The organism is Ignavibacterium sp., from assembly GCA_032027145.1.
In the GTDB taxonomy this organism is placed as follows: Bacteria; Bacteroidota; Ignavibacteria; order Ignavibacteriales; family Ignavibacteriaceae; genus IGN3.
On sequence record JAVSMP010000001.1, the window covers coordinates 3,031,529 to 3,146,871 of the forward strand.

Annotated in this window: 79 protein-coding genes (1 of these 79 cut by a window edge); 38 read left to right on the forward strand and 41 right to left on the reverse strand. The window is 33.2% G+C overall.

Annotated features, from left to right (window positions below):
• The 12 genes in view from ROY99_12780 to ROY99_12835 are tightly spaced (at most 47 nt apart) and all read right to left on the reverse strand, a layout consistent with a single transcriptional unit that may run on beyond the window.
• Window positions 1-614: the 5' end (the start) of a hypothetical protein gene (locus ROY99_12780; protein MDT3697250.1), read on the reverse strand. The gene continues 730 nt to the left of window position 1, outside the view; the window shows 614 of its 1,344 coding nt (coding positions 1-614); its start codon is at window positions 612-614; its stop codon lies off the left edge, out of view.
• 29 nt (window positions 615-643) lie between these two features.
• Window positions 644-5,995, reverse strand: coding sequence for a C25 family cysteine peptidase (locus ROY99_12785; protein ID MDT3697251.1), 5,352 nt, complete (start codon window positions 5,993-5,995; stop codon window positions 644-646).
• Between the two features lies 1 nt (window position 5,996).
• Window positions 5,997-6,749, reverse strand: coding sequence for a WecB/TagA/CpsF family glycosyltransferase (locus tag ROY99_12790; GenBank protein ID MDT3697252.1), 753 nt, complete (start codon window positions 6,747-6,749; stop codon window positions 5,997-5,999).
• Window positions 6,736-7,812, reverse strand: a complete 1,077-nt coding sequence (locus ROY99_12795; GenBank protein MDT3697253.1) for a glycosyltransferase family 4 protein — start codon at window positions 7,810-7,812, stop codon at window positions 6,736-6,738. The genes ROY99_12790 and ROY99_12795 overlap by 14 nt, the downstream gene beginning before the upstream one ends.
• A 3-nt stretch (window positions 7,813-7,815) precedes the next feature.
• Entirely contained in the window at window positions 7,816-8,790 is a 975-nt protein-coding gene (locus ROY99_12800) for a glycosyltransferase family A protein (protein MDT3697254.1), read from the reverse strand.
• A 1-nt stretch (window position 8,791) separates the two neighbouring features.
• Entirely contained in the window at window positions 8,792-9,754 is a 963-nt protein-coding gene (locus ROY99_12805; GenBank protein MDT3697255.1) for a glycosyltransferase family 2 protein, read from the reverse strand.
• Between the two features lies 1 nt (window position 9,755).
• Window positions 9,756-10,727, reverse strand: a complete 972-nt coding sequence (locus tag ROY99_12810; GenBank protein ID MDT3697256.1) for a glycosyltransferase family 2 protein — start codon at window positions 10,725-10,727, stop codon at window positions 9,756-9,758.
• Window positions 10,720-11,820: a UDP-galactopyranose mutase gene (gene glf, locus ROY99_12815; GenBank protein MDT3697257.1), complete on the reverse strand. Its 1,101-nt coding sequence runs from the start codon at window positions 11,818-11,820 to the stop codon at window positions 10,720-10,722. The genes ROY99_12810 and glf overlap by 8 nt, the downstream gene beginning before the upstream one ends.
• Window positions 11,817-13,082 (reverse strand): flippase, encoded by a 1,266-nt coding sequence (locus tag ROY99_12820; protein ID MDT3697258.1) that lies wholly within the window; start codon window positions 13,080-13,082, stop codon window positions 11,817-11,819. Before ROY99_12820 ends, glf begins: the two co-directional genes overlap by 4 nt.
• Before the next feature lie 9 nt (window positions 13,083-13,091).
• Entirely contained in the window at window positions 13,092-14,288 is a 1,197-nt protein-coding gene (locus ROY99_12825) for a peptidoglycan DD-metalloendopeptidase family protein (GenBank protein ID MDT3697259.1), read from the reverse strand.
• Between the two features lie 47 nt (window positions 14,289-14,335).
• Complete coding sequence (locus ROY99_12830) at window positions 14,336-15,118, reverse strand: DUF4292 domain-containing protein (GenBank protein MDT3697260.1); 783 nt, start codon at window positions 15,116-15,118, stop codon at window positions 14,336-14,338.
• Window positions 15,115-16,908, reverse strand: a complete 1,794-nt coding sequence (locus tag ROY99_12835) for a tetratricopeptide repeat protein (protein ID MDT3697261.1) — start codon at window positions 16,906-16,908, stop codon at window positions 15,115-15,117. Before ROY99_12835 ends, ROY99_12830 begins: the two co-directional genes overlap by 4 nt.
• Before the next feature lie 151 nt (window positions 16,909-17,059).
• Here ROY99_12835 and ROY99_12840 point away from each other — a divergent pair, with 151 nt between their 5' ends.
• The 13 genes from ROY99_12840 to ROY99_12900 all read left to right on the forward strand — a co-directional run bounded on the left by ROY99_12840 (window position 17,060) and on the right by ROY99_12900 (window position 30,829).
• The gene (locus tag ROY99_12840) at window positions 17,060-17,977 is read left to right on the forward strand and encodes a hypothetical protein (protein ID MDT3697262.1); all 918 of its coding nucleotides are present in this window, start codon (window positions 17,060-17,062) and stop codon (window positions 17,975-17,977) included.
• A complete protein-coding gene (locus ROY99_12845; protein ID MDT3697263.1) occupies window positions 17,974-18,351 on the forward strand; it encodes a hypothetical protein in 378 nt (125 codons plus the stop codon). The genes ROY99_12840 and ROY99_12845 overlap by 4 nt, the downstream gene beginning before the upstream one ends.
• A 197-nt stretch (window positions 18,352-18,548) precedes the next feature.
• Window positions 18,549-19,325, forward strand: a complete 777-nt coding sequence (locus ROY99_12850; protein MDT3697264.1) for a hypothetical protein — start codon at window positions 18,549-18,551, stop codon at window positions 19,323-19,325.
• Window positions 19,326-19,484: 159 nt separating this feature from the next.
• Entirely contained in the window at window positions 19,485-20,648 is a 1,164-nt protein-coding gene (locus ROY99_12855) for a hypothetical protein (GenBank protein MDT3697265.1), read from the forward strand.
• A 4-nt stretch (window positions 20,649-20,652) separates the two neighbouring features.
• Entirely contained in the window at window positions 20,653-21,174 is a 522-nt protein-coding gene (locus ROY99_12860) for a hypothetical protein (GenBank protein ID MDT3697266.1), read from the forward strand.
• Between the two features lie 2 nt (window positions 21,175-21,176).
• Window positions 21,177-22,598 (forward strand): outer membrane protein transport protein, encoded by a 1,422-nt coding sequence (locus ROY99_12865; protein MDT3697267.1) that lies wholly within the window; start codon window positions 21,177-21,179, stop codon window positions 22,596-22,598.
• Between the two features lie 85 nt (window positions 22,599-22,683).
• The gene (rsgA, locus tag ROY99_12870) at window positions 22,684-23,628 is read left to right on the forward strand and encodes a ribosome small subunit-dependent GTPase A (GenBank protein MDT3697268.1); all 945 of its coding nucleotides are present in this window, start codon (window positions 22,684-22,686) and stop codon (window positions 23,626-23,628) included.
• A 73-nt stretch (window positions 23,629-23,701) separates the two neighbouring features.
• The gene (locus ROY99_12875; GenBank protein ID MDT3697269.1) at window positions 23,702-25,078 is read left to right on the forward strand and encodes an isochorismate synthase; all 1,377 of its coding nucleotides are present in this window, start codon (window positions 23,702-23,704) and stop codon (window positions 25,076-25,078) included.
• Complete coding sequence (menD, locus tag ROY99_12880) at window positions 25,068-26,840, forward strand: 2-succinyl-5-enolpyruvyl-6-hydroxy-3-cyclohexene-1-carboxylic-acid synthase (GenBank protein ID MDT3697270.1); 1,773 nt, start codon at window positions 25,068-25,070, stop codon at window positions 26,838-26,840. Before ROY99_12875 ends, menD begins: the two co-directional genes overlap by 11 nt.
• On the forward strand, window positions 26,830-27,651 hold the full coding sequence (menH, locus tag ROY99_12885) for a 2-succinyl-6-hydroxy-2,4-cyclohexadiene-1-carboxylate synthase (protein MDT3697271.1): 822 nt from the start codon (window positions 26,830-26,832) through the stop codon (window positions 27,649-27,651). Before menD ends, menH begins: the two co-directional genes overlap by 11 nt.
• A gap of 10 nt (window positions 27,652-27,661) precedes the next feature.
• Window positions 27,662-28,495: a 1,4-dihydroxy-2-naphthoyl-CoA synthase gene (gene menB, locus ROY99_12890; protein MDT3697272.1), complete on the forward strand. Its 834-nt coding sequence runs from the start codon at window positions 27,662-27,664 to the stop codon at window positions 28,493-28,495.
• Complete coding sequence (locus tag ROY99_12895; protein ID MDT3697273.1) at window positions 28,495-29,397, forward strand: 1,4-dihydroxy-2-naphthoate polyprenyltransferase; 903 nt, start codon at window positions 28,495-28,497, stop codon at window positions 29,395-29,397. Before menB ends, ROY99_12895 begins: the two co-directional genes overlap by 1 nt.
• A 13-nt stretch (window positions 29,398-29,410) precedes the next feature.
• Window positions 29,411-30,829 (forward strand): AMP-binding protein, encoded by a 1,419-nt coding sequence (locus ROY99_12900; GenBank protein MDT3697274.1) that lies wholly within the window; start codon window positions 29,411-29,413, stop codon window positions 30,827-30,829.
• On the opposite strand, the gene ROY99_12905 is transcribed toward ROY99_12900, so the two are convergent.
• On the reverse strand, window positions 30,822-31,220 hold the full coding sequence (locus ROY99_12905; protein MDT3697275.1) for a thioesterase family protein: 399 nt from the start codon (window positions 31,218-31,220) through the stop codon (window positions 30,822-30,824). The two genes, ROY99_12900 and ROY99_12905, sit on opposite strands and share 8 nt — an antisense overlap.
• Before the next feature lie 162 nt (window positions 31,221-31,382).
• On the opposite strand from ROY99_12905, the gene ROY99_12910 reads away from it, so the two are divergent.
• Window positions 31,383-31,790, forward strand: a complete 408-nt coding sequence (locus tag ROY99_12910) for a YbaN family protein (protein MDT3697276.1) — start codon at window positions 31,383-31,385, stop codon at window positions 31,788-31,790.
• A gap of 42 nt (window positions 31,791-31,832) precedes the next feature.
• Here ROY99_12910 and ROY99_12915 read toward each other — a convergent pair whose 3' ends face one another.
• Together ROY99_12915 and ROY99_12920 are read right to left on the reverse strand one after the other, a co-directional pair.
• On the reverse strand, window positions 31,833-32,603 hold the full coding sequence (locus tag ROY99_12915; GenBank protein MDT3697277.1) for a nitrilase-related carbon-nitrogen hydrolase: 771 nt from the start codon (window positions 32,601-32,603) through the stop codon (window positions 31,833-31,835).
• A gap of 12 nt (window positions 32,604-32,615) precedes the next feature.
• Complete coding sequence (locus ROY99_12920; GenBank protein MDT3697278.1) at window positions 32,616-33,098, reverse strand: hypothetical protein; 483 nt, start codon at window positions 33,096-33,098, stop codon at window positions 32,616-32,618.
• 123 nt (window positions 33,099-33,221) lie between these two features.
• Here ROY99_12920 and ROY99_12925 point away from each other — a divergent pair, with 123 nt between their 5' ends.
• The 9 genes from ROY99_12925 (at window position 33,222) to ROY99_12965 (ending at window position 45,277) form a co-directional block, all read left to right on the forward strand.
• Window positions 33,222-34,646 carry a PAS domain S-box protein gene (locus ROY99_12925; GenBank protein ID MDT3697279.1) on the forward strand — a complete coding sequence of 475 codons (1,425 nt, stop codon included), beginning with the start codon at window positions 33,222-33,224 and terminating at the stop codon, window positions 34,644-34,646.
• 12 nt (window positions 34,647-34,658) lie between these two features.
• A complete protein-coding gene (locus ROY99_12930; protein MDT3697280.1) occupies window positions 34,659-36,014 on the forward strand; it encodes a sigma-54 dependent transcriptional regulator in 1,356 nt (451 codons plus the stop codon).
• Between the two features lie 225 nt (window positions 36,015-36,239).
• Window positions 36,240-36,599 carry a hypothetical protein gene (locus tag ROY99_12935; protein ID MDT3697281.1) on the forward strand — a complete coding sequence of 120 codons (360 nt, stop codon included), beginning with the start codon at window positions 36,240-36,242 and terminating at the stop codon, window positions 36,597-36,599.
• 267 nt (window positions 36,600-36,866) lie between these two features.
• Complete coding sequence (locus ROY99_12940; GenBank protein ID MDT3697282.1) at window positions 36,867-37,208, forward strand: c-type cytochrome; 342 nt, start codon at window positions 36,867-36,869, stop codon at window positions 37,206-37,208.
• Between the two features lie 186 nt (window positions 37,209-37,394).
• On the forward strand, window positions 37,395-39,437 hold the full coding sequence (locus tag ROY99_12945; protein ID MDT3697283.1) for a cytochrome b/b6 domain-containing protein: 2,043 nt from the start codon (window positions 37,395-37,397) through the stop codon (window positions 39,435-39,437).
• Between the two features lie 71 nt (window positions 39,438-39,508).
• On the forward strand, window positions 39,509-41,005 hold the full coding sequence (locus ROY99_12950; protein ID MDT3697284.1) for a NapC/NirT family cytochrome c: 1,497 nt from the start codon (window positions 39,509-39,511) through the stop codon (window positions 41,003-41,005).
• A gap of 14 nt (window positions 41,006-41,019) precedes the next feature.
• Window positions 41,020-41,763 (forward strand): M15 family metallopeptidase, encoded by a 744-nt coding sequence (locus ROY99_12955; protein ID MDT3697285.1) that lies wholly within the window; start codon window positions 41,020-41,022, stop codon window positions 41,761-41,763.
• Between the two features lie 104 nt (window positions 41,764-41,867).
• Entirely contained in the window at window positions 41,868-42,995 is a 1,128-nt protein-coding gene (locus ROY99_12960) for a VWA domain-containing protein (protein ID MDT3697286.1), read from the forward strand.
• A 95-nt stretch (window positions 42,996-43,090) separates the two neighbouring features.
• Window positions 43,091-45,277 (forward strand): VIT domain-containing protein, encoded by a 2,187-nt coding sequence (locus ROY99_12965; GenBank protein MDT3697287.1) that lies wholly within the window; start codon window positions 43,091-43,093, stop codon window positions 45,275-45,277.
• 63 nt (window positions 45,278-45,340) lie between these two features.
• Here ROY99_12965 and ROY99_12970 read toward each other — a convergent pair whose 3' ends face one another.
• Window positions 45,341-46,477 carry a DUF5009 domain-containing protein gene (locus tag ROY99_12970; protein ID MDT3697288.1) on the reverse strand — a complete coding sequence of 379 codons (1,137 nt, stop codon included), beginning with the start codon at window positions 46,475-46,477 and terminating at the stop codon, window positions 45,341-45,343.
• Between the two features lie 166 nt (window positions 46,478-46,643).
• On the opposite strand from ROY99_12970, the gene ROY99_12975 reads away from it, so the two are divergent.
• Window positions 46,644-48,059 (forward strand): transglutaminase-like domain-containing protein, encoded by a 1,416-nt coding sequence (locus tag ROY99_12975; protein ID MDT3697289.1) that lies wholly within the window; start codon window positions 46,644-46,646, stop codon window positions 48,057-48,059.
• Window positions 48,060-48,074: 15 nt separating this feature from the next.
• Entirely contained in the window at window positions 48,075-49,265 is a 1,191-nt protein-coding gene (locus ROY99_12980; protein MDT3697290.1) for a C40 family peptidase, read from the forward strand.
• 74 nt (window positions 49,266-49,339) lie between these two features.
• Here ROY99_12980 and ROY99_12985 read toward each other — a convergent pair whose 3' ends face one another.
• The 4 genes from ROY99_12985 to ROY99_13000 form a co-directional block, all read right to left on the reverse strand.
• Complete coding sequence (locus ROY99_12985; protein MDT3697291.1) at window positions 49,340-51,445, reverse strand: M3 family metallopeptidase; 2,106 nt, start codon at window positions 51,443-51,445, stop codon at window positions 49,340-49,342.
• Window positions 51,446-51,497: 52 nt separating this feature from the next.
• Window positions 51,498-53,024, reverse strand: coding sequence for an MFS transporter (locus ROY99_12990; protein MDT3697292.1), 1,527 nt, complete (start codon window positions 53,022-53,024; stop codon window positions 51,498-51,500).
• A 111-nt stretch (window positions 53,025-53,135) separates the two neighbouring features.
• A complete protein-coding gene (locus ROY99_12995) occupies window positions 53,136-54,050 on the reverse strand; it encodes a BadF/BadG/BcrA/BcrD ATPase family protein (GenBank protein ID MDT3697293.1) in 915 nt (304 codons plus the stop codon).
• Window positions 54,051-54,088: 38 nt separating this feature from the next.
• The gene (locus ROY99_13000) at window positions 54,089-55,576 is read right to left on the reverse strand and encodes a Na+/H+ antiporter NhaC family protein (GenBank protein ID MDT3697294.1); all 1,488 of its coding nucleotides are present in this window, start codon (window positions 55,574-55,576) and stop codon (window positions 54,089-54,091) included.
• Window positions 55,577-55,787: 211 nt separating this feature from the next.
• On the opposite strand from ROY99_13000, the gene ROY99_13005 reads away from it, so the two are divergent.
• Complete coding sequence (locus tag ROY99_13005) at window positions 55,788-57,599, forward strand: DUF1343 domain-containing protein (GenBank protein MDT3697295.1); 1,812 nt, start codon at window positions 55,788-55,790, stop codon at window positions 57,597-57,599.
• Window positions 57,600-57,790: 191 nt separating this feature from the next.
• Window positions 57,791-59,053, forward strand: coding sequence for a diaminopimelate decarboxylase (lysA, locus tag ROY99_13010; GenBank protein MDT3697296.1), 1,263 nt, complete (start codon window positions 57,791-57,793; stop codon window positions 59,051-59,053).
• Window positions 59,054-59,068: 15 nt separating this feature from the next.
• Here the strand turns inward: lysA and ROY99_13015 are convergent, their stop codons facing one another.
• Window positions 59,069-60,388 (reverse strand): (Fe-S)-binding protein, encoded by a 1,320-nt coding sequence (locus ROY99_13015; GenBank protein MDT3697297.1) that lies wholly within the window; start codon window positions 60,386-60,388, stop codon window positions 59,069-59,071.
• Window positions 60,381-61,820 (reverse strand): FAD-linked oxidase C-terminal domain-containing protein, encoded by a 1,440-nt coding sequence (locus ROY99_13020; protein ID MDT3697298.1) that lies wholly within the window; start codon window positions 61,818-61,820, stop codon window positions 60,381-60,383. The genes ROY99_13015 and ROY99_13020 overlap by 8 nt, the downstream gene beginning before the upstream one ends.
• A gap of 311 nt (window positions 61,821-62,131) precedes the next feature.
• On the opposite strand from ROY99_13020, the gene ROY99_13025 reads away from it, so the two are divergent.
• The 4 genes from ROY99_13025 to ROY99_13040 all read left to right on the forward strand — a co-directional run bounded on the left by ROY99_13025 (window position 62,132) and on the right by ROY99_13040 (window position 69,498).
• Window positions 62,132-63,571 (forward strand): TolC family protein, encoded by a 1,440-nt coding sequence (locus tag ROY99_13025; protein ID MDT3697299.1) that lies wholly within the window; start codon window positions 62,132-62,134, stop codon window positions 63,569-63,571.
• Between the two features lie 33 nt (window positions 63,572-63,604).
• Window positions 63,605-64,651 (forward strand): efflux RND transporter periplasmic adaptor subunit, encoded by a 1,047-nt coding sequence (locus ROY99_13030; protein ID MDT3697300.1) that lies wholly within the window; start codon window positions 63,605-63,607, stop codon window positions 64,649-64,651.
• 12 nt (window positions 64,652-64,663) lie between these two features.
• Window positions 64,664-67,756, forward strand: coding sequence for an efflux RND transporter permease subunit (locus tag ROY99_13035; GenBank protein ID MDT3697301.1), 3,093 nt, complete (start codon window positions 64,664-64,666; stop codon window positions 67,754-67,756).
• A 323-nt stretch (window positions 67,757-68,079) separates the two neighbouring features.
• Window positions 68,080-69,498, forward strand: coding sequence for an OmpA family protein (locus ROY99_13040; protein ID MDT3697302.1), 1,419 nt, complete (start codon window positions 68,080-68,082; stop codon window positions 69,496-69,498).
• Window positions 69,499-69,560: 62 nt separating this feature from the next.
• On the opposite strand, the gene ROY99_13045 is transcribed toward ROY99_13040, so the two are convergent.
• The 4 genes from ROY99_13045 to ROY99_13060 form a co-directional block, all read right to left on the reverse strand.
• Entirely contained in the window at window positions 69,561-72,392 is a 2,832-nt protein-coding gene (locus ROY99_13045; GenBank protein ID MDT3697303.1) for a pitrilysin family protein, read from the reverse strand.
• A gap of 84 nt (window positions 72,393-72,476) precedes the next feature.
• Window positions 72,477-72,728 (reverse strand): septation protein SpoVG family protein, encoded by a 252-nt coding sequence (locus tag ROY99_13050; GenBank protein MDT3697304.1) that lies wholly within the window; start codon window positions 72,726-72,728, stop codon window positions 72,477-72,479.
• Window positions 72,729-72,935: 207 nt separating this feature from the next.
• Window positions 72,936-74,933, reverse strand: coding sequence for a T9SS type A sorting domain-containing protein (locus ROY99_13055; GenBank protein ID MDT3697305.1), 1,998 nt, complete (start codon window positions 74,931-74,933; stop codon window positions 72,936-72,938).
• 268 nt (window positions 74,934-75,201) lie between these two features.
• Window positions 75,202-76,887 (reverse strand): hypothetical protein, encoded by a 1,686-nt coding sequence (locus ROY99_13060; protein ID MDT3697306.1) that lies wholly within the window; start codon window positions 76,885-76,887, stop codon window positions 75,202-75,204.
• Between the two features lie 123 nt (window positions 76,888-77,010).
• Between ROY99_13060 and ROY99_13065 the strand changes: the two genes are divergently transcribed.
• From ROY99_13065 to ROY99_13085, 5 genes are all read left to right on the forward strand, one after another.
• A complete protein-coding gene (locus ROY99_13065; GenBank protein MDT3697307.1) occupies window positions 77,011-77,277 on the forward strand; it encodes a hypothetical protein in 267 nt (88 codons plus the stop codon).
• Between the two features lie 43 nt (window positions 77,278-77,320).
• The gene (locus ROY99_13070; protein ID MDT3697308.1) at window positions 77,321-78,172 is read left to right on the forward strand and encodes a DUF3078 domain-containing protein; all 852 of its coding nucleotides are present in this window, start codon (window positions 77,321-77,323) and stop codon (window positions 78,170-78,172) included.
• 14 nt (window positions 78,173-78,186) lie between these two features.
• The gene (locus ROY99_13075; protein MDT3697309.1) at window positions 78,187-79,002 is read left to right on the forward strand and encodes a mechanosensitive ion channel; all 816 of its coding nucleotides are present in this window, start codon (window positions 78,187-78,189) and stop codon (window positions 79,000-79,002) included.
• A 161-nt stretch (window positions 79,003-79,163) separates the two neighbouring features.
• On the forward strand, window positions 79,164-80,729 hold the full coding sequence (locus ROY99_13080; protein MDT3697310.1) for a DUF853 family protein: 1,566 nt from the start codon (window positions 79,164-79,166) through the stop codon (window positions 80,727-80,729).
• Window positions 80,730-82,358, forward strand: coding sequence for a membrane dipeptidase (locus ROY99_13085; protein MDT3697311.1), 1,629 nt, complete (start codon window positions 80,730-80,732; stop codon window positions 82,356-82,358).
• Window positions 82,359-82,625: 267 nt separating this feature from the next.
• On the opposite strand, the gene ROY99_13090 is transcribed toward ROY99_13085, so the two are convergent.
• From ROY99_13090 to murQ, 6 genes are all read right to left on the reverse strand, one after another.
• Window positions 82,626-83,639 (reverse strand): PorV/PorQ family protein, encoded by a 1,014-nt coding sequence (locus ROY99_13090; GenBank protein ID MDT3697312.1) that lies wholly within the window; start codon window positions 83,637-83,639, stop codon window positions 82,626-82,628.
• A 23-nt stretch (window positions 83,640-83,662) separates the two neighbouring features.
• The gene (locus ROY99_13095) at window positions 83,663-87,142 is read right to left on the reverse strand and encodes a hypothetical protein (protein MDT3697313.1); all 3,480 of its coding nucleotides are present in this window, start codon (window positions 87,140-87,142) and stop codon (window positions 83,663-83,665) included.
• 19 nt (window positions 87,143-87,161) lie between these two features.
• Entirely contained in the window at window positions 87,162-89,891 is a 2,730-nt protein-coding gene (locus ROY99_13100; protein ID MDT3697314.1) for a TonB-dependent receptor, read from the reverse strand.
• Window positions 89,892-90,167: 276 nt separating this feature from the next.
• On the reverse strand, window positions 90,168-91,796 hold the full coding sequence (locus ROY99_13105) for a T9SS type A sorting domain-containing protein (GenBank protein ID MDT3697315.1): 1,629 nt from the start codon (window positions 91,794-91,796) through the stop codon (window positions 90,168-90,170).
• A 93-nt stretch (window positions 91,797-91,889) separates the two neighbouring features.
• Window positions 91,890-93,533 (reverse strand): FG-GAP-like repeat-containing protein, encoded by a 1,644-nt coding sequence (locus tag ROY99_13110; protein MDT3697316.1) that lies wholly within the window; start codon window positions 93,531-93,533, stop codon window positions 91,890-91,892.
• 131 nt (window positions 93,534-93,664) lie between these two features.
• A complete protein-coding gene (murQ, locus tag ROY99_13115) occupies window positions 93,665-94,603 on the reverse strand; it encodes an N-acetylmuramic acid 6-phosphate etherase (GenBank protein ID MDT3697317.1) in 939 nt (312 codons plus the stop codon).
• Between the two features lie 156 nt (window positions 94,604-94,759).
• Between murQ and ROY99_13120 the strand changes: the two genes are divergently transcribed.
• Both ROY99_13120 and ROY99_13125 read left to right on the forward strand, forming a co-directional pair.
• Window positions 94,760-97,093, forward strand: a complete 2,334-nt coding sequence (locus tag ROY99_13120) for a glucosamine-6-phosphate deaminase (protein ID MDT3697318.1) — start codon at window positions 94,760-94,762, stop codon at window positions 97,091-97,093.
• An 11-nt stretch (window positions 97,094-97,104) separates the two neighbouring features.
• The gene (locus ROY99_13125) at window positions 97,105-98,235 is read left to right on the forward strand and encodes a dipeptide epimerase (GenBank protein ID MDT3697319.1); all 1,131 of its coding nucleotides are present in this window, start codon (window positions 97,105-97,107) and stop codon (window positions 98,233-98,235) included.
• 55 nt (window positions 98,236-98,290) lie between these two features.
• On the opposite strand, the gene ROY99_13130 is transcribed toward ROY99_13125, so the two are convergent.
• From ROY99_13130 to ROY99_13170, 9 genes are all read right to left on the reverse strand, one after another.
• Window positions 98,291-101,272 (reverse strand): fibronectin type III domain-containing protein, encoded by a 2,982-nt coding sequence (locus ROY99_13130; GenBank protein ID MDT3697320.1) that lies wholly within the window; start codon window positions 101,270-101,272, stop codon window positions 98,291-98,293.
• Window positions 101,273-101,317: 45 nt separating this feature from the next.
• On the reverse strand, window positions 101,318-103,681 hold the full coding sequence (locus ROY99_13135; GenBank protein ID MDT3697321.1) for a family 10 glycosylhydrolase: 2,364 nt from the start codon (window positions 103,679-103,681) through the stop codon (window positions 101,318-101,320).
• Between the two features lie 126 nt (window positions 103,682-103,807).
• The gene (locus tag ROY99_13140; GenBank protein ID MDT3697322.1) at window positions 103,808-105,091 is read right to left on the reverse strand and encodes a T9SS type A sorting domain-containing protein; all 1,284 of its coding nucleotides are present in this window, start codon (window positions 105,089-105,091) and stop codon (window positions 103,808-103,810) included.
• Between the two features lie 47 nt (window positions 105,092-105,138).
• Complete coding sequence (locus ROY99_13145) at window positions 105,139-106,341, reverse strand: IPT/TIG domain-containing protein (protein MDT3697323.1); 1,203 nt, start codon at window positions 106,339-106,341, stop codon at window positions 105,139-105,141.
• A 20-nt stretch (window positions 106,342-106,361) separates the two neighbouring features.
• The gene (locus ROY99_13150; GenBank protein MDT3697324.1) at window positions 106,362-107,378 is read right to left on the reverse strand and encodes a PorV/PorQ family protein; all 1,017 of its coding nucleotides are present in this window, start codon (window positions 107,376-107,378) and stop codon (window positions 106,362-106,364) included.
• 43 nt (window positions 107,379-107,421) lie between these two features.
• A complete protein-coding gene (locus ROY99_13155) occupies window positions 107,422-108,378 on the reverse strand; it encodes a hypothetical protein (protein ID MDT3697325.1) in 957 nt (318 codons plus the stop codon).
• Window positions 108,379-108,385: 7 nt separating this feature from the next.
• Entirely contained in the window at window positions 108,386-110,473 is a 2,088-nt protein-coding gene (locus ROY99_13160) for a hypothetical protein (protein ID MDT3697326.1), read from the reverse strand.
• A 33-nt stretch (window positions 110,474-110,506) separates the two neighbouring features.
• Entirely contained in the window at window positions 110,507-113,617 is a 3,111-nt protein-coding gene (locus tag ROY99_13165; GenBank protein MDT3697327.1) for a carboxypeptidase-like regulatory domain-containing protein, read from the reverse strand.
• Between the two features lie 242 nt (window positions 113,618-113,859).
• Window positions 113,860-115,329 (reverse strand): glycosyltransferase family A protein, encoded by a 1,470-nt coding sequence (locus tag ROY99_13170; protein MDT3697328.1) that lies wholly within the window; start codon window positions 115,327-115,329, stop codon window positions 113,860-113,862.
• Between the last annotated feature and the right edge of the window lie 14 nt (window positions 115,330-115,343).

Consider the following 115,343-nt stretch of genomic DNA (forward strand, 5'->3'; position numbering starts at 1 on the left):
TAGGTGCCATTTATTATTCCTGCATCTTTATTTAAATCCGAAACGAAAGAAACTCCTGTTTCAAGATTACCTATAATTGGAATATCTGCTGCAGAAGTAAACTGCAATGGTCTTATGTAACCTCTTATTCCAAATACTCCGGCTGGAGAGAACGAACCCATAATTGATTCGAAACCAAACTTTCCGAAATCAATATCAGCAACTAATCCAATCCTTCTGTTATCAAAAGTCGGACTGTTATTGTAATACTGCATAATACTACCGTGTCCCAAAGTATAGTAATCAAGCGCACCGATTTTAATAAAAACTGGATCGTTCTTAATTCCATATCTTATATAACGGATAATACTAAGATAATCTGATGTTTCGTTAAAATTTTCTTTTCTCAACTTCCCTTCCGAATCAAAGTCCAGATTAAGATCCAAACCGATACCAAAGTCAGAAAAAGAAATCTCAGGTCTGAATGCAATCCGGTAATGAGGTTTTCCATCAATCCAGGTAATACCTAAACCGCTATTAATAAAACCTTCATCCGGTTTTGGATAATTATCCCACTGAGCATTAGATTGAACAGAGAGTATTAACATTAATAATAACAGCAATGTTGATTTCATATATTTCTCCATACTTTGATAAATTATTTCTACCTAACAATAACTAACTTTTGAGTAACTGATTCTACTTTATCCTGATTTTTTATAAAAACTTTGTAAATATAAGTACCATTTGCAATAATATCTCCGTCTTCATCCCGTCCATTCCAGAAAATTTTATTAAGATCATAATTTAATTCTGATGAATTACGAACTATCTCTTTAATCATTCTTCCTGCGATAGTGTAAATTTTTATTTTTATTTCCTGCGGTATCTGGCTTAACCTGAACGTAAAATATGTTTCATCAGAAAACGGATTAGGATAGTTATAAACCTGATGAAGTTTGGTTTCAGACGAGACAATAAAATATACTTCACTCGAAGCTGAATCAGCAATGTTACCGCTTAAATCTTTTCCTACTACTCTCAGTAAATAATCACCATCCTCAAGCACAGGTTTGTAATTGACAATAAATTTAGGATTATCCGGACTTGTTGAATAAGAAATATTATTCTGAGTAACTCCGTAATAAACCGGCATTTCATTAAGGTAAATTTTTATAGCAGTAGTATCTGTGATGAGAATAGGAGAATCATCACTGAGTGCAATCTTAATATCCGGTTTGTTAGAAACGAAATCACCATTTAAAACTTCAGTATTATCAAATGTAATTTTAACTGCTGGTGAAATAAGATCTTTTTGAATAAAAAATGATTTTGTGAAGAAGTTATTGTCCTTAAAATATTCTTTAATCTTGTTATCCGGATCTATAAGAATAAAAAATTTCTTATCTGTATCTGAACCATAAGGAGTATAATTAACATCAAACTTCAACTTTCCGCCGGCAGATATCGAAACAGAATTAAATTTATAACTTGTATCTAAAGTATTGTTAGAGTTTAACACATTTACTATTACATCGAAAGAATCTGCTTTAGATTCGCCAACATTATAAACCCAAAAAGTAAGATTAACATTTTCACCAGCAAGCACAGTATCTTTATTAATTCCAACAACCTGATAATTTGTTCCTATTTCTGATAAGCCTGTATAATCAATCCCAAGCGATAAAAGTTCTGGTGAAACTCCTTCAGTATTTGCATTGAAATAAGATTTGATTTTTATTTTTGGATAAATTTCTGAGTCAATGAAATCAAGGTTTGCGCTATTATTTACTAAATTCAAAGCACCAAGAGAATCAATTTGTAAATCAGACTTTATTCCGTAAACAAAATGTTGGATTGCGCTGCCAGTTTGTATTGTTTGCTCAAATTTAGCTGATTGCCAATCAGATGATGGACCAATTTCAACAGTTTCAAGTGTGCCCTCATTTTTAGGAATTACAAAAGTAGTATCAATATAAATAAGTCCATCATATCTTCCTTTTACCTCTTCTATTACTTCTCCGGGAGCAGCGCCTTTCTTACCAATTAATGCCCATGAACCTCTGAAAGAAATCAGATCAATCTTTGTACTCCCCAGAGTTTTAATAGCATTTTTTAATGCGGCAGTAATGTTGTTTGCTGCATCATCTGAAACACCCATTGCCACTATCTTCCCTTCAGGAATTGAATCAATTAGTGAAGCTAATGCTGCCACATTAGCAGGTTGATTAAATAATGAGAACCAGGTTGAAGTATCTACTTCAAAGGTGATATCATCAAAGACAACTATACCTATTCCGGCAAAGAATGTGTTAGATAAAAGATTAATTCCATTTTTAGCTATCACACAAGTTTTGCCAGCTTCAAATCCTGCAGAAGTAACAGAAATATTTATTTCTTCAGGTCCGATTGATAATGTTTGATTCTCATATTCAAGGTCAGTTGTAACTTGATTTGCAAAAGAAACTGAGTCACGAAGTAAAAAATCAGAATCAATTTTATTATAAAATGATTTTATACCAGAATAAGATGAATTTGCATCATCCATTTTATATCTGAGGAAATATCTCCTGTTGTTTTGTAATCCCGATAAATTTAATAGTGTAAAGAATGAATCAGCTGAGATTACATTTTCGAGTGGACTTAGGAAATCTTCAGTTTCAGATATTTGATATCTGATTTGAAAAGAAACTTCACTATTTAATGAAGGACTTAGAATTTTTATACTGTTTAATCCAGGATTTTCTATTCTGTGTTTAACAATATCTCTTAGCTCTGTTGAGTAAACATAAAAATGAAATGTAATATTATTATCATCTTCATATATTTCATTTACTTCATTATTTGGATCGAGATCAACTGTTAAAATATTTTCTCCGGCTAACCCTTTCGTTAAGATCCAAACTGATAAAGTATCTTTGAATCGTGGCAAAGACATTCTGCTGGAAAAACTTTTTTGAATATTACCATTAAAAGAGTGTTTGATACTATAATTAAACAACGAAGTATCTTGAATACCGAAATTATTAATAATTACATTCACTTGAACTGAATCAATCGCATCATTTATAAAATTATTATTAAAAACTATATCTGCTTCTGAAATATTAAGATTTGGTTTATCCGGAATTTTAATCTTTATTATGGGATCACCTAAGAGGGTGTTTGTTAGCGAAAATAATTTAACAACTGAAGATGTACCAATGTAGTTAAACATTTTAATTTTTGACAAAAGATGTGCTGCTCCAACTTCTTTATCAGAGCTATTTATAATAGAGCCATAAAAATAAAATGGCAATGTCAATGAAGTGCTGGTAAACCCTAAGGATGAATTTCCAATATAACCGATTGCCTGACCATCGTTGTTAAATAAAAATCTTTCACCAAATGATAAGATATCAGGTTCTGCAAATTTATTAGTAGAACACCCAAAATCAGTTATCAGGGGATTACGATTGACTTTGTTTTTTAATTGAGTAGTTTCACTAATACTATTATCCCATGTTGCAGTACCGCTATGCCCGATATAGGAGATAAAAACTCCTCCTGCATCAATCTTTTCAGAAATTTGTTCCGGCGTATAAGGACCAAAATCTGTCATAGGTTCAGATGTTTTATAAAAATGAGTATATGAACCAGCTAATGGAGCCGGCTTTACAAAGTTGTTAATCACCTGATCATTTGCTGCTTTTAACTGTGCAATTTCACCCGGTTCATTTGCTCTGCCTCCTGAAAAAAATAAATATTCTTTGTTCCATTCATTATATCTCTGATTAAAATTATTCTGAACCTTACTTAAATAATAATCTAATTCTTCATTTGTATTGATTGGTATTCTACCAACTTTCATTTGTGGAATCGGTAATGTATCCGTATCCCAGATTGCAAGCCAATTATCACTAATCGGATTTCCAAATCCTGGTACAAAATTTCCCCCGCCCTTTACACCATCTGCTTTAAATCTGTATAATTTATAATCATAATTAGCATCTCCGATTATTGTGAGGTACTGAGGTTTTGGAGATTGTTTGTTTTGATAAGTAACCGCATTAAATAATCTTATAGATTCAGGAGTTGGATATCCAAATCCAAATTCATCAAAGATATCCTCTACAGAGACAAGATCTGCAGTTACATTGTAAATTGATGAAATTGAGTTTACATAGTTTTGTGCAGACTGCAAAAACTTTGGATGTGTTATAGCAAGATAATCAGTCTGTTCGTTTTGTGATCTGAGATTTACAAACAGTTTTCTGTAATAGAAAACTGGTTTACCGATTTTTGATACTTCAGTAATGATATAACGATCACCTGCATTTACTGTATCAGTAAATAAAAGCTTACCAGAATTAATTTGATAACTAGTTATTTTTTTAAGAAAAGGCTTAACTTTATATATTTCAAATGTAGATGCGACAGGATTACCTATTGTTATAGTTTTTAAACCACTCGTGACATCATCATCCACAGTAAACAAAAGGAAATCAGAATCAAGTTTCAGATAACGAGGATATTCAACATCATACCAGTCGGGTACAACAGCATTATTTGAGCTTGAATTAGCATGGTTTTTTATAGTTAGAACACTTGGATTGACAGATAATTGATTAGTATTTAACTGACCAGATAATAAAACCTGATCATTTCTATTGATTGATTGTGAATCTAACAATACAGAATTTACTTTTAATGTCAGCTGATGAGCATCAAGAACCCTATCTGAACCGAAGCTAACTGCTTTATAGAAAAATTTTGCTAGTTTATTTGGGACTACATCTATAACATTAAAATTATAATTACGTGTAGTATTACTATAAAACCAAGCTGTTTGTACAAAATACCATGTCTTGTTCCGAAGCCATCCCGGAGTTTGATTTTCAACTTCATCAGTATAACAATTTTGAAATAAAATGTTGTTTTCAACATGCTCAAAATATTTGTAATATTTTAATGAATCTGAAATACCGTTTACATAATCAGTTTGTTCAGGAATTCTTAATCCATTCTGTTTATTCCAGGTTAAAAAGTAAAATGTTGTATCTGAATATCTGTTTAAATATTCATTATACGGCTGATTTGGCTGGTTAATAATACGATGAGATATTTTTGGATAATTAAGTGTACCATAAAATTGAATATAATCGTTATCATTAAACACACTATCTTCCTCACCAAAAACAGTTATTGGCATTTCTACAGAAGATTCAAAAAGTTGAAAAGTAACGGGATTAATTTGTGATACATTAATACCCATCGTTTCTAAATCAGACTTTTTAATTCTTACGAGTTCATCTTTAGCGGTTCCAATCTTAAGATATTCTGAACCATAATTAATCCAATTACCAGTAGTATCAGGTAAAACCAACGGTTGTTTAGCAGTAAAATTTTGAGCAATCTGTGAATTGATGATTAAATCATCCTGAATAGAACTATTATCTGATGTAATAAATGATATGTTGTTAAAATCAACCGGATAATTCAAATCAAATTCAATTCTCAAATCACCGTTTTTTATTCTGTTTATCTGCCTTTTCTCGTAGTCAAATTTGTGAGTGTTTATTCTGACAACTGCACAATAATATTCTCTGTACCATGTATATCCTAAAATCTGGGTTTCTGAATACGAATCAGAAATGATTGCTTGATCAAACTTAATTTTTTCATAAACAATAGTAGAATCATTTATTTTTTTTACTTTAGGCTGAATTTCAGGAATTGTATTTCCAATTATCTCTGTTTGTACATTTTCAAACTTGATAAATGGCTTTGAGAACTGAGGTATGGCAACCAAGAAAGTTTTAGATGGCAGTTTGAAATGCCCGGCTGCATTAACATCTGTATAATCTGGATAGTCCCTTATAATTACCAAATCATTTTTAATATCATTATGAAAAGGTTCATTAAAATCAAGCTTGACAGAAAACCCATTTGAAAAAGTCTCAATATCAGATTGAGCGTAAAAAGAAAATTGAAGCATTAAAGACAATAGAATTACAATAGTTATAGTTTGTTTCATATTATAAATCTGTTTTGTTTATTTGAAACTTGAATTTTATTATTCTAAATATAAATAACGGTATGCCAATAAAATACCGTTTCCAGAGTCGTTTCGGTTCGTATAAAAACCTTACAAACCACTCCAATCCAATCATCCGAATAAATTTTGGTCCTCTTTTTTTATTACCGGCAAAAACTTTTATCCCATCACCAACTGCAATAATGACTTTTGATTTAATTTTCCTTTTATTTTGTGCAATCCACTTTTCTTGTAATCCTGAACCAAGACCAACAATTACAATATCAGAGTTTGATTTATTAATATCGTCAATCACTGAATCTGTATTAAAATTAAATCCTGAGTGAATTCCATTTACCTTTAATTTCGGGTGTTTGTAAGATACCAGTCTTAAAGTATTTAAGGTATCACCAAAAAAAAAGAATGAATAATTATATTCAATTGCATGTGGAATTAACTTTTCATAAAAATCTGAACCGGTAATTCTTTTTAAATCTTTTAATTGAGGATAAAGAAATTTAATTGCAAGAAAAGAACCAATTCCATCAAAATGGATTATGTTAAATTCTTTAATAGAATTATTAAAAGATGTTTCAGACTCATTCAGATTAATTATGTGAGCATTTGCCCCTGTAATAGTCAATGAAAAATTATCATTTATTGCTTTATCAATAGCATTCAATAAATCTTTGTAATCGAGCAGATTGATTTTGCAGGAAATTATAGAAATAGAATTTGAATCATTTAATAACATCTCTGTATACCCGCTCAAATAAAGGTATCGTCTTCTCAGTAGTAAAAGTATCCATTACTTTTCTATATAAATTTTGTACATATTCATTTTTGAGTTTTGGGTTGTCCAAGATTTTTATAATCTTAGTTATCAAATCGTCAATATTTTCCGGCTCAAATAGTAAACCATTTATTTCATGATCAATTAACTCGGGAATACCGTCAACATTGCTTGCTACTACAGGTTTTTTCATAATCGCTGCTTCAAGTATAACTATTCCAAAAGGTTCGATTCTTGACGGCAAAACATACACATCTATTAATTGATAATAATTATATATATCCTTTTTCGAGTTAAATACTTTTGCATTAAGTTGATGAACAGAAATAAATGACTTAATTTCATTTTCATCTTTTCCATTTCCGATCAATAATAAGAATATATTTTTATTAGTTTCACTCAAGAGCCTGAACGCTTCTAATAAAATATCAATACCCTTCTCCAAATAATCGAGCCTTCCAAAGTAACCAATAACAAAATTATCAGGCTGAATATTAAGTTCACTCATTATTTCTTCTTTAGATCTTCCGGTAAAAATTTCAGATTGATCCACTGAATTGTAAATAACTTTAAGCCGTTCTTCCTTAATTTTAAAATTCTTTATCAAATGTTCTTTAATAAAATTACTACAAGGAATCAGCATATCTGCTTTATAACTAATTATTTTATTGCCGTATACTTTACTTTGAACAGAAGTAATCGTCTTTACTGATAAAAATAATTTTAACAATTTGGATAAAGCATCAAAGTATCTGTGATGTGAATGTATAATTTGTATAGAATTATTTTTACAGTATTTAGCAAGCGACTTGAATATTTTTATTGCTCCAATAACCGAATTCCTTTTATACTTTAATAAAGTTGGATGAAATCCAAAATCAGTAAATCTACTCAGTCCATCTCCATCCAGCGCAATCAAGTGATGTTCAAAATCCCTCGAAGTATTTTTTGTAATTTGAGAAATAGTTCGAGTAACACCGCACGAAAGATTCAACTCTGTTTGTAAGTGCAAAATTTTAATCATTGGTCAAGAAACTTCTCTTAATTTTTTCTTGAACTCTTTATCTAAGCCTTTGAATGTAGTAAATTTTTGAACCCAGTATTGAAGTCGAAGTCGGAATCTTTTCCGTTTGAACCAAATTAAAATATTTTCTGGTAAAAAGGTTAAAATATATGCGATAAGTACACGATAGTTTAAATTCCAAAAATTTATCTGATTCCAATAAACCCTGGCAAGTTTTTTGTCACCGTAAAAAAACTCCCTCCAAGCTTTTAACTTAGTTTGTTCAGAAAACCCATATATACCAAAAGAGTATTTTATATCATTGTAATATGGTTCTTGAAGTAAATAAACTTTCTTATCTAAATTTTTAATATTTGAATTTGTCAAAGATTCATTTCTTATTCTAACATATTGTAAAAAGTCTGTTACAAATAAGAATCTGCTATCATTTTTAATCCTTAACCATAAATCATAATCTTCAAAGACTTCAATATTTTCATTATACCCGCCAAACTTAATAATATGTTTTCTGTTGAACAGAAAAGTTGAATTAGTAAAATGACCGTGTAAGGCAAGTATGTCATTTATATTTCGGTTATCAAAATTATTTTTTAATGTATAGAGAATTCGGTCTTCTTTAAAAAATGCAGCATCAGTAAAGCAGATTTCGTTTTCAAAGTTAGTGATAGATTTGACTTGCTTTTCAAATCTTAATGGATGAGCAATATCATCAGCATCCATAATAGAAATCCAATCGTATTTTGCAAATGATAATCCAAAATTTAGTGCTTTGCTTCTGCCCAAATGCTCATTTTTTTTATATACAATCCTTCCATCTTCAAATGATTTTACAATTTCATCAGTATTATCACTTGATCCGTCATCAATAATTAAAAATTCAAAATCCTTGAATGTCTGGTTTAAAATACTTTTTATCGCCTGAGAAATGTATTTGCCACAATTATAAGTTGTCATCAAAACAGTAATTGCAAAATTCATACTAAGTTTCTTTAACTTTCTGAAAATCTATTCGAAACATTGCATAAAACATTTTGTTAATTTGCGGCAGAACACCTTTAGCTCTTAATAAGCTGATAAATCTATGCCCTAAAATTGATACCAGTAATAATCTGAAGATTTTCAATTTTGAGACTGACTTTTCTTCCAGTGATTTAAGTAGATATTTTCGGCAGCGTGAAATATCACCATAGTAGTATTCAAGTAATCCTTTTCTAAAATTATTTCTAAAATCCTTTTGAACAATTTTAGGAGTATTTAAATAACTTAAGGCATTGGTGTAGTGATTTGACTTCTGAATGTGTAAGTATTTATGAGATATTGAATCACTAACTTTTCTGTACGTATATAAATTCTCTTGTATGTTTTTAACTTTAAATCCACCAAGCAAAAGTCGTAATAATAATTCAAGATCACCAGCAGCAATTAAATCCTCTTTGTATCCTCCAATTTTTAATAAGTTTTCTTTTAATACCATTATTGAAGGAAAGCATATTGAGTTAAATAATGGAGCTAAAAACTCTATATGTTCATGATCTTCAGGAAATTTTTTTTTGGCTATTACTCTTCCGGATTGATCGATTAACATACAATTAGTCCCAACTATTTGTATATGATCATTTTCTATTAAAAAATTATACTGTCTTTCAAGTCTCTCACTATCAGAAATATCATCTGCATCCATCAATGCGATAAATTTTCCTGAAGCAACTGAAATCCCAAAATTCCTTGAAGCTGACACTCCTTTGTTGGTAAAAGAAAAATATCTAATCCTTTTATCAGAGAAATTTTTAACTATGTTTTCAGACTTATCCGTTGAACCATCAATAATAATTATTAATTCAAAGTTTTTAAATGTCTGATTTAAAATACTTTGAATGGCTTCTCCAATATATTTTTCTGCATTATACACAGGCATAATTACAGATATTTCAGGATTCGTCATCTTATTCGAGTAATAATTTCTTTCTTGCAAGTGGAGAAAATAGTGTTTTCAGATATAAAAATGGATAATACTTCCTTGGTTGATATTGAAAAAGTCTATTGAAGTAGTATCGACTGAATATTTCCACATTAAAGTTATACAAACTTATAATTTCTTGGTTAATAAACACTCTTTGATTATCTGGTAATTCTTTACTTATTAATTTCAATAGCTTGATGAAATCTTTTAGCATACAAAAGTATAATGCAACCAGAAACCTATTCAATAATAATTTCCTTTTGTATTTTTTGATTTGTTCAGGTTGAAGATATTTATTTATTAATTTAACATAACTTAAACTTTGATAGACAAACCTATACTTACTAAAAGCAGGCTTAGAACCAGCGGCAACTAAATTCCTATGATAAGCAATCGCTTCATCACAATAGTCAATTAAATATCCTGCATTTAAAAGTCGAATTGAAAAGTCTGTTTCATGAGCGTAAATAAAAAATCTATTATCAAATCCACCAATCTCATCTATACAACTCTTTCTTATTAATACTCCACAGCCAATAAAATCTTTAAAAGGTGGAGAAAAATCTTTTGTCTCATAAATATTTCTACTTTTATCAAAAATATTTAAGGCAACTATGCCGACTTTATTTTTTTCAAGCAAAATATTAACAACTTGTAATAAAGCATTTCTATCCGGATAACTATCATCATCTAAAACTAAAACATATTCTCCTTTGGCAACTTTAAAACCTTCATTCCAGCCGGCGATGCCAACATTCTTTTCCATTTGTATTAGCCGCACTGACGGGAATTCATTTTTAACCATTTCTGCGCTTCCATCACTTGAGGAATTATCTACAACTATAACTTCTATGTTTTTATAGTCCTGTTCATAAACTTTAGTCAAAGTGTTTCGCAATTCATCTTTACGATTGAAAGAAAGTATATTTACTGTAACTAACGGCTTATCATTCATTTTTTAGATTCCAAAATACTTTAATTGTATTTGCCACTACCTGATCCATATTATAATACTGATACTCAGCTAATCTGCCACAGAAAAAAACATTGTTCAATTTCTCTGCTTCTTTCTTATATAACAGATATTTATTTCTGTTTTCTTCAGTCGGAATAGGGTAAAATTGTTCTCCTTCTGTCTGAGGATATTCAAATGATATTGTAGTCGAGTCGGAATTCTGCTGACTTAACAACTTATGTTCAATTACTCTTGTGTATTCAACAGAATCATCAACATAATTTATTTGTGCAGTCTCCTGATATTGATTGTGTTGTAAATTCCTGAACTCAAACCTTATTGATCTGTATGGAAGTTTTCCAAACTTATAATCAAAGAAATAGTCTATCGGTCCGGTATAAATCATTTTATCAAATTTTACAGAATTTAAAATATTTTTATAATCAGTATTTAAAATTACTTCAATGTTTTTATGATTCAATATCCTTTCAAACATTTTTGTATAACCATCTTTTGGCATAAACTGATATTTATCTGTAAAATACCTGCAGTCATCATTTGTTCTGACAGGTATTCTTCCGCAAACCGAAGATGAGAGTTCTTTCGGCTCTAAATTCCATTGCTTTTTTGTGTAGTATCTAAAAAATTTCTCAAATAAATCATAACCTACCTGATTAACTATTATATCTTCAGAGTTTGCTATCGGAAATCTCTTATCTTTTACTTTTTCATAAAACTCTTTTACTTCTTCATCTGTTTGAAGATTAAGATTATAAAGTTTATTAATTGTTATTCTATTAATCGGAATGGGATAAAGCTCATTTCCAAGTTTTGCCAGAACTTTATGTTCATAAGGTACCCATTCTGTGAATAGTGATAAATAGTTAAAAACTTCCTTGCTGTTTGTGTGAAATATATGCGGTCCATAACGATGGATTAATATTCCGTGTTCATCATACTCATCATAAGCATTGCCCGCGATATGATTTCTTTTCTCAACAATCACAACCTTTTTATTCAATTGCGATGCGATTCTTTCAGCCATTACAGACCCGGCAAAACCGGCACCAACTATTATAAAATCATATTTCATATAATTTGAATTTTATTTTTTTTGATAAAAACAAAGAACGAAAATGTTACAAATATTTCTGTAATAAGCATCGATATTGAAGTACCGATTTCAAAATAGTAAGGGACGATTAAAAATGATATAATCAGATTGATCACTGCTGCAAAAAATACAATCTGAGAAAATCTTTTTTGATAATTTAATGGCAGCATTGTCTGAATGCCAAATATGTTGCTTAAAAATATTATTAATGGCAGCCAGGCGATAATTCTTAAAACAATTATAGAGGGTAAATATTCATTTCCCAAAACTATATTAACAATCGGTTTAGCAAATAAGAACAACGATAAAGAAATAAAAAGCCCTACAATTACTGCAATACTTAATAACTTCTTATTAAAGTTTATAAACTTCTCATAAGATTCTGATAGTATTTTATTTACATAAGGAAATACACTTTGAGACATTGAGGATAAAATTCCCTGAAAAGCTATCCTGATTTTATCAGCGGCAGCATAATAACCGACTACATTATTTGGGGCAAACAGTCCAAGTATAAAAACATTTGACGTTGTATAAAGATTTATCCAGATTGAAGAAAGAAAGAGATCCCAGCCTTTTTTTAGTTGGTCGAGTAACTGGACTTTAGAAGGAAATAAATATTTCAACTTGAATCTTCTGATTCCAAAGATTAGTCCGGTTGCACCAATTAGTATTTGTGCAATCGTATATAAAACCGCAAGAAGCAAATAATCATTTTGAACCTTTACTGCTAAAAATATAATCACAACTGTAACCGATCTGATAACAACATTAATTATAAGAATGTATTTCATCTGTTCTAAACCCTGATAAAGCCACAACGGAAATATTACTATACCAAGAACTCCGATGAACATTATTGTATAAAAACCAGAATCATTACTGAATATTGCAAACATTCCAACAATTAAATAAAATATCACTGATGACAAAAAGAACAGTAGTATTTTAATTGTTAATACTGATGAAAATATCTCAGATACCTTCTCTTTATTATTTCTGTTAACAGAAATCTCCTTAGTTGCAGAAAGATTAAATCCATAATCAGTTATTATTGTAAAATATGCTGTAAATGCTGAAGCGAAATTTATTAACCCATATTTTTCAGGACCAAGTACCCTGACTAAATATGGCAAAGTAATTATTGGAAAGATGTAATTGGCTAACTGAAGAAGTGATAATGAAGTAAAGTTTTGGAATAAAACCTTATTGCTGCTGATTATTTTTAATAATCTCTTCAATGATCAAATTTATTTTTTCAACCATATCAAAGGATCAACATTTTGCCTGCCGTTCCATACTTCGAAATGCAGAATATTACCTTCTACTCCTTCACTAATTTTTCCGATCAATCCGGCAGTCTTAACCTTATCGCCTTCTTTTACAAATACTTCAGCAAGATGTCCGTAAACGGTTCTAAAATTTCCCTTATGACTCATAATTAAAACTGTACCATAGCCCGGAAGCCACTCAACAGCAGATACAACTCCATCTCCAACACTTTTTACACTTAAATCACCGCTGGCTCTTATATCAATACCATAATTAACTGTCAGAGTTTTCAATTTAGGATTCAGTGATTCGCCAAAGCCTCTTACTACTTTACCTTTTGAAACTGGCCAGTTGAGTTTCCCCTTCATCTCCGCAAAAGATCCAAAAGTTGCTGTTGATAAATTAACATCATATTCAGCTGGAACTATTTCTTTTTTTGTTTTTGTCTCAGTAGAAGCTAGTAACTCCCGTTTCTTTAATTCTTCTTCAGCTTTTCTTTTTTTCTCTGCTTCTTCAACAAGTTTAACAATCAAATCCGCGATTTTCTTTTCTGATTTTCTTTTTTCAGTAACGCTGTTGGTTATAAGCTTCTTATCTTTTTTTAATTCATTAAGGATTTTTTTTTCCTCAGCAATTTTTTGTTTTAGTGTTTTCTCTTCAGATTCTTTTTGTAAAGTAATTATGTGCTGTGCTTTTAATTCTATCTGAAGTTTTTGTTTTGCAGTTATCAGATCAGATTTATTTTTTTCAAAATTTATCAGATCTTTTTTTCTGCTGGCAGCAAATCGTTTAAGATATTCAATCCTTATAACAGCCTGCTGAAATGAGGCAGCATTCAGCAAACTTTCCCAATCACTATAACTTCCGTTTTTGTATGTGGATGTAACATACTTTGCATAATTATTCTGAAGTGTTTTAATTTCTCTTTCAATATCTTCAATAGTTTTAATCTGAATATTAATCTGCTCCTGCTTTTGTTTTTCTTCAGTTCTTAAATTAACGAGCATTTTATTGACCAGGAAATTCTGTTTGCTGATATTATCTAATGCAGAAAGTGATTTTTTTTCTTTTTTTGTTTTTTGTGCTAGTTCCTTTTCAAGGCGCGTTATCTCATCTTTAATTTTTATGAGTTCCTGTTTGCTTTTTTCGATATCATCTGTTTGCGAAAATGACAAATCACTGAAGAGAATAAAAAAAATCAAAAAGAATTTTAGAAGAAATTTTACCATTTTATAATTGTTGCATCATCAGGTAATTTAAAATCAATCCTGATATTATCTTTATTAACCTTAATTTTTTTATAATCAATACTTATCTTCTGCTCATCAGCCTTATTATCAATACTGATTTTATAAGGAACAGCAACATTTTCAAGTAATTCAAAATCTTTATAATCACCCTGTAAAGTCAGTTCTTCATTTAGATTAAATAATTGATACTCAGTAATTCCAAGCTGTCTTACATCTACTTTATAAACTGTTTTATTTTCACTAGTAGAATCATAATAAGTTAATACATATTTATCGCCATCAACAAAATATTCATCCGGCGGGCGATATAGATTATTTGTCAGGTTAACAGAGCCGATAAAAGCATCAAGTAAATCATCAAAGTCAAGATTAATTCTAAATATACTTCGAAGTGCATTTGAGTTTACATCACCGGTATAAGCTGTATTTTGAAGTGCATCATAAAATGTAAATTTACTTTTTGTAACAAGTGCCTGAGCTAATTCAATACCAAAAGGTCCCATTATTGTAAGATAAATTGAATCCGGTTTTAATAAAACTATTCTGAATGTTGCACTATTTTCAAATGGAGAGTTTACTGTTAAAGTTCCATTGCCTTCAAAATTTTTAATTTTTCTTCTGTTCGCTTCAAGTTTGTTCGTTAATCTTTCAGAAGGCAGCAGTTCAAAATCTTCGGTCGGCTGAGAAGGAACACAAGCAGTTATTAAATAAATAAAATTACTTATAATTAAAAAATTTAATAGTGATTTTTTCAAATAGCACCTTTATCAATTTTATTTTGAATTTCAGTTTTAGCCGGATCGAGCAAAATTGCTTTCTTCCAAAGCTCAATTGCTTTTATCGGATTATCAAGTTTGAATTCTGTATCTCCCAGATGATCTAACATTACAGCACTTTCTCCGCCGCGTTCAATTGCTTTTTCCAGATAGAATTTAGCTTCTTCATAATTACCAAGCATATAATAAACCCAGCCAATTGTATCCAGATAGGATGAATTAATTGAATCAGCTTTAACCGAAATTTTAACCATCTCCAAAGCTCTTTCCAATTGAATGCCGCGTGTTGCAAATGAATAAGAAAAGTTATTGTTAATTAATGGATCATCAGGTGCTAACTCAAGTGCTTTTTCATACAGGCTGTCGCTAAGTTCAAATTTTCTTAAACTATTATAAATCATAGCCAGAGTGCCAATCAATTGCACATTATCAGGCTCAATCTCTAAAGCCCGGTCAAGGTAATAAATAGCTTTGTCGTCTTCTTTTATTTGATTCAAAGTAAAAGCATAAGCAGATAAAGCAGTGATATCTTTTGGATTGAGTATTGTTGATTTCTTAAGATATTTTTCTGCTTCTTTATGCTTTGACTGCTGTGCAAGTGATAGCCCCAAAATCAGATTAACGTAAAAATCTTCCGGAAATGAAATAACAGCTTCATTCATTACGACTTCGGCTTCATCATATTTCTGATTATCAAAATAAAGTCCGCCAAGTCTTATCCACGCTGCAACATTCCAGTTTGCATTTTTGGTTACATACTTGAAATTTTCAATTGCAACTGAGTCTTGTTTTTCACTTAGAGCAATTGCACCAAGATACATCTTTATCTGCCAGTCAGTTGTATCGCGGTCAAGTGTCTGGAAAAAAGATTTGGCAATAGGCAGCAAAGCAGAGTCTGAAATGGATTTATTAAAATAATTTGCACCAATACTTACCTTTGCTTCAAGATCAACATCGGGCTGAGCCATAATGTAATTGAATTCTTCGGCAGCTTTTTCCCAATTGTCTTTTGCAAGAAATATTTTTGCTTTAGTTTCTCTTGCTTCCATATCATAAGGAAAAAGTTCAATTACTTCATCAACAAGAGACAGAGCTTCATCATATTTTTTCGCTCTGAACAAATACTCGATTACCATTTTCTTTAATTGAGTGTTAGAGGGATCAATTGATAAGAGTCTTTTTAATGTATTAATTGATTCATCAATATTGCCGAGTTTTTCCTGCAATTCAGCAACTCTTGTAAGTATTGACCACTCTGGACCAAGTTGATTTAACAGCCTGTTATAAATGCTAACAGCTTTAGCTGGTTTGTTCTCTTCATACAGTCTGGCAATTTTGTAATTAAGTTCAATATTTAATGAATCAATCTTTAACGCTTGCTCCAAAGTTTGTATTGCAGATTCCTTTTTGTTGCCGTAGTTATAAATATCAGCAAGCAGATCATAGTATTCAATTTTCTGTGAATCCAGTTCAAGAGCATTTTGTGCATACTTTAATGCAGGTGAAAGTTTATTTAAATAAAAATTACATTTTGCTAACGTATAATAAAGCCCTGCTGTTGAATCAAATAACAGAGCTTTTTCATACTGTCTTAATGCAGCTTCATAATTTCCGACAGTTTCATAAATACCGCCGTTAATAAAAAATTCCAGAGCTTTTTTAGGATTTCTCTCGGATCTTTCTGAAGTAGTTACAATATTTTTATTGTCGTTAACCACAACAGTTGAGCCTGTACAACCGTTAAACAAAAACAGTGCTGCAGTTAACATTAAAACTATATTTAAAAAATTTCTTTTCACGGTTGTGAATATATTATTGATGTAAAGCAATAACAAGACTAATAGGCTGTGCGAAAAGACAGTAAATTTGAATACCTAAACATACAGCCTTAAATTTGCAGAAAAGTATTTATAGAGTATTATGATTTTTGATTTAGCTATTGCTTATGTCTGGGAGTATGATGAAGAATTTGTTTCTTTGATTGAAACTAAATTACAACAGACCGGACTTACAACTTTTAGAGTAACTGATAAAAATGTTTTTGAGACAACTGATTTAGTAAAGCAAAAAAAACTTAACTTCAGGTGTTATTTAGATCGAGCTTCTGATCAGGACGAAGATTTTTCAGAACTGGCTAAGATACTATCAAGACGAAAAACTAAAATCTTTAATCCATACAAAAAGATAGAGCATGCAATTGATAAAGCAACAATGCACCTTGAGTTTATTTCTGCCGGTTTAAATGTTCCCTACTCAATAATTATTCCCCCGCACAGCTTAACTAAAGACCTTTTCATTTCAGTTGATGATCTTTCAATTCTCGGAAATCCGTTCATTATAAAGCCATGTAATACAACCGGCGGTGGAATTGGTGTTGTTAAAGGTGCAGAATCTCTAAAAGAAGTTTTACAGGCAAGACAAAAACATGATGGAGATAAATATCTTATTCAGCAAAAAATTTTTCCTGTAATTTTAGAAAACAAAAAAGCTTGGTTCAGATGTTTTTGGGCTTTCGGAAAAATAATTTGTGCATGGTGGGATGATGAGACTCATATTTATAATAACTTATTAGAAAGTGAAGCCGAGAAATTTCAGCTAAAAAAACTATTTCAGGTAACCAAAACTATTAGAAAGATAACTGAACTTGATTTTTTTTCAACTGAAATTGCTCTTGCATCAAACGGCAAATTTATCGTAATTGACTATGTTAACGATCAATGTGATATGAGATTAAAATCTTTGCATTACGATGGAGTGCCTGATAATATTGTAGATGAAATTATTGTGAATCTTCAGTATGCTGTAAAAAAAGAAATTAAATCTAATCGGCTGGGATGAAAGTCTTTTCAATATATTTACTAATATTTTTTATTCTGTTACTTTTGGCAGGATATTATTTCCTTTACAATATCTATGGAGTTGAAATAAAAAAGTCTGCAAATAATCTTTATGCTGATTTTGAGTCTGAAATGATAATAAAAATATATCCGATTAATGCTTTGGGAAAAAAAGCCTGGTTCAGAAAGACTTCTGCAAACTTTGAAATAGTTGAAGGCTCTTATTTAATATCTGTCCTTGAAAATAATTCGAATGAAGGAATTCTAAAAATAAGAGCTAATGGTAAAACCGGCATAGTAGGAATTAAAATTAAGTCTGTTCATTCTCTTTTTCCGGATTATATAGAATTTGAAATTTTACCTTTAACAACTTAAAGCGGACTGATAAAAAATAATATTTCTATAAATACCTTTACAAAATCCAATCAAACAGAATTCTTTAACAATCTGTAACGATAAAACTTTCTTACAGCATAACTTTAAAAACCATTTCACATCCTTTTCCGTCTAACTAAGCATCAATATGAAATAATATTTATCTTGCAGTAAACTAAATTTAATATTGAGCAAAAATGAAAAATATTATCAGCATTATCATATTAATAATTGGATTTACATATCCTGCTGCATCACAAGGCACCGCGGGTGAAAATGCAAAATATGAGCACAGGTATTTGATTGATATGCCTGCTGCCGGCATAATGGAGCGAGGATCGGTTGGAATAACTACTGAGCTTTTACCTTTCGGCACCTTAATTGCAAAAGTTGAAGCCGGAATTTTTGATAATATAAGTATTGGTCTTTCCTATGGCGGTACAAATATAATTGGATCAGGTAAACCTGAATGGTACCCTTTTCCACCCGGAGTAAATTTAAGATTCAGAATTATGGATGAAAGCATTTTATTACCTTCTTTAACTCTAGGATTTGATACACAAGGTAAAGGAGAATATTTTAAAGATGAAAAAAGATTTGCAATAAAAGCTCCTGGCATTTTTGGTGCTGTAAGTAAAAACTTTTCTATGCTTGGTTATTTAAGTTTACATGGTTCGGTTAATTATTCAGTTCTCGAAGATAAAGACGGAGATAATTTTGTAAATATTATGGTAGGTTTGGAAAAAACCCTTGGAAGTTCCTTTTCAGTTCTTTTTGAATACAATTTTGCTTTTAATGATAATTCAACAAATAGGTTCGGTGAAGGAAAGGGTTATATGAATTTTGGAATACGATGGTCTATAGCACCGGGAGTAACTGCCGGTTTTGATCTCAGGGATCTGTTAGAAAACAAGAAATGGAATCCAACTTCTGCTGATAGAGCTTTAGTTCTTGAGTTCGTGCAAAAAATTTGAGCTTTTAATTGTGTCTTTTATTATACAATAAAGTTTATTGAATTATACACCTCAACTTTTCAGCGATTGTTATTTTCACCTCAGGAAAAATTTTTTCACTTTAATTAAGGCTCGATATTTGCAATTTTAATATCAGTTAAATCAATAAAGGTTAATGAAATGAAAAAAATTAAATTAACACTGCTTGTTACACTTCCGGCATTGTTGTTATTCTTAACCGGATGTTATACACAAGTTGCAACAAGAGATTATGATTATGGTAACTGGAATCGTGAAAAATCCAAACCTTACTATGATTATGAAGAGAATCAGGATACATTAACTGATTCTTACAACGATGAATATGCATACGAAGATGAAGACTCCTCAATAGATGAGAACGGAAATGAAGTTAATTATTACTTTTATGGGTTTCCTTCATATAGAAAATATTTCTGGAATTATTATCCAGCAGTTTCAATAGGAATCTACACAGGCTGGTATTATGATCCATGGTGGTATTGGGATCCCTGGTATCCTTCATATTGGTATTATCCTTCTGTAGTCTGTTATTATCCAACTTACTGGTATCCAAGATATTATTACGGATGGTGGGATCCATATCCTTACTATGGCGGATATTATTCTTCAAACTATAAATATAGAACAAACGATGTTAGTAAGATTAGAAATAACTCAGGAGTTCGAAATTCAGGCAGAGACAGGGATTTACTTACTTCCCGCGATAGAAATACACAACTAAGAGATCAATTAAAAACTCGTGAAAGACAAATTGTAAGCGGTAGAGATGAATTAAAACGTGAGAGGATTGGTCTGAGAGATAATACAAGAATAACAACCAGAGAGAAAACCAGAGATAAAGAATCAATCCGTAATAATGACAATAGAATAAAAACTCCTACTCGTACAAATGAAGTTATCAGAGAAAATGATACTTTTAGAAAAACAGAAAGAGATGTTATCAGAGATACACGTAAAAAAACTAATGATACCAGAATAAATACTCAGAAAAGAACCGAGACTGAGAAGAAAAATCCAACTATCAAAAGGGATGGTAATAATAAAAATTCTGAAATCAGAAAGAAAGATGTTCCAAAGGAGAACAGGACAAAAAATCCTACTATAAATAAAAATCCTAATACAAATAAGAATAACACAAACAGAAACAATACACCAAATAGAAATTATACTCCGCCAAAAACAAACAATACTCCAAGGAGTTATTCGCCTCCACCAAACAATACAACCTCTCCTCCAAGGGGTAATACAAACTCAAGCCCGAGAGGCAATAGCGGAAATAACAATTCTGGAAGAAGGAGATAAATAAATGAAAATTTTAATAAGATTATTAGTCTTGATTTTTCTGATAAATCTCACTCTGACCGGTTGTTATACAATAGTTTGGGATCCAACAGAAGAAACATCATATACATACGATTATAATGATGAAAGTAGTTTTTACGGAAATGCAGGTAACATTAATATTTATGAATTTTATGGAGCACCATGGTGGATTTCATATCCTTTTTTTACAAACAACGGCAATGGATCTGTTACTACTACTAAAGATAGAACCAACAAACGAAATGATGAAACAACCAGTTTTCGAAATGATGGCGGCAGAGGGAATAATGAAAGAAATCCCGGTTTTACTAACGAAGATTCAGGAAAAATATTAATTACTCCACCTCCTACAAGAAATAGTGGATCAGGAAATACATCTGAAACTCAAAATCCTAATTCAACAGGAAATAATAGTTCTTCATCAGATAATGGAACAAGAAATTCTAATTCCGGAAACACAAGAGATAATTCAAGTACCAGAAATTCTGGAAACGGAAGGAGATAAAAATGAAAATGCACATATTGAAATTATTCTGTGCAATAATTTTAGGTTCATCACTTATCAATGCACAAAACTATAATGATGCAGTACGACTGGGCTTTCCTGGATTAGGTTCTAATGCACGAGCATTAGGAATGGGAAATGCTTTTAATGCTTTAAGTGATGATGCGTCAGCGGCATTTTTTAATCCTGCAGGTTTCGGGTTGCTAAAAAGAATGGAATTTTCCGGTGGACTATCTTTTATAAACTATGATAACAAAACAACTTTATTTGCAAATCAAACTCAGGATAACACAACTAACACAAGTTTGAACAGAATCAGTTTTGCTCTGCCTTTCCCTACTTACCGGGGCAGCTTGGTTTTTGGGCTTTCTTATCACAACTTAAAAGATTTTACTTCCGTGGTTAAGTTCGATGGATTTAATTCGGGAATTAATTCCAAAATCCAAAGTTTACTCAATACTGACATACCTTTTGATCTTTATTTAACTGATGTGAACAATAACACTATTATAAATGGAAATCTAAATCAAAGCGGCGATATTCTTAACTCAGGTGGTATTGACAATTGGACTCTCTCAGGTGCAATTGAGGTTCAAAAAAACTTTTTTATCGGAGGTAATCTTACGATAATTAATGGAAGTTTTGAATCAGTAAACGACTATTATGAAGATGATACAAAAAATATTTACCAGGGTGAAACAGCCCCGGGTGAACCTCAGACAACAGATTTTAAAACATTCTATTTTAACAATACACTTAAATGGGATATTGGCGGTTGGAATGCTAAAGTCGGGTTTTTATATCAGTTCGAAGATTTGGCAAGATTTGGGGCTACTGTTCAATTTCCAAAAACATTTACAGTTGATGAAGAATTTATTGTTAATGGAAGCAGTGAATTTGGCAATGGTCAGATTTATTATTTAGATTCAGATTATTACAGTGATAAAGTTGCATATAATATTAAAACTCCATTTGAAATAACCGGTGCATTTGCAGTTAATCTAAAAGGAATTATCTTAAGTGCTGAAGCAACTCTAATTGATTACTCTCAGTTAAAGTTTAGCAAGCCTGAAGGATTAACTTCATCATATATATCTGAAGTGAATAAAGAAATAAAAGACGTTTTAACAGCTGCTCTTAATTATAATTTCGGTGCTGAATATACTGTCCCTTCAATCGGATTAAGAATTCGTGGTGGATTCATAAACCAATCTTCTCCATTTAAAGATGATGCATCAGATTTTAACCATAAGTATATTACTGGTGGTTTAGGTTTTCTGGCTGATGGAACATTGGGAATTGATATTGCTTATGCTTACGGCTGGTGGAAAGATATTAGCGATAATTACAACAGCAATGTTTCCAGAATATTTCAGGATGTTAAAGTGCATAATGTTATGTTGACAACTACATATCGTTTTTAGTCGCTCAATTGATTAAAGTAACCTAGCACTATATCTTGGATATAGTGCTTTTTTATTTTTAAAGGAGTTTGTCATTCAAGGTATTATTTCAAGATCAGAAAGCAAAGATTTTTATGTTTTAACAGAACCTGATCATACTTTAATTAGGTGCGCATTAAAAGGAAAATTTAAAAAAGATTTTAGTATGAAAAAGAATAAACTTTTTCATACAGATTTTGCGGTGGTTGGCGACATTGTAAACTTTGATTTGAATGATGATGGCACCGGAGTGATTTATCAGGTTTTGCCTCGAAAAAATTATCTTTCCAGAAAAGCTATAAAGACAAGAGGAGCCAGTTACAGAGGTGAGCGTCTTGAACAGATTATAGCAGCAAACATTGATAAAGTTTTTATTGTAACAAGTTTTCTCGAGCCGGATTTTAATAATAAAACACTCGACAGGCTTTTGGTTACATCCGAAAGCGCAGGAATTATTCCAGAAATAATTATTAATAAATCTGATCTTACTGATAAAGAAAAACAAAACTTTTGGAAAATATTATACGAGGAAATCGGTTATAAGGTTTTTTTGACATCTGTTTTTCTTGAATCAGGAATTAAGGAACTAAAAACCCATCTTAAAGGGAATAAGAATCTTTTTTGGGGGCAATCAGGAGTTGGAAAATCTTCTATTCTAAATATGTTGTTTCCTGAACTTAAACTTAAAACAGGAGAAATTAGTAGTTATACCAGCAAAGGAACCCACACAACTGTAACAAGCACTATGTTTAATGTAGGAAATTCAACATACATTATTGATACTCCGGGTATCAGAGAGATAGATCCTTATGGTATTAAAAAAGAAAATTTAGGGCATTATTTCCCTGAGTTTAATAAACATCTAATAAACTGCAGGTTTAACACCTGCACTCATCATCACGAACCAGACTGTGCAGTTATTAATGCATTTGAAAACGAGGAAATATCAACCGAAAGATATGAAAGTTACCTCCGAATACTTGATACAATAGAAAAAGATATAAATTTTTGATATGTATCTTATGAAGTTTTAAAGCATTAAGTTAATTTTGCTTATCAATCCTTAAATAAGAATATTTTTTCAAATGCCGTTTAGCAAACAAGAGTTTTTAGATAATCTTAATGACCCTAAAAAATTATTTTTCAGTTATGCTGTAAAAATATCTTCTGTAAATTTTACTCTACTGCTGGAGTATTTTGTGGAAAAGGCAGATGATGTTTTTTTTTACAACGAACCAGAAAATAAAATTTCATTTTTATCATTCGACTGCTTAACCAGACAATCATTCGGTTTTACAGAACTTGATCTTCTGGAAAACATGGTTGCATTATTAAAAAATAAACTAATATCAAATCATTCTGATTACTCCGGATATAATCTCCCTTCATTTATTGTATCTTCAAAGTTTCCTATCAAAAGAAATTCAGAGGAATGGAAACATTTTGGTGATGTAGATTTAATTGTTCCTAAAATTATTTTGTATCAGAATTCTGATACCTGTTTTCTTATCGCAAATCAGTTCTCAGAAAGTTTTGTTCGTCAGGGTTATTTTAATGATTTTCTAGAAACTCAGGCAGGTTTGATTTATAATATCGAAAATAAAGTTATCCCAAAAAACAGTACTGTTGCCGGAATTGCTATTAAAGAAGACAAGGACGAACTAAATAATTGGACTGATTTATTAAATAAATTATTTATAAAAATTCCGGAACTTCAGATTGATAAAGTTGTTATTTCAAGAAGAGTAGAGGGTGAGATAATTAATGATATATCATGGAAAAGAATAATAGATGAACTTAACCGAAAATACCCAAGCTGCACAAACTTCCTTTATAAATCATCAGGGTCTGTTTTCTTTGGCTCAACTCCTGAAGTATTAATTAAATTCAATCAAAGAAAATATTCAACTGAAGCACTTGCCGGTTCAATAAAAAGAGGTCTTTCAGCAGATGATGATAAATCTCTTGAAATTGAATTATTGAACAGTAACAAAAATATTAATGAGCATAATGCAGTAGTTAATTTTATTACAAGTGCTCTTGAAAATTTTTCTGAAGTAATTGATTATACCAGATTTCCGGAGGTTAAAAAGCTTCCTAATATTCAACATTTGCAGACAAATATTAATGGAACTCTTAAGAGCGATGTAAATATTTTGCAGGTAATAAAATCAATGTTCCCTACTCCTGCAGTATGCGGAATTCCAAAAATTAAATCATTAAAACTGATCGAAGAAATTGAAAACTTTGACAGAGGTTTGTTTACAGGAATGATCGGCTGGTTTAATAATGATGGCTATGGTGAGTTCTTTGTTTCAATCAGATCTGCACTAGTAAATGGAAATAAATTATACGCCTATGCAGGATGCGGAATAGTAGATGGTTCAGATTCTATTGAGGAATTTGAAGAAACAAAACTTAAATTGAAACCAATATTATCTTTGTTTAATAATGCAGATTAAAATCAACCGCAATTATATTTGGTCAAATATTTTAGTTGATCAGCTTGCTGAATGTGGTGTTAAGTATGCCTGCATATCTCCCGGTTCTCGCAGTACGCCGCTAACTTATTCAATCTCTCAAAACATTAAAATTAAAACATTCGTTCAGGTGGACGAAAGAAGTTCTGGATTTTTTGCTTTGGGATTAGCAAAAAAATCCAACAGCCCGGTTATTGTCATTACAACTTCTGGTACAGCTACTGCTGAATTATATCCCGCGATAATTGAAGCATATCAAAGCAGAGTGCCGCTTATAGTTTGCACTGCAGATAGACCTTCATATCTGCGAAACACAGGTGCAAATCAAACAATTAATCAGGATAATATTTACAAAAATCACATTCGTTTCTTTTACGATACCGGATTACCTGATCTTACTCTGAAAAGCATAAAGAAATTTAAAGGATTACTGATTAAGGCTTTTGATATTGCAAATAGAACAGATAAAGGTCCTGTTCATTTTAATTTACCATTTGAAAAACCGTTGGAGCCGGATTCTTTTACCGATACTATCGAAGAAAAATTGTTACTTGAAACATTAGCAGAAGAATACTCAGTTAAAAATAAATGTAAAACAAATAATCAAACCAGAGTAAACATTAATGCTCTAGTCTCTGCTTTAAGAAAATCAGACTTTGGTTTAATTACAATTGGTGCAGGTAATTTTGATCAGAGTTTTTTTAGATTAATTAATGAATGTTCTTTGAAATTTTCGTTACCGGTTTTTGCTGATGCAACAAGCGGATTTAGATTTAACAAGGATGAATTTCCAAATCTCATTACAAATTATGATTCTTTTTTACGTTCAGATAATTTTATTAAAGCTTTTAATCTAAAATATATTATTCATTTTGGCAGACCGCTGACTTCACCCCGGTTTGAAAAACTTACAGCAAAGAAATCTGTGAAGATCTTTATCGTAAATGAATTTGGTGATTTCAGGTTCAATAATGCGCCTAATTTTATGATTGATTCAGATGAATCATCTTTGCTGAAAAAACTAACTACGGAAAAATTCAGTAAGGATTCCGGATCATTTTTAAGTGTAGTTAAAAATATTGATTTATTATTGGAGCAGTTAAAAAATAAAATTCTTTTTGATACAAATAAAATAAATGAAGTCCAGATTATATCAGAAGCTTTAAATTCTATTCCGCCAGATAGCAATGTAATGATAGGAAACAGCGTTCCAATTCGTGATCTGGATTTATTAGCCTCACCTTTAAAGAAGGCTATTGCTATATATCAAAACCGCGGGGCAAGTGGAATTGATGGAGTAATTTCTACTGCGTCAGGTATCTCATCTTTGTCTAAAACACCAGCATATCTGATAATCGGTGATCAATCATTTTACTATGATATTAACAGTTTATTAACTATCAAAAAATTAAAAATTCCTTTGGTGATAGTTTTAATTAATAACAACGGTGGTGCAATATTTAAATTCTTACCAATTGCTAAACATAAAAACATTTTTGACAAGTTTTTTTTAACCCCAACAAATCTCGATTTTGGTAAGATAGTCCAGGCTTTTGGAATTGATTACAGGGAGATTAAAACAAGGCAGGAATTAATTAATCACATAAAAGTTTCGGCTGTTAGAAAACAACCAGCTGTATTTGAGATTAAAACAAATTCTGATGCTTCTTTATTATTAAGAAATAAATTTTGGAAAACGGCTGAATCAACAATAGATAATTATTTGAGGAAACATGAAGTTTGATATAAATGGAATAAAGATTAATGCAGAAATACCTGCTGAGATTGACCCAAATAAAAAATTTATAATTCTTTTACATGGTTTTACCGGCAGTGCAGAAGATTGGCTGCCCATTATCGAGCAGATGCCGAATAACTATAATTATGTTGCAATTGATTTATTAGGGCACGGAAAAAGTGATTCTCCATCAAATAGCCAATCTTATTCAGTTGATGCCTTGATTCAGCAGTTAAAGTTTATAAAAGATAAGCTGACAAAAGAGAAAGTTTTTTTAATTGGTTATTCGATGGGAGGCAGACTAGCGCTAAACTTCTCTGTTAATTACCCTGAGGATGTGATAGGATTAGTTCTCGAGAGTTCTACTGCTGGCATCAAAAACGATGATGAGCGTAATAAGAGATATGAATCAGACTTAAAACTTGTTGAGTACATAGAATCTCATTCAGTTGAAGAGTTTATAGAATTATGGAGCGATCAGGAATTATTTAATACCCAGCGAAGATTTTCAAACGATAAACTAAAAACGTTGAAAAAGAAAAAAGCTGCTGCTGGTAAAACTGGTTATGCAAATTCATTAAGAGGATTCAGTACAGGAATAATGCCGCCGGTTCATGGTGAACTAAAAAAAATACCATTTAAGGTATTACTCATTACCGGTGATCTGGATAGCAAGTTTACAGGTATTAATGCAAGGATTGTAAAAAGATTTTTTAAAGCTAAACATAAAATAGTTCGTAACTCAGGTCACAACACTCATCTTGAAGAACCAAAAAGATTTATAGAAATTGTGACAAATTATTTAAGTCAATTTTAAAAAGGAATTTATGAAATCTAGTTGGAAAAAAGTTAAAGATTACAATGACATCATCTACGAAAAAATGGATGGTATCGCAAAGATTACTATTAACAGACCGGAAAAAAGAAATGCATTCAGACCTGAAACAGTTTTTGAAATGTTCGAAGCTTTTTCTGATGCAAGAGAAGATCAATCAATTGGAGTAATATTACTAACCGGTTATGGACCAGCAAAAGATGGAAAATATGCTTTCTGCTCTGGAGGCGATCAAAGTATCCGTGGAGATATGGGTTATATTGGAAAAGATGGAGTACCAAGATTAAATGTACTTGATTTACAAAAACTTATCAGAAGTATTCCGAAAGTTGTTATTGCTCTTGTCGCTGGTTATGCAATCGGCGGCGGTCATGTTCTTCATGTTGTTTGTGATCTGACTATTGCTGCAGAGAATGCAATCTTTGGACAAACCGGACCAAAAGTAGGAAGCTTTGACGGCGGCTTTGGCTCAAGTTATCTTGCAAGAATTATCGGACAAAAGAAAGCACGTGAAATTTGGTATTTATGCAGGCAGTATAACGCAAAAGAAGCTTTAGATATGGGATTAGTTAATAAAGTTGTTCCTGTTGAAAAACTTGAAGAAGAAGGCATTATCTGGTCTAATGAAATTTTGCAGAATAGTCCGATGGCTATTCGTTTACTTAAATCTGCCTTTAATGCTGAACTTGATGGACAAACAGGTATTCAGGAGCTTGCTGGCAATGCAACATTGCTTTATTATATGAGTGAAGAAGCTAAAGAAGGTAAAAAAGCATATAACGAAAAAAGAAAACCTGATTTCAAAAAGTATCCGAAACTCCCTTAATGTCTGAAGTAATAAAAACAAATTCAAAATTGCAAAGTTGGATTTTAGCAAGCAGACCAAGAACCCTGCCTGCTGCATTTGTTCCGGTAATAGTTGGTTCTTCGTTAGCATATAATCAGGGAAAATTTTATCCAATATATTCTTTGATTGCATTGATTTGTTCAATTCTTATTCAGATTGGTACAAACTTTACAAATGATCTTTATGACCACCTGAAAGGCTCCGATACAAAAGAAAGAAAAGGACCGCAAAGAGTTTTAGCAGCCGGATTGATAACAGTTAAAGAGATGGAAATCGGAATAGTTATAATTTTCAGCTTAGCATTTCTTTTTGGTTTATACCTTGTCTATTCTGCTGGTATTGTTATCCTGTTAATTGGTATCTTATCAATAATTTTTGGATTAGCCTATACTGCAGGACCATTCCCCCTTGCATATAATGGACTTGGAGATATTTTTGTATTTATCTTTTTTGGTATCATTGGAACTATGGGAACCTATTATTTACATTTGAAAGAATTTACAGCTCTTGCACTTATTACTTCGTTACCAGTTGGTGCATTAGTTACAAATATTTTAATAGTTAATAATTACCGCGATATCGAAGAAGATAAAAAAGCTGGTAAAAACACGCTGGCAGTTTTACTCGGCAAAGAGTTCTCCCGTTTTGAATATATCTTTTTTATTCTGCTTTCGTTTTTTATTCCATTCCTGCTTTACTCTAAATACAATTTTGGATTACTGATCTTTTTACCATACACTACATTACCTATTGCTATTATGCTGGTTAAAATGTTATTTGCTTTTAACGGAACCCAATTAAATAAAACACTTGAATTAACTGCTAAATTTTCTGCTCTGTTTGGTTTCCTTTTTTCTGCCGGAATAATTCTGGGAAAATAATTTTAGAATTAAGGTGAAGGATTCAATAAACAATAGCTTTTTTAAATTTTCCAATAGGAAAGATTTAATAGCAATTAAGAGTTCGGAATTTGAGATATCATATTATTCACTTTTCAATTCTTCTACCGGTTTTTCAGAATTTCTACTATCATATCAGATTGGCAAAAACGATTATGCTGCTGTTTTAACAGATGATCAGATATTTTTTGTTAAAAGTGTAATCGCACTTTGGTTAATAGGCGCAGTACCTGTTCCAATCAATACAAAATTACTTGATTCCGAAATTGAGCAAATACTTAATGATCATCAGATAAAATTTTTAATATCCGATAGAACAACTTTTAGTTTTGTTAGCCCGCCGGATACTGAAATAATTTTAATCAATAATGGCAGTAAGAAACCAACATTAAATACTGATTTAAAAATTCCGGAAGAAGTTAATGAAGCTGTAGTTATCTTTACATCCGGGTCATCCGGTAAACCAAGAGGAGTTGTTCATACTTTCTCATCTTTAATAAGCAATATTGAAAATGCAAATAGTATTTTTAAACATCAGGAGAAAGACAAATGGCTTGCATCACTCCCCTTTTATCATATCGGCGGATTTCAAATAATTTGCCGTTCACTCTTTTTCGGATGCACTTTGATAACATCGAAATCAATTCAAACAGATGATCTCGCTGAATCAATTTTAAGTTTTAACCCGACACACTTATCATTTGTATCAACACAATTGAAAAGAATGCTTGATAAAAAGATATCTCCCGGAAACTCATTAAGAGTTTCTCTAATTGGTGGAGGTTTTATTGATGATGAATTATTGATAAAAGCCGGAAAACTTGGCTGGAAACCTTATCGAGTTTATGGTTCGTCTGAAACCGGATCTATGATAACAGCAATTTCTGGAAATGAAATAGAAATAAAACCTTTATCTTCAGGAAAACCTTTTAAAGATGTTCAAATAAAAATATCAGACAATTCTGAGTTATTGATCAAATCCGGAAGTCTGTTTAAATATTATTTAAATGACAAAAAGGAAACTACCGAAAAATTAATTAACGGATTTTACTATTCAGGCGATATAGGATTTATTGATAACGATGGTTATTTATTTATTGAAGCACGCAGAAATGATCTGATTATTACCGGTGGTGAAAATGTAAATCCAGTTGAAGTAGAAAAAGTTATTCAAAAGATTGATGGAGTAAAAGAAGTATGCGTTTTCCCTCAGCAAAATAAAATATGGGGACAAATTGTTGCGTGTGCATTGGTTACCGATGATGAATCAATAAATGAAACGAAGATTAAAGATTTTTTAAAACCATTAATTGCCGGATATAAAATTCCCAAAAAGTATTTTTTTACTACTGAATTACCTAAAACAATTCTGGGAAAATTTGAACGCGAGAAAATCCGGAAAATATTTAAATAACGTGTCTTTTTAATCCTTCTTTCAAATCATTACAGATTTCTTTTTTCTTCCAGTTTTTTTTATCAACAAATACGTGAACAGTTTTAACATGACTGCACAGTGTTTTACCCCGTTTTATTGTGTACATCAACTCAAAAGATGAGTCACGTAATTGTGAAACCTGAACAATAATAGAAATCTCATCACCGTATTTAATTGGTTTTACATATTCGCTTTCTGAATGAATAATCGGAACAACATAATTTTCATTCATCCAAAAATTCTCTTTAAGATTGAAACTCGAAATCATTTCTTCGTATGCCGAATGGCAAAATTCAAAAATCCGTGAATAAAAGATTATGCCTGCCGGATCACAATCAAAAAAATTAATTTTTCTTTTTAGCTCATGCATATTTATTTATCAATTTTTATGTTATTAAAACTTTTACATTTTTTCTAAAATCTTAAAATCAATTTATAAAATGCTTACACTATTACAATAAACTAAATAACCTTATTAGAATTTATTCAAAATATTGTTATTTTGGTTTCAAAATTAAATCAATATATAAGCATGGCAAAAGAACAGATATCAAACCTCAAAACCTTACCGGTTATCTATAAATATGCATACTTTGTCAGCGGTATTTTACTGGTTGCTATCGGAATAATTGGTATCTTCTTGCCTGTTTTACCCACAACTATTTTTCTGATACTCGCCTCTGCGTGTTTTGTAAAAAGTTCTCCAAAAGTGAACGAATGGTTAAGAAATCATAAAATACTCGGGACATTATTAAAGAACTATCAGGACAAAACCGGGTTAACAATTAAAAGCAAAGTTATTCATATAATTTTTCTGTGGGTTAGTATCTTAGTTTCAGCATTCATATTAACCGAAAGTTTACCGATAAAACTGCTTCTGTTTGCAATAGCTCTTGGTGTTTCTATCCACTTAATAATGATTAAAACAAAAAGAGTCTGATTCCTAATTTAGTTACTGACAAATATTCTTATTGGTTGTTGCTCAGATTAATCTGATATCTTTTAAAAAAGGTAAATTATTCCGGACTTCATTTACCAAAGCTTTTACAATTTCAACTTCAAATATTTTCTCTTCATTTTCAACCGCCAATAATTCCCTGCCCATTGGATCAAATACTGAACTGAAACCATTATAATTCACAAAGGGATCACTGCCGACTCTGTTAACACCAACAACAAAACACTGATTTTCAATTGCACGAGCTTTTAATAAAGTACGCCAATGTTCTATTCTTGTATTTGGCCAATTAGCAATATCAATTATAATATCAACTTTATCTTTACCGTAAAATCTGTATAATTCAGGAAATCTAAGATCATAACAGATTGAAAGTCCGATCTTAGCTCCCTTAACTTTGCTTATCACAGTATCTTTACCTTTACCATAATTTTTATCTTCCTTTGAATAAGAAAACGGATGAATTTTTCTGTAAGTCTTAATTATTTTACCTTGATTATTTAGATGAACAAGAGTATTAAAATTTTTATTCTTTCCTTTTTCAATAACCCCATACATTACTGAGCATTTTTTATTTTTTGCCATTGTAGAAAAAAACAAATATGATTCACCTTTTAATTCTTCAGCAAAATCATTTGACTTCATAGTAAAACCGGTTAAAGTCATTTCAGGAAATACAAGCAAATCGAGATTACCGGTCTGCTCAATTAGTTTTTTAATCTTCTGCTGGTTTGAAAGCTTATCTTCCCAAACAGGAGAGTACTGAACTAATCCAACAATAATATTTTTATTCATAGAATATCTCCTTCATCTTAAAATCAATAATAAAACGGCGAGTAAAATCCCAATAAAAGATTGAATCAGAACTTCGCTTTTAAGAAGAGTACCTTTAAAAAAGCCAAGCGGAGTCCATTTCATCCAAGTCCATTTTTCGGGGAATTTCATTTTCAAAAAGATGTAATATAAAACATCCTGCAGTCCGAAATTCTTCATTATCCAGCCGGCTAATGCAGCGATCCAGTCAAAAACAAATCCGATCATTAAAAGTAATAACACATCAAACAAAAACTGATTTATTCTGTATGATCTGATAATTATTTTTTCGGGAAGTTGTGTTGTTCTTCTGATAAGTGCAAAATGATATCCGAAAATATCAAACAAATTACTAATTAAAACAAAAGCAAATGCTGAAAATCCATACCAATAAAAAGAAATAATCACTGCAATAATTGCAGCAGCAATATTAATCCAAATAAGTCTGTATTTTAAAATATTAACCAGTTCATTCATAATAGTATTTTACTTTACCGAAATTTACTAATTTGTTGAAAAAGTGCTTCATTTTAAGTTTAATAAATCGCTAAGGATTGTTTATTTTAGCACAATAGTTTTTATAAGAAATTTTTAGCCCCTATGAATCAAAATATCACATTAGATTTTTCACTTTTCGATGGTTTCCCGGATATGTGTTTTTTAATTAATGATACAGGAGATATCAGGTTTTATAACAAAGCTTCTAGTGAAAAGTTGGAAATCTTAAATGGTAAGACAGACATATTTTTTGATTATGTAGAACTCTGTGATAGAAATGAAACTCAAAATTTATTCATTAAATCATTAAACCTTGGCAAACCTGAAGAGCTTGAAACCAGGCTGTTTTTTAAAAAGAATTTTATCAGTGTAAAACTCTCTTTTGTGCCTTTTGAAAGTCAGGGATTCAAAGAAAGATTGACACTTGTAACTGCAAGAGATATCAGTGAAGAAAAAAAGAAAGAAATGGACCTTATCAGATTTTTTAATGTTGCAGAAAATACGGTCAATCCTTTGCAGATAACTGATCTAAATGGTAAAATGATTTATGTTAATAAAGCTTTTGAAGCTGCAAGCGGATATTCAAAAAATGAATTGATTGGCAGAAATCCGAGTATATTGGGCAGCGGAAAAAATTCTACAAAGTTTTGGGATAAAATGTGGGATACTGTTTCAAGTGGTAAAGTTTGGGTTGGTGAAATTGAAAACCTTAAGAAAAATGGCGAGTCGTTTTTTACTCAGCTTCTTGTATCACCTATTTTGGATAAAAATGGAAAAGTATCTGGTTATTTCGGTATTCACCGCGATCTAACCGAAAAAAGAACATTAGAAAGACAATTAATTCATACTCAAAAAATGGAAAGCATTGGTACTTTAGCAGCAGGCATAGCCCATGAAGTTGGAAATCCTTTAGCTTCCATTTCAGCTTTAGTACAAGTTGCACAAAGAATTTCTACCGATCCGTTTGTGAATGAGAAATTAGATCTAGTAAAAAGTCAGGTTACCAGAATATCAAAAATTATACGAGATCTTGTTGATTTCTCAAGACCATCTAATTACGAATTAGAACTGACTGATATTAATTCCGTAATTAAAGAAGCAGTCGAAATTACAAAGGTCGGCACAAAAGCTCAGGGTATAATATTTGAAACAAATTTAAGTCCTGACATACCATTGCTTCCTCTGATATCAGATCAAATACAGCAAGTGTTTGTTAATATACTGCTAAACTCTGTTGACGCAATTATAGAGAAAAAGCGAAGTAATAAAATTGAAAAGATTTCTGTAAAATCTGAAAGTTCGGATAACGAAGTAACAATAACTTTTTCTGATACCGGGATAGGAATTAAAGAAGATAAATTAAATAAAGTTTTTGAACCATTTTTTACTTCTAAAACAGAAGGAAAAGGAACTGGTTTAGGTTTATGGGTAAGTTATGGCATTGTAAAAAGTTTTCAGGGGGATATAAAAATAAAAAGTAAATTCAATGAAGGTACATCATTTATAATAAAGTTACCTATTAATTAATTCAGGATAAAAATGGCAAATAAAATTTTAGTTGTTGACGACGAAGAAATAATCAGGGACTCATTATTCTACATTCTTGAAAAAGAAGGTTACCAGGTTGATAAAGCCGAAAACGGTAAAACTGCTTATGAAAAAATTTTGGCTGATCATTTTGATCTTGTTATAACTGATATTGAAATGCCTTTAATGAAAGGCACAGAACTTCTTGAAAAAATTAAAACTATTAATTTTCAAACTTCGGTAATAATAATTACAGCATTTGGATCATTAGACACAGCTATCAGTGCGTTAAGAAATGGTGCAAGTGATTACATCCTAAAACCAGTGGAATTTGATGAATTAATAATCAAGGTACAACGACTTTTTGAAGTAAAAGATCTGCTAACAGAAAATAAGATTCTTCGTGAAGAAATTCATAGAAAATATGATTTTGAAAATATTATCGGTAAAAGCGCCAGCATTAAAAAAGTCTATGAAATGATTGAAGCTGTTGCTGAAACAGATTCAACTGTCTTAATCAGCGGAAACAGCGGCACTGGAAAAGAATTAGTTGCACGTGCATTGCATTATAAAAGTCACAGAAAAGGTAAACCATTCATTGCTGTTAATTGCGGAGCTATTTCTGAAAACCTGATTGAAAGTGAACTTTTCGGACATAAGAAAGGTGCATTTACGGGTGCTATTTCCGATAAGGAGGGTTATATGAAAGCTGCTAACGGCGGAACATTATTTCTTGATGAAATTAGTGAGATGCCTCCACAGCTTCAGGTAAAACTTTTAAGAGCAATTCAGGAAAAAGAATACACACCTGTTGGAACAACTATTTCAATGCCGGTTAATGCGAGGTTCATTACAACAACAAATCGTAATCTGGAAGAAGAAGTAAAAGCCGGCAGATTCAGGGAAGATCTGTATTATCGAATTAATGTCATAGATATTCACCTGCCATCATTAAAAGAGCGTGAAGAGGATATTCCGTTATTAGCGGATCATTTTCTTGATAAATACAGGAAAGAGTTAAACAAAAATATTAAGGGTATTGATAACGAGGCAATGAGAGCAATAATGAGTCATGAATGGAAAGGTGAAGTGCGTGAACTTGAAAATATTATTGAAAGAGCAGTAATATTTTGTAAAAGTGATTTGATAACAATACAAGAATTACCCGCTTCCTTTAAACCAAAAACAGATGAATATGATTTTTCTTTTAATGGCTCACTTGATGAATCTGTAAGAAAGTTTGAAAGAGATTTTATTCTTCGTGCACTAGAGAGTAATGAAAATAATAAAGAGAAAACTGCCGATACATTAAAAGTCGGACTATCAACTCTTTACAGAAAACTAAAGGAATTAGACATTAAAATTTAATTTAAAATGATTCTTTTATAAGCTTAATTATTTTTCAAATACATTCTCAATAATTAAAAAGCGTTTTTTATCATTACCATTAGCGAGAATACTAAATCCTTTATTCTTTACTTTTAATCCATAAATCAACTGATAACCCTCAATATTTAGTATTTATCATACTTGGCACACAAATAGTAAAATTATTCAGACTTTTCCACAGGGGAAAGTTCCAATAATCAAAATATGAAAAATATAGTAATCTACAGCCCTGATTTCAGCTTATGCTATAGTCTGCTATTATATCTGCAGACTCAGTATAAAGTGGTAACAACTACAGTTTTGGAAGTCGTATCATCGTTGGTATGCAGTAATTCCGCTGATCTTGTAATTCTTGATAGTGAGCCAAACAACGAAGTCATTATACTGTGCGAGCAAATAAAAAAATGTAATGGTGATCTTCCCCTAATTTTAACTTATGTATTTAACGATAAGAATTTGGATAGAGAAAACGAAATTAAAAAGTTTGTAAATGAAATATTTTATAAACCTTTTGATCTTAATGATATTTCATCAAAAATTCCCTTGCTGCTGCCTGCAAATTGAAATAAAAATTGTTTATAAAAAAATGCACTTTGTAGCCGATTAAAAACAATATGGTTAAATTATTGTCTGCAAGCAATATTATAAAAGTAATTCTAAAATGTGCGAAGTAATGAAAAAAAGGCTTCCCAAAGCTGAGAATTGAACAAATCTGAACAATGAAAATATTGGATTTTTAGCAAATAATTGTAAATTTATTTTGGTATTTTAATTGTAAACATCTAAGTGAAAAAAATCGATAACTAACAATAATCAAAGGATAAATAATAAATGAAAAATATATTAGTTTATTTTGGTTTAATAATAACAGTAGTTGCCTTATATGGATTTGCTTATGTAGTATCTGAGCAAGCTGACGGCGATGGCAAAAAGGTATTTATTGATAACAAATGCCAAATGTGCCACACAGTTAGTTCTGCAGGCATAGAGTCAAAAAAATCAGATGCTTCAGATCTTTCTACGGTAGGAAAAGACAATACTGCTGAATTTTTAACAAAATACTTGAAAAAAGAAGCTAAGTTAAACGATAAAGATCATAAATCATCATTTAAAGGAAGTGATGAAGATCTTAAAGTTTTAGTTAACTGGTTATTAACACTTAAAGGAGAATAATCAGGTTTAAGTTTATCAACTATGGCACTTAAATCATCATCAAACGAGAAAAAAATAAGATGCTTCCCAAACATCTTAAACATAATACAAACCCTCCTTGTAATCGGATTAGTTATTTTACCCTCAAAAATATATGCTCAATCGAATGATGACTGTTTAACGTGCCATAGTGATAATGAACTCACTATGGAAAAAAAGGGAAAGGAGATTTCCCTTTTTGTTGATGAAAATATTTTCAAAATCTCTTCCCATTCAAAATTAAGTTGTGTATCGTGTCATAAAGGCTTTGATCCTGATGCAATGCCGCATGCTGAAAATATTCAGGAAGTTAAATGTATAAGCTGTCATCAGAAGGACCTTACTAAACATACATTCCATCCTCAGATTATTAAATCATCAGGTAATGGAAAGTCTAACGATACTTCTTGTAAGAATTGTCACGGCATTCACGATGTAGTAAATATAAAAAATCCAAAAAGTAAATGGAATCAAACTAATTTAATTACATCTTGCGGTAGTTGTCATAAAGAGGCTGCTCAACAATATTTAACTTCAAATCATAGTAATGCTTTTAAAGATGGGGATAAATCAGCACCTAATTGCATCACTTGCCATAAGTCACCAATTACAACATCGGCATTTGGAGATAATAAAGTTGATAAAAAAATTACTCAGGAAAAACTTTGTTTTTCCTGTCACTTGGATGATGATGATGTAAAGAACAGAACTACACCTTCTGCTGGTTTTATTCATGCTTATGATAAAAGCGTACATGGTATGGCATTGCATAAAGATAAAAATGGTGATGCTGCTAGTTGTATAGATTGTCACGAGTATCATGATATTTTAAAACCTACTAATTCACGTTCAAGTGTTTACAGATTAAATATCCCAAACACTTGCGGAAAATGTCATAGTTCTATTAAGAATGAATATTTAGAGAGTATCCATGGTCAGTTAGTTCTTAAAGGTAACAGTGATGCACCGTCTTGTACTAACTGTCACGGTGAACATAATATTCTGCGTGTTGACGATCCTAATTCGCCGGTTGCATTTCAAAATCTATCAAGACAAATTTGTTCACCTTGTCACGAATCCGTTGCGCTATCTGAAAAATATGGTTTGTCTGCCAACAGATACAAAACATTTTCAGAATCATATCATGGTTTAGCATTAAGCGGTGGATCTGCAACAGTTGCAAATTGTGCAAGCTGTCATGGAGTGCATAATATTAAGCCTTCATCTGATCCTACTTCAACAATTTATAAAGGTAATCTGGTAAAAACCTGTGGTTCATGTCATCCTGGTGCTAATGAAACTTTTACAAAAGGTACTATCCATGTTACTTTGGAAAAAGAAGATGAACCAATCCTTTACTGGATATCATATATCTATATAACATTACTTATTTCAGTCATTGGCGGAATGTTCGTTCATAATTTTCTGGATTTTGTTAAAAAGGCCAAGATAAAGAAATTAAAACAACGTGGTCATATTGTAGAAGAAGAGCACGGACATGCTTTATATTTAAGAATGACACTGAGCGAAAGAATACAACATGCCATTATGGCGATCAGCTTTATGATCTTAGTCCTGACTGGTTTTATGTTAAGATATCCAAATGCCTGGTGGGTTTCACATATTACAGATATATGGTCTGATGTTTTTATTTATAGAAGCTGGGTTCACAGAATTGCTGCTATTGCAATGATTTCAGTTAGCTTATATCATATCTATTACATTGCTTTTACACAAAGAGGTCGTCAATTAGTTAAAGATCTTTTCCCAACTCTTAAAGATTTTACTGATGCAATTGGTGTGGCAAAATACAATCTTGGTTTCTCAAAGGTAAAGCCGAAATTGGATAGATTTAGTTACGTCGAAAAAGCAGAATATTGGGCTTTAGTATGGGGAACAATAATTATGTCGGTTACTGGTTTGTTAATGTGGTTTTACATCGACTATATCGGTTTATTCTCAAAACTTGATTGGGATATTGCAAGAACTATCCACTTTTATGAAGCCTGGCTTGCATTTTTAGCAATTGTGGTTTGGCATTTTTATTTCGTTATTTTTAATCCTGATATTTATCCAATGAGCTTAGCCTGGCTCAAAGGTACAATTACTGAAGAAGAAATGGCGGAAGAGCATCCGCTTGAACTTGAAAGAATCAAGAAGAAACAAGCTGAAGAAAGAATGAAATCTGAACAAAACTCAGATAACGTTTAATCTTAAGTCTACATTAATTCTTATTTTGAATATCGTTATTTGTTTTCCTTAAACTATTATTGAGGAATAATATGAAAAAAGTATTTCCCCATTATGTTTATAATCCAATTACACTTACCGGAGCTGCAATTGCTCTATTGAGCTTTGGTCTGATAATTTTTCTTTTCATTTTGGATTTATTCAGCAGTGAGGAAAATACTTATTTGGGAATCCTCACTTACATTATTCTTCCTTCAATTCTCATTGCCGGTCTGTTGTTGATTGCGTATGGAATTATCCGTGAAAGAAAAAGAGAAAAACGCGGAAAATTCAGATCACAAAAACTACCGGTTATTGACTTAAATGATCCAAAGAAAAGAGCAATGTTTGTTACCTTTTCAATCGGAACTATTGTGTTATTGCTTTTTTCAGCTTTTGGCAGTTTTAAGGCTTATGAATATACTGAGTCAGATGAGTTTTGCGGCACCGTCTGTCACGCAGTAATGGAACCGGAATATACCGCATATTTAGATTCACCACATTCCAGAGTTGGTTGTGTCGGCTGCCATATTGGATCAGGTACCAGTTGGTATGTTAAGTCAAAGTTTTCCGGAGCTTATCAGGTTTACTCGGTTATCTTCAATAAATATTCACGTCCTATTGGTACACCTGTTAAGGAATTAAGACCAGCCGAAGGAACTTGCGAACAATGTCATACTCCCTCGCTTTTTTACAACGAAACTAAAGTGGATTATACTTATTACCTTTCGGATGAAAAGAATACAAAATCGAATATTAGTATGTTAATAAAAATTGGCGGCGGAAAAAGTAAGTTTGAATCTATCGAGGGAATTCATTGGCATGCAAATTCCGATAATAAGATATCATATATTCATACGGATGAACGAAGGTTAGAAATCCCCTGGGTTAAAGTTACTACAAAGGATGGAAAGGAAACTATCTTCAGAAATAAGCTGGCAGATTTTAATGAAAATAATTTTAATCCTCAGAATTTAAGAACGATGGATTGCATTGATTGTCATAATCGCCCTTCACATATTTATCATCAACCTGATAAGATGATGAACAAAATGATGGCTGGAAGTCAAATAGATGAAACTCTTCCTTTCATAAAGAGTCTTTCGGTTGAAGTTTTGGAAGATAAGTATTTTACTAAACAACAGGCATTGGAAAGTATTCAACAAAGAATTAATGATTTCTATATTTCAAACTATCCAGATATTTATAAATCAAAAAAAGAAAATATTTCAAAAAGTATTGAAGTAGTCAAAGCTATTTATTCGAGAAATTATTTTACATATATGAACGCTGATTGGAAGCATTTTCCAAATAACATATCACATGTTTATACTCCTGGCTGTTTTAGATGCCATGATGGAAATCATATTAGCGATGATGGAAAAGTAATTTCTAATGACTGTAATAGCTGCCATAAAATTATTTCGCAAACAGATAATAATGGAGTAACACGGGTAGATCTTAATGGATTAAAGTTTATACATCCGGTTGATTTAGATGAAGCAACAGAAAAGCAGCTTTGTACAGATTGCCACTGGAAAACCGAATAATCTATAAACCTCTGATGAAACTAATTTTCTCAATATTGTCTTATCTTTTATTCGTTTCAACTAATATTACCGCGCAAAATTTACCTAATGGATTTGTCGAGATAAGAGATGTTATTCCAGATATAGTTCTTGATTTAAGGTACACAACAAATCATAATTTTATTGGAAAACCAATAGATGGATACAGCTCTGAAAAATGCTTCATTACCAAAGCAGCTGCTGATTCTTTAAGCAAAGTTCAAAATGAACTAAGGAAGTTTAATCTTTCATTAAAAATCTATGATGCTTACCGTCCTCAGCGTGCTGTTGATCATTTTGTTAGATGGGCTGAAGATCTTGGTGACACTTTAACAAAAAAAGAATTTTATCCAAACTTGAATAAAGATCGTTTGTTTATTGATGGGTACATTGCAAAAAAATCAGGACACAGCAGAGGCAGTACAATTGATTTAACAATTGTTTCAATACCTATCCCCTATCAACCTGAATATAATATTGAAGATCAATGTGAATGTTTTAAATCTTTGGATGAGCGGTTTAAAGAAAACTCGATTGATATGGGAACGGGATTCGATTGTTTTCATCAACGCTCACATACATTAAATCAAGAAATCAATGCTCAGCAAAGAGCCAATCGCTTATTGCTTAAAACTTTAATGGAAAAATATGGTTTTAAGAATCTTGCTGAAGAATGGTGGCACTTTACTTTAATAAACGAACCTTATCCAAATACCTATTTTGATTTTGAAATTAAATAGGTCATAATTTTTTCTCTTCTTTTCTGCATAAGAAAACTGGAACAAACCTCAGATACATTTTGTCAAAGCAGCAAATTAAATAAGCTTTAATATCAGGAGGTTATATGAAATCACTACTTGCTCTGTTAATAATACTAACTGCTTTTACAGGAAGCATGGCTAACACAATGCCGATTTTAAATGAGAAGAATAACTCTTCGATACAATTGGCAATTCTATTGGATACCAGCAGTAGTATGGATGGTTTGATTGATCAGGCAAAAAGTCAATTATGGAAAATTGTGAATGAACTTGCTTCATCAAAGAAAAACGGAAAATCAATTGATTTATTAGTTGCGTTATATGAATATGGTAATGATGGTTTATCTTCACAAGATGGGTATATAAGAAGAATTGTTCCTTTCACACAGGATTTAGATAAAATCTCTGATGAACTTTTTAAACTAAAAACAAATGGCGGACAGGAGTATTGCGGGCAGGTTATTCAAGATGCGATTAATAATTTACAATGGAAAAAAAGCAATGATGAATTAAAAATAATTTTTATAGCCGGTAATGAACCATTTACACAAGGTGATGTTAACTATAAAGATATATGTAAAAAAGCTATTAAAAATGGAATAATTATAAATACAATACATTGCGGAGATTATGATGAAGGAGTAAGAACTATGTGGAAAGATGCAGCAGATATTTCTGATGGAAAATATATGAACATTGATCATAATGCAGATATAGTCCATATAGATGCACCACAAGATGCCGAGATTATAAAACTTGGACAGGAACTAAACAAAACATATCTGGCTTTTGGCGATTATGGTATAGAGAAAAAAGCATTACAGCAAGAGCAGGATGCTAATTCAATGAACTTGAGTAATGAAGTAATGGTTCAGAGATCAGTAACAAAATCAGGCAGACAATACAATAATTCAGGATGGGATATTGTCGATGCACAGAAAAACGGCTCATTAAAAATGGAAGATTTGAAGGACGAGGGACTTCCCGATGAAATGAAAAAGATGAGTATATCAGAAAGAAAAGCTTATGTTGATAAAATGAGTAAGGAACGTGAAAAGATTCAAACCAAAATAAATAAGTTGAACGAAGAACGTAATAAATATATTTCACAAAAAATGCTCGATAATAAAAATACTAATACTCTCGATGGCGTTATGATCAAAACTATTAGAGAACAAGCTAAACAAAAGAATTATTCATTTAGCAAATAAGTTTAAGTCAAATTGAGCTTGTAAAAGTTAACCGGTTATTCTGCAACTTTACCAAACCAGGACAAGCAAGCTCAGAATTACAAAGGAAAATTCAAATGAAACTCAAGTCGTTAATACTTATTATCTTTATTTCTGCAAATGTATTTGCTGATGGATTTATTGTAATCCCGCGTCCTCATCCGTTACCGCATCCATTTCCATTAGAGGTTGTTTATCATAATGTTGATGTAATAATTGACGAGCAATCAGCTATTACAAAAATTGATCAGTCATTTTATAATCCATCTAACTTGCAGCTTGAAGGTTATTACATTTTCCCGATTCCAAAAGGAGCGGTGATAAATAATTTCACCATGGTTATAAATGGAAAAGAAACTAAAGCCGAGTTATTAGACTCTGAAAAAGCAAGAAAGATTTATGAAGATATTGTAAGACAAATGCGTGACCCTGCATTACTTGAATACAGTGAACAAAATATATTCAAATTAAGAATCTTCCCTATCGAACCAAAAAGTGAAAAGAAAATCTCAATCAGTTATTCACAAATAATGGAATCAGATAATAACTTATTCAAATATATTTATCCGTTAAACACTGAAAAGTTTTCTGCCAAACCATTAAAAAATGTATCGATAAAAATTGATCTTAAATCATCAGAGCCATTAAAAAATATTTACTGCCCTACTCATAATGTAGATATTGTAAATAAAGGTGATAACCATGCAATAATTTCTTTTGAAGAAAAAAACACAAAACCGGATACTGACTTTAAACTTTACTTTTCAAAAAGCTCTTCAAAAGTCGGTTTATCATTACTTACTTATAAATCTGATAACAATGATGGATATTTTTTGTTAAGTGCAAGTCCATCAATCGAAATTGAAAAGTCAAATATTGAAAACAAGGATATAACTTTTATTCTTGATGTTTCAGGAAGTATGAGCGGGGATAAACTTGAACAGGCAAAAAAAGCGTTATACTATTGTATAAATAATCTTAACCCGGACGATCATTTTAATATAATTAAATTTTCAACTGAAGCTTATTCTTTATTCAACAAACTCAAAGCTGCCGACAACGAAAATACCAAGGACGCCAAAAGATTTATTGATGACTTAAAAGCTATCGGCGGAACTAACATCGAGGAAGCATTTATCTTAGCTTTTAATAATTATACTGAATCAGAACGCCCGCACTTTGTAGTTTTTATTACTGATGGCAGACCCACAATCGGTGAAATGAATGATGATAAACTTGTAAAAAAAGTTTTGCGGTTGAATGGAAAACAATCCCGAATATTCACATTTGGTGTAGGAAATGATGTGAACACTCATATCCTTGATAAACTAACCGAAGCTACAAAAGCATGGCGTACTTATGTGGGCGATGATGAAGATATTGAGATAAAGGTTTCAAACTTTTATGATAAAATTCAATCACCTGTTTTAAGTAATATCAAGCTTGACTTCGGAAACATTGCAGTATATCAGACCTATCCAAAAGATCTGCCTGACCTTTTTAAAGGAGGTAACCTTCTTGTCTTTGGAAGATATAAAGGTAATGGAAAAACAAAAGTTGTTTTAAATGGAAAGTTAAAAGGTAAAGAGAAACAATATACTTTGGAGGATAAATTCACTAGTTCGGATAAAGAGTATAGTTTTATACCTACTCTATGGGCTTCACGCAGAATCGGTCATTTACTTGATTTAATCAGACTAAATGGCGAAGATAAAGAGTTAGTTGAAGAGATAACCAATCTTGCAAGAGCACACGGTATTATTACACCATATACCAGTTATTTAATTATGGAAGATGAAGAAATAAGAGTTCGAACCGGAAGACTGGTTGATGGTTTTCATACCTTGCCTCAAAGACAAGACTTGAAGAAATCAAATCAAACTGACTATTACAGAATGAATGAAACCACCGGAAGCAGCAGTATTGAAGTCAGCAAAGAACTTCAAGCACTAAATAATGCTACAAACTTTAATCAAACTAAGCAAGGCAGTGATAGATTGTTCTACACGAATTCAAAAGGACAAAATCAAAACTTAACTAAACAGGTAAAAAATATTTTGGGAAGAGCATTTTATCAACAGGATAAGTATTGGATTGACAGTGAGCTTCAAAAACGAGATGTTAAAAATGTCCAAAGGATTCAGTTTAATTCTGATGAGTATTATAAATTACTGAATAAAGAACCACAGACTGCACAGTATCTGGCAATTGGTCAAAATGTAAAGTTCTATTATAAGAATGTTTTTTATGAAGTGTATGAATAATGGTAGTAGTAACCTGCAGTTGAAACTGCAGGTTACTGATATTACAACACTTTTAAGAAATTGTTATACTTTGATAAATATTTTTCTTGCATAGAGTATCCACATCAATCCTAACCAGACAAGTATGTAAAAAATTGCCCATGCAAGTGATGCATTAATTGGTTCAAGCCAGGAAAGAAAGAAGGTATCAAACAAATAACTTTTTATCGTAACTACATTTCCATCTGCACCAGTCCATTTTACCATATACATAATTCTTCCGACAATACCGGAAAGAAAAAAGACTGTAATAGCATTCATTCCATAAACGTGAAAAGGTTTTATCCACCAGGTTTTTTTCTTTACATCAATAAACCAATAACAAAAACCTAAAAAGAGTAAAGCAAGTCCGCCAGTATATAAAACATAGGAGCTTGTCCAGATATTTTTATTGATTGGAAACCATCCGTCCCAGATCCATCCAGCAGCCATTAAAACAACTCCCCACGTATAAAGCCACACAGTTTTAGTTGTTTGATCTTTATCGCTCCTAAGTAAATTACCAGTAAATATTCCAATCATTGCAGAGCCGATTGCGGGTAAAGTTGACAGTATCCCTTCAGGATCCCATACTTTTGATGCAGACCAAAGATGATCTTTCAATAAACTATAATCCAGCCACGCTGCAAGATTTGTTGTTGGTTCATAGTTTGCATATCCAACTCCGGGCACTGGAACTAAACTCATTAATGCACAATAAAGCACAAGTATAATTGCTGTAAACCAATATTGAAACTTTGTATTTGTAGAAAGAAATAAAACTGCTGATACTAAATAAACAACGGCAATTCTCTGAAGCACTCCAGGGATACGGATAGTGCTCCAGGAAAACTCGTGACCAAATAATAATCCGAATGGAAAACCTGCAAGAATAATTCCTAATGCAAAAAGAATGATTGACCTTCTGAAAATATTAAGATAAAGACTCTTCTTGCTTCCGCCTGAAGCTTTTCTTTTACTTAACGAATATGAAACAGCAACACCGACAATGAACAAAAAGAATGGAAAAATAAGATCGGTTGGTGTACAGCCATGCCACTTTGCGTGAAGTAGGGGCGGATAAACAGCACTCCAGGTTCCGGGATTGTTCACAAGTATCATTCCCATTATTGTTATTCCCCTGAACACATCGAGAGAAAGTAAACGTTCTGAAGTTTTCATTGAATCTCCATTCCTGATAATAGGTAAAGCAAAAATAAATAAACTTTGATGAATATTGTATAAAGCTTCGTTATTTTTATACCGTGAATCTTTAGTTGATTGAAAACTTTAAAGTAATTGACATATTCCGAAATAATTTTGAGGAATCTGAAAAAAAGGAGTGAGAATGAAATTATTATTATTGATTCTCTTATTAACATCTATGATAGAAGCCCAAACAAAATTTATTGATGTAAATGAACTTGTAAACTCAGGTGAATTCTTAAAAGCATCAGAATTGATTGACACTAAAGTTCAATCCGCTGCAATTTCTATTGAAGAAAAGTTAGAACTTCTCTTTGAGAAAGAAAGATTGAGCAGAATAAAAAAGGATTTTAATAAAACAGTAGAAGATGTATTAAAGTTTATAAATAAATATTATCCTGATGTTAAAGAAAAGGATCTTGCCAAATGGGAAAATGATGGCTCATTAGAGTATAAAATTATTGATGGTAAAAAATGGTACTTCTCAAGAGCAGCACCAAATCTTTTCAGGATTAATAAAGAAGCAAAGGGACAAAAAATCTCTGTTGATGGATTTAAAAAAGAACCAAAGGATGTATTTCTGGAAAAACATATTCCAATAATACTTGATGAATCTGCAAATAGTTATGAAATGCTGGTAAAACCTGTAACCTTTAAATTGGACTACACTGTTACAGTTGATGCTAATGCAGTTCCTGATGGTGAAATTATTAAATGCTGGCTGCCTTTTCCGCGTGAAGGTCATCAGAGACAAATTGATATAAAATTACTTGCAGTAAATTCAGATGAATATGTTGTTGCTTCTAATGATAATCCACAAAGAACACTTTATCTTCAAAAACCTGCAATAAAAGACCAGCCAACTATTTTTAATATGGTTCTTGAATTAACAAGTTATAATGAAATAAGTTTTATTCAACCTGAATTAGTAAAACCGTATAATAAAAATTCCGGATTGTATCAGACTCATACTGCTGAAAGAGCACCACACATAGTGTTTACTGATAAAATAAAAAATCTTTCAGAAAATATTGTCGGCGATGAATCAAATCCTTATTTAATAGCAAAAAAGATTTTTACATGGATATCATCAAATATTCCTTGGGCAGGCGCACGCGAATACTCAACGCTTGAAAATATTTCTGATTATTGTATCACTACTGGTCATGGTGATTGTGGAATTAAAACATTACTGTTTATGACTCTTTGCAGATATAACGGCATTCCGGCAAAATGGCAAAGCGGATGGATGCTTCATCCCGGAGAAATAAATCTGCATGACTGGTGTGAAATTTATCTGGAAGGATATGGTTGGGTTCCGGTTGATCAATCTTTTGGATTAGTTGATTCAGATAATGAAGTGGATAAATATTTCTTCCTTGGAAACATTGATGCTTATCATCTTATTGTAAATGATGATTACTCAAGAGCTCTGTTCCCTGAAAAGATATTCCCCAGAAGTGAAACTGTTGATTTTCAGCGCGGTGAGCTGGAATGGCGCGGCGGAAATCTTTATTTTGATCAGTGGGATTACAATATGGAAGTTGAATACAAATAATTATCAGGGACTATTATGAAGTTTATTTTAACAATTTTCGTTCTTACAACTTTTTTTCTAAACACTCAGGCACAAAATCAAATGGAAAATCTGAATAGTATTATTCAAAATGTAAAAGATAGATTTGCACCAGATAAACGAGTTGCTTTATTTAATGTTGAAGCACTTAATGATGGGAATAACATAATTGTTAAGGGTGAAACCGATCTGCCCGGGGCAAAAACTGAACTTAATAAAAATCTTAAAGATGCTAATATTAAATACATTGATCAGATAGAAGTTCTTCCGTCTGAAAAACTTAACGGAAATATTTACGGAGTTATAAATCTTTCGGTTGCTAATTTCCGTGCGAAACCTGATCATCCTGAAGAATTAGTTACACAATCAATTTTGGGAACTCCAGTTAAAGTCTTAAAAAAAGGACAGGATGGATATTATCTAGTTCAAACACCTGATGGCTACATCTCCTGGTTAGATAATGATGGCGTTCAGTTTATGGATAAAGCTGAGTTTAATAACTGGCTCTCTTCAGAAAAAATTATTTATTTAGAAAATTATGGATTGTGTTACTCACAACCAGATGACAAATCACAGATAGTATCAGATTTAGTTGCAGGTAATCTATTGAAATTTTTGGATGAAGAACAAGCTTATTTCAAAGTAGAATTTCCTGATAAAAGAACCGGTTACATCAAAAAAGATGAAGCAAGATTATTTAAAGATTGGTATCACTTGCTTAATCCTAAAGCAGAAGATATATTAAATACAGCATATCGTTTTATGGGAACACCTTACTTGTGGGGCGGTACTTCAGCTAAAGGAATGGATTGCAGCGGTTTTACAAAAACAGTTTTTTTCCTTAACGGTATTGTTCTTAATCGCGATGCATCTCAACAGGTTAATGCGGGTGAATTAGTAGATACTGAAAATGGATGGGAAAACTTACAAGCCGGAGATCTTTTGTTTTTTGGCTTCAAAGCAACAACTGAAAGAAAAGAAAGAATAACACACGTTGCTATTTATATTGGCGATGGAGATTTTATTCACGATGCCGGCAGGGTAAGAATTAACAGTTTTAATCCAACTAAACCTTACTATAGTGATTACAGAAAAAGCGGATTTATAAGAGCGAAAAGATATTTATATTCGATTGGCAGTACAGGAATAGAAAGGATTCTGGAAAACAGCTTTTATAAATTAAAATAAATTTTAAACCCTAATTATTTAAATTGTCTTTGCATGAAGTATTTTTCTCCATGCAAAGACTTATTAAATTAAAATCAGTTATTAAATCCTAATTTTTTAATTAGTGCATCTGGTTTTGGTTCACGCCCTCTGAACTTAATAAATAAAACCATTGGATCGTCGCTTCCGCTCTTTTCCAGAATATTTCTGCGGAATTTTTCTGCGGTAGAATGATCAAACAGACCATTCTCTAAAAATGCTTCAAAAGCATCGCTGTCCAGAACCCCTGACCATCTATAACCATAATAACCAGCAGAGTAACCATCACCCCCAAAAATATGATTGAAGTTTGTGCTTTGATAACGGGAAGCAATTTCAGGAATCAATCCTATTCTGTTTAAACTTTCTTCTTCAAATTTTTCAACATCAATTCCACTAATATCAGTAAGTGTATGCCAGTCCATATCAAGTATAGAAGCAGCAAGATACTCTACCGTTTCAAACCCTTTGTTAAAATATTGCGAGTTGATAATTTTCTGAATTAACTCATCAGAAATAGTCTCACCTGTTTGATAATGCTTTGCAAACATCTTTAATACCTCAGGATGAGACGCCCAATTCTCCATAATTTGTGATGGCAGTTCAACAAAATCAACAGAAGATCGCTGTGCACCAGGATATACTGATTTAGTAAACAATCCATTTAATCCGTGTCCAAATTCATGGAATAGAGTATTGACTTCATCAAAACTAAGCAATGCCGGTTTATCTTTAGTAGGTTTAGAAAAATTTCCTACATTTATAATCAGTGGAGTAATAAACTCACCATCCATATTTGATTGACCACGGAAACCACTCATCCAGGCACCAGCACGCTTACCGCTTCTTGGATAATAATCGGTGTACAGAATTCCGATATGAGTTCCATCAGCTTCTTTAACTTCAAACACATCAACATCCGGCTGATAAACAGAGATATCATTACGTTTAATAAACTGTATTCCATATAATTTGGTTGCGACATCAAAAGCACCCTGTCTAACATTTTCCATTTTGAAATAAGGTCTGAGCATTTCTTCATCAAGTGCGTATTTATCTTTTTTAACTTTCTCAGCATAATACCACCAATCCCATCCGGCTAATTTGAAACCGCCTCCTTCAGCATCAATAATTTTCTGCATATCAGCAGATTCTTCTTTTGATTTTTTTAATGCAGGAATCCAAAGATCAGCCAAAAACTTATTAACTGTTTCGGTGTTTTTTGCCATATTCTTTTCAAGTTTAAAATCGGCAAAAGTTTTATAGCCAAGCAAATTGGATTTTTCAATACGAAGTGCAATTGTCTTTTTTATGATTTCTTTATTATCAAATTCATTGTTGTTATTGCCGCGCATCAAATAAGCTTTATAAAGTTTTTCTCTTAAATTTCTTTTTTCTGAATACTGAAGGAATGGAGTAAAACTCGTTCGCTGTAAATTAAATGCCCACTTTCCGGTAAGACTGTTTTGCTCTGCAAGTTCTTGTGCACCTTGTATCGCAGCATCGGGCAAGCCTTTTAAATCTTCTTTATTTTCAACAACCAAAGCGATTGAGTTTGTTTCTTTACGAAGATTATCACCAAATTTAAGACTAAGCATACTTAGTTCTTCATTTATTTTTTTAAGTCTCGATTTCTTTTCTTCATCAAGCCCGATTCCATTACGTACAAAATCTGAATAATAATTATCAAGTACTTTAAGCTGCTCAGCAGTAAGGTTTAACTTATCTTTTTCATCGTTGATAGATTTAATCCGCTGAAAAAGTTTTTCATTAAGAAAGATATCATTATTTAATTTTGATAATTCGGGAGTAATTGTTTCGGCAATCTTTTGAGTTTCATTATCTCCGTTTGAACCACTGATATTAAAAAACACACTTGAGACTTTTTTAAGCAATTTACCGCTTTTTTCGATAGCAGCAATTGTATTTTCAAATGTGGGTTTATCAGGATTATTTATGATTGCATCAATCTCTGCCCGTTTTATTTTTATGCCTTCATAAAACGCCGGCAGATAATGTTCGTTTTTAATTTTATCAAACGGCGGAGTTTGAAACGGTGTTGTATATTCAGTAAAAAATGGATTATTGATGTTCATTTGCTGTGCTGAAATTCCAGATGAAAGAACTGCAAAGAATAAAAATACAGATATAAATTTCCTCATATCTTTCTCTCCCTTTATTAAAAATAATTTTGAACATAAACTAAGTTAAAATCTAAGCCTCTTTTGGCTCTTTCTTTTTCTTCCCAAACTCAGGATCAATTTTAACAAGAGCTGCTACAATAAATCCGGGAATTGTAGAAATCAGAACCCATTCAAAAAACCTTGGATAACCTATAGCTTCCTGCAAAGCACCTGAAAACATTCCGGGCAGCATCATTCCAAGTGCCATAATACCAGTACATATTGCATAATGTGCAGTTTTATGTTCACCTTGAGAAATCATAATCATATACATCATATAGGCAGTAAATCCAAATCCATATCCAAATTGTTCCAATGCAACTGCAGCATTAATTAATATAAAATCAGTTGGCTGAACATGTGATAGATACACAAAAGCCAAGTCCGGTGTGTGCATAATAATTACCATTGGCCATAGCCACCATTTTAATCCTTGTCTTGAAATCACATAACCGCCAATCAATCCGCCGGCAGTTAAAGCAATTATTCCAACAGTGCCGTAAACAATTCCAACTTCAGAAGTTGATAATCCTAAACCGCCAACTTCTCTCGGATCAAGCAAAAACGGTTGAACCAGTTTAACTAACTGAGCTTCTGCAAATCTGAAGAAGAGAAGAAATCCAAGAATGTTCCATATATCTTTTTTCTGCATAAATATTACAAATGCTTTCAGAAACTCTATGAATGGAAGCATAGCTTCGTTTTTTATTTCAGACTTTTCATATTTATTAACAAAAGCTGCAACATTAGTTCTGAAAATAATTACCAAAATAATAACAAGCAGAATTGTAGAAATAATTGTATCCCAAGGAGATAGGATGCCCAGCAATGAAAGAGTATAGCTTATTAACAAGAACACCAGATAAACTGAAATTGCAAAAAGTGCAAATCCACCTGCAAGCATCCGGATTTGCGAACCGCTTAATTTTTTACCTTTAAGCGTTCCTTTATCTTCAACAGGAAACGGTAAAATGAATTTATGATATAAAAAGAGTAAGATAAACAACCCTCCTGTAATCATAAACACAACAGACCATGCACCTTTAAAACCTAATGATGGTGCCAACTCGCCAGCTATTACTACCAGAGGACCAGAACCAAATAATGTGGCAAAACGAAAAAAGGTTGAACGAACTCCAACATAAGCTGCCTGTTGTGATTGCTCAAGGCTTAACATATAAAATCCATCAGCAGCTATATCGTGAGTTGCAGATGCAAATGCCATTACAGCAAAAACACTTAATGTAAGCTGCAAATAAATTGAAGTTGGTACACTAAAAGCTACTCCAAATAATGCAACCCCGACTAACAATTGCATTGATACAGTCCAAGATCTTTTTGTTTTAAACATATCAATAAATGGTCCCCAGGCAAACTTCAAGAACCATGGGAAATACAGAAGACTTGTAAAAAATGCAATGTTAGTGTTGGATACTCCAAGATTTTTATACATCATTACTGATACAGACATTACCATTACATTAGGGATACCTTGTGTAAAATATAAAGAAGGAACCCACAACCAGGGATTTCTATAGGTAACTTTTTTATCCGACATTTAAACTCCATTTTTTATTCAGTCATTCGAGCGATGTCTTCTGTTCGAAGCGATCTCTTCAACAGATTGCCTCGACCACCCTAATCGGATGAACTCGCAATGACGTCAGTTTTATAATTGTTTTGCCATTAATGCAGCACCAAACTCCGGTGAATGTTCTGCTTCCATTATTTTCACATCGTTAAAACGCCTTATTACCTTTTCATTAAACAAGTATGAAAAATAATTTGGTTTGGTCAATATACTTCCTATCAGTGATACTTTTAGAAGGTCAACTTTTAGTTTTTCTTTCATTGAATAAATATGCAGTAAAAGCTCATCTGCTTCACTTTCCAGAATTTTTTGTGCTGTTTTATCACCATTATCTGCTGCATCAAAAACAAGAGGTGCAGCCGATGCAATATTAAAATTATTTCGATAAACTTCTGTTATTAGTTCTTCAGAAGTTGAAATAGAAAATTCAAGTTTAAGCAGTTCAGCAATCTTGGTTGATTTTGCTCTGCCGTCAAAATATCTTGCTACAGCATTTAATCCTTTTCTTCCAATGCGATAACCGCTTCCTTCATCTCCAATAAATCTTCCAAACCCGCCTACACGGTGAATTTCACCTTTGTCATCTTTACCAAACATAATCGAACCGGTACCAGCAATCAGGATACTGCCAGCTTTACCTGAAAAAGCACCTTCCAATGCAATTCGTGCATCGCTTTCAACTCTGAATTTATTGATTGGAATCGACTTACTTTCAGCATCTGCAAAAATTTGCTTTTCCAGTAATTCAGCATCACTCCTTCTTCCGCCGCCGGTTGTTCCGATTACAATTGCTTCGATATCATTGAAAGAAATATTCTGAGATGACACACATTCATTTAAGAGATTGAGAATAGATTCAGATACCGTTTCAGGTCCAATTACCAAAAAGTTAGATGCAGCACCAATAGTTTCAAATACAGTATTAAAATTTATATCGGTAAGAATACATTTTGTTTTTGTTCCCCCGCCGTCTAATCCGATTAAATATTTCAAATCATCACCTAGAGATTTTCTTTATTAAAATTAAAGCTTTAATGGATAATGAATCCAAGTATCAGATACAATAAACCGGTAATTACTGCCGCCGTTACAGCATAAGGTAATTGTGTTTTAACATGATCAATATGATCGCTTGCGGATGCCATTGATGAAATAATAGTTGTATCAGAAATCGGCGAGCAGTGATCACCGAAAACTCCGCCGCCAAGTGCAGCAGCAACTGTCAGGTACAAATTAGCATCAAGAGCCTGCGCCATTGGAATTCCTATTGGAATCATAATTGCAAATGTTCCCCACGATGTTCCGGTTGAAAATGCAATGAAACAAGCTACTAAAAAAATTATAATCGGAACAAAGTTTGGGGATAACCATTGCTTTGATAATTCTGCTGTATAATATCCAGTGCCCAATTCCTTGCAGACTGTACCAATTGCAAAAGCAAGCATCATAAGTAAAGCAAGCGGAATCAATCCGCTGATTCCTTTAAATATCAAATCTATCGTTTCAGAAAAACTGAAAATTTTTTGAGATATATAGAGAACACTGGCAGCAATAATTGAAGTAAGAACGGAATACAAAACCGCAGTTGAACCTGAACCTTTTCCAATAGCAAAAAATATCTGTTCGTACCAGGGATATTGTGCAATGTTTTCAACTTCTCCCCATCCGGTATAAAGAAGCATCAGCGGCATCATTCCAACCATTACAGCAATCGGTACAATCATATTAATTGCTCTTGCTTTAACATTATCTTTTTTCTCCAGCGAAACAACATCAGCAGAGATAAGCGGCACTGCACCATCTCGAATTACTTTTCCTTCTTTAATTGCTCTTTCTTCAGCTTTCTTCATTGGTCCAAAATCTTTTCCGGATAATATTACAAAAAGAACCATAGCCATAGCAAACATTGGATAAAAATTAACCGGAAATGCATATACCAAAATTGTAAGCGGATTGCCAAATCCTTGCGCAGCAATCAGTCCCATAATGTAAGCTCCCCAGGCATTAAGAGGTATAAGAATACAAGTCGGAGCTGAAATAGAATCACCTATGTATGCTAATTTTTCTCTTGGGATTTTTAATCGGTCAAAAACCGGTCTGAATACAGTGCCCACTGTTAAAGTGTTTATACTGGATTCAACAAAAATTGCAGTTCCGGTTGCCCATGCTAATAGCTGAACAATTTTTCTGCTCTTTCCGATTTTTTTATTTTCAAGATATGTAAGCAGCTTGTTTATCAGATTAACAAAACCAGCTACACCACCAGATCTTTGAATGAATGCAATCAGAGCACCGACAAGACAGCTGAACATTATTGTTCTTGTATTACTTGCCTCTGCAAAAACATTTACTAATGCCTGTATTGTAGCAGTTGTACCAGAGATTAAATTTCCCCCGCTTAGAATAATCCAGCCAAGCCAAATACCGAATAATAAAGAAACAAATACCTGACGGGTTTTAATTGCAAATATAATTGCAAGTAAAGGTGGGAGAAGTGACCAAAATCCGTAATGCTCCATAAATTAGCCGTTAAAATTGGTTTTGATTAATTTGTCCATCAAAGATTAAAAATAATTTATAATCCTTTTGCAAAATATTGAAAAATACTTTCGGGTTAAAATTAAATTTTATTGAACCAGCAATTCTTTAATGTTAAGTTAGGCAATCAAATAATTACTTTTAGTTACTGAAAACAATGTTTTCACTTTAATCAAAGATAGCAGAAGTTATATGAAAGAGAATCTGGCTGTAATAATAATCATTATAGGATTTTTTTTGTTTGGATGTTCCGGATCCCAGCAAATTTCAATAGTTAATATTTCTGAACTTGAATACCCTGTTGATTTAAAGGTAATTAAAAGAACTGATTGGGGTTGGATTCCTTTTGATAGAAATGTTCCGCAGCATCAAATAAATAAAATTACTATTCATCACGGCGGCGAATATTTTGCAGAAGATAAGGATATGATTAGCTATCTCCGTAACCTTCAAAGCTGGAGCAGAAGAGAAAAAAAATGGGCAGATAATCCTTATCATTTTATGATTGATCTTAAAGGAAATATTTATGAAGCCCGCCCAATAAATATTCCAGGTGATACAAATACAGATTATGATGTAAACGGACACGCATTGATTTGTGTAGTTGGTAATTACGAGGTTCAAAAGATAAATGAAGAACAGCTAAGCTCACTTTCAAAACTAACTGCTTTTCTTAAACATAGATTTAATGTTGACTTAAAAGATATAAAAACCCATAAAGATTATACCGAAACACTTTGTCCTGGTAAAGATCTATATAAATATTTTGAGGATGGTTCTTTTCTGAAAATGGTTGAATCAGAACTAGCACAAAACTGCTGTGATAAAAAAGTAATAGTTAAAAGCGGTATTGAAGTTTTAGTTGAACATAATTTCGATATACTTAAAGGCAGAAGAGTTGGATTGGTAACAAATCCAACCGGTGTTGATAGAAATCTTAAATCAACAATTGATATTCTTTTTGAAGCTGAAGGAGTAAGCCTGACGGCACTCTATGGACCTGAGCATGGTGTGCGTGGAAATTATACCGCTGGTGAACATGTTGATTTTTATATTGATGAAACAACAAAACTTCCGGTTTATTCTTTATATGGAAAAACACGTAAACCCAATGCAGATATGTTAAAGGATGTTGATGTAATTGTATTTGATATTCAGGATATTGGCAGCCGGTCTTACACCTACATCAGCACAATGGGTTTAGTGATGGAAGCTGCAGCCGAAAATAATAAAGATGTTGTGATACTTGATCGTCCGAATCCGCTTGGCGGAAACAGAATTGAAGGCAACATAGTTGAAGACGGTTATTTTTCATTTGTAAGTCAGTTTGCAATTCCTTATGTGCATGGATTAACAGTAGGTGAATTAGCAAAATTATTAAATGAAGAAGGAATGCTCCAGAATAAAGTTAAGTGTAAGTTAACAGTTATTCCAATGGAAGGCTGGACACGTGATATGTATTTTGAACAGACCGGTTTGCCCTGGGTTTTGACCTCACCGCATATTCCTCATAGATACTCTCCTTTTTATTATGCCGCTTCAGGAATTCTTGGAGAACTTAGAGGTGTATTATCAATTGGTGTCGGATACACATTACCATTTCAAACCTTTGCAACTGAGTGGATAAATGGAGAAGAACTTTCAAGAAAAATGAATTCTTATAATCTGGATGGAGTAATCTTCAGACCGATTTCTTATAAGCCATACTACGGTTTTGGGAAAGATAAAATGCTTGGCGGAGTTGAAATCTATATTACTGATTACAAAAAAGTTAATTTAACAAATGTGCAATTTTATTTTGCACAGGCAATAAACGAGTTGTATGGAAGAAATATTATCGCTGAAAATGAAGGGCGCTTTGATATGTTTGATAAAGTTTTGGGAACAAATAAGATACGTGAACTTTTTATTCAACGATTAAAGGTTGAAGATATACTTCCCTACTTGAACAAAGACATCGAGAATTTCAGAAGACTTTCTGAAAAATATTATTTATATAAATAAACTTTCAGGCTTCGACTGAGCTAAACATTATTGCTTTGTCACTTTTAGCGGAGTCGAAAAGTGACTGAAAATGTTTTAATAAATAAAAGAAACTATTAGGCTTCGACTTCGCTCAGCCTTACATTATCGGAAATTATTATTGCTTCGTTACTTTAAGCTTACGAAGTAAAAATTTAAGAGAACAAATTACTATGCATTACTTAAAAACAGATTTTATAAAATACAAAAACAATCAACTCTTTATTGAAAACCTAAACGTTGAAAAAATAGCCAATGAATTTGGCACCCCGCTTTATATTTACAGTAAGAATCACTTTATAAAACAATATAATGACTTTGCAAGCGCATTCAGCAGCTTAAACCATAAAGTATTTTATGCCATGAAAGCTAATTATAATCTGAGTGTTATAAATACTTTTGTTAATCTTGGCAGCGGTATAGATGCAAATTCTGAAGGTGAACTGTACCGTGCATTAAAAACAGGAATTCATCCATCAAAAATAATTTTAACCAGTGTCGGTAAAACAAAAAATGAAATTAAAATCGGTATTGAAAAAGATGTGTTGATGATAAAAGCTGAATCCGAAGAAGAAATTGAACTCATAAATAAAATTGCCGGCGGGATGAATAAGACCGCATCTGTTGCGATTCGGGTTAATCCGGATGTGGATGCAAAAACTCATCCTTATATATCTACTGGATTATCATCGAACAAATTTGGAGTTGATGCCAAATCTGCTTTAAATATTTACAAACACAGAAATGAATTTAAGAACATTAAATTTACCGGTATCGATATGCACATCGGCTCACAAATAACTGCAATAGAACCTTTTTGTGAAGCTGTTCAAAAACTTTCAGAACTTTATTTTGAAATTGAAAAAGATGGTTTAAAACTTGAGCATTTTGATGTTGGCGGCGGAATCGGGATTACATACAATAATGAACAATCTTTTACAATTAATGAGTTTGCAGAAAAGACAATTCCACTTTTGAAAAAACTTAATTGTCAGATAATTTTTGAACCTGGCAGATATTTAACAGCTAACGGTGGAATACTTGTAACTGAAGTACTTTATAATAAGAAAAACGGTGATAAAAATTTTGTTATTATTGATGCAGCGATGAACGACCTTCTTCGACCTTCTATTTATCAGGCTTATCATCACGTTCAGCCGGTTCAATTATATGAAGGCAATAAAATAATAGTTGCTGATATTGTCGGTCCGGTTTGTGAATCAGGCGATTACATTGCTCGTAACAGAGAAATACCTGAAACTAAATCAGGTGAGCTTCTTGCTATAATGTCTGCAGGTGCTTATGGAATGGTTATGAGTTCAAATTACAATGCACGCCGTCGTCCTGCTGAGATTTTGGTTGATGGAGCCAATTTATCAGTGATAAGAAGCAGAGAAACTTTTGAACATCTGATTTGGGATGAAAAGATATTGTAGAACTACCAAGATTAATTATTTCTGATTTTTCTTTAACAGTTGTTTAATCAAAGTAACCGGGTGCATTACAACTACATCAACATTAAATTTTTTAGTGCCGTGTTTTATTTGTCCCATACAACCTGGATTTCCCGTTAACACAACTTTTGCATTTGTATTCTTAATATTATTCATCTTTCGCTTCAACTGAATCAATGAATCTTCATATCTTACAACATTATAAATTCCTGCACTGCCACAGCACCAGGTTGCTTCATCAAGTTCAGTGTATTGCACTCCCGGTAAAGATTTAATCACCTCTCTTGGTTGTGAATGCACTTTTTGAGCATGAACCAAATGGCAGGCATCGTGATAGGTTACAGATTCAGGCGTTTGATCTGAAATAAGTTTTAGCTCAGGTTTTTGTTCATAAATAAATTCAGTGATATCCTTAACTTTAGCTGCAAACCTTTTTGCCTTTTCAGCATATAAAGGATCATCCTCAAACAAATAAGCATAATCCTTCATAAAAGCCCCGCATCCAGCTGAGTTTGAAATCAAATAATCATAGTCATGTCTTTCAAAAGCATCAATATTCTTTCTTGCAAGCTTCAGTGCAAAATCCAGATCACCATTATGACCCATAAGCGAGCCGCAGCAAACCTGATCTTCAGGTGTAATAACTTTACAGCCGCATTCTTTCAGAACTTCGATCGTATCTATATTAATATCTGCAAACATTGTATTCATCAAACAACCAAAATGGAATGCAGTTTTAAATTTTACTTCACCCTGGGGCAGTTCAACCTCTTTAATCTGCTTATCGGAGAATATATCAGAAATTGATGGAGATAAAGTTTCAATCTCTGAAAGATTTTTAGAAAATATTTTTAAGATGCCAATTGTTCTGATAAATTTTTGTAACCCTGATTTTTGATAAAACCTTAACACACTTGAAACAAATTTTAATCCATTTCTTGAAGCCACGAATCTTCTAAGTGTAAATCTTTTAATTGCACGTTTAATTCTTGATGTGCCAAAGCCAGCTTCATCAACAACAACCCGGGCTGTTTCAACCATCCTGCCATATTGAACTCCTGCCGGACAAGCAGTTTCACACGCAAGGCAATCAAGACAGAAATTCATTTCCTCTGCAAACCTATCACTTAATTCCATTTCACTTCTTGCAACTGACTTTATCATTGCTATTCTTCCTCTTGGAGAAGAGCGTTCAATCTTGGTAATATCATAAGTCGGGCAGGTTGCCAAACATAAGCCGCAATGAATACACTGCTGAAGTATATCATCGTGAGGTAAAACTTTTAAAAGATCTTTATTATAGGTTTGCTTATTCATTAAAGTCTTTTATTTGTTGGCGTTTAAGTGGTAAGTAACCCTCACACTTGGGTGAAATAGAAAATATCTTTTCAGGATTAAGGATATTATTTGGATCAATTGCACATTTAATTCTCTTCATCATATCAACGCCTGCAGGACCGGCAACTGATTCTAAAAATTGTTTTTTAGATAAGCCTGTTCCATGTTCACCGGTAATCGTGCCGCCTAATTTGATTGCTTCGTTAAAAATGTATTCAAAAGCTTTATGTGCCTTATCAAGTGCTTTGCTGTCTCTTTCATCGGTAAGACAAGTCGGATGCAGATTTCCGTCACCGGCGTGTCCAAAATTACCAATCATAACATCGAACATTTTTGCAGCTTTTGTTACTTTTTCAATCATAACAGGTAGCTCACTTCTTGGGACTGTTGCATCTTCCAAAATAGTTGTAGGCATTTTACGTGCAAGTGCACTAAAAGCGCTTCTTCGTGCAGTCTTAAGATTTTCTGATTCTGTTTTATCAGTTGCTCCTTTAAGAGCAGAAGCATTATTTTTAACCGCAATTTTTCTTATCACTTCAGCATCTTCCTGCACTTCAGAATCACGCCCATCAACTTCAATAAGTAAGATAGCTTCGCTTTTTCTCGGCAAACCTATATGTGCATAATCTTCCACACAATTGATTGTAGTGTTATCCAAAAATTCCATCATTGATGGTACAATGTGAGCAGCAATAATATCTGAAACAGTTTTTCCCGCATCAACAAGCTTATTAAAAAATATCAGCAAGGTTATTGACTTAGTTGGTTTTGGTAATAGCTTTACTAAGACTTTAGTTATGATTCCAAGTGTACCTTCACTGCCGATAATAAAATCTTTCAGATTATATCCTGCGGCATCTTTCATATTTTTCCCCCCGGTTTTTAATAATTCGCCATTTGGGAGAATCATTTCAACACCAAGCACATAATTTTTAGTAACACCATATTTTAAGCCTCTAAGTCCTCCGGCATTACTTGCCACATTACCGCCGATCGTACATACAGTTAAACTTCCGGGATCCGGAGGATAAAATAAACCGATTTTTTCAACCTGATTCTGAAGTTTACCGGTAACAACCCCAGGTTCCACCCATGCAGTTAAATTACTGGTATCGATTTCCAAAATACGATTCCACTTTGTCATAACAACAACAACAGAGTTATCTACCGGTATTGATCCGCCGCTTAAACCTGTACCTGCTCCGCGTGGTACGACATTAAACTTTTCCTGATTAGCAAGTTTTAAAATTTTTGATATTTGTTCAGCATCTTCCGGGAAAAGAACCGCTTCAGGCAGATGTCTGTAAACAGGAGTTCCGTCATAAGAATAAACAAGCTTATCTTCTTTGGAATCGAAGAAGTTTTGTGATCCTACAATTGATTTTAATTTCTCGGTTGTGAATTGATCCATATCTATTTCATTTTGTTTATACAAATTTACTCAAAATGATATTGGTTTTCGATAATTTCTTACATTTTTTTAGATAATCACTAACCGAACCAGAGAGGATATTTTACTTAACAATCACTGATATTTATATGTTTGCTAATTGTGTAACATTGATTTTGTTCACATCAATTACCACTTATCAAATTTTAAAAAAAATATTTTGTAAGATTTGTTTAATTTTACATAGTAGGTTTTCTAACACTTAAAAATTCTTACTTTCAACAATAAATCTTATTTAATACAAAATTTGCTAGTTCATATTAGAGAAATAGATGAAGACTAAAAACCCCCCTTTTTATTTTACTTTTTTCATAATTTTATTTTTAACAACAGTCTTTGGCAGAAATACTTCGGCACAGCAAAAGGTTCTGAACATTAAAGAAGCAATTAATATTGCTCTACAGAACAACCGCGATATTTCAATATCAGTGATGAATGTTAAAAAAGCTGAAGCAGCAGTTGATGAAGCTTTTGGATATGCACTGCCAAGTCTTGATTTATCCGGCAGTTTTTCCCACTTTATTAAAAAGCCTATGATGTTGTTTCCGGATTTTCAAGCACTGTTAACAAATGCAACATATTCAATTCTTTTCGATGAAAATGTTATACCGCGTGATAATAGTAAGTATATGCCTATGAATAATATCTTACAATCATTTTCTCAGTCAAATAACTTTTCAACCGGTATAACACTTACACAAACACTATTTAGTTCGGCTGTATTTAAGGGAATCGGTGCATCAAAAATTTATTATGAACTTGCTAAAGCAGATCTCAATAGTACTGTTTCTAAAACAGTTTTATCGGTACAAAAGACTTTCTATGGAGTATTGCTTTCTAAAAAAGTACTTGAGATAACAAAACAAAGTTTTGATAATGCGATGGATAATCTTAATAATGTTAAAGCATTGCATAAACAGGGACTTGTTTCAGAATTTGATATGCTTCAGGCAGAAGTTCAGGTTGAGAATATTAGACCAGTCCTTTTGCAGATGGAAAATAATTTAAAGACTGCTGCGGATGGATTAAAAATTGTGCTTGGCATAAATCAAAGTGAAGAAATTGATGTACAGGGAGATTTTGTTTATCAATCGTTTGAGCATTCAGATGAAAATGATTTAATAAATGAAGCACTTACTGAAAATTTTGAATTAAAAACTCTTGATCTTAAAAAGCAGGTTGATGAAGCATTCATTGATCTTGATGTTGCTGGTTATTGGCCTACTCTTGCTGCTTTCGGTCAGTATTCTTATGCTGGTTCTTCTGAAGATTGGAACTTTAATACTTATTCATCTGCAACTGTTGGCATAAGTTTATCCATTAACCTTTGGCGGGGAAACAGAACAAAACACGCAGTTGAGCAGTCAACTATTACTTTTCAACAAACTGAAGAAAGATTAAATCAATTGCAGGATTACACAATACTTAGTGTTAAATCTAAATTAATGGAATTAAAAAGAGTAGAATCATTATTAGATGCCCAAAAACGTATTGTAGGAGTTGCTCAAAGAGCTTATGAAATTGCAACCACAAGATATCGGGAAGGAGCCGGCAGCCAAATCGAAATTCAGAATTCTGACATGGCTTTAAAGCAAGCCCGGTTAAATCTGATTCAAATTACTTACAATTATATTGTTGCTAAATATGAACTTGAACAATTACTCGGCAGAACATCTTCTGAGTATCTAACTAACTTTTCAGAAATTGAATAAAATTTATCCATACTATCAGGAGAAATTATTTAGATGAAAAAACTAAAATCAAATAAAATATTAACCGGTACAGCTTTAACCCTTTTAACATTTTTAATACTTGCAGGCTGCGGCGGTGATAACAAAAAAGATAAAAGCCCGGAACAGATTAGAAGTGAAGAAGGAATTCCTGTAAGAATTGAAGAAATAAAATATCAGCCTTATGAAAAATATTTATCATTCTTTGCAAAGCTTACTGGAATTAAAGAAGCAACAAAAGGAGCAATGGTTGGTGGTAATATCACCAAAGTTAATTCAAAAATCGGCGACTATGTAAAAGAAGGACAAATAATTGTTGAGTTTGATTCGGATAATCCAGCATTGCAATACAATCAGGCAAAAACAACCTTTGAAAATTCTGAGAGGAATTATCTTAGAATAAAAGCATTATATGAAGATGGTGAAACATCATTAGCTGCTTTTGAAGGTGCTCAGACTCAATTTGAAGTTGCTCAAAGGAATTATCTGTCTTTAAGAAAAATGCTGTTTATAGAATCTCCTTTTGACGGCTATATAGTAAATCTAAAAGTAAATCCAGGTGACGGAGTTAAAAGTGAGGCTCCTCTTTTTACAGTATCACAAATATTTAAAATGCGAAGCAAAATCTGGGTATCCGAAAAAGAAATTGTTCAGTTTAAAAAAGGGATGACAGCAGTAACAGAGTTTGGAGGGCAAAAGTTTGTTGGTAAAGTTATTGAAATTGCTTTGGCAATTGACCCGGCTAAACAAGCTTTTTATGTGGAAGTAGAATTTGATAATCCCCGTAGTATTTTAAAAAGCGGTTTAACAAACGAAGTAAAAATCTTAACCTATGAAAACCCGAAAGCAATTGTTATTCCCAGAAGTATTGTTATGAATGATGAGAATGGTTCGTATGTATTTGTAAACGATAATGGCAAAGCATCAAAAAGATATATCTCCAATGGAAGCGAAAGCGGTTTAATGTACGAGATAAGTTCGGGATTAAACTCAGGAGAAATGTTAATTGTTAAAGGCGCTTCTCAGTTAGAAGACGGAAGCAAAATCAATGTTATTCAATAAAAGGAAATCCAGATGTTTCTTGCAAAAGTATCAATAAACAGACCCGTCTTAACTATCGTAGGAATTTTAGTTTTCCTGATCTTCGGTTTGATTGCATATTTTGGTTTAAATCTTAACCTTATGCCGGATGTCGAAATACCATTTGTAACAGTAAGAACAATATATCCCGGAGCTGGTCCTAAAGAAACTGAAACTCTTATAACAAAAAGAATTGAAGACGCAGTTGCAACAATTAGTCAGATTGAACGAATCGAATCATATTCACTTGATGGCGCTTCAATTATTATAATTGAGTTCCAGTTATCTAAAGATGTAAATGTAGCTAATCAGGAAGTAAAAGATAAAGTTGATTTAATAATTAATGATTTGCCGGATGATGCATTTGAACCGGTTGTTCAAAAAATTGATCTCAGATTAACTCCGGTTGTTGATGTAGTTTTAAGCGGAAATCTTAACCCAAGACAATTATATGAAATTGCCGATAAAACTTTAAAAGACAGATTTTCTCAGATAAACGGAGTTGCTAATGTCCAAATAACCGGTGGACAGGAAAGAGAGATTCGTGTTGTTCTTGATAACAAAGTAGTTTATGAAAATAATATTTCATTACCTCAGCTAAGTCAGATGCTAAGAATGCACAATATGGATATTCCGGGCGGTTATTTTCAGATTGGAAGCCAGGAATATACAGTAAGACTGCAGGGACAGTTTCAAAATTCAAATGATATTAGTGAACTGGAAATACCAACTGCTTTTGGTCCAAAAAAAATCAGACAGATCGCTGAAGTTCAGGATTCAGGTAAGGATATCAGACAAAGAGCTACCTTTTTTAATGCGGTTGAAAATTTCAAAAATGAAAATGTTGTCCGACTTGGAATCATAAAAAGTACTGATGGTAATGTTGTAAAAGTTGCTGAAGCTATCCGTAATTCACTTCCTGATATCCAAAGCACTTTGCCCGAAGGAACAAAACTTGAAATTGTAAATGATGCATCAAACTTTGTTCAGAGCAGTTTTGATGACACAATGAGCAACATTTACCTCGGAGTTCTGTTTACTTCGCTTGTTCTATTTTTATTCTTACACGACTGGCGATCTACAATTGTTGTTGCGATGTCAATGCCTACTTCGATTATTTCTACATTTTTATTATTACAGGCTTTTGGATTGTCTTTAAATATGATGACTCTGATGGGTCTTTCTGTTTCTGTTGGAGTACTTGTTGCAAACTCTGTTGTTGTGCTTGAAAATGTCTTCCGTTATAAACATATGGGCTTGTCAATTAAACAAGCAACATATAAAGGCACATCTGAAGTTGGAGTAGCTGTTCTTGCATCTACACTAACTAATATTGTTGTATTCTTACCTATAGCAAATATGTCCTCGATGGTAGGTTTGATGTTGAAAGAATTAGCTTTGGCTGCGGTTTTTGCAACAATATTTTCATTACTGATGTCCTTCACTTTAACACCATTGCTTTCCTCAATATTTCTTTCGAAAGAACATAAGACAGGAAAGTTTGTAAACTGGTTTAATAAATTTGATGCCCTGCAAATTGATTACTATAAAAAGATGCTCAACTACATTCTTAAATCCAAGCTTAGAAGTGGATTAACTGTAGCTGCAACAATTGTAATATTCATTATTGTTATTTTGATTTTCGGTCCAAGACTTGGATTTGAATTTATTCCGACTACTGATGATGGTAAAATTGTAGTTAAAGTAGAACTACCTCCCGGAAATAATCTTGATGAAACTGCTAACACCATTCGTTTGGTTGAAGAGAGAGTAAAAAAGCATAAGGAAGTAAAATACATTTTAACAGATCTTGGAAAACTTAGTGATCTTGATGTTGGTACAAACATGGCAGTTATGAATGTACAGCTTACAGACGCAAATGAGCGCGATATTAAACTGCTTGAACTTATTTCAATGCTTAATACAGAACTTGTGGATATCCCAAATGCAAGTATCAAAGTAGATGTCGGATTTCGTATGGGCGGACAGGAAGCACCAATTCAGTTTTTCTTGCTAGGACAAGATCTTGAAGAATTGGAGATATTGAAAAACCAAACTATTAAAAAGTTAAAAGATGTTCCTGGATTGATTAATTTTGATAATAGTTCTAGAGCAGGAAAACCAGAAATTACTATTTATCCCAGAAGAGAAAAATTAACTGAATTGGGTATGACAATTACCGAATTAGCGTTAACTCTGCGCTCGGGAATTGAAGGTATTCAATCGGCAAAATACCGTGAACGTGGTGATGAATATGATATTACTGTTACTCTTGATGACAAATCTGTAAACACACCCGAAAAGATCGGAAATATCTCCGTTGCGACACAATTTGGTTCATTTAGAATTGCCCAATTAGCTGATGTTAAATTTACAGAAGGATTTACTACGATCTTGCACAGAGACAAGTTTACATCAATAATGTTTACAGGTGCTGCTGCGCCCGGTGTTCCTTTGGGTAATGTTACTAGTGAAATTCAGAAAAGATTTGAAGAAATTGAACTTCCGGCAGGTTATACTTTTACCTGGGGTGGAAATGTTAAAATGATGAACGACATGATTCAAGATATGATCTTCGCATTCTTTTTAGCGGTTCTGTTAACTTATATGCTGCTCGCAGCAATACTAGAAAGTTTTTGGCAGCCCGTTCTGATAATGTTTACTGTTGTACTTGGATTGATTGGTGTTGTGTTGGCATTATTTTTTACTAATACTGCTTTTAGCATTACATCTTTAATGGCTATCATTATGTTGATTGGAATTGTTGTTAATAATGCTATTCTTATTCTTGACTACACAAATCAACTTAGACGTGAACAAGGTTATCTGCCGAAAGCTGCTCTTCTTGAAGCAGCACCCATCAAATTAAAGCCTCAGTTAATGTCATCAATTGCAATTATTCTTGGAATGCTTCCATTGGCTTTAGGTATCGGTGCAGCAGGTAAAGAAATAAGAATGCCTTTAGGAATTGTAGCTATCGGCGGTTTACTTATCTCAACCGCATTAACATTATTTGTTATTCCGGCACTTTATTATTTGACTTCAAAAGAAAAATTTGTCGATCCAATGAGCAGAGAAAAAGTGTAAACAATAATTTTCACAATTGTAAAGGGTGAGCTGCTTGCTCGCCCTTTATACTATTTCTTTTACAATTTCTTACTCAAATAAATATCTTGCCAACTTCAAACTTATCTCTAAACTTTCTTTAAAAATATTCGATAATGTACTGGGTTGAAATAGTTAGTTAGTTAAGCAAACCTTATCAGTAAAGAACCATCCTCATTCTTTCTGATAAATCGATTTCCCGAAACCTTGGTTTCGGGATTTTTTTTTGCATACTTAACTAATTCATTAAGTAATCGATAATAAAAGGTGAATGAAAATTAACAAAAACAAACAAGCAGCTTCTAATGAAAAAATTATTACTGACAACAGCAATTTTTGTTTTGATATTAAACATACAAGCGAAAGCTCAGTTTAAGGATTGGGATTCAAAATTTGGCATAAGGTATAATCAAATCTACCCTGAAAATGAATTTAGAAATGTAGGATTTGGCGGGAACGATGATTTTTCTTTTAAATCTTATCATTTCTCATTTTTAGCTGAGATACTATATTCAGTTAAACTATCAGATGTATTTGATGCTGAGTTTAATCTTGGTTATGGTAGATATGCCGGAGATGCATATTGTAACGATATTGATCAGGGTGATTACAAAACAACTATACTTCCGTTCGATATAAGAGTAAAGGTTAATCCATTTCGTTTTAATTCATGGAATCCCTTTTTCTATGCCGGTGCCGGAATTATGCATTACATATCCCACATAAAACCTGAAGGACTAGATAGTGATTTTAACAATAAAAATGGATGGGCTGGTTTATTTCCTTTTGGATTTGGTTCCGAGTTTTCACTTGGTAAAAACTTTCTTTTTGAGTTTTCACTCGGCGGAGCTATTAGTTCCAGTTATGAGCTTGATGGTTTTCAAAGCCGGACAAAAAAGATTTGGGATTCTTATCTCAATACTTCAGTTGGTTTTATCTATCTCATTAACAGCACTGAAAAGGACACATTTGGAAATAAGGACATCAATGAATTAAAAATCAATCCTTTAACTACAGATACTGATGCTGATGGTTTACCGGATTTTGATGAAGTAAATAAATATAAGACTAATCCGCAAAAGATAGATTCTGACTCAGATGGTTTAACTGATTATCAGGAAATAATTGAATATAAATCAAATCCGTTAAATGCTGATACAGATGGTGATGGCTTAACAGACTATGATGAAATCACAAAATATAAAACTGATCTACTTAATCCTGATACGGATGGTGATGGTTTAAGTGATTCCGAGGAAATATTTGCATATAAAACGAATCCGCTTGACAAAGATACCGATGGCGGTTCTATTGATGACCTCACTGAAGTTAAAAGAGGAACAAATCCTTTGTCTTTTAAAGATGATATTCAAGAAACAAAAAAACAGGTCTTTGTTTTTGATAATATTACTTTTGGATTTGATAAAACGAATATAACACGTGAATCTGAGAAAATATTAAACAATGCATTGATAGTGCTTAAAGAACATGAGAATATTCTTATCGAAATTGGCGGTCATACTGATAACAGAGGTACAAAAAACTATAATAAGATTTTGTCTTTAAAGAGGGCTGAATCAGTTAAAAACTGGTTAACAAAAAAAGGAATAGAGGCTGAACGAATGACTGCAATCGGATATGGAATGGAAAAACCGTTTGTACCGAATACAACCAGGGCGAACCGGCAGAAGAACAGACGTTGTGAATTAAAGCAGACTAATTAATAAAAAAAGGCTTTCCTGATGATCAATCCGGAAAGCCTTTTGTACTTATCCAAATTTTTATTTTATTTTATTTCATTTCCATTCTTATCCAATAGAATTGGTTCACCTAACCCAAGTTTTTTTAATTGTTCAAATTGAGTTTCTTTATCACCAGCTACAAGATATACCATCTTATCAGGATTGATATATTTTTGTGCCAGCATCTTATGCTCATCAAAAGTCATTTCTTCAATTTGTTTTTCCTGCAAGTTAATAAAATTGAATGGAAGATTATATTTTGCAATCTGAGTTAACATACCTCTTAATGCTCCGATAGTTTCAAATCTTAAAGCATTTGATTTTATCAACGCATCTTTTGTGAATTTAAGATCATCATCAGAAATACCATTTCTGTATTTATTCATTTCATCACGAAATATTTCAACAGATTCTAATGTTGCATTTGTCTGAACACCAGCATTTGCAGAAAAATATCCGGGATATTCATATCCTGAAAAACCGGTTCTTGCACCGTATGTATAGCCTTTTTCCTCTCTAAGAATCATATTAACAAAACTGTTAAAGCTTCCGCCCAATTTATAATTCATTACTGTTGTCTTAAAATAATCAGGGTCAGTAAATGGTATCCCAATTGATCCAATCCTTATTTCTGATTGTTTTGCCCCAGGAAAATCTATAAAAAATAATTTAGAGCTTTGATATGAATTAAACTTCTCAGGCAGCTTAACAACTGTCCCCTTCTTCTTCCATTTAATTTCCAGGTTGGTAAATTTATCAATAGCAGATTCTTTTGATACATCACCGGCAATACAGATATTAGTATTCTGAGCATCAAAAGCTGAATCATAATACTTCATCAAATCCTGAATTGTAATTGATTGAACAGATGCTTCATTACCAATTGTATTATTTGACAATATGTTATCTTTACCATAAATCAATAATGCAAATACATTTGAAGCTGTAGTGCTTGCAGAAGTTTTGGATCTATTAATGCTCTCGATTGTTTCACTCTTTAATCTCTCAAACTCTTTTTCATCCCATCTTGGCTCAAATAATATTTCTTCAACCAATGCAAATGTTTCAGCAAATTTAGAAGATAGGCAATTAGCCCTAAGACTTATTTCATCATTTGAAGCTGATATTGAAATGTTAGCACCAAGATCCTGAATAGCTTGCTCAAGTTCCAGAGGTGTTTTGGTCTTTGTACCTTGCATCATCATCCGTGCAGTTAAATTAGATGTGCCTACTTTATCCGGTTGGTCAAGCAGCATTCCTCCTTTTATTGAAATCTGAAAGTCAACCAATGGAAGTTCATTTTGTTCAATACCAAGAATTTTAATTCCGTTGTGCAGTGCCCATTTCCAGATTTTCTGTTCTTTAAGTAATGCATCTGGTCCATTAACCGGCATTTTCGATCTGTCAAAAGAAGATGTTATCTTATCAACTTTTACAAGGTTCTCAGGTTTATTACGCAAAGCTGTTTGTTCTTCTTCAGTAAATATTTTGATATTATCTTCCGGAATGATAAACAACTCTGAATTTTCTGCGGCTAATTCAGATTTGCCTTTTGGAACTAAACTAAGCAGCACATATTTCTGATCTTTTAAATACTTGTTATAAACCCTCCAGACATCTGCGCTTGTTACTGAAAGAATTTTCTTTAAGTCAGTGTTTAAATAACCGGGAGTACCCTTAAATACATTATAAGAAGCAAGTTGATAAGATTTACCAAGAACACTTGAGATTGAATTATAAAACTGCGTTTCAATACCTGCTTTGGTTCTTTCCAGATCCTTTTCAGTAAATCCGTCTTTTTCAAACTTAGCAAAACCTTCAAGTATGGATTTTTCTACTTCTGTTAAGTCTTTATTTGGATATGTTCTTACAACAATTCTAAAATCGCCTGCTATCTCTGCTCCATTATCAGCAACATAAAAAGACGGTGCTAGTTTTTTCTCTTCTACTAATAATTTATACAAAGGTGATTTTTTTCCTCTGCCAATTAAATCAGCCAGTACATTTAATGCATAGCTGTCATCGGAATAATTTTCTACAGACGGAAATAACATAGTTAGTTCAGGTGATTGCGCAAAATTATCTTCGTAATAAGCTCTTTTGAAATCTTTAAGTTTAATCAGCATCGGTTTGAGTGCTTCAACTGGTGCAGAGGATTTAATTTCTCCAAAGTATTTTTCAATCCATTTTTTCGTTTGTTCAACATCAAAATCACCTGAAACAACCAGTGTAGCGTTATTTGGTCCATACCATTTAGAATAGAAATCGTGCACATCCTTTAAGGTTGCATTTTGTAAATCTTCTAAGGAGCCAATAGTAGTCCAGTTATAAGGATGCCCTTCGGGATATAATAGCTTTCCTATTATATAGCTCGATTGTCCATAAGGTCTGTTATCATAATTCTGTCTTTTTTCGTTTTGTACTACTTGTTGTTGATTTAGAAAAGCATCATAAGTAACAGTTGGCAGCATAAATCCCATTCTATCAGCTTCGAGCCAAAGCGCTAATTCTAAAGCACTATTGGGAACAACCTCAAAATAAATTGTTCCATCACTCCAGGTTCCTCCGTTCAAAGTTCCGCCATTTCCTTGAATTAATTTAAAGAATTGATCTTGTCCAACGTGTTGAGATTCCTGAAACATAATATGTTCAAATAAGTGAGCAAAGCCGGTTTTGCCCTGAACTTCTCTATTGCTTCCAACATGATATTGAATTGCTACCGCAGTAATCGGGTCTGATCTATCAATGTGTAATATTACATCAAGTCCGTTTTTAAGTGAATACTTTTCAAACTCAAGCTTAAACTCAGTTTGAGCAGATAAGGTTTGAGGAATTAAGGTAATAGAAATCAATATGAGAAAATAAATCTTCAGCATAAAACCTCCGCAACTTTAAATAATTGGTTTTTGTATTAATACTATTGCTATATTTTTATATTAACATAGAGAAGAGCTAAAGGATTAAGACTGTTTATTGTATTCGTCCAAAGCTATTTTTTCCAAATCAGATTTCATTTCTTTGGGCAGGATAACAGTCTCATGAAATTTGCCGTCTTTTCCTTTTTCATCAGGTGCAGAAATAAACAGACCTTTGCTGCCATTTATAATTCTGAATCCTTTAATAATAATTTCGTTATCTAATTGAATATCGAAGAAAGCAAGTGTTTTGCTGGTACCTGTACTTTGGATTTTGTTCATTCGATAGATTTTCATAATGATTACTCCGGTTAGATTAAATTGTAAAATATCATCACGAAGTTAATAACAAGTCAAAAACTTGACAACCAAAATCTTCAAAAAAGTAATAATAATTATTTCTAATAATGGATAGGTTAGATAGAAAACTACTTTAAAACGAAAGAGCCCGCTTAACACAGCGGACTCAATCGCTAACTAACTACTAACCAACTAAAGAAAGGATTATTTCATAAGTACCATTTTACGAACCTGAACAAAATTATCTGTTTCAAGTTTGTAGAAATAGATTCCGGAAGCATTATTTACTGCATTCCATTTAACACTGTAATTACCGGCAGATTTAACTTCGTCAGCTATTACATCAACCTGATTTCCGAGAGCATCGTAAATAATTACTTTAACATTAGTCTGCTCTGGGATTGAGAAATTAATCGTAGTTGTAGGATTAAATGGATTAGGATAATTGTTTGATAAAGTATAAGAGCTTGGTAATTCTGAGTTCATATCGTCAATGCTAACTGTGCCGCCTAATTTACCAATTGATAAATAGAGCAATCCAACTATATATCTTGGGTTGTGCATACCAAAGCTTCTATCTTCAGCTATCATTTTATAATTGAAAAATGCTCCTGCTTCATCCATGGTCCAGGTTGAATCAATAACATTGATATTCGGAGAACCATAAGGAGGCAGTAACATTGCTAACTGCTGCATCAGTCCTTCAACTTCAATCTGCAATCCTTCTGCAACACCATTTTTATCAAGATCAGCATTACCGTTAATGTATAATTTTTTCTGATTGAAGTCTGTACCAATGTTGCCATGACAATCAACACAGGCTTTTACATTATCTTGTCCAAGTGCATTAACCATATTAAATGTATGTCCTCCAACGCTTAAATCAGGATTAAGGACATTGTCATTTTCATACATATGACAGCCTATACAAGTATTTTCAATATCTGCAAAGTGAGGAGATTGATCAAGTGTTTCGCCCCAAGTATAGGCATTAGTTCCGATTAACAAATCACCCTGCGGTCCATGATGAGGGCCAAATCTTGAGTTTAATGATGCCCTATAATTTTGAACATAAGAAACTGCATTAACTCTTGATTGATGACAATTCAAACATAAACCACCATATCCGGCGTTATCAACTGTTAATCCATTTTTCATAGTAGCAGTAACAATTCTAAGCTGATAAGTATTGGTTGCATCGTGCGGATCGTGACAAGTAGCGCAGGTAATCGGATCAGTTTCAGTAACCGGTCCGGTAACACCTTTTAATTTATTAACAAATGCTTTACCATAGTGGCACGGATTACAGGTAGCATTGTTTGAAACATGAGACAATGCATCACCGATACCGTGGAAAGAAAGATCATATTGTAACGGAATATCGTTTTCTTCTCCGCCTTTATGGCAATAAGAACAAACATCAGCAGATAAAGTCATATCAATCTTAGCATTGTCAATTTGTGCTAAGTGATTACTGCCAGGTCCATGGCAAGCTTCGCACTGAATACTTGACCTTCCCATTGCTTCAGGATAAAGAGCAAACAATTGATTGTAAACACCCGGCTGTCTTACAGATGGGAATACAAAAGGAAAATCATCAAAGCCATCATTATTAGCAGCAGGATCAAAACCTGTTGTATGACACGGCATACAAGAAGGAATAAAGAAACCAAATTCTCCGTCAAAAGCTTTTTTATTATCAAGTGCGTGACCGGTAGCTGACCAAGGATTGTAAATATCCGGAATACCAGCGATTGAATATTGATGACATGTTTTACAAGATACTGGTCCGCCCTCTACACCCAAATAAAGCGCAGCATTAAATATCATTTCTGCTGTTTGTGTGCCGCTGGAAAACTTAATTTTATAAGTTCCCTGTACATCAGGTATAAAAGTAATAATCTGATTTGAAGTATCAATTACTTTAACTGAACCAAATTGTACGTTGGAACCTGTTGGTTTTTCAATTACTTGCCAGGTTGGGTTTGAAAAAGCAGCAGTTGATTTGGCTAATACAAAAACTTTTGTTTCAATTCCAACATTTCTAAGTCCATTATACGTTCTGTTAAAATAATGTTCAATACTGTCGGCTTCAACATCATGAGGTGAAACGCCATAGGTAGAAACGCTAACTGTTTGAGCAAAGTTAAGTATTGTTCCTACAGTTAAAATAAAAAAGAACAAGAGTACTGATTTTTTCATATACTATCCTCGATAAATTAAATTATGCTGGTTTGGTAAATCAAACCTTGTTCCAAACATTAACAAAGGTCAATTATTGGATTTCGCCAATTTTTCGATTTTTCGCAATGAATTTTAAATTTGGAATAAGTTAAGTTCTTAAAACTTCTCGATAATAGGAATGAGTGAGTTTTTTCTGTCAAAAATGAGGGAAGCTTTATAGTTGGCAAATAATTCTATGGCTAAGGGTTGATTTATTGTAAGCTTTTTTATTTGTTAATTTTTAACTTTAGTACTCAAGGGTGAATTTTAATAAAGCAAAATTCTGATTTGAAGATATGTGTTTCGCTAAATTTTCTCTTTTCATAAAATTATAAGATACATCAAAGAAGAATCCCCGTATTGGTTCAACTTTGATTGCCAGCTTAAAGAAATTAGTATTTACCCGTTCACCATCTAAAAAAAAAGCTTTTTCTGATTCGAGAATATATCCATGTGATACTGCAATATCTCCGCCGACATTTTTAATCAATACACCATTTTCATCGTAAATATTTTCACCTTCTCTCTGATAACGATATTCAGTACTAAGTCTGATCCATTCATTAAAGTTATAATTAGATTGTATCATAATTTCATCAGAGTTTGGTCCAATCCGGTGCCCAAGATTTGCACCAAAAGCAGTGTAGTTATTCTTGATATCATAATGAGTGTAAACATAAGGGCGGATTCTTGTATATTCTAATATCAAAGAAAGGTCATCAATCCCAATCGGCTGATACCAAAATGCACCAAGCTGATATGCAGTTTTATTCGTATATTTATCAAGTTCAGCGAGATTGCTTAGTATATTTTCATCGAGAAAAAAGGTACCCTGAAATTCAAGATTTTTTAGAAATTTAGTTTGCAAATCAAAATAAATATTTCCATTATCTCTATCCTGCAGGCTCATCTCAATAAATTTATAAAATCCCACAGGTGTAAGGTAACCCAAATCCAAACCTCTGCCTGAATAAATTATTGACTCCCCTATCCCAATATCAAACAAATTTTTAAATTTTAATTTTAGATGATTAAAGGCAAAGTATTTTGTATGATTTTTACTTCTATCCGTATTAAAGTAACTAGTTGTAGAAGTATGAACTGAAGAAATACTGACAATTCCGTAATCAAAATTAAATTTAATAAAATCCATAGCTGGATTATCACCGGATAATAAAAGTTTACTTCCATATCCATAACCAAGTGTGAGGTCTTCTCTACCCAATTGGACTGATAGATGCATATTATCAACTGGTTCTGAATAATATTTTAAGTATCCGGATGTAAAATCGTAATTACCGATATTCTCAATATTTTCGACCCACTTAAAATTGGAAAGTAATTTCGGTTCTATAATTTCAGCAAAGTATCTGTTTCCGCTTCCACCGCCCTTTAATGTTGTTAGATTATATCCAAGATGATTGAAAAGTGTTCCTCTTAATCTGAAACCGATATCAAATAAATTTGAGTTTACTGCACTTGTCTGAGAGAAATCCTGTCCGTGATAAAAATGTCCTAATAAATCCAAATAAAAATTTGCATCCGCCTCCTTATAAGCATATAAGTATTTTATTTTGTCATCATAACTTATTTCCCGATCAGAAGAAGAAGAACTATTCTTTGGATTAAATAATTGTGTGGTTGTATCCGGATGAATTGATTCTGAAAATTCAAACAGATATTTATCTAAAAGTTTTAGCTCGGTATTACTTAAATCAATTTTGTGTTTTGATATTTCATCAAGCAGATTTTTAACTTCAAACCTTGATAAAACAGGATCATCTTCACTAATAAAATCCAAAATGCCTTTAACTTTCATTTCCTTAAGAAATAAATAAACTCCGTTTTTTAACGGAACATTTTCTACCTGTGCAATTATTTGAAATGCTAAAAATATTACAAAGATAATCAGTTGTTTAGGACTCAGTCTCATTTAATATCCGGATTTTAATGTGCAAATATAATTTTATTTTGGATTGATTTGTATAACAACCGGGTGATTCTGGCTTTTAGTTCTAATACAATATGATTAATTTTACAGAAAAAATAGAGGAAAATGAGACCTATATACTTATATGCAAACACAAGCGGTGTTTTGAGAAAAATTGCCGTTGATATGGCTTATTTATTTGCTCATAAGAAAATAAGACTTCCAAAATATTACTTTGAAGACAGCTTGCATTTTATTTATAGTGATTCAAAAAGCTCAAATAAAACCGAGCAGTATTTTCTAACTAAAGATAAAGTTGTAAAAGAGGATAATGACTTTTTCTATTTTGATTTTCCTGTAAAGCTTAATCAGGTTATCGGAATATCAATTTAATTTTTATGCTTACTTATTAAAAACAAAATCATCAAAGGGAAAAATGAAAAGAATATTTTTTTTATTGATAATTAGTATTTCAATCAGTGCTTTTGCTCAGGAAATTCCTGATTCGCTACTAAAAAACGGATGGAATATGAACGGTGTTGTTGGTGTAAACCTGAGTCAGACAGCATTTTCTAATTGGGCACAGGGCGGAACAAACTCATTGGCATTTGCTGTTTATACAAATTTAGGTGCTGTATATTTTGATCATCCATGGAAATGGAAAAACAGATTAAATGCTATTTTTGGGCGAACAAGATTGGAAGATGTTGGCTACAGAACAACAGAAAATGATATTTACTTTGAAAGTGTTGGTTCAAGAAGTATCGGCTGGGCAGTTGACCCTTATGTATCTGTAACCTTCAGAAGCGCTTTAACTAAAGGATACGATTACAGTGTTAATCCTGAATTACAGATTGTAAACTTCTTTGATCCGGGCTATCTTACAGAAGCAATCGGTTTTACCTTCGATAAGAACAAAGTAATCACTACCCGTTTGGGAATTGCATTCCAACAAACATTCGCAGATAAATTTGCTGCTCTTTATACCGATGACCCTGAAACCCAGACTAAAATTGAAGATTTTAAATTTGAAACAGGTTTGGAATCTGTTACTGAAGTTAAATACGAATTTCTGCCTAATATGACCTATAATACTTTTTTAAGATTATTCACAAGATTTAAAGCATTGGATGTTTGGGATGTAAGATGGGATAATATTATTACTGCAAAGGTAAATGATTATATAAATGTAAATTTAGCTGTTACAGTTTTGCACGAAATAAGCCAAACAAGAAAGACACAGCTAAGAGAAGCATTACAGTTAGGATTCAGTTATTCACTATTTTAACCTGAAATAATTTAATGGATTGGAAAGAAATACTGCCTGAACTTAGACAATATGTAACAGAATTTGGAATACATATAATATCTGCTGCTGCAATATTAATTATTGGTATTTGGGTTTCTAAATCTGTTACAAAATTATTAAAGAAAATATTAAACAAAAAAAATGTTGATATTACTTTAGTTGAGTTCTCATCCAGTGCATTAAAGTTTGCATTATATTTATTTGTTATTATTGCTGCAGTCTCACGTCTGGGTATTGAGACAACTTCATTAATTGCCGCCCTTGGCGCTGCAGGTTTGGCAATAGGTCTGGCATTACAAGGATCTTTATCAAATGTAGCAGCAGGTATTATGTTGATTATTTTCAGGCAGGTAAAAGTAGGACAGTTTATCGAGAGCGGAGACGTTAAAGGTACAGTTGAAAAAGTTGGGATTTTCAATACAACTCTGATTACGATTGAGAATAAGGTAATATTTATCCCAAACTCTAAACTCATTAATGATAACATTATTAATTATTCTGAAAAAGAAAATCGTATGATTGATCTGGTTGTTGGCATCAGTTATAAGGATGATATTGATAAAGCAAAATCAACTCTGCAATCTATTATTGATAATGATGCAGATATTTTGAAACAACCTGCAGCAATAATCGCTGTTGGGGAGCTCACCGATAATTCAGTAAGAATCTATGTAAGACCATGGGTGGTTAACAAAAAAGCAGTTGAAGTTAGATTCAGATTGATTGAACAGATTAAGAAAAAATTTGATGAAGAAAATATTTCTATCCCTTATCCGCAAAGAGATGTTTATATTCATCAGAGTAAATAAAGAGTTAATTGAAAGCGTTAATTATTTTGCTGACACTATATTTGTCAGAATCGCACTCATACTAATCTGATTAGTCAGTTCATACTGCTCTGTGCGATTCAAAATATTACTTTTAAGAAAGCTTATTTATATCATAGTTGAAAACATTATTGGGAATAAGTATGAACTCTGTAGAAAAATTTATCACTTCAATCCAAGAAGGATATTCTTTTAAAGGTGATTCACTGACACTTGGTACTGCAATTTATGAAAAGGAAGCTCAGCAAAACCTTCTCGTAAAAGTTCCTCTTAACACAATTAATAGACACGGATTGATAGCAGGTGCAACTGGTACTGGTAAAACAAAAACAGTACAGGTTTTTGCAGAAGCATTGTCCGAAAAAAGTATCCCTGTTCTTTTAATGGATATTAAAGGTGACTTAAGCGGCATTGCAGCGGCAGGGGCTTCAAACCCAAAAATTGATGAGAGGCACTCAAAGATAGGTTTGCCTTTTATCCCAAAAGAATTTCCTGTTGAATTTTTGACTTTGTCAGATGAAAAAGGAACCCGCCTTAGAGCAACAGTTTCAGAGTTTGGTCCTATCCTTGTTTCCAAAATACTTGAACTGAATGATACACAAGCCGGACTTATCGCAGTTCTATTTAAATATTGTGATGATAATAATCTTCCTTTACTCGATCTGAAAGATCTGAAAAAGATTCTGCAATATGCTGCCGATGAAGGTAAACAAGATATTGCTAAAGACTATGGGGCAATTTCGCCGGCATCAATTGGAACCATATTAAGGAAAGTAGTAGAACTTGAACAACAGGGTGCTGAAAAATTCTTTGGAGAAAGATCATTTGAAGTTGAAGATCTTTTAAGGATTGATGAAAATGGTAATGGAGTAATTTCTGTTTTACGTTTAATTGATTTACAAGACCGTCCAAAATTATTTTCTACTTTTATGCTTTCGCTTCTGGCAGAAATTTATTCAACTTTTCCTGAACTTGGTGATAAGGCAGAGCCTAAACTGGTTATTGTTATTGATGAAGCCCATTTAATATTTAAAGAAGCAAGTAAAGCATTGCTTGATCAGATTGAAACAATAATTAAACTTATAAGATCAAAAGGTGTAGGAATTTATTTTTGTACACAGAATCCAACCGATGTACCTCAGGCAGTTCTTAGCCAGCTTGGATTGAAAATACAGCATGCACTCAGAGCATTTACTGCACAAGATAGAAAGATGATAAAGTTAACATCTGAAAATTACCCGATATCAGAATTTTATAAAACTGATGAATTACTCACTTCACTTGGTATTGGCGAGGCTGCTATAAGCACATTAAATGAGAAAGGCGTTCCAACACCGCTTGCTGCAACATTGCTTTGTGCACCAAGATCAAGAATGGATATCTTATCACCTGAAGAACTTGATGCTAAAGTTAAGGCATCATTTCTTTATAAAAAGTATAGTGATGTTATAGACAGAGAAAGTGCTTATGAAATCCTGAATAAGAAAATTAATGCAGCAAAGGAGTTTGAACTTAAAATTCCCGAAGCAACCAAATATCAGTACCCGCAGCCTACTCAAAGACAAACAACTACTACACGCAGAACTGAAAAGAGTACTATGGATAAAGTTATAAACAGCTCTCTTTCCAAACAGGTTGGCAGAACTTTAGTCAGAGAAATAACCCGTGGTTTACTTGGTGTTCTTGGAGTCGGGGGAAGAAGAAGATAAATGAGAGTTAAACTTCTGTTATTATTATTTGCTTTTTTAAATCTGCTGACTCTTGCACAAACGATTACTATAACCGGTTATGTTAAAGATTTAAAAACCAATTCACCAATAGAAAATGCAAAGGTTCAGATTAAGGATTTGCAGAATGGAATAATAGATTCTGTGTTTTCGGATATTGCCGGCAACTGGCAATATGATGTTATCGCTGTTTCTACTGAACCGATTACTTATCTGCCAAATGATTTCAAAGTTGAACAAAACTTCCCTAACCCATTTAATCCATCTACTAAAATTAATTTTTCGATACCATCAGAAGGACAGGTTACTATCAGTGTTCATAATATTCTTGGTGAAATGATTAATCAAAAGAGTACTTACTTAACTGCCGGCGTTTATACAGTTGACTGGTACAGTAAAGGAAGCGCAGGAGTTTATTTATACACCATTTCTTTCGGTAATAAATCATTAACCAAAAAGATGATTCAGCTTGATGGTGGTAGTGGGATTGGTCTTGGAGAAATTCATTCCGGAATTTCAAAAAACTATTCTGCAGCTAACAAATCAGCAGTTGACCTTGAAATAGTGGTTACTAAGTTTAGCTATGCTGCTGATTCAATTTATGCTTCGGTTGTTGGCGGAGAAAATTTTGTCACTGAACTGCAGACAATTCATTCAAAATATACTTTGATTGATCTTCACAACGATGTACTGGAAGTAATGATAAGCGATACAAGCTATCATCTGAAAGATCTTCATTCATATAATCATACCGATATACCAAGGCTGCAAATTGGTGAAGTTGATATTCAATTTTTTTCGATTTGGGTAAATCCATCTGATTATCCTTATTATTTCGGACCCGCTTTGGCAATGCGCGATCGTTTTTATTCTGAACTGTCTTCGAATACACAAACGATTGGGCAGGCTAACACAATTCAGGAAGCTTTAATACTTAACAATCAGAATAAAATTGCAGGAGTTATCGGTGTTGAAGGCGGTCATCATATAGATAATAGTATTGACAATCTTATTGAGCTTTATAATTCAGGTATGAGATATTTAACAATCACCTGGAATAACAGTACCAGTTGGGCTATCTCTGCAAATGACAGCAGAACTCTTACTCAAGGATTAAGTAATTTTGGAAAAGAAGTAATTCGTAAACTGGATTCGCTTGGAGTAATTATTGATGTTTCTCATACCGGAATAAAAACTATTCAGGATATTTTAACAATTACAACAAATCCTATAATTGCATCACACAGCGGAGCGAGAAGTATTCACGATCACAGAAGAAATCTTTACGACTGGCAGATAGAGGATATTGCTAACACCGGCGGAGTAATCGGAGTGGTTTTCTATCCATATTTTCTTAATGGAAGTGCTAGTGCATCAATTGATGATGTAATTGCTCATATTGATCATATCGTAAATTTAGTAGGGACTGATTATGTTTCACTCGGTTCTGATTTTGATGGAATAGAAGTAACTCCATTTGGTCTGGAAGACGTCAGTAAGTTTCCTCAGCTGACATTGGCATTATTACAACATGGTTATACAGAACAGGAAGTTGCAAAATTCTTAGGTGGAAATTTTAAAAGAGTATTTGAACAAGTCTGCGGAAATTAGTTTAACTGCAAACTGATATTCTCAAAAAATTAATCACATACCTCGAACTCATTACAGATTCTGATTACAGTAATTATCTCATTTTTTTAAAGCAGTACAAAACACTTTGAGAATTTCACAAGCGTTAGTTTTCAACTCATTCAGATTTTCAATTAGAAGTTTTATACGAGTTAAAGATTTTGTTTAAATGTACTAATCAAAAAAAGAGGTCTTCTGTGCAGAAGACCTCAGGAACTTTAGATTTTCATTAAAGAAAAATCATACTTTTCAGAAGGTAATCCCCAAAGAAAAATAATGCACTTCACTCAGCCTGCCAAAATCCTGATAAGCATAATCAAGTTTAACTTTAACAAGATCAACTATCCGATAGTTTACACCTATACCAGCAGTTAAACCTTTTTCAGAATCTTTTTCAAATAAAGAATTATATCCAACTCTTAAGAATACTGTTTCGTTCCATGCATATTCCAAACCTGAGTTAATATACTCAGTATGATCATTTGGATGAATTGCATCAACTGAGGTTGTTAATCTTGCTGATTGATCTTTAATAACATCAGCAGAAAGACCAAACCTGAACATAAGTGGTAAATCAAACTTATCCAATTCAAGATTAGCATTAATAAGATTTCCTCCGCCGGCACCAGCAGGAAAATTCTGTGTTACATCTCTGCCTTCCATCTGCATCTTTGTACCAAAATTTGAGATACTTGCAGCAATGCGTAATTCATTTAATACAGGAATTCTGTATAGTGTGCCAACATCAATGGCAAATCCGGTTGCACTCATATGCCAAATAGATTCGTTTATATACTTAGCATTAAATCCAATTGAAAAGTTTTCTGTAAGAAAACGCGAATAATTTAATCCAACTATTATTGCACCATAACCAAAATATTCACCTGTACCATCTGGCTTTTCAACAGTTCGTACTGGCATATCATCAACAGATAAAACTGAAACAAAAGCACCAACAGTTCCAAATCCGCTTAGATTACTTGCAATAGCGGCGTAATCATGTTTAATGTCTAAATATAAAGTAGAATGATTAAAGAACACTTCATTGGATTCAATACTTGCTGATCCGCTTGGATTCCAATAAAGTGAAGTAATATCATTAGCAACTGCAGTAAATGCCCCTCCCATTCCAATAGCGCGAGGACCAACATTTATTTTTAGAACCTGTGCAGCCGTAGTTCCAGTTTTAAGAGTTTGAGCATCTACTGAAAATAACAGAGCAGATGCAGATATTAAAAGAATAATATAGTTTATTGTTTTCATAATTTTTTTCTCCTGCTGCTCTTTTACTTTACTATTGCAAACTTGATCAGTTTTTCACCAACACCGGGTGCATCTATGTGAGCAATGTATAAACCATACGAAACACTAAAACCATCCCTGTTAAGAAGATTCCAGAATTCTCTTCCATTATCCATTCCGGATTGATGTTCGATAGTTGTAACTAACTCTCCGCTCAGAGTAAATATTCTTATAGTGCAATCCATCGGAAGATTCTCAAAGTATATTCTCCGTTCTCCGCGGTTTTGACCTGGCAGTTTGTTTGTCGGTTCAATATCATTCGTTCCTACATAAGGATTCGGAACTACATAAATGTTATCTAATTTAGAAACAGCTTCTTGATTATTTATAAATCCTGCTTCAGTATGTAAAGTGTACTCATCTTCATTTGTAAATGGTCTCTGAGTATAAATCAAAAGCGTATAACCAGTACCTGGTATTGAGGAATCTGTGGCTGTAACTTTTGTAAGTGTTACACCCCAGGTTAAAGTATCAGTAAGTGTACCTTGTGATTCAGGTGCAAAAAAGATAATCTCATCACCTCTGGTATAAGCTGAATCATTTTTCACTTTTTCATTCAGCAGTGTCATTATAGGTTTAGAAATACCGGTAGATATCTCTTCCACTTTGTAGTTTACGGGAATGTCTATCATCCGTCCGCTAATAACCTTTCTTGCAGTAGAAATATTCTGATCAGAAAAAGTGAGTATATAATCACCGGGATATTTTTTCTTTCTGTTACCTATTGAGGCAATATTAATTGTATATGGTATAGTGATAGATTCATTTGTCCATTTTGTTTTATCATTATCAATCGCCAATAAGGGATAATCCTGCATCTTAAGTTTAATACCATCAAATACGATATTATCATCTTCGTTATTAAAAAATTGGCTTTGATAAATCGAATAATTCTTATATGTAATGCTGTACTGACTGTTATCGGGCATAGAGCTGTTATTAGTTCTTTTAATACTACCCTTAGCATAATTGATTTCATAATCAATAACATTTTGATAAATAGTTCCATCCATTCCTTTTACAACAAGATTATTATCATCAATTATATACTGATATTTAAGATTAGTGTTTTTGCTACCATACAAATAAAAAGTTTCGGTGTTTATTCTGCTGCTAACAACATTATAATTTTTACCGGCAACTTTAGCAGAATCACCTAAATTTAATGAGTCCTGAAACGAAATAGTATAATCAGTAGTTATCATTTTCAGGTCATCAAGAATATCTAAACTTATTATTCCGTTTGAAAATCCTTTTGTATGAACAAGATTATTATTTGTGATTTCCGGGGCATTATAACCGCTTGCTCTTGGTCCTGGTATTACTGATACAGTATTATAATCAAAAATCAGATTACCGGTAATAGGATCCAAAGAAATCTTTTTGGTCGTTTCAGTTGGCGGTATTCCGATACTATCACTGCCATGATCGTAAGCCACTAAGCCATAATAATAAGTTTGCCCATTAATTACACCATTTGAATCAACATAAGTATGTCTTAATCCTGTATCATCACCTAAATAATAATGCACACCTCTGCCTTGAAACGGAACCGGGTGATAACCTTTTATATCATTTCTTAAATCAAATTTGGCATCAACACCATTAATACTTTTTAATGGCTCGTATAAAAAGCTGGAACCTCTTCCATCAGATATAGTTTGAATATCGCCAAAGTCAGGACGAGTACTTCGGTAAATTACGTAGCCTTCAAAATCTTTTCCGGTTATCGGGTCTATACTTTCTTCAGAGCCGGTGTCCCAATACAAAGTAACTTTTCTATCATCTGGTACAGCGGTTAATTTTGGCAATGATGGCGGTCGGAAGAAACGATAGTTTTTGTTATAGATATCTTGTACTGTTTCGGCTGTAGTTAAAAGGTCATTTAAGTCTTCACCAAAAAGAAACGCCATAGAGATTCTTTTCGATTCCCCTTTTTTAAGTGAAGTGTATCCTGAACCAAATGTAAAAACAATATCAGCATCATTAGTAATCTGATTAAAGCTTCCGGGGATATTTCTGTTCCATATTACATCATCATTACCCATTTTCAGGTCTGTATTCCATGTTGAACTTGCAAAGCTCGTTAATCCTATCTGATCAGATTCATCAAGATCTGTATATTCAAAATTAGGTTCACCTGGTGCTAATGGATCCGGTCTTCCATCAGGTAATCTTCTGCCGGCAGTCGGGATACCATCACCTTCGCCTTCATCTCCGGTATTGGGAATGCCATCAACACCAACATCATCTGTTTCAGGATTCCAGTCTCCATCATTATCAATTCCATCATCCTGTCTCTCGTCAGTCATTCCATCACCATCGTTGTCAATTCCATCCTCAGGGTTACCAGGACTTTCCAAAAACTTGCAGCCTAAATAATAAACAGGCAGTCCATTCAAACCTGTAGGAGTAGCCGGATTATCAAAAAAGTAAACCATACTTCTTGCATAGACCGGTATATGCTGGACATCAGAGCCGTAGGGTTTTATAAAAGCACCCCAGTCATCTTTGTTATCTGCCTGCCCGCCAATATCCGGATCACCATATATACCAAATAAAACAGAATCCAAATCCTTATCACTAACATTGGTAATTGTCCAGACAAAGAATAAGGCATTTGCAGCTAACGAATTACTCCATTGAAAAGCTCTTGCATCAACTGATACACCAAGCCCTCCTTTTGTAGGATCATTTAAAAACGGATGATATGTGTAGGCGAGAGTATCTCTTATAAACTCAAGATTATCTCTATCGTCCATTGCCCAATAAACTTCAAGATCAGCATTATTTTCACCAACTGTTAAATAGCCAGGCCAAACATATTCACCGAGTGCTTCATGATACCATTCTCTGGGCCAACTGTCAGGTTTTCCATCGTGATCTGAATCGAAAGCAGGATTTGAAGCCATAAACTCCTGTTCAGGATCGGCATAACCTGGCAATGGCTGAAATGTCCACTTAAATCCGGTAACAGGATCTTCATCTCTTAGCCCTGCATAACTATAATCATACATACCATCAGAAATAATTTTTAGCCGAACATTCGGATTCTGATCACTCGGAACCGAAGCCCCAACAAAAGGAGAGAATTGGAAAATGTAAGGAACATCTCTCCAAACCATATCAAGTTTTTCTCTCAGACCTTCACCGCCTAATCCGGCACCAATGCCGCCATAATTCCAGACCTGGCAAAGAACATTGTTCCCATTCATTATATAATACTTTCTATCTTCTTCGCCGGTTATTTTTCTTAGACTCCTGTTATCAGCATTTTTTGAAAGCTGTGATTCGTTAGTACGGCTTCGTGGATATTTTTCCATTAGTGTATTCAAATAATCTTTCACTGCCTGATGTTCAGCTTGTCTTTGCTCAGGTGTCTTTTGTGAAAAAGTTATTGTACTAAATAAGATGAACAAGAGAAATAATTTAATCATTTGATAGTAGCCTATATTTTTCAGCATTTTAGTCTCCATTAAAAAATTAGAATTCCAGCATCAATCCGAGCATAACTTCACGCGGAGCTGAATAAAACTGTGGTTGGTTAAAATATTCAGTAGCCGATGGAATAAGTGGATTTTTATCCGATAAATCATTTGCTGCGCGCGGTCCACCTTGATTCAGTTCCATTGTATAAGTAGATCTTCCTGTATCGTTGTACACAAAAAGCTCATTTCGGGTATCAAACAGATTATAGACTTTCAGAAATACAGTCAGTACAAAATCCGAAAGACTGATAGATTTTTCGATACGCAAATCAACATTTGTCTGAAGTGGTTTTCTTTCGCTATTTGCTTTTAAATAAATTTGTTTATCAAAAAGATATGGCGTATAAGGTAAACCGGTACTTAAATTTCCAACAATAGTAACAAACCAATCTTTTTCTGCACCAAATGAAATAACTCCGTTTAATGTATGCGCCTGATCCCAGTTTAATGGAACAGGGATTTTTTCACTTTGTCTTCCGGAAGAAAGATCAAGGAAAAATGCATCTGCACCGGTTTCATTACCTTCAGCCACCTGAAATGTATAGTCGAGCGATAATGCAAATAACTCGGTTGGAAGTTTTCTTTTGGTTAATGAAAATGTTATGCCTTTAATATTTCCATAATCTTTATTTACATATTTATAATAATAACTGCTAACGCTGGTTCTTATTTTTTGTAATGCAAGTAAATCACGAACATCTTTGTAGAATCCGGTAACATTAAATGCAACAGCATCTGATAATTGCTGCTGTAAGCCTATTTCATAGGTTATGGTCTTTTCTGGATTAAGATTTGCGTTTCCGTAAGTAGGATTTGCAACATTATCCTCAAATGTTGGATTTGTATATAAATAACTGTAAGGCGGCAATTGATAAAAATGACCATAAGAAAAATGTATTATTCCCTGATCTGTTATTGGAAATGAAATACCAAGTCTTGGACTAAAAGAACTTTTTGTCTCTGCCATTTCAAGATTTTTTGTAGGTGCATTAATATCAGGTGCATATTTAGACCTTGAATCAAAAAGATCATATCGGATACCTGCATTAATAATCATACTGGTAAATTCCATTTTATCTTGTACATAAGCCGAAAACTGTCTTGGTTCTTTAGAATACAAATCATGCACCGGGCTTTCAGAGCTTAAAATTGTCGGAGTTAAATATTGAGATGTATCCCGCTGTATGGTAAAATCCTCGAAGTCCATCAGATCATTTTTAAACTTAACACCAAATTTTAATTCGTGCTGATTATCTACCTGACTTGTCAGATCAAATTTTATTTCGGTTGTATGGGATCTCTGATAGTAGTGATCATTTAAAGTACCGCCGGGATAAAAAGTATATGGTGATGTTCTGTTAAGTTTAAATGTTGGCTGATATCTTGGATCAGCATGTAATTTTGATATATCCATTCCTGGTTTAAAAGTAACTTCATTGCCACCTTCATCCAATAATGGAAACAGATATCGTTTATAATCATAAATATTATGTGAACCTTGCAAGGAGTAAAAAGTACTACTGCTTAAGGCATGTCTGATTTCCAAAGAGTTCAACAAACTCCATTCATATCTATTGTAGCTGGCATCAGGATTATATTTAAAGTTATGGTTATAAGTCTTATAATTTGAATTTGAATAGACAACATCATAATTGATTTTGAAGGCAGAAAATGGTTTAATGGTTATTTTAGCTGTTCCCGAAAAATCTTCCGAAGGATTCATCGGAACAATACTGTTATCACCGGATGCAGCAACTCTTATATCTTCAATATTGTTTGGATTAACCCAGATTGAATCATATATAGTATGAACTCTTTTGCCGTACAGGTAACCTTTGCTTTCATTATATCTGCCGGAAAGAAAAAATGTAATAGCGTTGTTGAAAACAGGTATAGGCCCACCAATGGTGCCTTCTATTACGTGATTACTGAAAGGATTAAAATCCTTAATATTAAGAAAAGTCTCGCTGTTAAGACTATAATAATCACCAGTATAAAAGGAAATAGTACCTCTGTAGTTTGCTCCACCCTCTTTGGTAACTGTGTTTACAATTCCGCTAAGAGCATTGCCATACTCTGCATTAAAAGTACCACTGACTACAGATAACTCTTGAACAGCATTTGTCGAAATAGTTACAGTTCTGCTGAAATCAAATGGATTAACAGTAGAGACACCATTAACATTATAAGATACCTCAGATGATCTTCCGCCGCGAATGTGAATTTCGCCGCCTGCACCTTTTGTAATACCAGCCTGCAGTGTTAAAATCTGATCCAGGCTTTCAACAGGAAGTGTTTGAATCTGGCTTTCATCAACAACTGTTTTAGATGATGTTAAATCTTTTCTGATCATTGGATTATGTGCTTCAACAACAATTGTTTCCAGACTAATTGCTTCGCTCGAAAGTTGAATATCAATTCTTGTAGTATAATCTGAGGATACTTTAACATCCTTAACAATTTGCTTTTGATAACCCACTCCGGAAAATATCAGAGTATAGGTTCCTGGTTCGATATTGTTGATAATATAAGTACCATCAACACCCGTTGCTGCACCGGTTGTAGTTCCTTCAACAAGAACATTTATTCCAATAAGTTCTTCGCCGGTTTGTGCATCAGTAACTTTACCGGCAATTTTTCCGGTTATACCAGCAAAAGTATGCACAGAAAAGATTAGTAAAAGGATAAAAAATTTAAGTGAGTTAGAAAGTAAGATTTTTTTCATTATGACCTCTAATGGCGAAATTTATTTTTATTTTCCTTATTAAACTGCCGATTTGGTCAGCTAAACGCTAATTACTTAAAAAACAATAGACCTAAAAGTGATAAAAAAAGTCGAACAACCATTGCAACTTTCTACAAACCATTTTCATATTAACTGCAATTAAAAGCGAGCCGCAGACAAGAATATTTAAAAGACATAAAAAAATAGCTGTCAGAAAAAGTATAAATCAGAATTCTGATAAAAATATTTTTCTGACAGCCCATAAAACAAAACGACTTATTTAAGTAATTGCATTTTCTTTGATACTGTATTAGCTCCGGCAGTCATTTTATAGATATAATTACCGCTTGCCAGTTTTGAAGCATCAAATTTAATGTTATATGATCCAGCATTCATAAATTCATTATTAATCAGTACAGCAACTTCTTTTCCGAGAACATCATAGATTCTTAAATCAACATTTGCTGACTTAGTAATTCCAAATTTAATCTCAGTAGTCGGGTTAAATGGATTTGGGAAGTTCTGATCCAGATAAAACTGAGCAGGAACAACATCGTTTTCTTTTTCAACTGAAACAGGAGTGTGCTGCAAGTCTAAAATAATTAATGGCATAAAACTGTCAGTGGGATTGCCTCTTGAATAACCTTGAGTATAAAGAACTTCATCTTCGGGATCGCCATCAATATTAGCAACGCAAATTACATCCATATCACCATTATCATTCCAGTAAGCAGAATCGATAATTGACATTTCATAGCTTGCCGGATTTGTCTGATCACCACCCTGATATTCTAATCTGAATATAGGATTTTTTGCTGTATTACCTGCCATATATCTTGAACCAAATACTATATCTGGCAGTCCATCACCATCAAGATCACCAACTGCTGCACCGTTTAATCTAACAGCATAAGGTGCAAAATCAGCAATTTCGTAAGAAGTAAGAACATCAGAAGTATCTTCCTTCTCGACTAAATAGACTTTACTGCTTAACCAACTTCCGACAACAACACCTACACTTCCGCCGCCGAAATCAACTTTAACAGAACCTTTGAATGAACTGTTATTACCCATTACACCTGATTGTGTTGGTGATGAAACCCAACCGCCGTTTTCATAAGATATTATTGAAATTGGACCAGCACCTCCACTTAATGCTATCATATTGCCAACTACCACAAAGTCGTAACAAGAACCAATTGAACTTAAGTTCGGATCAGTTTCTCCGCTATACTCAACAGTCCAGGTTTCCAATCCGCCGCCATTATCGGGAATATCATCAACAGATAATACACCAACGTGCCAGGTTCCGGCTCTGTCACAAAATATAAGTTCATCTTGCCCATCACCGTCAGGATCAGCAATTTCAAATTTAACTGGTCTTAAATTGAAATTATTTGCAGTTACTATTGATGTAGATGCATTCGGCAGCCAGGATCCAAATCCATCATCAACTCCCATATTATCACTTCCATCTCCAACATATTCGTAAACTAATACTCTAGCAGGATTAGGATCTGTATCTATAAAATTAACTGGTCCCCAATATATTTCCGGCTTTCCATCTTTATCTAAATCACCCCAAGTAAGTGCAGGCCAGGTATTTTGTTTAGGAACTGGTGCAGTTGCTCCCCATACAGAATCCCAAGTAGCTGTATTAGGATTCCATTCGAATTTATAAATTCTTGGAATAACTTCGTAATCGCGGTCTACAAAATTTGTGTTACAAGCATAAATCTCAGGCAAACCATCTCCATCAAAATCTACACCTGCAATAACATTACCAAATCCAGCTTCAATTTGTGATGGAGGACTGATCTCTGCAGTACGAGGAAATGTTTGTGCAATCAACAGAGAAGGAATCAGTATAGAAAGAAAAAACAACGTTAGAAATATTTTTTTCATATAAGCTCCTGCGTGTTAGTTAAATCATTAGTTAGTTAATTAAATTTTCTATTTTATGTAAAAATACATTTACTTACTTTATAAAAAAATAAATTATTTGAGCAATTGCATCTTTTTAGAGATTTGTACTGAACCGGCTGTTAAACTATAAACATAATTACCGCTTGCCAGTTTTGAAGCATCAAATTTTACATTGTATGATCCTGCGCTCATATATTCATTATTGATAAGAACGGCTACTTCTTTCCCTAGTACATCATAGATTCTTAAATCAACATTTGCTGACTTAGTAATTCCAAATTTAATCTCAGTAGTCGGGTTAAATGGATTTGGGAAGTTCTGATCCAGATAAAACTGAGCAGGAACAATATCGCTTTCTTTTTCAACTGAAACTGGAGTGACATTTGCATCAAGTACAATTATCGGCATAGGATCATCATTAGGATTACCTAAAGAATAACCCTGAGTATAAAGTACTTCATCTTCTGCATCTCCATCTAAATTGCCAGTAGCAACAACTAACATATCTCCGTTATTATCCCAATAAGCAGAATCAATTATTGAAGCAATATAATTTGCCGGATTAGTTTTGTCACCGCCCTGATACTCAACTCTAAGGATAGGCACTTTTGCTGTATTACTTGCATTGTATCTTGAACCAAAGATCAGGTCTGGTTTTCCATTATTATCAATATCACCAACTGCAGCACCTCTTATGTAATTGCAGTAAGGCGCAAAATCAGCTATTTCATAAGAAACCAGAGTATCAGCATCATTTGGATTATCTAACAGATAAACTTTACCGCTAAACCAGCCACCCATAAAAATACTTTTGTTTCCATCATTATTCAAATCAACTACAAGCGAACCTCTGAAAGAAGCATCTTCATTTGCAACATTAAACTGAGGCGGAAAAGTAACCCAACCACCATTTTCATATTTTACCAGAGATATGGTTCCATTTGAATTGAATAACCAAATACGGCTATCAACAACTGCAAAATCCCATTTAGCACCAGTGCCGGCTAAATTTGCATCACCTTCTCCGGAAAACTTCAAAGTCCAGTTTTCCAAACCGCCGCCATTATCAGGAATATCATCAACTGATACAACACCCATGTGAAAATTATTTGCAGCAGATTGATTTGAGAAAATTATTTCCTCATTGCCATCGCCATCAATATCAGTTAGAACAAATTTTATCGGTGCCACACTAAACATATCAGTATTGATAATAGTTGTTTGTGCATTGGGCAGCCATCCGCCAAATCCATCATCAACACCCATATTATCACTTCCATCACCTGGATACTCATATACTACTATTCTATATGGATTTGGATTTATACTTCCATCTAAAAAGTTTGATGGACCCCAGTATATTTCTGGTTTACCATCTTTATCTAAATCACCCCAGGCAAGAGCAGGATAAGTATTTTGTTGAACAATATCAGGTTGTGCACCCCATACTGAATCCCAGGTAGCAGTTGAAGGGTTCCATTCGAATTTGTAAATCCTGGGAATAAGTTCATAATTTCTATCTACAAAATTAGTATTGACAGTATAAATTTCAGGTAATCCATCGCCATCGAAATCTACACCAGCAATGATTCCACCAAATGCCAGTTCAAGTCCTGCAGGATCTTTTATTTCAAAAGCCCGAGGGATTATTTGAGGATAAATGGAAGTAATAAACAGGAAAAGAAAAAAAACAACAAAGTAAGTTTGACGGTTCATTTAACACCTCCTATAAGGTTCGTTGGGAAATAACAACTAAATAAAACAGAAATATTTTATTGTTTTCTGATTTCAAATTAAATAAATGAGTAGTTTTTTGCAATTAAATAATCGGGCATTAACTCAATTCATCAGCTGTTAATTCCGATTGCTCTTCTTACAAATCCGTCTGCAAGTTTTAATTTTTCTTTTGCTTCTTTAAAATCAACTTTAGCAAGAATCATAACTAAAGCAGTTTTTACATGTCCTTTTGCATTTTCAAGTGCAGCAGATGCATCATCATAATTTAATCCTGTAATAGTCATAACAATTTTTTTGGATCTTTCGACAAGTTTTTTATTATTCATTTGCAGATCAATCATCATATTTTCATAAACCTTACCAAGTCTTATCATTGATGCAGTTGTCAGCATATTCAGAACCAGCTTTTGAGCTGTTCCGCTTTTCATTCTTGTTGAACCCATAACTACTTCCGGTCCTACGTTTGGGCAGATTGCCACATCAACTTCAGCAATGTCAAAATCCTTACGTGGATTAGTAGTAATGTAAAGGGTTTTAGCTCCAAGTTGTTTTGCTTTTTTAACTGCGCCAACAACATAAGGTGTTCTTCTGCTTGCAGCAATTCCACAAACAACATCTTTGGAATTAACTTTTGCCGCAGCAACTTCTTTAGCGCCGTTTTCTTCTTTGTCTTCAGCACCTTCCTGAGCGCGAAACATAGCCGCTTTTCCACCAGCGATAAATCCCTCTATCATTCCATAAGGTGTACCGAATGTTGGAGGACATTCTGAAGCATCTACAACACCAAGTCTTCCGCTTGTTCCGGCACCAAAGTAAAGCAATCTTCCCCCGCTTTTTAATGCTTTCACAATAATTTCCACAGCTTGTTCAATATATGGAAGTTCTTGTTCTACAGCATAAGGCACAAGTTTATCTTCTTCATTAATAATCTTAAGGATTTCTGATGTTGAGCTTAAATCAATTTTTAATGAACGTGTATTTCTTTGTTCGGTAGTAAGTTTATTGATTTCTTCAAACAAAGATTTTGAATCGGTTAGTTTATTCATCATTAAATTAAATCTCAGAAAATGATGTTTTAATTTATAAAACTTTAGCTAAATAATTAACATCTGATAAAAATATGAATATCTTTTATGGAAGTGCTGAGGTTCTTATATTTAGATGAACAAATTTAATTTTTACTTACTAATACATATATAAATGATATGACATCCAAAGTTGAACAATACTACCTTGAACTATCCCAGAAAAAGTTAATTTATAAACCAACTGAAAAAACTCCGGTTATACAGGTATCAAATTTTCCGGAGCTTGGCAAAATGACTGCTCTTAGATTTATTGAATGGGTTCAACAAAATCCTAACGGTGTTGTATCACTGCCAACCGGAAAAACACCTGAACATTTTATAAAATGGGTTGCTTACTTCCTAAAGAATTGGGATAAAGATGATGTAAGAGAAATATTGAAAAAAATAGATCTTGATCAAAGCAATAAACCTGATATGAAAGGTATTCAGTTTATTCAAATTGATGAATTTTATCCGATTGATTCTCATCAGCATAACAGTTTTTATTATTACATACAAAAATATTACTTCAGTAATTGGGGATTGGATGTTAACAAAGCACTGCTGATGAACATTAATGAAATTCCTACTGCTAATAATCTTCATTTATCAGAGATATTTCCTGATGAGACTATAGACCTTTCATTAAGAACAAGATGGGCGTCAACTACCTTAGAGAGATATCAGAAACAGACAATAGAATTAGTGGATCAGTTCTGCACAGATTATGAAAAGAAAATAAGAGAAAAAGGAGGAATTGGATTTTTCCTAGGTGGTATAGGACCGGATGGACATATTGGCTTTAATGTTATGGGCAGCGATCATTATTCGACTACAAGGTTAATTCAGACAAATTATGAAACTCAGGCTGCAGCTGCAACAGATCTGGGTGGAGTTGAAGTTGCAAAGAAAAGACTAGTTATTACAATCGGACTTGATACAATAACCTACAATACTGATGCAACTGCTATTATAATTGCTGCTGGTGAAGCCAAAGGAAATATAGTACGTGATTCTATTCAGAGCTCTATTTCCAACAAATATCCTGCTACTGTTTTGCAGCGCTTGCCAAATGCGAGATTTTACTTAACAAACGGTGCAGCCTTCAGATTAGTTGAAAGACGTTATCAGGATGTTTCAGAAGAATCAGAGATATCTCATACATCTGCAGAGAGAGCAATTATTAACTTATGTCTGGAAAGAAATAAATCATTGCTTGATCTTACTACTGAAGATTACAATTCTAATAAACTCACTAAATTAATTCTTGATAGAACAAATAAATCACCAAAACAATTCGGCAAAGAGATTCACGATTCGATCATACAAAGATTCGAAAGAGGAATGCAGCCTGTTTCTAATCAGGTAATTCTGCACACAGGTCCGCATCACGATGATATTCCGCTTGGGTATTTACCATACATAACACATCTTGTAAGAGATGCAAGCAACAGCCATCACTTTGTTACTATGACAAGCGGATTTACTGCTGTAACAAATTCTTATATGCTTGGATTGCTTGAGGATCTAAAATATTATTTAAGCCAGACTGATTTTACTTCAAGATTTACTCAACGCTATTTTGATCCTGAATTTAAAGAAGGAAAAAACCGTGATATCCACCTTTATCTTGATGGGTTAGCTGCACACAGCAAAACAATCAGGAAGGAAGCTGTTTCAAGAAGATTACTGAGAAATATGATTGAGATATACGAAGAAGATAATATATCTTATCTGGAAGACAGAGTTGATGAACTTATAAATTATTTTAAAACACAATATCCGGGTAAAAAGGATATACCTCATGTTCAGAAATTAAAAGGAATGATGCGCGAATGGGAAGAAGAGCTTGTCTGGGCTTTCTTCGGTTTCAATACAAGCGCAGTTTCACATATGCGTTTAGGATTTTATCAGGGAGATATCTTTACTGAAAATCCTGAAATGGATAGAGATGTTATTCCGATTTTGAACTTACTTAAAAAAATCAAACCTACTATTGTATCAGTTGCATTAGACCCTGAAGGCAGCGGACCTGATACCCATTACAAAGTATTACAGGCAACTGCTGAAGCACTTAAACTTTATGAAAAAGAAACCGGAATAAAGGAAGTGAAAGTTTGGGGCTACAGAAATGTTTGGTACAGATTCCATCCTGCCGAAGCAAATATTTTTATACCAGTAAGCCTTAACTCGATGGCAATAATGGAAAATACTTTTCTGAACAGTTATGGCTCTCAGCGTTCTGCAAGTTTTCCAAGCTGGGAGTATGATGGTCCGTTTTCAAGATTGGCTCAGAGAATTCAGGTTGAACAATATCAAACGATAAGATTATGTTTAGGTAAGGATTATTTCTTAAAACATCCTCATCCAAGAGTGCAGGCTGCTTATGGAATGGTATATCTAAAAGAGTTATCACTTGAAGAGTTTTACACTCATTCAGCTGAACTGAGAAAATTAACTGAAAATTATTAGTCAGGATTTAAATGAAACAGAACAGAAAAGATTTTTTAAAAACAAGCGGACTTATAGTTGCAGCCTCTGCTGCGGCTTCAATTCCCACCGCCTCATTTGCGAAAAACATAATTAAAAACAAAGGCTCTAAAATGAAGTTAAGATTTAAACCATATACACTTGAGCTAAAGCATGTTTTTACAGTTGCTGTTTATTCCAGAACTACAACTCCGGTTATGCTTACTGAAATTGAATATGATGGAATAATAGGATACGGTGAAGCTTCAATGCCGCAATATCTCGGTGAGTCACAGGAAACTGCAGCAGCTTTTTTATCAAAAGTTAATCTTGAACAGTTTGATGACCCGTTTCAGATGGAAGATATTCTTACTTATGTTGATTCCATTGATAAGAAAAATACTGCTGCTAAAGCTTCAATTGATATTGCTTTGCATGATCTTGTGGGAAAATTATTAAATCAGCCCTGGTATAAAATATGGGGATACGATAAATCAAAAACTCCGGATACAACTTTTACAATCGGTATTGATACAGCCGAGGTAGTTAAACAGAAGGTTAAAGAGGCCTCTGAGTTTAAGTTATTGAAAGTTAAACTGGGCAAGGATAACGATAAAGAAATGATTAATACCATAAGATCTGTTACCGATGTTCCGTTAACTGCAGATGCTAATCAGGGCTGGACTGACAAGTATCAGGCGCTTGATATGATTAATTGGCTTAATGATAAAAATGTTCTGTATGTAGAGCAGCCTCTTCCGAAGGATATGATTGATGAAAATGCATGGATAACTGAAAACTCACCAATACCTATTCTTGGTGATGAAGCTATACAGCGAATTGGTGATTTGATTAAGATGAAAGACGTTTATGCTGGTGTGGTAATAAAACTGATGAAGTGCACCGGAATGCGGGAAGCAAATAAAATGATTGCTATGGCAAGAGCATTAAACAAGAAAATAATGCTCGGTTGTATGACTGAAACAAGCTGTGCTATTTCTGCTGCTTCACAACTTTCTCCAATGGTTGACTGGGCTGATCTTGATGGTGCTTTACTTATTAAGAATGATCCATTTGAGGGAATGAAAGTTATTGATGGCAGAGTAACTCTGAATGATTATCCCGGTATTGGATTAAAGAATTAAGCTGAACTAATATTATACTTAAAGCAAAAATAACAATGATTTTTAGAGCGTTAAATCATTGTACATTTAAATAATTTAAAACAGCTTTCATTATTGTATTTCTGTTTTTTTCACCCAGAATAGTTTCAAACGGGAAACCAAATGTAATTACAGAATATTCTCCTTTGAATCCAATAACAGAACTAAAATAATTTTCTGAATATCTCATAAGCACTTCACTTCCGTTTAACTCTCCAAGCTCATCCGGTGCTTCCACTTTATAAATTGAATCATTTAATGCTGTGTTAAATTCCAAAGATTGATTTTTTGTTAAAAAGTTTTCGTTAACTGAAATTACTTTTCCGGTTTTTACTGCCCAGCCGGTTTTTAATTTTAATTTAAGAACTTCGTTTGCAAATTTAATTCCGGTGCTGTCTTTGTCTGAGTACAAATCAGTGCCGATATAAGATCCGCTTATAAATAATTTTCCGCCGTTTGTTAAATATGATTTAACTTTTTCTTTAAGTAAATCAGGAAAGACTTCAAATCTTATTTGTTCTTTGTATTTAGGAGCCTGGGTTTTTTTCTGTTCTCCAAATAAAATATCTGTCATTTTGTAATTTGTTAAATCAACTTCACCGCTCATTACTGATTCATCACTGGCAGAACAAAAACTAAATCCGTTTTCTTTTAATGCCTTGCCATGAGTATAAACAAAATCAAATGTGTTTCCGGCAATAACTTTTCCTTCATTGTAGGAATGACTTGCACCGTGTCCAGGATTATCATCTGTAATCCATTTTGAAGCAGGATTAAAGTTAAATTGTGTTCCGGTAAAAGATAAATCATATTTATCCGGAACTCCTTCATCAATAAAATTAGTAAAACCGGAAAAATCAGGTGAATCAAAACTTGCTGGTGCTGAAACACGATCAAAGCCATTTACAATTAGTACCGGATTTGGTGATTTCTTATTAAAGCAAACAGACAGCACTTCTGACGGAAAACTTTCACCACCGTTATTTACAGCCGTAACTTTGAAACTATAAATATTATCTTCTTTCAGATCAGATAATTTTATTTTATTGGATTCAACTATTCTTCCGTTATCAAATCCTTTATTGTTTATTCGTGTGTATAATATAAATTTATCTGCAGTTGCAGTTGGTTCATTCTTATCAATCTGAGCTTTCCAGTTTAGTTCAACTTCTCCTTTATTATTGAGAATTGCTGAAAAGTTTTGCGGAGGTAAAGGTTGAACAACATAATCAAATCCGTTTTGTACAGATAAGAATTTTAACATACCAATATAAATCGATCGTGCAACATCAAATCTGAAAATAGGATCCAATGAAAACTTCATATCATAAAAATTCTGATGTGATAATAACTCTAAAAGCATGGATGGAATATTTGGTCTTGCCGCTTCACTGTACATTGAATTCATAAGCTGTCTTCTTGTCCAGGCAGAATCATAATTTTTCCGTATGTCATTCACAATCTGAGTCTGCACAATATCTGAGAGGTCTCTGTTTGCAAGTCTTGAAACACCATCAGGAAAAACATTCTGAGAATCCAAACCAGGAATGCTGTAAATCATTAATGTTCCGATTGCAGTATCATTTCTGGTAATTCCGGCATCAGTATGGAATGCCAGAGAAAGGTCAATGGGAACTCCTAATCCTTTTTCATCACGTTTTTTGTTAGGACCAAAAGGAGCACCGTATAAATAATTTCCGTATTCAGCACGAGATTGATAATCATCATTATAATCGTTGCTGTTTTTATTCAGATTGTATGTTAGTGTATCCGGCATACCGGCAAATTGCAGCCAATATCTTGAACCTTCTGCAAATTTTGGTTTACCGCTTGTGGTTCCTTCACGTTCAACAATACCCACACCGCCGCCAAATCTAACAGCATCAGCAGAAACAATTCTATCAATATCTTTACTTTGATTTGTTAAAATCACACCCTGATTTTTACTCCTGCCCTTTTCAAATTTAAATGTTCCAAGATAAATCCAGGTTTTCCCTCCGATAGTTTGATTGATCCGAAAATCTGTTTCGCCTCCGGAATGTTTCACTTTGTATTGTGCATCTGTAACATTTTTATCCGATGCTATATAAGAAATGTAAACTGCATAATAACCTGTCTTTGGAATTTCAGGAATCCAGCTAACCGATGAAAAGGGATTTATCATTGAATTGATATATCTGGCAGTTCCGTTATTAAACGGATTTTCACCTTCTTTAATTGTTGGATTTTTTAAAGTGAATCCTTTTTCTGATGAAGTCTTCCAGACAATTTTATCGGAAACTGAAGTTTCTATGTATGATTCTTTGCCCGGATTATCATTATCAACAATAACTTCATTGATTTGAAAATCACGTTCTCTTGGAACAAACACATTAGCTCCTGCATTTTCCAGCATCGGTATAAGATAAGGAATTGTAAAACTTAATGGACCGAGGTCTTCAATTGTCTGAAATAACCGCGCACGCTGCCACATCCATCGCTTTTCATTGTTATTGTAATACCAGCCATGGCTATGCCATAATAAAATATTTTTATTATTCAATCCTTTAATAATCTTAAAAGGTTTGCTGATATTTTGTACAACAGGTATTCTATCTTTGACTGATTTTGTAATTCTTGCTTTATCAATTTTGTTTTTATCAGTTCTGTAAAAATTGGGAATAAGCTCTTCAATATTATAGCCCATAGATGTTACAACTATATTATAATCGCTTAAACTTTCAGTAAAATAATTTTTTATAGTGCTTTTTAACCGGGCTGCAAATTCTTCTCTTATAGGTAATGAAGCAAGTTCTTTACTAAACTGAACAGTAATGGTTCTATTTACACTATCAAACAGAACATTGTTTAACTTAACATATTTTGAAAGATTGAATTCCTGTTTGACCACATCGAACTGTGAAATAAAATTTGAGTTACAATAATCAAACTCTGATTGTAAAGTAATTACTTCTGATGTGCTGCAGGAATTGATAATATAAAATGTAAGGAACAGAAAAAAGATTTTGATTTTTTGCATGTTGATCCAGAGAATTTAAAAGCCCGGCACTACCGGGCTTAAATTTTATTTTATTAGCAGCATTTTCTTCGATGCGGATAGTTCGTTTACTTTAAGTCTGTACAGATATATTCCGCTTGGTAATGCAGATGCATCGAAGTTAAATGAATAATTACCTGAGGTTAAATAATCATTTACTAAAACAGCAACTTCCTGTCCTAATAAATTATAAATCTTAAGTGAAGTAAAGCCAGATTGAGGAATACTAAACTCAATATTGGTTAACGGATTAAAAGGATTTGGATAATTTTGTTCAAGTGAAAATTTCTCAGGAATATAATCCTGCTCTTCTAAACCTGAAGGATTAAATGTTTTAAATCTCCAGATATTGGAATATAAACCTGTTCCGTATTGATTCTCTGCTCTTACTTTCCAGAAATACAAAGTATTTTGATTGAGGTTATTAATTGCAAGAGAAGTATCTGTAATTCCTGATTGATCAACTATGATAGAATTCTGTGAAAAGTCTAATGACCTGGCTAAAAGTAATCTGTAAGATTGAGCGCCGGGAGTTTCAAGCCAATACAAAACTGTATCTACTGGTACATTAACAGTATTATTAAGAGGAGCAGCAAGTATAGTTTTTGACGGAAATCCGGTTGTAAAATTAAACGATGCAGAATAATTACTTGCACCGCCGGCATTAACTGAATACACCCTCCAATAATATTTTGTCTGACCATCAATACCGGTTACTACTTTGAAAGTATCGGTTATTCCACTTACATCTAAAAACATTAAAGAATCAAAAGAAGCTGATCTTGATATCTGCAACCTGTATGATGAAGCAAGATTTGGATAATTCCATCTTAATGTAACAGTATCTTCAACATTTACAGCACCATTTATCGGAAATGCAAGAATTGGAACCGGAGGAGGATTGACTTGCAAAATGTTGCTCATCGTGCTCTCGTTATAATTTCTGTCAAGAGAAGTAACAACAAAATAATAAGGTCCGTTTGGTGATGGCGGTTCACCGGGGATATTTTCTCTGTAGCCTGCTACATCAAGAATGTTTGCTGAGTTCTCCAAATCTGATGGCTGAATATTAGAGTTGTTAAATCTGTAAACAACATATCTGCTTGCAGTATCACCGTCAATTGCAACAGGTGGAAGGTCCCATTTTAATCCTGCCTGTCCACTTGCTAATCTTTCAAATTTAAGATTCTGTGGTGGATTTGGATTAATTACATCTTTCCAATTCATAACCGGTAAGATTGCTTTATATCTGTAAAGATCATTGCGTAAAGAATCTGTTACACCTTTTGGATTTTCCTTAAAATTTTTCGCTCTAAAAAATACTCCGCCCTGAACTTTCGGATTACTTCTATCAAGTCTTATCTGCCTCGGCATTTCACTTGGATTAGTCCAATTAGGAATTCTGTAATAGGCATGCCCAGGATAAAAATGTCTGCCATTTGCATAAACAGAATCAGCCCACCATGGTTGAAGTTTACCGTAATCTTGTCCACCGCCAAATGGCCAATAAAGCTGAGGAGTAAGATAATCAATCGAGCGATTATGAAGCCAGGCAATCGCATCACAATAAATGGAACTATATGCATCCAATCCTGTGATACCAGGAGGAACACCGTTTTTCCAGATACCAAAAGGACTCATTCCAAATTTTACCCACGGTTTTACAGATTGAATTGTGTCATTTACCTGTGCAATTAATAAATTAACATTATCTCTGCGCCAATCGGCAATATTTGTAAAACCACGCGGATACAAAGCAAATGTTTGTGCGTCCTGGTTTGTAATCTGATCAGGCGGATAAGGATAAAAATAATCGTCAGCATGAATTCCATCTACATCATAACGGCTTACAACATCATAAACAACTGAAGTTACATAATCTCTAACCATAGGTAAGCCTGGATCAAGAAATTTGAAATTTGATATCTGTATGATCCAGTCTGGATGCTGATGTGTTACATGGTTTGGTGCAGTAGTATAATTTCCAACTGCTCTTTCAACCCGGTATGGATTAAACCAGGCATGTAACTCCATCCCGCGTTTATGTGCTTGCTCAATTGCAAATTCAAGAGGATCATAATAAGGATAAGGAGCCGTACCTTGAGAGCCGGTTAACCAATAAGACCATGGATCAAATGATGAACTGTACATAGCATCACATTCTGATCTTATCTGGAAAACAACTGTATTAATTCCATCCTGATCAAGTTCATCAAGTAAATCTATCAACTCCTGTTTCTGCTGTGCAGTAGAGGAAGTATTTGAATTTGGCCAATCAAGGTTAGTTACAGTGGCTATCCACGCTGCCCTCATTTCTCGTTTAGGCGGAATTGATTGACTGTAAATTGATGTAACAATAAATAATGATAAAATAATGGTAAGCTTTTTCATGGCGTTAAATAATTATGATTAATAACTGTTTAAACTTAATCAATTTTTTTTAATAAGATAAACCTGTCTGACAAAAAAAACAGGCACGCTTTAACGTGCCTGCTTTAATCAAGAATTGTAAGAATATTACTTTAAGAGTATCATCTTGTTTGTTATTCTTATACCATTAACATTCAATTGATACAAATAAGTTCCGGATGCTAAATTAGCAGCATTAAAATTAACAGAATGCGAGCCGGCAGTTAATTCATTCTGTACTAATGTTGCAACCTCATTGCCAAGCATATCATAAATTTTTAGTGTTGTAAAACCGCTTGCTGATAATTCAAAGTTAATTTTTGTTGTTGGGTTAAACGGATTAGGATAATTCTGAGAAAGCTTATATCCATTAACAACAATTTCACCCTGGTCTTCAACACCAACAGTTTTGTCAACTTTTTGAGCTAGCGGATAACCTGAACCGGCAAAGCAGCCGATGTATGCTGTATTTCCACTAGGGCTAAAATCAATAGCACGTGGTCTTTCAGCAGGACTTTGAGGTACAACAAACTCCCATTTCAAACTGTCGAGTACTTGGCTTGTTGAGAGATCAAACTCATACCAGGTATTAGGTGTAAACGGTGGATCTGGCATATCATTATATGAACCAGCAGAAACCCATAAATGTCCGGTAGCTTTGTTAAATGCTATTGACTCACAATCTACGCCATCCATGATAGTTCCTACTGAGTCAAATGCTGAAAACTCATCAGGTCTGTTATAAACTATGATTATTCCTCTTGAATAACTTGGGAAATAAAGAGTATTACCATCAGCAGAGCATTCCATACTTCTTGAGAAACCGGATAGACTAAATGATACTACATCTCCTAAATAGTTAAAATCAGCGTCATACTCTTGAATTACAGATCCGGCATTAGTAACCGGTCCAACGAAGATTTTTCCATCAGCGCTAACTGCTGGAGCAGTAGGTGATGTTCCTAATGTAAGAGTAACTTTGTTCATACCAGCACCATCCTGATAATTAACTCTATACATTTTCTGATTACCAAAAGTGATAAGTATGTTACCATTGTGATCTGCTCTCATTCCTCTGACGTTGCTGCCTTTTAGAGTATCATTAATTCCATTACCAACAACACGCCATACAGGTGAAAATGAAGCAGGAGTCCCATCAGGATTAAAAACACGAATCAGATTTGCTGTTACAGTATCTGAAGAACCTGCAGGCAGATATTTTTCAGGATTAAAATTTCCTAACCAGACTTTTCCATCAGGATCTACAGCAATACCGTGTAACTGCCCCAGTAATGAACCATCAGGCCAAGCACCTGTGTTAACCCATTGCGAATGCCCGGTTACAGTTAATAATAACACTGCAACCAGCGAAAACAGAAGTTTTTGTTTCATAGCTTACCTCTCTATTTTATTGTAAGTAGTTTGTTAATTAAGTTCAATTATCTTCCAAAATAAGGAGCCCCTGGTTTTTCCATATCAATTCTAATAATAGTCTGAGTTAAATTATCAAGAGAATTTCTGGTCATATATAAAAAATTACCGGCTCCCCAGCATAATGAGTTTACAGATGAATTAAGAATTCCCGGATATAGTTTTTCAAATGATTTGTCAGAATGAATTACATAAATAGGATCTTTTTTTGCATCAGTTCCAATATAAATATCTCCATCAGCAGCAATTGAAATATCATTAAGTTTGATCACCGAATCAACTTCTGCGGAAAAATTAAAATATACTTCGGGTGTTCCGATATTATCTGCACTTATAACAGGCACCTTCCATAAAATCTGCTGGTTATTTGATGTAGCAACAGCATAAATTGCCCCATTAAATATCTTAATAGCATTTATATTTCCGTCAAATGGAAATGCCTGCACCACTTTTGCCGGTGTAATACTGAGAATATTTCCATTCGCACCAACCCATAAATTCAAATTCTGGTCAAAATCAGAGTCATTAGCATTTCCGCCACCTGATGGAGTTAAATTTACATAAATAGTTGAAGGAATACCTTCTGAAGCTTGAAATATTGCCCTAACCCTTCTTGCACCATAAATAACGGAAGAGGGACCAAATGTTAATGAACTAAAGAATGACTCAGCACCATTAGGTGCCCATAGACTAAGGTTGCCTTGTGGATCTAATTTAAAAATACCAGCTCCTATTTGTTTAGCAACAGAGGTATATACATTCTCATTTGCATCAACAGTAAGAGCATAAGGAGTTCCATTATTAGCCGGATCAAATTTGAAGATTTCTACAGCAGCAGGAGCTAATTTATAAAACATTATATTACTAAAATCCTCAACCTTAAATACTGAAGCTTTTACCTGAACAGAATCAGAAATAACATTTGGAGGTCTTACTTTTAATTGTGTTGATGTAGCGGTCAAAATCTCACCTTTAACTCCGTTAAAATACACCATATTCTTAGCTGGATCTGAAGAGAAGTTTGAGCCGTTAATAGTAAGTACTGTTATTCCTGCCAAACCTCCATTACTCGGTTCTATAGAATCGATTGACGGAGGTGTAGTAGGAAGGTCAATCAATTCATCAAGCCCCGAATATGGGTCTTCACTACAAGCGGACAAGAATAAAGCAGTTAAGATAATTAAACCTAAGTATTTGTATAATTTTATCATTTTTATACTCATAAAATTTATTAATAACCAATATTAACTGATACTCTGTGTACATCATTAAAAATACCAAATGGTGTATATGAGTAATCAATAGAAAATTTTACTTCTGATAAATTTTGTTTGAAACCAACACCGGCACTGAATTCCTGTTCATCAGTTGGAGTAGTTATTCCTGCACGAAGTGAAAATGTATTCATAAAAGTATATTCACCACCCAAAGAAATCTGTTCAGGATAATCTCTCGGATGTGAAGCATCAACTGAAAAAAGGAAAGAATGCATTTGTTTATCAATTTCCCAGAGGTCAAGCATATTCATAGATACACCGATTTTAAATGATAACGGAAGCTGAAAACCATCTTCATCATATCTGACTTCGGTAGAAAAGTTTCTTACATTCATACCAAAATCCAGGCTTTTAAAACCTGTATGATAAAGGATACCAAAATCGAATACCATTGCATTAACTGATTTTGATTCAACAATCTGATCGCCGGTTCCGGTCAATCCTGATACAACAGTACCTAATGATTGACGAACATATTTTATATTACCGCCAATAGCAACTTTTTCAGAAAGTGATTTTGCATAACCTAAACCGATAGACATAGCAACAGGCTTAAATGTTCCAACATCAAGATATCCATCATCGTTAGAAGCAACCACAGTGCCCAGAAATTCGCCGTAGTCAACAGCTACCAGAGACAAACCGAAAACACCATAATCACCATCAAATAAATTTAAACCGACTGTTCCATAAATGTAATTAATATCAGCAATCCATTTAGTTGTTCCGAAAGAAAAATCCGTCATTCTGTTTAACTCAGCCATACCTGCAGGATTATATAACAGCGAGGTAGAATTACTTGATAGTGATGTAAATGCATCTCCCATACCACTTGCTCTTGGATCAAGTGAAACGCTTAAAAATTTCACCCCTGTCTGAGCAAGTTTTTCATTTTTTTGAGCATACCCGCTCTGTGCAATCAGTAAAAATACAAGAATGAAAATTACGATTATTAAACTGTTTTTTCTCATTTATTTACCTATAACTTTTTCATCAGATTAATGAGTGAAATAATTATTCAAAAAGATCTACTTTAATTACGCCGGTACCATTTGGAACCAGATTATTTTGCCGCTGCATCGTGTATGAAACTCCGCTTTGTGCAGAGTTAGGAATTGCAGCAGAAAATAAGATCTTTGATGGAGTACTGCCGGAGGTTTTTCCATTATTCCACTCAAGTGAAATAAATACATTTTTACCTGATAAATCAGTTGGAAAGGTTAAACCAGCCGGTGCATTCAGCAGAAAATCTTCACCCGGGAATGAATAACCTGCAGATGTTGAAGAGTAACCTTTAAATAAATCTGCTGCTTTGGGATTTGTAAATCTGCCTGTTGAAACGTAAGTACCATTAATTTCAACCCAGCCTTCATATCTCCAGCCGCTATATAATACAGGTAACTTTAATCCCGCAACCGGTACAGCGGCAGTTAACAGTGAGTCGATAAACCACACGCCGCTTAATTCATCTGTTCCGGGTCCGTTTGTTGGTGTGGACAGTGTAAATACAGCTGAAATATTATTCATTTGATCGGCTTTTTCTCCAACATCAAAAACACAATTACCATCTTTAATTCTTCCTGAAAGAATAACCCTTGCTGAACCAAAAGCAAAATTAGAATCATTAACTGCTGCTTTTCTATCAACTGTGATTTTAAGAACCTGAGCATTTGTTAAATAACTCAATGGCTGTTCCGATTTGAAATTAATCTCTCCGTTTGCATCTGCATCTAAATTAAAAGCCTTGATGGGTTTAAACTTAGTATTATCCTGTGCATACCAGCAAACAAATGTCATAGTATCAGGTATTGCAGGTAAGCCTGTCAGTTTAACTTCAAGTGATGCAGTATTTAGTGTATCACTGTTTTCAAAATAATCACAACTTGTTAATGTAACGGTCAAAATTAAAAACACTGAAATTAAATATTTCTTCATCCGAAATGCCTTACTAATTTTTATTTGTTTTTTCATAGTGGTATTACCTTATCACTGCAAATTTAGAAATATGATTCTTACCTGTTGTGTTATCAGTTATAACAGCTATGTAAATACCGCTTACAACAATCTGGTTTGAAGAAGTTACATTATACCAGTAATCATCACCGCTTCCGTTTGTATGTTCAATGATTTTTACCAATTCACCAAGTTCAGTATAAATTCTGATGGTACACATACCAGGTATATTGTAAAATGCAATTTTATCTTCATCAAGACTGCCGGGGAATTTAATACCATTGTACACAAATGGATTTGGAACTATTCTGATATCATTTAAGTTTTTACCGGCAGGTCTTTTAAGATTTGTAGGATCATAAGTCTGTGTATAATATCTGCTGCTCTCTAAAACTCCACCTGATGGTGTTGCAACTCCGCCAGTGTTTGTGCGATAGCAGGTCATATAATAAAAATAATTAAATCCTCGTATCAAATTAACATCCTCAAAGCTTGTAGTTGAAGCCGGAAGATCAGCAATTATTTCATAATCTTTATCATAATCACCAAGTGCTCTGTATATACGAAAACCTTCAGGAGGATTAGGATCACCGCTTCTCAAAGACCAGCTTAATTGGATTTTATCACCACCGCCATTAACTTCAAAAGTTGCGGGAGGTAAAGGCGGCTGCGGAATATCCCAATTATTCTGGAAATTTGCAGTTGCTCTTTCCCAGGTTGTAAATAGCGAATCCTTTCCTTTTTGAAGAACCAAAATATTTTTATCAATTGCATTTAGCTGCCCATTTTTAAACTGCCTTCCATACTTTACCTGATCAGCACGATTCATCCCGGCAGCCCCTTCAACAATAACGATACGGATACTTTCACCGAATGGTATATCATAGGGCCCAAAAGCATTATCAAAGGAAAAACCGCCACCGCTGCTAAGAAACGGATTAGTAGTCTGATTTGCCAAAGCAACTACATCAGGGCTTGTTGTGCCGGTTATAACTTCTGCATGTCTTGGAACAACATGTCCCTGTGCCATTTTTAAATACTGCTGAGTCATACGATCAATATTAAACGCATTATCCCTGCCTGCTAAGAACAAAATACCATCAGAATCATAATATGTTGTAGTTGACGGCTGGGTTTGATCATCACTCTTATCATTGTAGGACTTATCAGCGTGAAGTGTTAAAGTTCCAAGGAATTGTGTTCCACCAAGCCTTCCGATAGTATCATCAGAAGCATTCCAGGTTAAAGCATTAGAATTCAATGCCCATATTGGTCCGCCGATATTATTATATGAAACATCTTTTTCGGTAGTGTAGCCGTGCCAAGAATACTGTGTTCTGAAATTATTTGGATTGTCAGCATCTACTCTTCCATCGCCGCGGGCATCATTCATTGTATTTTTTCCCCAGCCGGTTGAATTACCAATAACATATCTGACCGATTGATTAACAGCATTTCTGTATGTCCAGAAAGTATAAAATTCCTGGATATTATTACCGGGTAATTCAATTTCATCATCAGCATCAGTATTTCCTGTATTAGTAAAGGTATAATCATATACGATATAGTTATCATTATACTGCTGGCTGAACTGGAATATTTTTCTTTCCATTGTAATACCAAGCTGGGTGTTAACTATATTATTAATCATTCTATCCCATTTCATTGTTTCATCAATCTCATCAATTGTAACATCCTTGGAATAAGAAGGAATACCATCAACTGTAACAAAAGTTGGTTCAAATTTAGATATTATTTCCATCTTAATCGGATAAGCAGCAAAGAATTGAGGGTTACGCGGACCTACCGTTACAACTTTATATGGATAAGTAGTTCCGGTTTCATCAGTAAAATTTCTTGCACCGATCCACCAGCCTCTTGCCGCCTGCATATCTTGTGCTCTGTAAATTGCAGGCCATTGCATACCATATTGTTGTCTTAAAACAAATCCCTCTTCAATCTCGCAGCCAATAGATGAATACCAGTTATGTAAAGAACCGGCACTCATCCAAACATTATCAAACTGTGCATTTGATATAGATTGAAAAAACAAAACTGCAAACAGAGGCAGAAGGAACTTGACCTTATATTTTATAATTCTGTAAAAATTCATTAGTACCTCTTATTTAAATTCTTTCTATAACTGTTATAAATTGATATTAATTTTAAAACCAAAGAAAACATCTCTTGGATTAAGAAAAGAAGCATAAGGTAAATTAGGCATATCTATATAAGCTTTGTTCTTAAGAACTTCATCAATTCTTGAATCACTAACCTGAGACCAGTTTCCTCCAGACCATTGGAAATATTTTCCGCTTGAAGCATCAAAATAATATGCTGAAGTATTTGGATTTGTTATTGCACTTAACGAAGATGCATATTCAAGCGGCTGGAATGCAACTCCGTCTGCTCTAATATCGCCTGGGTTATCATCACCAGGTATATTACCATAGGAATTAAAATCCTTCACGTTATCAGCCGGTAAATGCAGTGATCTCATATAAAAATCATAGTCATTCAAATCCATAAATCCAGCTCTGTAACTCATATACTTAATATTAAAGACATTGATTACATCTACAAAAAACTCCAGATCAATAGTACCAAGATCAAATGTTTTTGAAAGTCTGATATCAACATTAAAAAAGTCATTCCATTGGAAATTATTTGCATATCCGCCAATAACACCGCCGCCGCCAGTCCAGCTGAAATAATTACCTGATGTCCAAACTGCAAGGATACTTAATCTAAGTTGATCCAGCATAGAGATATTTCCTAACTGCGGTCCCCAGCCAACAGGTGTAAACAAATCTATATTAGCTCTGCCATAAGGGCGTGGAACAGGACGCGACTCATACAGCTTTTTGGTATTACGTGCTTCATTTCGATAGTCAAGCGGATTTTGGTACACAGTTCCTAAACCAAAATAACCTGAGGTTGAAACCTGATAAGTATAGTTGATAAACCCTGTAATCCAATCCCCTCTGTTTTTTCTGATATCAATCTCAAATCCGCGGATATCCTGAAAGTTGTTTGGCTCAGGTAATGAATAACTTACACTGCCGTTTCTGCTGATATAAGTAACAAGCCTTGTCTGATCAGTTACATCCTTATAATATCCTTTTATCGAGAGCAGAAATTGGTCATATATATTTTGTTCAAACCCTAATTCATATGCAATTGTTCTCGGCAGGTCTTTTGACGGATTTGCCATTCTGGTTATATTGAAAAAGGCTTCACTTCTTCTTAATAAGAAAAGGTCTTCGGGAGTTGGCATCGAAAAGAAGTGACCGTAATTAAAATATAATTTACTGTCTGTTGTTATAGGAAATGCAACTCCTAATCTTGGACTAAGATTAACTTTCATTTCAACTTTTTCTTTAGAAAGTAGAGTATCAATACCACCAGCTAATTTACCTGATAAAGCAGGATCAAATGTATCATAGACATACCAATCCCCGCCCGGATCAGATATATCCAATCTTAATCCTAAATTAGCAATCATACCTTCAAACTCTAATTTATCTTGTAAGTATGCCGACATTCTTTTGGGAAAGGTATGCCATACAGATTTTGCATTGTTTGTCGGTAGCGATGGCTCAATCAAAGCATAGTTTACATTATTATCAACATAAATGAATTCAAACCCGGCTTTTGTCTGATTAAATCTATCCATCTGGCTTGTATAATCAAATTTTAATGTATAGACAGCTATCTTACTGCTATCGCGGGAGTTACTAAAACCTAATCCCATATTCATTGATGAACCAATACCGCTGCTTGGACCACTGAAAACACCAAATGGTGATTCATCAAAGCCAATACCGCCAAAGTAATATAAAGTATTAACATCTCTTTGTCTGCCTGGATTTGTATCATAGTAAGTGCCTACTCTGCTTCCCAGTACATCATAAAATGTATGCGGACTAATTACATGTGATAATTTGAATCCAACCATATTTGTATTTATAGTACTTGGATTCCAATAATCCGTAGCATAAACTCTTGCATCAAGATAACTGGCACCTGATCGAACATCTATCTGCTCTGTAATACTGCTTGGCGATGTAAATAAACCAGGTCCGCCGGAACGGCTGCTGTTGGTTCCTGTTTGTCTTCCCAATAATCCTTCAATGGAAAGTTTCATCCCTTCATTAATGTTTGAAGTTATTTTTATTTGTCCGTTATAATCTCTATATCCGCTAGTTGCTAAAGGGTATAAATACATTTGCTGTTTTCTTCGATATGATGCGGCAAATCTTAATCCGCCAAGTTCTTCACCACCGGGAACCGGTCCACTAAAACTCATATCAATATCAAAGTCCGGCTGTGTAATATCAGTTTGTTTTCTGTGCTGCCACAAAAAAACCTTTTGTGCTGCTTCAGGTGTAAGATCATTATCAGGATTATCATCACCAAGAAGTTCTTCCGATACTTTATTCCAGCCTCTGAATTCTTGATATTGTCTTTGAGTATAAATATCCCATGCTCCTGATTTTGTACCTGTCCAGGCAACTGCATCATCAAGAAATGGTCTTATCCAATATGAGTTAGGAGAGTTTATTGCATCGCCAAAATGTTTTCTTCCTGCAGGTCGGTATCTGCCAAGCATCGAAAATGAATATTTATCTCTTTTGCCCTCTTTGGTAACAACGTTTATCAGTCCTGAACGGATGTTTCCATATTCAGCATTAAAGCCGCCGGTTTGAATCTGCAACTCTTCGATAGAAGTAAAACTGATTCCGGTATAAGGTGTATTATCTCTTTCATCTCTTAAGGTAATACCATTTACTACAAATGCAGTTTGGTCAGCAGCACCGCCGCGAATTGTAAGCCCTTGAACGCCAGCTTGTAAACCAATAATACTTGATACACTTACAACAGGCATGGATTTTATCTCTTCCACGTTAAGATTAACAACACTAGATGATATGTCCTGTTTAACAATAGGTTGTGTAGCAACAACTACTACCTCTTCAGTAAGGAAAGAAGTTGATTGAAGATTTGCATTGATTTCTGTTGTTAAACCAATATTAACTTTTACATCTTTAAAAGACTGGGGAGTATATCCTACCATTGATATTCTTAAACTATACATCCCTGGCGGAACGTTAAGAATAACATAATACCCTTCGATGTCTGTTGCAGCACCAATGGTTGTACCTTCAAGTATAATATTTGCCCCGATAAGAGTTTCACCGGTGGTTGCATCTTTTACAATACCGGTAATTTTACCAACTTGACCTAAAACGGACATTGAAGAAAAAGTTAGGATGAGTATAAAATAAAGTAGCAATTTTCTCATGTATTCTTACTCCTATATAATTCTCTTAATATCAGAGAAAAAAAATTTATTAAAGGTCTTATTGCTTTTTAAAAGTCAGTTATTTTATAGAACAAAACCGTAAAAGACTGATTTTACACTAAAAAGCTAATCAAATTAGTTTCTAAAGTCAATTGTTTTATTAGTTTGATATTTCACTGAGGTTTATCAAGACTTTACAATTTACTATTTGCTTTTTTCCTGGCTAATAGTTCAAAAGTTCTTATTCTGTCTTTGTAAGTATTATTAAGATTCATTTTAACAATATCCAACCGGGCATCCGAGTTGCCTTCCCATCTTCTGCACAAGTAGATTGAATGATAAATTCTTCCGATCTTAAATTGTCTGCTAACTGCTAAACCAATTGAATAATCTTCCCCATAACTAACATTTGGTATTTTAATTTCTCTTAACAATGGTGTAAAGAAAGCCCTTGGTGCTCCTAATCCATTTATTCTTAATGCGTTGTTTGGACCATTATCGTCAGTCCATTCTTTATGATCAATCAGTCCCGGCGGCAGCTCATTAAGATTAAAATCTGTTATCTGATAAGAACCAATAACCATTCCGCATTTTTCTTTATGAAATACATCAACAATTGTCTGAAGCGTATTTTCATCTTTATAAATATCATCACTATCCAATTGCACGGTAAATCTTCCGCATTTGTTATGATGAGCGCCTGCATTCCAGCAGCCGCCGATTCCAAGATCATTCCGCTCAGGAATATAGTGAATCAGTCTTTCATCATTTGATGCCAGTTTTTTAATAATATCAGTTGTGCCATCGGTTGAATGATTATCAACTACGATAAGATTGAATTTGAAATCAGTTTTTTGTTTAAGTACAGATTCAATTGCATCACCAATTGTTTTAACCCGGTTTTTTACCGGGATTATTACAGATGCTTCAAATTCAAAATTTTTTGCTGCGGATAAATCAATCTCCTTAAAAGGCGGATGAACATAAGCATCGATATCTTTAAGATACTGCGTAACAGCTTTTTCCATTTCAATCTGTACTTCCCTGTTTTTAGGATCAACATAGCTAAAGTGCTTTTCTTCAGTTCCAATCTCTTCCGGACTTTCAACTGTGTATAAATATTCCGGCACTCTAATTATTCTTCCGAGCTGCGCCAATCCAAGTCTAAGATTATACAATCCGGCAAATCTAAAATTACTTTCATCTCTCTTTGCAACACTCTTAAGTAAGTCTGTTCTAACGAATAATATTTTACCAAAATCAAAATCATCTCTTAAACTTCCTTCCTGATAATCAATAACAGGATGAGGGGTAAGTTTGCCTTTATCTTCTTCATAAAAGTCAGAATATACCATTGAAGCATTCGTGTTTTTTGCAATCTGAAAGAATCTATCCAAACAAAACTGTCCGGGTTTTATTGAATTCTGTTCACTAATAATCATTGTATATTCGGTGGAAGAAAACTGGGCAAATAATTTTATTGTTTCACTGCTGTTAAAATGCTTTGAATGGATTACTGTTGCTTTTTCAAACGAGGAATACTTTTCATCAGAAGAGACAATAATTATTTCCTTAATCAGTTCGGATTCAATGAGCTGCTTAATAGTTTTGGCGTTCTGTTTATGGCTTCCCTGCTGCAGAAAAACAGTTACTGAATTTTTCATTTTTCATCTCAATA

Bases quoted from the DNA above. Each gene is read 5' to 3' on its own strand.
- ROY99_12785 (MDT3697251.1), bottom strand. From the start codon at position 5,995: ATGAAACAAACTATAACTATTGTAATTCTATTGTCTTTAATGCTTCAA.
- ROY99_12790 (MDT3697252.1), bottom strand. From the start codon at position 6,749: ATGTTATTAAATGATTCAAATTCTATTTCTATAATTTCCTGCAAAATC.
- ROY99_12795 (MDT3697253.1), bottom strand. From the start codon at position 7,812: ATGATTAAAATTTTGCACTTACAAACAGAGTTGAATCTTTCGTGCGGT.
- ROY99_12800 (MDT3697254.1), bottom strand. From the start codon at position 8,790: ATGAATTTTGCAATTACTGTTTTGATGACAACTTATAATTGTGGCAAA.
- ROY99_12805 (MDT3697255.1), bottom strand. From the start codon at position 9,754: ATGACGAATCCTGAAATATCTGTAATTATGCCTGTGTATAATGCAGAA.
- ROY99_12810 (MDT3697256.1), bottom strand. From the start codon at position 10,727: ATGAATGATAAGCCGTTAGTTACAGTAAATATACTTTCTTTCAATCGT.
- glf (MDT3697257.1), bottom strand. From the start codon at position 11,820: ATGAAATATGATTTTATAATAGTTGGTGCCGGTTTTGCCGGGTCTGTA.
- ROY99_12835 (MDT3697261.1), bottom strand. From the start codon at position 16,908: ATGTTAACTGCAGCACTGTTTTTGTTTAACGGTTGTACAGGCTCAACT.
- ROY99_12840 (MDT3697262.1), top strand. From the start codon at position 17,060: ATGATTTTTGATTTAGCTATTGCTTATGTCTGGGAGTATGATGAAGAA.
- ROY99_12845 (MDT3697263.1), top strand. From the start codon at position 17,974: ATGAAAGTCTTTTCAATATATTTACTAATATTTTTTATTCTGTTACTT.
- ROY99_12850 (MDT3697264.1), top strand. From the start codon at position 18,549: ATGAAAAATATTATCAGCATTATCATATTAATAATTGGATTTACATAT.
- ROY99_12855 (MDT3697265.1), top strand. From the start codon at position 19,485: ATGAAAAAAATTAAATTAACACTGCTTGTTACACTTCCGGCATTGTTG.
- ROY99_12860 (MDT3697266.1), top strand. From the start codon at position 20,653: ATGAAAATTTTAATAAGATTATTAGTCTTGATTTTTCTGATAAATCTC.
- ROY99_12865 (MDT3697267.1), top strand. From the start codon at position 21,177: ATGAAAATGCACATATTGAAATTATTCTGTGCAATAATTTTAGGTTCA.
- ROY99_12875 (MDT3697269.1), top strand. From the start codon at position 23,702: ATGCCGTTTAGCAAACAAGAGTTTTTAGATAATCTTAATGACCCTAAA.
- menD (MDT3697270.1), top strand. From the start codon at position 25,068: ATGCAGATTAAAATCAACCGCAATTATATTTGGTCAAATATTTTAGTT.
- menH (MDT3697271.1), top strand. From the start codon at position 26,830: ATGAAGTTTGATATAAATGGAATAAAGATTAATGCAGAAATACCTGCT.
- menB (MDT3697272.1), top strand. From the start codon at position 27,662: ATGAAATCTAGTTGGAAAAAAGTTAAAGATTACAATGACATCATCTAC.
- ROY99_12895 (MDT3697273.1), top strand. From the start codon at position 28,495: ATGTCTGAAGTAATAAAAACAAATTCAAAATTGCAAAGTTGGATTTTA.
- ROY99_12905 (MDT3697275.1), bottom strand. From the start codon at position 31,220: ATGCATGAGCTAAAAAGAAAAATTAATTTTTTTGATTGTGATCCGGCA.
- ROY99_12910 (MDT3697276.1), top strand. From the start codon at position 31,383: ATGGCAAAAGAACAGATATCAAACCTCAAAACCTTACCGGTTATCTAT.
- ROY99_12915 (MDT3697277.1), bottom strand. From the start codon at position 32,603: ATGAATAAAAATATTATTGTTGGATTAGTTCAGTACTCTCCTGTTTGG.
- ROY99_12920 (MDT3697278.1), bottom strand. From the start codon at position 33,098: ATGAATGAACTGGTTAATATTTTAAAATACAGACTTATTTGGATTAAT.
- ROY99_12925 (MDT3697279.1), top strand. From the start codon at position 33,222: ATGAATCAAAATATCACATTAGATTTTTCACTTTTCGATGGTTTCCCG.
- ROY99_12930 (MDT3697280.1), top strand. From the start codon at position 34,659: ATGGCAAATAAAATTTTAGTTGTTGACGACGAAGAAATAATCAGGGAC.
- ROY99_12935 (MDT3697281.1), top strand. From the start codon at position 36,240: ATGAAAAATATAGTAATCTACAGCCCTGATTTCAGCTTATGCTATAGT.
- ROY99_12940 (MDT3697282.1), top strand. From the start codon at position 36,867: ATGAAAAATATATTAGTTTATTTTGGTTTAATAATAACAGTAGTTGCC.
- ROY99_12945 (MDT3697283.1), top strand. From the start codon at position 37,395: ATGGAAAAAAAGGGAAAGGAGATTTCCCTTTTTGTTGATGAAAATATT.
- ROY99_12950 (MDT3697284.1), top strand. From the start codon at position 39,509: ATGAAAAAAGTATTTCCCCATTATGTTTATAATCCAATTACACTTACC.
- ROY99_12955 (MDT3697285.1), top strand. From the start codon at position 41,020: ATGAAACTAATTTTCTCAATATTGTCTTATCTTTTATTCGTTTCAACT.
- ROY99_12960 (MDT3697286.1), top strand. From the start codon at position 41,868: ATGAAATCACTACTTGCTCTGTTAATAATACTAACTGCTTTTACAGGA.
- ROY99_12965 (MDT3697287.1), top strand. From the start codon at position 43,091: ATGAAACTCAAGTCGTTAATACTTATTATCTTTATTTCTGCAAATGTA.
- ROY99_12970 (MDT3697288.1), bottom strand. From the start codon at position 46,477: ATGAAAACTTCAGAACGTTTACTTTCTCTCGATGTGTTCAGGGGAATA.
- ROY99_12975 (MDT3697289.1), top strand. From the start codon at position 46,644: ATGAAATTATTATTATTGATTCTCTTATTAACATCTATGATAGAAGCC.
- ROY99_12980 (MDT3697290.1), top strand. From the start codon at position 48,075: ATGAAGTTTATTTTAACAATTTTCGTTCTTACAACTTTTTTTCTAAAC.
- ROY99_12985 (MDT3697291.1), bottom strand. From the start codon at position 51,445: ATGAGGAAATTTATATCTGTATTTTTATTCTTTGCAGTTCTTTCATCT.
- ROY99_12990 (MDT3697292.1), bottom strand. From the start codon at position 53,024: ATGTCGGATAAAAAAGTTACCTATAGAAATCCCTGGTTGTGGGTTCCT.
- ROY99_13000 (MDT3697294.1), bottom strand. From the start codon at position 55,576: ATGGAGCATTACGGATTTTGGTCACTTCTCCCACCTTTACTTGCAATT.
- ROY99_13005 (MDT3697295.1), top strand. From the start codon at position 55,788: ATGAAAGAGAATCTGGCTGTAATAATAATCATTATAGGATTTTTTTTG.
- lysA (MDT3697296.1), top strand. From the start codon at position 57,791: ATGCATTACTTAAAAACAGATTTTATAAAATACAAAAACAATCAACTC.
- ROY99_13015 (MDT3697297.1), bottom strand. From the start codon at position 60,388: ATGAATAAGCAAACCTATAATAAAGATCTTTTAAAAGTTTTACCTCAC.
- ROY99_13020 (MDT3697298.1), bottom strand. From the start codon at position 61,820: ATGGATCAATTCACAACCGAGAAATTAAAATCAATTGTAGGATCACAA.
- ROY99_13025 (MDT3697299.1), top strand. From the start codon at position 62,132: ATGAAGACTAAAAACCCCCCTTTTTATTTTACTTTTTTCATAATTTTA.
- ROY99_13030 (MDT3697300.1), top strand. From the start codon at position 63,605: ATGAAAAAACTAAAATCAAATAAAATATTAACCGGTACAGCTTTAACC.
- ROY99_13035 (MDT3697301.1), top strand. From the start codon at position 64,664: ATGTTTCTTGCAAAAGTATCAATAAACAGACCCGTCTTAACTATCGTA.
- ROY99_13040 (MDT3697302.1), top strand. From the start codon at position 68,080: ATGAAAAAATTATTACTGACAACAGCAATTTTTGTTTTGATATTAAAC.
- ROY99_13045 (MDT3697303.1), bottom strand. From the start codon at position 72,392: ATGCTGAAGATTTATTTTCTCATATTGATTTCTATTACCTTAATTCCT.
- ROY99_13050 (MDT3697304.1), bottom strand. From the start codon at position 72,728: ATGAAAATCTATCGAATGAACAAAATCCAAAGTACAGGTACCAGCAAA.
- ROY99_13055 (MDT3697305.1), bottom strand. From the start codon at position 74,933: ATGAAAAAATCAGTACTCTTGTTCTTTTTTATTTTAACTGTAGGAACA.
- ROY99_13060 (MDT3697306.1), bottom strand. From the start codon at position 76,887: ATGAGACTGAGTCCTAAACAACTGATTATCTTTGTAATATTTTTAGCA.
- ROY99_13065 (MDT3697307.1), top strand. From the start codon at position 77,011: ATGAGACCTATATACTTATATGCAAACACAAGCGGTGTTTTGAGAAAA.
- ROY99_13070 (MDT3697308.1), top strand. From the start codon at position 77,321: ATGAAAAGAATATTTTTTTTATTGATAATTAGTATTTCAATCAGTGCT.
- ROY99_13075 (MDT3697309.1), top strand. From the start codon at position 78,187: ATGGATTGGAAAGAAATACTGCCTGAACTTAGACAATATGTAACAGAA.
- ROY99_13080 (MDT3697310.1), top strand. From the start codon at position 79,164: ATGAACTCTGTAGAAAAATTTATCACTTCAATCCAAGAAGGATATTCT.
- ROY99_13085 (MDT3697311.1), top strand. From the start codon at position 80,730: ATGAGAGTTAAACTTCTGTTATTATTATTTGCTTTTTTAAATCTGCTG.
- ROY99_13090 (MDT3697312.1), bottom strand. From the start codon at position 83,639: ATGAAAACAATAAACTATATTATTCTTTTAATATCTGCATCTGCTCTG.
- ROY99_13095 (MDT3697313.1), bottom strand. From the start codon at position 87,142: ATGCTGAAAAATATAGGCTACTATCAAATGATTAAATTATTTCTCTTG.
- ROY99_13100 (MDT3697314.1), bottom strand. From the start codon at position 89,891: ATGAAAAAAATCTTACTTTCTAACTCACTTAAATTTTTTATCCTTTTA.
- ROY99_13105 (MDT3697315.1), bottom strand. From the start codon at position 91,796: ATGAAAAAAATATTTCTAACGTTGTTTTTTCTTTCTATACTGATTCCT.
- ROY99_13110 (MDT3697316.1), bottom strand. From the start codon at position 93,533: ATGAACCGTCAAACTTACTTTGTTGTTTTTTTTCTTTTCCTGTTTATT.
- murQ (MDT3697317.1), bottom strand. From the start codon at position 94,603: ATGATGAATAAACTAACCGATTCAAAATCTTTGTTTGAAGAAATCAAT.
- ROY99_13120 (MDT3697318.1), top strand. From the start codon at position 94,760: ATGACATCCAAAGTTGAACAATACTACCTTGAACTATCCCAGAAAAAG.
- ROY99_13125 (MDT3697319.1), top strand. From the start codon at position 97,105: ATGAAACAGAACAGAAAAGATTTTTTAAAAACAAGCGGACTTATAGTT.
- ROY99_13130 (MDT3697320.1), bottom strand. From the start codon at position 101,272: ATGCAAAAAATCAAAATCTTTTTTCTGTTCCTTACATTTTATATTATC.
- ROY99_13135 (MDT3697321.1), bottom strand. From the start codon at position 103,681: ATGAAAAAGCTTACCATTATTTTATCATTATTTATTGTTACATCAATT.
- ROY99_13140 (MDT3697322.1), bottom strand. From the start codon at position 105,091: ATGAAACAAAAACTTCTGTTTTCGCTGGTTGCAGTGTTATTATTAACT.
- ROY99_13145 (MDT3697323.1), bottom strand. From the start codon at position 106,341: ATGATAAAATTATACAAATACTTAGGTTTAATTATCTTAACTGCTTTA.
- ROY99_13150 (MDT3697324.1), bottom strand. From the start codon at position 107,378: ATGAGAAAAAACAGTTTAATAATCGTAATTTTCATTCTTGTATTTTTA.
- ROY99_13155 (MDT3697325.1), bottom strand. From the start codon at position 108,378: ATGAAAAAACAAATAAAAATTAGTAAGGCATTTCGGATGAAGAAATAT.
- ROY99_13160 (MDT3697326.1), bottom strand. From the start codon at position 110,473: ATGAATTTTTACAGAATTATAAAATATAAGGTCAAGTTCCTTCTGCCT.
- ROY99_13165 (MDT3697327.1), bottom strand. From the start codon at position 113,617: ATGTCCGTTTTAGGTCAAGTTGGTAAAATTACCGGTATTGTAAAAGAT.
- ROY99_13170 (MDT3697328.1), bottom strand. From the start codon at position 115,329: ATGAAAAATTCAGTAACTGTTTTTCTGCAGCAGGGAAGCCATAAACAG.